The sequence below is a fragment of the Pseudomonas sp. dw_358 genome (assembly GCF_018449655.1).
In the GTDB taxonomy this organism is placed as follows: Bacteria; Pseudomonadota; Gammaproteobacteria; order Pseudomonadales; family Pseudomonadaceae; genus Aquipseudomonas.
The window spans coordinates 1-115343 of the sequence record NZ_JAAVUX010000002.1; the positions used below are offsets into that span (position 1 = coordinate 1).

The following is a 115343-nucleotide window of genomic DNA, read 5'->3' on the forward strand; positions in this document are numbered from 1 at the left end:
GCCAGATCAACTGCGGATCGCGGCTGAAGTCGCGGCGGCGCTGTTGCCCGATGAATAAGCCTCGGATCCCCCATGATCCCCATCACGGGCTGCGCGCGCGCCTACCGATGATTCACCCCCGAGGCGGTTTCGGGAACACCCCACGTGCCGTTTCATAAGCCTGCGCCACCCGCAACGCCAAGGCATCCTGAAAGCGCGGCGCGACGATCATCATTGCCACCGGCAAGCCGTCCGCCAGCCCTGCCGGAATCGACGTTGCCGGATGCCCGGTGAGGTCGAACGGCGCGGTGTTGGCCAGCATGTTCAGCGCTCCATGCACGTATTCCTCCACCGGCGCATCGGGCGCGGTGAGTTTGGTGGCCACGAACGGCATGGTCGGCATCACCAGCACATCGAAGTCCTTGAGCGCCGCATCATATTGGCGGGTCAGTTCGGGCACCAGCATGCGGGCCTTGGCGTAGTAGGCGCCGTGCAGGTTTTTCAGGCTGTAGTGACCGGTCAGCGCCACCGCGCGCACGCTGCTGGACAGCTGGTCGGCGTGCTCGCGGCGCTTGGCACCGTAGTAGCTCATGATGTCCGGGTCGTAGTAGCCCGCGACATTCATGCCGTAGCCGTTGCCCTGCAGCATCTGATACGCCGCACCGTCGGTGGCGATGACGTTCCACAGGTCCATGGCCACGCCGCGGTGCCAGGGTGCGCTGGCCTCGCCCACGGTGGCGCCCAGGGCTTCGAGTTGTGCGACCGCTGCCTTGACCAGCGCGTCCACCTGCGGCTCGGACATCCCGGGGATGGCAAAGCCCTCGCGCAGCACGCCGATGCGCAGGCCCGCCACGCCTTGGTCCAGCGTGGCCAGACAATCAACTGCCGGCGGGTTGTATTGGCGGGAATCGAGGCCGTCGGCCCCGGCGATCACGTCGAGCATGGTCGCCACGTCGCGCACGTTATTGGCCATAGGCCCGACGTGGTCGATGGTGCGTTCGATGGGAAAGGCCCCGGTGTAAGGGACCAGGCTGTAAGTCGGCTTGTGGCCGACGATACCGCTCCATGCCGAGGGCATGCGGATCGAGCCACCCTGGTCGCCGCCGATGGCCATGTCGACCTCCTCAAGGGCCACCAGCACCGCACTGCCGCTGGACGAACCGCCGGCGTTGCGGGTCAGGTCCCAGGGGTTTTTCACCGCGCCACTGGCAGCGGTAAAGCTCGCCCCGGAGAAACACAGGTCTTCACAGACCGACTTGCCGACCACGGTCGCCCCAGCGGCCAGCAGACGCTTGACCACCGTGGCGTCCTCGGAAGGGATGTAGCCATCCAGGGCCAGCGAGCCGTTGGCCATGGGCACCCCGGCCACCGAAACGTTGTCCTTGATGACCACGGTGCGCCCGGCTAGCGGGCCGGTGGCGGCCCCGGCAATGCGGGTCTTGACGTACCAGGCGCCGTGTTGGTTTTCGTTCGCCGTGGCCTTGCTGTATTCACGTTGGGGCGGTTGTTGCGCCACGCCTTCGGCGTAGAGACGGTCCACCGATTCGTAGCTGTTCAAGGTCTCGTCGGCGAGGTTGAGAAAGGCCTCCATCTGTTCGTCGGACAGGTGATAACCATGGTCTTGGGCGGCAATCAGAAAGTCGGCCTGGCTGGGACGTTTGATGCTCATGGGCTTCTCCAGATATCAATGAGGACCGCCCGCGCTCGGGCAGTCGTTGATGCGAGCCGGGGCTGGCTCGTTCCGGAGGACCTCGTTGTCCATGCCGGTCACCGTGCGGTGTTCCATACCTGCCGAATCAGGGCGTATGGCAAACGTCCGTACAGAAGAGGATCGCGCCTGCGGCGCCATGCTCAGGAACAGGCTTGCTGAAACAGTTCGTGGGCCTTGACCAGCGCCTCGGCAATCTTTTCCACCGGCTCGCGCTTGGCCATGGCCTGGTCGCGCAAAGCGTTATAGGCATCGGTCTCCGACAGGCCCTTGGTCTCGATCAGAATCATCTTGGCTTGCTGCACGGTGCGCATCACCGCCATGCGCCCCTCCAGGCGCTTCACATGTTTTTCCCGCTCCCGGGCCTTGCGCGCCTGGCTCAATGTCAGCGCCAGCGCCGCCAACAGGCCGAAGGACTTGACCGGCGAGGGGATCACCGAGCAGGCGTTAAGCTGCACCAGTGCCTCGACGATGATCGGGTTTTCGTAGGCGATCACCGGAATGATCGGCGGCGTGCTGACGTGCAGCAGCCACGGCGTGTTGGTGGACAGGCTTTCGGGCGAGACCGCCAGGACGATCACATCCACCTCGCTGACCAGCCGCTCCGGGACCGGCCACTGCACCTTCACCTGGCAACCGATGCGCTGCAATTGGGCGATCAGGTTGCGGCCGTCGTCATCATCGGGATGGATGACCAGCACGCTGATGTCGCGCAGATCCTTGATGCTGCCGGCGCTGTCACCGCGCAGGCGCTTTTTTGCAGCGCGCAAGGTCATGGGCGGCTCCCTGCCGGACTGGTCCAGTCGTTGAAGTTCGGCGCGATGGCGTAAGGGTCGGGTTTGAGGGCGCTCTGGCTTTCGTAGAGGATATCGAACTGGCCGTCGGCATTGGCCCGGCCGATGCGCGAAAACAGGTAGGTATGGTGGTTGTGGGCATCGATCTGCACCCGCCCCTGCGGCGCCTCGAATTGCAGACCGCCCATGGCATGGAGCACTGCTTCGACGTCGGTGCTGCCGGCCCGCAGGATGGCCTGAGCCAGCAGGTGCACCTGAAAATACGACGCTTCCCAGCAGCGATCGGTGACCTGATGCTGGCCGAACATGTCCCGGTACTGGGCGATGGTCTGATGGTTGAGGGGTGAATCCACCGACTGGAAATAGGTCGCGGCCGAAATATGCCCGGCGCCCAGGTGCACGCCCATCTGCTGAATGTCGGTCTCGCTGGTGGTGAGGCTGGCGATGGGCATCACCGCCGGATCGAAGCCCGCGTCGGCGTAGGCCTGATACAAGTGCGCCATGGTCTCGCCCACTACCGTGGAGAAAATGAACGAGGGTTTGAGCTCCCGAGCCTTGGCCATCAGCTTGGCAAAATCTTCGGGCCGGGCATTCTTCAGCGGCAGGTAATACTCGCCCAGCTTGGTGCCGCCGCGCTCGTACAGCAGGTCGCTCATCAGCCGGTTGGTTTCGTAGGGGTAGACGTACTCCGAACCGATCATCAGTACCCGGTTGCCGAAGTGGTCGAGCATGTAGCTGCCTAACGGCAAGGCATTGTGATTGGGGGTGGCACCGGTGTAGATGATGTTGGGGGAATATTCGAAGCCTTCGTAGTAGACCGGGTACATCAACAGGGCATCGTAGCGCTCGACCACCGGCAGCGCGGCCTTGCGTGTCGCCGAGGTGTAGCAGCCGAAGAAGAAGCGCAACTGCTCGTCGCGAATCAGCGACTCGATATGCAAGGCATACAGCGCCGGGGTCGAGTCGGGGTTGCGGGTGATCAATTCCAATGGCCGCCCCGCCACACCCCCGGCGGCGTTGATCTGCGCGATGGCGAACTGTGCGCCCCGTAGCGTCGAGCCCTCGGCCGCTGCCGTGACGCCGGTGTCGGAAAACAGACCGCCTATGCGAATCGCCTGGTCAACCATGCCTATCAACCTTGTTCAACGTGGGGTAAGACGCCCGCCCGAGGGCCAGCGTCTGCAAAACAATGCGAGGGTACAGGCCGATTGTGCCTGGGAGCTGGCGCGACAGCAGTGTCGGGACCAGTCGAGCGAGGGACCTTTCACACTTGCCGAGGGAGGGCGTGTGACAAGGGACCCTGCGAAGGGGTGTTGGTGTTATGGTATGCAGATAGTGGGCCAGCGCCCGGACCTTCGAGTATGGCCGCCGGCGGCCGTCGCGGTTATCGACGATGAGGCCCGCCAGCTCACATATTTGGTGCAGATCCAAACCCCACTGCGCCAAACCGGCGCAGGAAATTTTCCTCGCGCATATAGAAGCATTGCCCACCGCAAACACCCCCTCTCGCACTTGGCACCGCCCTTGCTAAGTCTCTCCTGACACTTCGCACCAGCTGTCTGCCCCGCGCCCCTTTGGCAAGCCGGGAGACACTTGGGGTACGACTGGATCGGACACAGCTGTCCCGCCAGATTCGGCACAAAAAGCCTGACCTCTTGATCGAGCATTCGATCGAGACGTCGGGCTTTTTTCATTTTGTAGGCTTTCAAACCCTGGAGCGACGAATGCACAACGATAAACGCCGTTTGATCAAACAGACCCTGTTGTTGGGGGCCTTCAGCCTGTTGCCGTTTGCCCTGACGAGCCAAGCCGCCGACACCGTCAAGGTGGGCATCATCCAGTCCCTCACCGGCACCATGGCCATGAGCGAAACCTCGGTGGTGGACGCGGAAAAACTCGCCATCGAGCAGATCAACGCCAGCGGCGGTGTGCTGGGCAAGACCATCGAACCCATCGTCGAAGACGGCGCCAGCGATTGGCCGACCTACGCCGAGAAAGCCCGCAAGCTGCTCGAAAGCGACCACGTTGCCGTGACCTTCGGCGCCTACACCTCGGCCTCGCGCAAGGCCGTGCTGCCGATCTTCGAGAAGGACAAGGGCCTGCTCTACTACCCGACCTTCTACGAAGGCCTGGAGAAGTCACCGAACATCATGTACGTCGGCGCCCTCGCCTCGCAGCAGACCATACCCGCAGTCAACTGGCTGATGGCCAACAAAGGCAAGAGCGTCTACCTGGTAGGCTCGGACTACATCTGGCCGCGCACCACCAACAAGCTGGCGCGCCTGGCCGTGAGCAAGGACGGCGGCTCCATCGTCGGCGAGGACTACGTGCCCCTGGGCGACATCGAGTTCTCCTCGGTGATCAACAAGATCAAGGCCGCCAAACCAGACATCGTGCTGTCGACCATCGTCGGCGGCTCCAACGTCGCCTTCTACAAACAGCTCAAGGCGGCGGGCATCGACAGCACTAACCAGACCCTGATGGGCCTGGCTGTCACCGAGGAGGAAGTGACCGGCATCGGCGCGGAAAACCTCACCGGCTTTCTCACCTGCATGAGCTACTTCCAAAGCCTGAAGAACCCGGTCAACGAGAAATTCGTCGCCGCCTTCAAGGCCCGCTACGGCGCCAACCGGGTGATCGGTGATCCGATGGCCAGCGCCTACACCGCCGTGTACCTGTGGAAGAAAGCTGTGGAGAAAGCCGGCAGCTTCGACGTCCCGGCCGTCATTGCCGCCTCGTCCGACATGACCCTGGACGCGCCTGAAGGCGAGATCCGCGTGCACAAGGACAACCATCACCTGTGGACCCGCGCGCGTATCGGCACCATCAACGCCCAGGGCCAGGTCGACGTGATCTACGAATCCGAGCCGATCGAGCCCAACCCGTTTCCGAAAATCTGATCAAGCCCGGTGGGGCGTCGCTGCGGTGACGCCCCTGCCCTTCCACCTGCTGCGACAGGTACGCTTTGATGACACTCGATATCTTGATCATGCAGGTCTTCAGCGGCTTCTCGCTGTTTTCCGTGCTGGTGCTGATGGCCCTCGGCCTGACCATTTCCTTCGGCCTGATGGGCGTCATCAACATGGCCCACGGCGAGTTGATGGCCATGGGTTCGTACATGACCTACGTCACCTCGCTGGTGTTCCGGCACTACTTCCCGGCGCACATGGGCTGGTATTTCATCGTCGGCATCGGCGCGGCCTTTGTGGTGACCTTTGCTTTCGGCTACTTGCTGGAACGCTGCTTCATCCGCTTCATGTACAAGCGCCCGCTGGACACCCTGCTCGCCACCTGGGGCCTGTCAATGGTCTTGCAGCAGGTGTTCCGCCAGCTGTTCGGTCCCAAGGAAGTCAGCGTGCCCACTGTGGAATGGCTGCAAGGCGCGTGGAAAATCAGCCAAGGCCTGGAATTGCCCCTCAACCGTATTTTCATCATCGGCCTGACCTTGGTGATCGCCGGCGCCGTGTTCCTGTTTCTGTACCGCAGCCGCTGGGGCCTGCGCATCCGCGCCGTGACCCAGAACCGCGCCATGGCCGGCGCCGCCGGAATCAACACCGCGCGGGTCGATGCGGTGACCTTCGCCCTGGGCTGCGGCCTGGCCGGTATTGCCGGCAGCTCGTTCACCATGCTCGCTTCCACCGGCCCGGTGAGCGGCCAGCAGTACCTGGTGGACACCTTCATCGTGGTGGTCTTCGGCGGTGTCGAGAGCCTGCTGGGCACCTTCCTCTCGGCCTTTGCCATTGGCCAGACACAAGTGTCCCTGGAGTACCTGACGACCGGGTCGATGGCCAAGGCCATCACCCTGCTGGTGGTCATCGTGTTGCTGTTTTTCCGCCCCAACGGGCTGTTCGCCGCGAAAGTGAGACGCTGACATGACCGATAAAACCCTCACCTCGTCGGGCCTGCCTGCCAGCGTGCGGCGCCAAGGCAGCTGGTTGGGCCTGATCGAACGTTACAGCCTGGCCTGGCTGGCGATTCTGCTGTTGGTGGTGCTGCCTCTGGCCCTGGGCGATTTTCGCCTGAGCCTGGCCGGCAAATACCTGAGCCTGGCGTTCTGCGCCGTGGGCATGGTGATGATCTGGGGCTACGGCGGGATCCTCAGCCTGGGCCAGGGGATCTTCTTCGGCCTCGGCAGCTACATGATGGCCATGTACCTCAAGCTCGACGCCACCGCCAGTGACGAAGCCGCCAGCGCCCTGGCCGCGCTGTACGGCTCGGCGCTGCCGGACTTCATGATCTGGAACAGCGTCGAGGCGCTGCCCTGGTGGTGGAAGCCGTTCCAGTCGCCGACCTTCACCGTCGCCGCCATCCTCATCATCCCGACCCTGCTGGCCTTCGTCCTCAGCTATGCCTACTTCAAGAAGCGAGTGGGCGGGGTGTACTTCTCGATCATCACCCTGGCGCTGGCGGCGATCATGTCGATCACCATCATCGGCCAGCAAGGCTACACCGGCGGCGTCAACGGCCTGACTGACTTCAAGAGTGTCTTTGGCCTGAGCCTGCAAGCGCCCCATGCCACGCAGATTCTGTACTTGATCACCACGCTCATGCTGCTGGCCTGTGTCGCGGTGTGCGGGCTGATCCTGCGCAGCCGCCTGGGCAAAGTGGTGGTGGCCATCCGTGACCGCGAGGACCGGGTGCGTTTCTCCGGCTACAACACTGCGCTGTTCAAGGCCTTCATCTTTGCCGTGGCGGCGCTGATCTCGGCGCTCGGCGGTGTCATGTTCACCTTGCAGGTGGGCCTGGCCTCGCCGTCGCTGGTGGGCATCATCCCGTCCACGGAAATCGTCATCTATGCAGCGCTGGGTGGGCGCCTGTCGCTGGTGGGGGCGGTGTACGGCACGCTGTTGATCGGCGTCGCCCGCACCTACCTGTCGGAAAACTTCGTCAACTTCTGGCAATACTTCATGGGCTTTCTGTTCATGGGCGTGGTGCTGTTTCTGCCCACCGGCATCGCCGGATTGCTGCAACGCCTGCGCCATCGGCAGGAGGAACAACAATGACCGCCATGCTCCTGAGTGTCGAAGACCTGACCGTGTCGTTCGACGGTTTCAAGGCGGTGGACAGTCTCAACTTCTATGTCGAGGAAAACCAGGTACACGTGGTCATCGGCCCCAACGGCGCCGGCAAGACGACCCTGCTCGACATGATCTGCGGCAAGACTCGCCCCAGTGCCGGCAGCATCCGCTTCAAGGATTTGCAGCTGGCCAACATGATCGAGTACCAGATCACCCGCGCCGGGGTGGGCCGCAAGTTCCAGAACCCGTCGGTGTACGAAGACCTGACCGTGCGCGAGAACCTCGACATTTCCTCCCCGGACAAACGCGGGATTCTCAACTGCCTGTTCGCCCGCCACGACAAGGCCTTGCAGGCGGAGATCGAACAGACCGCCGAGATGATCTTTCTCCACGACCAGTTGGGCCGCAAGGCCGGCCTGCTGTCCCACGGCCAGAAGCAGTGGCTGGAGATCGGCATGCTGCTGATGCAGCGCCCTGAACTGTTGCTGCTGGACGAGCCGGTGGCCGGCATGAGCGCCGGTGAGCGTGAGAAGACCGCCGGCCTGCTCAAGCGCATCAGCCAAGGCCGCGCGATGGTCATCATCGAGCACGACATGGAGTTCGTGAAATCGGTGGCCGACAAGGTCACCGTCCTGCACCAGGGCAAGACCCTGGCCTTCGGCTCGATGGATCAAGTGCAGAGCGATCCTCGCGTCATCGACGTCTACCTGGGGCACTGAGCATGCTGAGCGTCACGAATCTCAATGTGTATTACGGCGACAGCCACGTGCTGCGCAACCTCGACCTGGAACTGGCACCCGGTGAAACCCTGGCCATCATGGGCCGCAACGGCATGGGCAAGACCACCCTGCTCAAGAGCCTGGTGGGCATGCTGCCCGCCCGCAGCGGCAGCATCAAGCTGGGCGGCGAGGAGCTCAACGGGCGCAAGAGCTATGAGCGGGTCGCCGCCGGTGTGGGCTTCGTGCCCCAGGGGCGGATGATCTTTCCGTTCCTGAGCGTCGAGGAAAACATCCTCAGCGGCATGCAGGGTGCGCCGGTGGCACCGATCCCGGACTACATCTACGAATACTTTCCGGTGCTGTTCGAGATGCGCCGGCGAAAGGGCGGCAACCTGTCCGGGGGCCAGCAGCAACAGCTGGCCATCGCCCGCGCCCTGGTCAGCAACCCCAAGGTGCTGATCCTCGACGAGCCTACCGAAGGTATCCAGCCCTCCATCATCAAAGACATCGCCAAGGCGCTGAACCAGCTGAAGAAGGCCCGGGGCTTTTCGCTGATTGTCTCCGAACAGGTGTTGTCGTTCGCCATGGCGGTGGCCGACCGTTACCTGATCATCGAGAAAGGCGAGTTCGTCCACAGCGAACAACACGAAAGCGTCGACCGCGAACGCATCCTGAGCTATCTGACCATTTAGGGAGCCTGTCCATGTTGATACTCGACACCATTGTGGGCCAGGCCAGTGATCCGGCACTGGCCGAGCGCCTGCACGACCTGAGCCACGCCGGCCAGGTGGAAACCCTCAGTCTGTCGGCCAGCGATGTGCAGCGCCATCGCCTGCGCCTGGCCAGCGACCGTGGCACTGATTGCGCCATACGCCTGGAACGTCATCAGCAACTGCGCAACGGCTCGGTGCTGATGCTCGACGCCGGCCGCGCGATTGTCGTGCAGATGCAGGACCAGCAGTACCTGGCCCTCAAGCCCCGGGACGCGGCCGCTGCGCTGGAGCTGGGCTACTTTGCCGGCAACATGCACTGGGCGGTGCGCTTTGCCGCAGACCTGTTGCAGATACCGTTGAACGGTCCGGAAGACGACTACCTCGAGCGCCTGGCGCCAATGCTGGCCGATGGGCGGGTGACGCGGCCATGAATGACCTGGGCAGCAGCTTGCTGGCGTTACAGCAGGCGGACAGCTTCTTTCCTGGCGGTGGGGTGGCGTGGTCGTGGGGGTTGGAGACGTTGGTGACGGACGGGGGGGCAAGTCTTGAAACCGTATCGTCTGCATCGCGGGCAACCGCTACGGCGGCCGACCATGGGCGCGACCCGGTCTCGAAATCCAGCCGCCGTCCACGCCACCAAGACCGCAGCCATGCCGTCCAGGCCTTCGTCGAAGGCCAGCTGCGCTACCGCTGGGCCACCTTCGACCGCGTCTTCCTGCATGCCGCCTGGCACGCTGCCGATCACCTGCCGAGCCTGCTCGACCTCGATCAGCAGGTCGAAGCGCTGACCCTGGCCGAAGAACTGCGCCAAGGCTCACGCCGGGTCGGTCAATCCTTGCTCGGCGTGCACACCGCGCTTGGCACATCCGGCGCCGCCGCTTTCCAGCAACAGGTCAGTCAGGGCCACACCCCCGGCCACCTCCCCGTCATCCAAGGCATGCTTTGGCGAGCCTTGGGCCTGAGCGGTGAACACAGCCAGCTGGCCGCGGCCCATAGCCTGTGCACGGGGCTGGCCAGCGCCGCCGTGCGCCTCGGGGTCATGGGCCACATCGACGCCCAGCGCGTGCTCGCCCACATCCAGCCCATCCTCCTCGAACTGCTCGCCACCCCACCGGCCTCTCTCGACGACGCCAGCGGCTTCACGCCCCTGGCCGAAATCGCCGTGATGCGCCACGAAACCCAGGAACTGCGGCTGTTCGCCAACTAGGAGCCCTTTATGCTGCTGACCCCCACCGAGCTCGAACGGCTGACCCTCTACACCGCCGCCGAGCTGTCGCGCAAACGCCGGGCCAAAGGCCTGCGCCTGAACTTTCCCGAGGCCTGTGCCCTGATCGCCGACGAAATCCTCGAAGGCGCCAGGGAAGGCCGTGGCGTCGCCGAACTGATCGGTTTCGGCGCCACCTTGCTGAACACCGACGACGTCATGCCCGGCGTCGCCGACCTGCTGCCAGTGTTGCAGGTCGAAGGCACTTTTCCCGACGGCACCAAGCTGGTCACCGTGCACCAGCCGATCCGCCCCGGCAGCCTGCCGCTGGCGAACCTGCCCACGCCGGGTGAAATCATCTCGCCCAGCAGCGATATCCAGCTTAATCAAGGCCGTCCGACCGCCACCCTGCGTGCGGTCAACACCGGCGACCGGCCCGTGCAAATCGGCAGCCACTACCACTTTTTCGAGGTCAACAAGGCTTTGGACTTCCCTCGCGAGCAGGCCTTCGGCATGCACCTGGACATCCCCGCCGGCACCGCCGTGCGCTTCGAGCCCGGTGAGTTGCGCGAGGTACAACTGGTGCAGTTCGGTGGCAGCGGTGACATCCACGGCTTCAGCGGTTTGACCAATGGCAACCTGCACGACCCCGCCTGCAAGGCTTCGGCCCTGCAGCGCGCGCGCGCGCAACAGTTCAAGGGAGCTTGATCATGGCCATCATGACCCGCAAGGAATACGCCGCCATGTACGGCCCCACTACTGGTGACGCGGTACGCCTGGGCGACACCTCGCTGCTGGCCGAAGTCGAGTTCGACCATGCCGTACCCGGCGATGAATGCCTGCACGGCGGCGGCAAGACCCTGCGCGACGGCATGGGCCTGATGCCCGGCCACGACAGCGCCGACGGCGCCCTCGACATGCTGATCTGCAACGCGTTGATCATCGACCCGGTGATCGGCATCGTCAAAGGCGACATCGGCATCAAGGACGGCAAGATCGTCGCCATCGGCAAGGCCGGCAACCCCGAGGTCATGGACGGCGTGCACCCGCAATTGATCTGCGGCGTAGCCACCACGGTGCGCGACGCCGAGGGCTTGATCGTGACTCCCGGCGGCATCGACGTGCACGTGCACTTCGACTCCGCGCAGCTGTGCGATCACGCCTTGGCCGCCGGGCTGACCACCCTGATCGGCGGCTCGCTGGGGCCGATCACTGTGGGTATCGACTGCGGCGGTGAATGGAACGTCGGCAAGATGCTCCAGGCTGCGGAAGCCTGGCCGATCAACTTCGGCTTTCTCGGCCGGGGCAATTCCAGCAAGCCGGACTCGCTGCTGGGGCAACTGCGCGGCGGCTGCCTGGGGCTGAAGATCCACGAAGATTGGGGCGCGATGCCCGCCGTGATCGACACCTGCCTGAAGGTAGCGGACGAATATGACTTCCAGGTCCAGCTGCACACCGACACCCTCAACGAGTCGGGCTTTCTGGAGGACACCCTGGCCGCCATCGGCGAGCGCACCATCCACATGTACCACACCGAGGGCGCCGGAGGCGGCCACGCCCCGGACATCATCAGCGTGGCCGGCAAGGCCAACTGCATCCCCTCCTCCACCAACCCGACCAACCCGTACACCGTGAACACCTTCGACGAACACCTGGACATGATCATGGTCTGTCACCATCTCAACCCGGACGTGCCGGAAGACGTGGCCTTCGCCGAGTCCCGGGTACGCCCGCAGACCATCGCCGCCGAGGACATCCTCCATGACACCGGGGCCATCTCGATTCTCGGCTCCGACAGCCAGGGGATGGGCCGGATCAACGAAGTGATCTGCCGCACCTGGCAGCTGGCCTCGAAAATGAAGGACCAGCGCGGCCGCCTTCCAGAGGAAAGCACCGCGCTGGGGGACAACGAACGGATCAAGCGCTACATCGCCAAGTACACCATCAACGCCGCCCGGGTGTTTGGCATCGACCGCTACATCGGCTCGCTGGAGCCCGGCAAGCTGGCCGACCTGGTGCTGTGGCGCCCGGCGTTCTTCGGGATCAAGCCGGAGCTGGTGGTCAAGGGTGGCTTCATCGTTCATGGGGTGATGGGCGATTCAGCCGCTTCTTTATATACCTGCGAGCCGCTGATGATGCGCCCGCAATGGGGCGCCTTCGGCGAAGCCAAGCAGGCACTGTCGGTGAACTTCGTCAATCGCCTGGCAGTGGAGGCCAATACCGGCGAGAAACTAGGCCTGAAGAAACAGCTGCTGCCCTGTGTCGGCACCCGCACCTTGCGCAAGTCCGACATGCTGCATAACGACGCCTGCCCGGACATTCGGGTCGACCCGCAAACCTTCGATGTGTATGCCGACGGCGAGCGTCTGACCTGCGAGCCGGTCAGCGAAGTACCGCTGGCGCAACGCTACATGCTGCGCTGACCTGTTCTGGAGAACATTGCCATGAGTACGCAACTCGCCCCCTTGCCTCACCCCGGTGCTGCCCGCGTCGGCATCGGCGGCCCCGTGGGATCGGGCAAGACCCGCCTGCTGGAGCAACTGATCCCGCGCTTCATCGCCCGCGGCACCGAGCTGGCCGTGATCACCAATGACCTGGCCACCCGCGAGGACGCCGAGCGGGTGCAGCGCAGCGGCCTGATCGACCCGCTGCGGGTCCGCGCGGTAGAAACCGGTGCTTGCCCCCATACGGCGATCCGCGAAGACCCGACCCTGAACCTGCAGATGGCCGATGAGCTGGAAGCTACCTATCCCCTTCTCGACCTGGTGCTGATCGAGTCGGGGGGTGACAACCTGGCCTCGACCTTTTCCCTGGACCTGGTGGATTACTGGATCTTCGTCATTGACGTGGCCGGCGGCGACGACATTCCGCGCAAACGCGGGCCGGGCGTGCTGAGCTGCGACCTGCTGGTGGTCAACAAGTATGACCTGGCGCCCTACGTAGGCGTGGACCTTGCGCGCATGCGCCGCGAGTCCGCCCAGGCGCGCAACGGTCGTCCGGTACTGTTCACCAATTGCGCCACGGGGGACGGCGTCGATGCGGTGGTAGACGCCATCAGCCGCGCCGTGCTGTTCGATCGTCCATGAACGCGCCGGTGACGCTGACCCATCCCGTTGCCGTACAGGCCCAAGTGCGCTTCGAGCGGGCACCTTCCGGGGCCAGCTACATCGCGCGTCAGCAGGTCGGCTACCCCTTTCACCTGGGGCGCACCTTGCAACTGCCCGACGACCCTCCCGGCATGGCGGCGGTGTATGTGCAATCCTGCTCCGGCGGCCTCTTTGCCGGCGAGGACGTGCACCTGCATGTGCAAGCCGGGCCTGACAGCCGCGTACATATCAGCACCGGCGCCGCCACCGTGGCCCACAGCATGTTGGAGGCTCCGGCCCGGCAAAGCGTGGAACTGCTGGCCGAACCCGGTGCGTGGCTGGAATACCTGCCCATGGCCACCATCCTCTTTCCCGACGCCCGCCTGCACAGCCAGGTCAACCTGACGTTGCATGATCAGGCACGGGTGATGCTGTGCGATGCCTTCTGCCTGCATGCGCCGCCCGGCCAAGGCGGGATGTTTGGCCGCTACCGCGCGGATCTGCTGGTGCGCGATCCGTCAGGCCGGTTACTCGCCGGGGATCGCCTGGCGCTGGAGGGAGGCGATCTGCGCCGGCGCTTGCCGGGGGTCAGCGGCGAGCTGGAAGCCTTGGCCACCTTCATGCTGGTGGGCCGCGGCCTGCCCATGGACACCCTCAAGCTGCGGCTGCGCAGCGCGCTGGCGGGGGTCGCGGACAGCTACATCGGGATCAGCGCGCTGCCCAATGATTGCGGGGTGTCGGTGCGGGTGATGAGCGCCGATACCGTGGCCTTGCGCCAGGCCCTGCACCTGGCCTGGGCCTGTTCACGGGGAGTGATGTTCGGGCTCGAGCCCAGGGTTCGGCGCAAGTGAGGGGCGAGAATACAGGCCTCTTGACGAGCCAGCTTGCTCGCGAAGGCCGTAACCTGTCATCACGCCCGGCTCAAGTACTCGCGCAATCGCGCCTGCAAATGCACAATCCCGTCCTTCAGCCCCAGAAACCCCTCGACCGTCATGACCTCCCAACGCTGGCCCTCGTCGCCAAAGACCACCTGATCAAAGGTCCCCGGCGCGACGGTCGCCACCAGAAACCAGGTGTCCAGCCCCCCGGCGCCCTGCCCCGGATACGCTTGACGCCAAACGATGCACTGAGGGTCCAGGCGGATGCCAAACTCCTCCCAGGTCTCGCGCAGTGCGCATTCTTCCGGGGTTTCACACCCTTCGCGGCCTCCGCCAGGCAGGTCCCAGCGCCCTGGCCACGGGATGGTCGGCTTGTCGTCTCGTAACAGGGTCAACAGATGTCCATCACAGAGGACGGCGATTTTCGCGCCAGAGAAGATCGGGTGCATGGGGGGCCTCGAAAAGCAGGGAGGCCATCGACCTTGCCACGCCGAACGCCCAAACGCAAAAAACCCCGCAAGCGGGGTTTTCATGCAACCACTGGCCTTCAGACGCGAACTTCCTGCGCTGCCGGGACAATGATGTGCGGGAACTGGCGTTGCTGCAGAACGATCTCCAGCGCGCGGCTGTGAGGGATCTCAACGTCGTCGAACGTCAGCACCTGGCCAGGTTCCACCGCGCGGCGCAGCACTGCGTTGTTGAGCATGCCGATGGGCACGTGATCCGGCTGACGCTCGATCAACACTGCCTCGCCACGGACCTGATAGCCACCGATGCCACGGGCAATGCGATCGCCGACCTTGAGCGCATGCTTGGCCAGTGCGGCCACGCCCAGGGTCGGGGTGGTGGAGTTGTTCAGCAATACGCCGCCGCCATTGATGACACGGCGCAGGGTCTTGCCGACTTCCAGCGAGCACAGGTGGAAGGGCCGCAACAGCGTGTAATAAGGGCCGGCACCCAATTTGAAGTACTCGATGGCGCGGGTCTGCTCTTCGTCGTGGCGACCGACCAGGAAAACGCCGCCCGCGGAATACCCTTTGGGCAGGATGTAGTCGACGATCGGGTGGCCGTGGTCGTCCGCGATCTTGCCCAGTTCGTTGCCGCTGGCCATCAAATCAGTGGAACCCAGACCTTCCAGCCCCTGACGGGTGATGGTCGCACCCAGGCCGTTGCCCACCAGCACCTGTTCGATCTGCACCTTGGTGCCATCGGTGAACGAGATGGTCTGGTCGACGCTGGTGCCTTGCTTCTCGGACCAATAGGCCATGTCCGCAGCATTGGGATTGTGATTCAGGTAGCCCTTCATGTTCCCGTACACCAACGGGGTGAAACCCATCATCTTGGCTTCTTCGTGCAGCGCTGCCAGCGAGCCCGGCTGATCGCCTTCGGCTTCGGTGATGAAACCCTTGCCGGCCAGGTAAGAACCGGTAGTGACCTGCAGTTCGGCATTGATCGTAATGACCTTCAAACCTGCGGCGAAGGCGCGTTCGATGACTTCAGTACCGTGGCAGACGTCGCCACTGCATTCGATGATCAGGTCGGCATGGTCGACCAGTTCATTCAGAGACTGGGTCAATACCGAACTGAGGGGGAAGTCGTGCAAGGTATCCAGCGGTCGACGGGTCAGGATGCGAGTGATTTGAATATCGTCGTAATGCTTGGCAATCATCCTGACGAGCGCCAACGAAATCATGCCGGTGCCACTAATGCCAACTCGGGTAATCGATGATCTGTGCATGATGAACCTTCAAACTTCAAAGTTGTGGGTGTGGGCGCTTGCGTGCCGAAGTGCCGGCCCTCTTTCCTTGCAGGGTATCGCGCAACAAGACATCTGCTTGAGTCCATACCCAGTGCCGCAGTGCTGCACAGATGGCCTCCTGGCGAGCATTGACGTGGGTCACAGGTGTACCAGTGTGACGCATTACCCGGTACTCAGGTGAACCGAACCGACGATAATGGCCATTTGCCAGACGAGCGGCGTGAACTCGCATCGGTCAATGGCTCTGACGAAAGGTTCGGGTTCAAGTTCAAAAATTTTTTTACAAAAAATTACAAAATGCTTTTTAACAAATACAACGTGTTATAGCGCGCGAAGCGGCAACACGTTCATTTGCGTCATTTCTTTGTCGCCAACATTTATGGCGGCCGCATGGATCAACTCCAACGGCGCGCTAAATACCGATTCGGTGGCCAGCGGGGTGGAGAGTTGCGCCTCAAGAATGACTTCGCGAGATGAATAACCGTCCACAAACACTACGGTGCGTTTGAAAGGCGTTGAATCGTTCATGGCGGGGGTGCCTCATTGGCTTGGCGGTAGAAATCAACAGAACTTCGACATCTTGTTATCACCACTGCGCCGCGACGGCAGCGATCAAGCAGCCACCCTCAGGGGTTCGCCCAGGGCGAAACAGGAAAACAAAACATCGAGTCAATCTATCGATGGTCGGCAGGAGATACCGATTGTCCATGGGGTGCGGCTGGAGAGCCCGCACACGAGGATAAAATTCCGTTCATCATCCATGGAGCAATTTAAGGGCGGATTCAGGACCGAAGTCAACACAGGGGGGCGGTCGAATGTCGGATTTTTTGACGTCATGCTGACAAAGCTTTCACTTATGATATGTAACTCATTGTTTTATATGAATTTGATTACGAAAAAATATTTTTGACATCCATCCGAATGTATTTATCGGCCGCACCTTCCGCTCCCGCGGTGGTCAAGTCCGTTTGTCGGGCTTCATTTGCCGCCCTTTGGGCAAGGCGCCACTATGCGTCGAGTTTCAACGCGCCCACTGGATTTCGCACCCTTTGGCGCATGGGCTGGCCGCGGCAACCCGCCCCCGAAATACGCTTCGCCGTCAGACAAAAGCTCAGGGAAAGATCAATGAAAAGATTCGTCGTGCTCGACAGTTTTCGTGGCCTGTGTGCCCTGTCGGTGGTGTTGTTTCATACCTATGTCGTGCAAAGTATCGCGGAACTCGAGTTCTTTAAAAACTCGTTCCTGATGGTCGAATTCTTTTTTATCTTGAGTGGGTTTGTCCTCTTCCATACTTACCGTCAGCGCTTGAACAATACCGTGCAATACAAAGATTTCTTTATCAGCCGCACGGCGCGTATTTTCCCCTTGCACCTGTTCATGCTCGTGGTTTTCCTGATCTTGGAAGGGGGGCGCAAGCTGGCAGAGCTCAAAGGCTTCAGCTTCAACGAGCCGGCCTTCAGTGGCCCAACGGCTTCGCAGGAACTCCTGCCCAACGCCCTGCTGTTGCAGTCCTGGCTGAACACCACGATCACCGGCTCTTTTAATTACCCGTCGTGGAGCATCAGCATCGAGTATTACCTGTACCTGGTATTTGGTTTGATGGCGGTTCTGGCCAGGGGCAATAAAGTCAAAGTGTTTGCCGTGGTGTCGCTGGTGTCATTCATTACCCTGTGGCATGGCGAGAGTCTGTTCAAAACCGAAATCTTCCGCGGCGCATCGTGTTTCTTTGCCGGGGCGGTGCTGTATGTTGTCTACGACAAGATCAAAGACAGTGAGCTGCGGGCCCTTGACTTCAACCTGCTGGAGATTGCCCTGGTGCTGGGGGCGTACCGGCTGCTGGTGTCCTCGGTTGACCACAAGGGCATCTATGCCAGCGTGTTGTTCTGTGTCTTGATTCTGGCGTTCTCATTCGAACGAGGGGTTATTTCCCGGTTTTTGCAGCATCGGGTATTCATCGCGTTGGGGACGTTGTCGTTTTCTATTTACATGACGCATGCGGCGGTACTTTTTGTGTTCAAGAGCGCTGTGATTGTCCTGTCCAAGCTGCTGCACACCGACCTGACAGAAACGCTGCAGGGGCATGACATGCCGAACATGATGAAGTACATCTCGACTCACAGTGTCTGGCTGGACAACGGCGTGGTGCTGTTGCAGATGGCGGTGGTGCTGGGGGTTTCGGTAGTGACCTACAAGTATGTGGAGCTCAAGGGTATGCAGTGGGGCAAGCGCTTGACCCGGCGCAAGGACACGCCGTCGAACTCGATGCCGGGGGCGGTGCTTTAGGCCGTCGGTCTTGATCCCGGACCGGTGACGAACAGAATCTCACGGAGGGCCGAACCACGTCGCCAACATGCTCATCGCCGCGAAGACATTTGGCCGATGACCGATCTTTTCAGCCACCCCTTCAGCCTCACCGGTCATCTGGATGAGGGTGCGTAGACCGAAGGCATTCAGGTAAATACCGTAGGTTTCAATGGAGTGCGACTGGATCAGAGCCAGCGCGCCCGCGCACAGTGGCGTCGCGCTTGAGGTACCTGAATAGTCACGAGAATAATTGCGATCCGTTCCCGGCGTTCGCTGCAGCGAACCATAGCCGGTAGTCACGACGCTCGAGTCACCCCACGAATTGATCCATGAAGTTGGATGGTTGTAGTTGGAAGAACCATGCTTTCGGCCACTCCGATGAGAACAGGAGCCGATCAATATCCCGCCGCTGTCGCCAAACTGATTCATGTGGCCGGCCTCGACGCTCAGATCAAGGCCGCCGTTCGCCGCCGCCATGATCACCACCACGCCCTGCTGGGTCAGCGCGTGAATTTGATCCCACCATCCCCGGCTGTCGATGGCAGGCAGACGTGAACCACCCGACGTAAATTGAATATCCAGACTCACGATATCGCCCGGCATCGCATCTCGGAGGATCAGGGGCAGGTCGCCGGTGTCGTAGAAATAGAAATCGCAGCCGTGGGCGATCCCCATGACCCCCACGCTATTGTTGCCCGCCACAATGCACCCCGCCGACGCCGTGCCGTGGTTGCAATCCTCGGTTTCGGCTCGGCTATGCACCACGGTCATGTTTTCTTTCAAGTCCTCATGGTTGCGGTACACGCCGAAATCAAGGTGGCGGACCGTTGCCGCATTGCCCACCTCGCCCGATACCCAGGCGGCAGTTACATTCATCCCCTTGGTCGTGTTGTCGCTGGGCCATAAATAGGTTTGCAGCGGCCAAAAAATGGGCGTCGTTGCATCCAAGGACTGTTTTTCGACCGCAGGCGCCTGGAAACCCGGCTCAAGTGCCGGCAGCTCAGGTGCCGGCAACCCGGTGGTATCCGGCATCACACAGCAATAAACCACCTCGTCAAGGCGTTCCAACTCGGTTGCAATGTTGACCATCTCATCGAATGTGCAGTGAGGGTCAATACGGTAAGTGGCCGCCAGCAGGTCGCCCAACAGTGGGTTGCTCACAATCCTGGTCACAACGGCCTGGTCTGTCACGCGGTGAAATAACGGCAGCCGAGTCGTGCCGCCTGCCATCAATCGTCCCAGGCCATGTTCCGTGTGAAATTTGATCTGCAAGTAATATTCAGTGACACCGTCGTAGCGCCTTGAAACGCCCTGGACCACTTGGGTGGTGGCCGCCGCTGGCGCATCCGGCAGCAGGGGGAAATAACGTGCCTGTATCTCACGGGACTCCAAGGCCGTGGTCTGACCGTCGCGGGCAGTCAAGCGGGCCACCGCGCGATAACACCCTTCCCTGCGGCCCTTGAAGACCGCCGCTGCCCCGCTGGCAGAGGCCACTTCCCGAGTGTCTTGATACAGTGTGACATGGCACGCTTGCCCCGCCGGCGCCCCCACCACCTTCACATACACATGACCGTCAAAGTTGACACTTCGATAGACATACACTTTCGCTTCTTTCATGGGCACCTCCTACGGATCGGGCATCGATTGAACTCATCAATCGGCGGCTGCCAGAATCGTAGTCGACGAAGTCACCCTCATCGCGCGGGACGTCTGAATGATATTTACCAACTTTCAACCTTTGACAGCGCCTGTTCCAGGCCTTGAAAGTCGCCTTGGAGCGACCCCATCATTGACCCTTGCCAGGCATTGATCAAAAGCCGGACGGCGTCCGGCCTCCCGCAGCGTTGCTTTACACCGGCACATCATCCTGCGCCACTGTCGTCTTTGCCGGCACGACCGAACTGCTCGCCCGCTCCGTCGCATGGACCGCCGGCACCGCATCAAAACTCGCCGCGTCAGCCATCCGCCACATCCGCAGATAAAACTCGCTGGTCGAACTGCCATCCAGCAACTCCCCCGGCTTCAAAAACGTATGCACTTGGGAAAACAATCGAATCTCGCTGGTGGTCACGCGCCGCACCAAGTGCCGCGCCTCCAGTTCCGAAGGATGATGCAACCCGGCTGCTGCCAGCATTTCCGCCAACGCCACCAGGGTGTTGCGATGAAAGTGATAAACCCGCTCGGCCTTGTCATGCACCACCAGCGCTCGCTGACGCAGAGGGTCCTGGGTGGCTACGCCCGTTGGGCACTTGTTGGTGTGACAGCTTTGCGACTGCACACAGCCAATGGCAAACATGAAGCCCCGCGCGGCGTTCACCCAATCGGCGCCCAGCGCCAACACACAGGCAATGTCGAACGCACTGGTGATCTTGCCACTGGCGCCCAGGCGGATCTGCTCACGCAGGCCCAGGCCGACCAGTGTGTTATGCACCAGCAACAGGCCTTCGCGCATGGGCATGCCAATGTTATCGGTGAACTCACGGGGCGCAGCGCCCGTGCCGCCTTCCTTGCCGTCCACCACGATGAAGTCCGGCAGGATGCCGGTGGCCAGCATCGCCCGGCCGATGCTCATGAACTCCCAAGGGTGACCGATGCACAGCTTGAAGCCCACCGGCTTGCCGCCGGATAACTGACGCAGGCGCTGGACGAAATCCAGCAGCTCAAGCGGTGTGGAAAACTCGCTGTGGCGCGCCGGCGACACGCAGTCCTCGCCCATGCCCACGCCCCGGGTGGCGGCGATTTCCTCGGTGACCTTGTGCTTGGGCAGGATCCCGCCATGGCCCGGCTTGGCGCCCTGGCTGAGCTTGATTTCGACCATGCGCACCTGGTCGGAGCGGGCCTGCTCGCGAAAGCGCTCCGGGTCGAAGCGCCCGTCGCTGGTACGACAGCCGAAGTAGCCACTGCCGATCTCCCAGATCAGGTCGCCGCCTTTTTCCCGGTGATACGGGCTGATGCTGCCCTCGCCGGTGTCATGGGCGAAATTGCCCATCTTCGCCCCTTGGTTCAGGGCGCGGATCGCGTTGGCGCTCAGGGCGCCGAAGCTCATGGCGGAGATGTTGAACACCGACGCCGAATACGGCAGGGTGCACTGCGGCCCGCCGACGCTGACGCGAAAGCCCACGGGGTCGGGGGTGGCCACCGGCAGCATGGAATGGCCGATGAACTCGAAGCCCGGTTTGTACACATCGGCCAGGGTACCAAAGGCCTTTTCCGCACTTTCGTTCTTGGATCGGGCATACACCAGCGAGCGCTGAGCGCGGGAAAATGGCAGGCGCTCATCGTCGCCTTCCAGCAGGTACTGACGGATTTCCGGGCGGATGAATTCGATGAGAAAACGGGCATGCCCCATGATCGGGTAGTTGCGGGTGATCGAGTGATGCACCTGATTCAAGTCGTACAGGCCGACGATGCACAGCGCAGCGGTGACCAGAAACAGCGGCAAGGCCCACTCGGTGTGGACCAGAAAGAACAACGAGACAAAACAACTCACGGCACAGACAAACAGTACGGCATAACGGCTGATAAGCGAGGGCTTCATTGTTGTACCTCTGCGTTGACCTTGGCGGGGTTGGAATAGTGCTCCTGTTTTCTGACAACCATTGTTAAATTTTCAAGGGCCCGGGCCATAGTGGTTATCGTCGAAAAGCATAGCCGAGCCCAGCCCGGCCATGCTCGAAGGGGGGGCGTCTCTTTATTATTGTTCGGGGCGAAAACGACTGAAGCCCGCCCGAGGGCTTCCCAGGGGAAGGCTCGAGCAGGCGGCTCAGCAACAGCAGTGGACTCAGACCTCCAGCGCCCTCGCCCGCTCAAGCCGGCCCTCTTCGCCGGGCAGCGCGGCAGGCTGCAGCACAAAGTCAAAATTGATGGTCGCGTAGCGGCCGTCCGGGCCCTCAGTGAAATGAATCGGCGCAATCAGCTCATCGCGGGTCGCGTAGGCAAAATCGTCGTGCAGGTATTCATCGCCCTCGAGGTTGATCTGCGTGGTCAGGTGCCGATGGCCAGGTGCCGAGATGAAGAAGTGGATGTGCGCCGGACGTTGGCCGTGGCGGCCGAGCTGATCGAGCAAGGCCTGGGTCGGACCGTCCGGCGGGCAGCCGTAGCCCGAGGGCACGATGCTCTGGATGCGATAACGGCCCTCGGCGTCCGTCTGAATGCGCCGGCGCAGGTTGAACGCCGACTGGGACGGATCGAAGTACGAGTAGGTGCCACCGGTGTTGGCGTGCCACACATCGACCATGGCATTGGCCACCGGCTCGCCCTCGGTATCGCGCACCTGGCCGCGCATGTACAGCAGGGTGCCGGGGTCCTGGCCGTCATCGAGCCGCGCTTCGTGCTGGCACACCGGCGCCCCGGCCACGTACAGCGGGCCTTCGATGGTACGCGGGGTGCCGGGGGCGTGGCCGGCAGCTTTGTCTTCGGCGTCCATCAGCAGGTCGAGGTAGTGTTCCAGCCCCAGGCCGGCCACCAGCAATCCGGCCTCCTGGCGGCTGCCCAGCTCGTTGAGGTAGTTGACGGCTTTCCAGAACTCTTCCGGGGTCACCTCAAGGTCTTCGATGATCTTGATGGCGTCTGTCAGCACCCGGTGCACGACATTTTTCATGCGCGCGCTGCCCTTGGGCTGGTCAAAACCGGCGGCACCTTCAAAGAATTTCTGGATGTCGGCGGTCTGGGAAATACGAATGGTCATGGTGTCGTCCTCATCATTGTTCTTGTAGACAGCTTATGGACAGCGGCAGGGCTCAGCGGTCGTCGGCGTGGATCGACGAGGGGTGCCGACACATCGGCGTCACTTCGATCTCCATGTAGGGGTACAGCGGCAGCTGCATCAGAGTGTCGTGCAGCGCCTGGTTATCGGCCACGTCGAAGACGCTGACATTGGCGTAGAGCCCGGCCAGCCGCCAGAGATGGCGCCAGGTGCCTACCTGTTGCAGGCGCTGAGCCAATTCCTTCTCGTCGGCCTTCAGTTTGTTGGCCTGCTCGGCCGGCATGTCGGGGGGCAGCTTGACCGTCATGTGCACGTGAAAAAGCATGGTGGGGATTTCCTTTTTGGTCTTCTTCGTTCAGCGGCGGGCAAAGCGCGCCAGACGCTCGGGGTCCAGCTCCAGCCCCAGGCCCGGGGCCTTGGGAATCATCAGCTGGAAGTCGCGGTACACCGGTGGCTCGACCAGGATGTCTTCGGTCAGCAACAGCGGGCCGAACAGCTCGGTGTGCCATTCCAGCTTGTCCAGCGTGGCGAAGGCATGGGCCGAGGCCAGGGTGCCGATGCTGCCTTCGAGCATGGTCCCGCCGTAGAGGCCGATACCGGCAGCCTGGGCGATGGCCGCCGTGCGCAGGACCGCCAGCGGGCCACCGGTCTTGGCAATTTTCAAGGCAAAGATCGACGCGGCCGCCATTTGCGCCAAAGCGAAACTGCTCTGCACCGACTCGATCGCTTCATCGGCCATCAGCGGGATCGGACTGTGGGCACTCAGGCGCGCCATGCCGGCCCGGTCGAAACGCGACAGGGGCTGCTCCACCAACTCGACACCGACATCGGCCAGGCGCCGGCAGGCATTGATCGCCACCGCCTCGCTCCAAGCCTGGTTGATGTCGACCCGCACGCTGGCACGGTCGCCCAGGGCGCGTTTGATCGCGGCCACGTGAGCAATATCAACCGAGGGTTCGCGGCTGCCGATCTTCAGCTTGAAGTGGCGGTGGCGGCGCAGGTCGAGCATGCGCTCCGCTTCTTCGATGTCCTTGGCGGTATCGCCGCTGGCCAGGGTCCAGGCCACTTCGATGCCGTCCCGCACCCGCCCGCCCAACACCTCGGCCACTGGCAGCCCGAGGCGTTTGCCCTGGGCATCCAGCAGCGCGGTTTCCACGGCACTGCGGGCGAAGGTGTTGTCGCGGATGGCGCGGTCGACCCGCTGCATGGCGGCGTTGACGTTACTGGCGTCCTGGCCGATCAACAGCGGCGCGAACCATTTGTCGAGGTTGACCTTGATGCTTTCCGGGCTTTCCCCGGCATAGGCCAGGCCGCCGATGGTGGTGGCCTCGCCAACACCGACGATGCCGTCGCTGCAGCGGATGCGCAGGATCACCAAGGTCTGGCCCCGCAGGGTGTGCATGGCCAGCTTGTGGGGGCGGATGGTAGGCAGATCGACGATCTGGGTATCGAAATGTTCGATGGTGGCCGTCATGGGCTTGTCCGTCTATTGGTTTGTGCTTGAGTCCAGATTGACCCCGGGGTGGGCGCCAGTCCAATATTGATTGGGTCTGGCTTGATACCTGTGAGGTATCGTGGAGGGTTTGTGGAGCTTCGCCATTTACGTTATTTCAGGGTGCTGGCCCAGACCCTGAACTTTACCCGCGCCGCCGAACAGCTGAACATCGCCCAGCCGCCCCTGAGCCGGCAGATCCAACAGTTGGAGGAGGAGCTCGGTGTCGCCTTGCTGGAACGCACCCGGCCCTTGCGCCTGACCGAGGCGGGGCGTTTCTTCCACGAACACTCCAGCCAGCTGTTGGCGCAACTGGGACGCGTCTGCGAAGACACGCGCCGTGTCGCTGCCGGCAGCAAGCGCTGGCTGGGCATCGGCTTCGCTCCCTCGACCCTGTACGGTGCGCTGCCGGACCTGATCCGCAGCCTGCGCAGCCTGGGCGATGTCGAACTGGGCCTGTCCGAGCTGATCACCCTGCAGCAGATCGAAGCCCTGAAAAGCGGGCGCATCGACATCGGCTTCGGCCGCCTGCTGTTCGACGATACGGCCATCATCCAGAAAGTCCTGCGCGAAGACCCGCTGGTGGCCGCCCTGCCCACCGGCCACCCCCTGTTGGCCGCCCCCGCCACACTCCAGCAACTGGCCGCCGAGCCCTTTGTTCTCTACCCCGGCAGCCCGCGCCCGAGCTACGCCGACCATGTGCTGGGGGTGTTCGCCAAGGTCGGCCTGAATATCCAGGTGGTGCAGACCGTCAACGAATTGCAGACGGCCATCGGCCTGGTGGCGGCAGGCATCGGCATCACCCTGGTACCGGCCTCGGTGCAGCGGCTGCATCGTGATGACATCGGCTATACGCCTTTGCTGGACAGCAGCGCGACGTCGCCGATCGTGGTGAGTTATCGGGCGGGGGATGGGTCGCCGGCGTTGATGCAGTGTTTGCGGTTGTTGGGGATGGGGTAAGTTTTGGCTATCATCCGCCCCCTCCCCCTTGAGGAACACCACGATGGCAGACGTAAAAACCGGCAAAAACCTGAAAAAAGACCCGGAAAGCGAAGGCTGGGTGCTGGGCTGGGGTGTGCTCCAGGACAGCCCCTGGCTGTTGGTCGGTGTTTACGCCACGGCAGCCGAGGCGGCGGCCGAGGCGAAGAAGCACGGCAACGGGTTTCGGGTGCTGGAAGGGTCGTATGAGCTGGGGACGCAGAATTTTATTTTCTTTGGGGAGTGACGCTTCTTTCGGTTCCCGGTCGTGGCTGTCACCGGCCGCCTGTGCGTGCGGTGGCAGCCAAAACCTACCCCCCACCCCCCGGCAAATTCACCACCTCGAAAATCGCCCCCTCCACGCCCAGCACCTCCCCCGTATCCGAATAGATTCCCACCCCCTTCTCCCACACATCCTTGAGCCCGCCATCAGCGCAACAGATGCGGTACCACAGTTCATAGGGCTGGCGCCGGGCCAGGGCGTATTGCACCTCGCGCCAGACGTAGTCGGCGTCGGCCGGGTGGATCAGATGGGCATAAGTGAAGTCATGGCTGTCCGTCAAGCGTTCGGCCGGGTGGCCGGTCAGGGCCAGGCAGCCGGCGCTGACGAACTCCATGGTCCAGTCGCGGTTATTGCGGCCGCGATAGATCAGCCCGGGCATGCTGTGCAGCAGGCTGAGGGCGCTGCGCTGGCTGGCCTGCAGGGCAATTTCCCGGCGCTTGTGGGCACTTGCGTCCTGGGCGGACAGATAGAAGCCTGCCTCGCCGCGCGCCAGGCTGACGTCCAGCCAGCGCAGGCCACCTTCCGGGTGGACGAAGCGCAGGCGCTGATTAAAGGACAGGTCCTCGCGCGCACGCACTTCCTGCAAGGCCCGCTGCCACAAAGAGCGGTCTTCCTGATGCACCCATTCGGCCAGGCTGCACTGCTCGCAGGTCTGCCCCATCATCCGCACCCAGGCACGGTTGGCCTGGCGTACCCAGCCGTCATCGTCCAGCTGCACCAGCGCCACCGGCCAGGCGTCGGCGCCTTCGACGGAGGCCATCAATGACGCCGCTCGGGGTGTTGGGAAGCGGCACGATGCACCCAGGCCGCCAATTCCAGGCGCGAGCGCAGGTGGAGTTTTTGCAGCAGGTTCTTCACATAGATTTTTACCGTGCCGTCGCTGATGCCCAGCTCGCGGCCGATCTGTTTGTTGCTCATGCCGGCGGCGATCAGTGCCAAGGTCTGGCTTTCGCGATCGGTGAGGCCGGTGTCTTCCAGGGACACCTGCGGCGCGCCCTGTTCGGCCAGCAGCGAGACCAGGCTGTCGTCCAACACAATGGCGCCCTTGCTGCAGTTGCGCATGTAGCAGAGCAGCGCGTCCGGCTCGGTTTCTTTGAGCACGTAGCCGCTGGCACCCAGGCGCAGGGCGCTGAGCAGTTCACTGCGGTCCATGGACGCGGTGAGCACTACCACCTGGCAGCCGAGCTGCAACTGGCGCAATTCGTCCAGCACCTGCAAGCCGCTCAGGCCGGGCATGTGCAGGTCGAGCAAGACCAGTTCCGGCGCCAGGCTCACGGCCAGTTCGATGCCTTCGCGGCCGCTGGCGGCCTGGCCGATGACGTCGAAGTCGTCGCTGGCGGAAAACAGCTGCGCCAGGCCTTTGCGAAACAGCGGATGGTCATCGATCAGCAATAAGGTGGTGCTGCTCATCCTGTTGGCTCCGTGAGGGGTCTGCGTGAGGCTCGGCATGGGCGGCGGCCAGGCTCAAGTGCACCCGAGCGCCATGGGGTTCGACACTGTCCAGGGTCAAGCGCGCGCCGATGCTGGAGGCGCGTTCGCGAATGATCGCCAGGCCGTAGTGGTTGTCTTCCACCGAGGCCGGACCCAGGCCGATGCCGTCGTCCTGAACCGTGACCGAGACACTGCCGTCGCGGCCCTGGCGCAATTCAATGCGCACATGCCGGGCGTGGGAGTGGCGGACGACATTGGCCAGGGCTTCGCGGATGATCTGCAAAATCTGCAATTCGGTTTCCGGGTTCAGGGCGTCGTCGGCCAGGCGGTTGTCCAGCTCGAAGACGATGATGCAGCGTCGGGAAAACTCCGCCACCGAGTCGGCCAGCGCCTGGCGCAGCGAGCGTCCGTCCATGGTCAGGCGGGCGCTGGTGATCAGCTCGCGGACCTGGCGCTGCAATTGGCCAAGGGCAGCACGCAGTTCGCCGAGCATGGCCGTGGCCTGGGCCGGTTCGTTGAGGCGGCCTTGCAACAGGCTGGCCTGGAACGAAAGATAACCCAGCTGTTGCGCCACCGAATCGTGCAGCTCCCGGGCCAGGGCGCCGTGCTGAAACGTCGCCTGCTTGCGCTGCTGGCTGCGCTTGTGACGCAGCACCTGGGCCGCCACATCGACCCCGCGAGCGCTGTCTTCCAGCAGACGGACCAGGCCGCGCCCGGCCGCTCGGGGGGTGTCGAGCAGCAACGCAGCAGTGGCTTCGGTGCCATCCCCCAGGCGACAGACGCGCCGATGCTGCCCCCGCTCGCGGCAACCCATACACACCCGCGAAGCCCCTTCGCGCAGGGCACACTGACGCACGCCGTCACAACGCTGGACCATGGCCCGCCGCGCCGGGCCAACGTCTTCACCAGCCAGTTGCAGGCCCAACTGGCAGCCTGGGTTGGCCTGTTCGAAGGCATCGAGAAAGCGCGACAACCCGTCATCGGCATGCAACACCTCCAGCGGCAATGCGGCCAGCATCAGGCGCAGGCCATCCGCCGGTGCCGCCCGGGTCGTTCGCCAGCGCTGCCACCAGGGTTGGATGCCCGTGGGTGCGTTCAGATCCATCCGCCGAATTTCCTTTTTCAATTGCGCTAAAGCCGAGCAACTTCCATGCCTCGGCAGCGGAAAAACGGCCGCCTACCCCCAAGGAGATACCTCCTTTAACGGATTGAGCACCCATTCCTTTTGGGAAAGTATCTTCCCCACCAGGAAACAGCCTGACCGAGGAAGCCATGACCCCATTGCCGGCCATCAACCCCACCAGCGTGCCCATTTACTCGTCTCCCCGCCTGCGCACCGGTGCGGTGCACCACATCGTCGTCACGCAAGCTGCTGAAGCACCCGCCGCCTTTCTGGAGCAATTGCACGAGCCAGTCCTGCTCAGCGCTCTGGACGGCGTGGTCGACGATCGCTTGCGGGCACAGCTGGGGCAGGCGCGGGTCGGCACGCATCTGTACCTGATGGGCGATGAGGCCTTCATCTGGCACCTTCATGGCCTGGCCACAGCGGCGGGGCTGGCGGCTGACGAGATTGCTCTGGTGGTACCCGATGCCGGCGAGCGCCGGGTGTACTGCGTGCACTGCGCCCAGACTCAGCGTTGCGGCCCGGCAGCCCGGGTGACCTGCCAGCACTGCGATGTAGTACTGGGGGTGCGTGAGCATTTTTCCCGGCGCCAGGGCGCCTACATCGGCGTCTGCGACAACCCCGATCAGCCCTATGGGAGCACAGCCTCGTGAGCGCTACCTTGCACGTGAAGGTGAGCGCCGCGCGGATGCTGACCCCATTGATCCGCGAATTGACCCTGAGCCCCGCCGCCGGGCCATTACCCGCTTGGTCGGCCGGCAGCCACATCCAGCTGCACTTGCCCCTGGCCAAGCGCACCGCGCGCAACGCCTACTCCCTGACCGGCAACCCTGGCGAGCGCAGCCATTACCGCATCGCCGTGCGCCTGGACGAGGCCTCCCGGGGCGGCTCGCGGCACCTGCACCAGCAACTGCAAGTGGGTGACCGCCTGACCATCAGCCCACCTGCCAACCTGTTCGCCCTGCACGCCCCGGCACGCCACCACCTGCTGATCGCCGGCGGCATCGGCATCACCCCGTTCATGGCCCATATTGCCGCCCTTGAACAGCGTGGCGCCTCCTTCGACCTGCATTACGCCTATCGCGGTGGTCTCAGCGATGCCTACCTGAGCGACCTGAGCAGCCGCCTGGGCCCTCACCTGCACCGCTACGACGCCCGACGGGGCCAGCGCCTGAATCTGGCGGCGGTCTTGAGCCAGCAACCCTTGGGCAGCCACGTCTACACCTGCGGACCACAGGCCCTGCTGGACGGCGTGCGCGAACAGGCCCGCGCCTGTGGCTGGCCGGATTCACGGGTGCACCGAGAAGCCTTCAGCGCCGCCGCACCGGGCCAGCCCTTTCGCCTGCAACTGGCCCGCAGCGGCCAGACCCTTGAAGTGGCCGGCGAGCAAAGCCTCCTCGAAGCCCTCGAAGCCGCCGGCCTGGACGTGCCCAACTTATGCCGCGGCGGCGTCTGCGGGCAGTGCGTGACCCGCCACCTGGGCGGCGTCATCGAGCACCGCGACCACTTTCTTGCCCCCCCCGAACAACTCGAATTCCTCATGCCCTGCGTCTCCCGCGGTTGCGGCCAGACCCTGGTGCTGGACCTCTAAGGAGCTGCTGCATGACCGTCCAATTCAACGCCGCGCAACGCTATCACCAGACCTTCAGTTTCCGTAACAGCCCCACGGCCATCGCCCGCTTTCCTTTCCCGTTCACCGAAGACAGCTACCTGTATTCGGTGAACATCGAGCCGGCCCGCAGCGAACTGCCGGGTTCCATCTACGAGCACTGGTTCGACATTGACGAGCACTACCCTTCGGAAATGGCCGAGCGGGCGCGAGTGCTGGAACGCGACCCGCAACGCTGCCTGGTGATGCCGCACATGGAAGAAGCGGCATGGGATGCCTTGCAGATGCTGATGGAACACCTGGCCGCCGACTACCCCCAGTGGTTCAGCCTGGCCTGTGAAGGCGACCGTTGGCACTGGCACAACAAAGCCCTGGGCATCGAGCAGCGCTTTACCTTCGGCGACGCCGACAGCCTGCCCTGCCCGCCGCTGGAGTACATCGGCCGGCAGGTGCAGGGCGACTTCGCACTGCTCGATCAACGGGACAATGACCTGTACATGGACGCCGGCCTGGTCACCTGCCCGGCGGACTGGTCCCTGGCCTTCGACGCTGGCATGAGCTTCAAGCAGTGGCACGCCCCGGTGCCCATGGCCCACCAGATGGGGGTGTTCGACCGAGCCCTGAAGTACCTGCTCAACGTCCAGGTGGATCAGCCCGTGCGGCGCCTGAACTGGACCCTGACCATCAACCCGCGACTGGATTCATCCCCCGAGACCTACCACGAATGGGGCGCCGATCGCGGCACGGTCACCGCTGAAAACGCCGGGCGCCTGGTGCACCTGCGGGTGGAGTTGCAGCACATGTCTCGCCTGCCTCGCAGCCACGCGATGATGTTCAGCATCCGCACCTACCTGATCAGCCTCGACGAACTGGTCACCCACCCCGGCTGGGGCCGGCGCCTGCACCGGGTGCTGCGCGACCTGCCCGACGCCATCGCCGACTACAAGGGCATGACCCGTTATCGCCAGGCGATGCTGCAGTGGCTGAGCCACTACGACGTTTAGAACCGAGCTTGCTCGGGAAGCCGGCACCGCGGTGAACCTCACACGACGTGATGGCTTGTTCCCGAGCAAGCTCGGTCCTGCAGCGCACATTTTCTACTCAGCAAAAGGACTCTGAAATGTCTCGATCATGGCGGATCTCCGCCCTCGCCGAACGCCACCGCGCCCTTGGCTCGGAGCTTGAAGACTGGAACGGCATGGGCACAGCGTGGACCTACAACACCCCCCTGGCCGACCACCACGAAGCCATTCGCACCCGCGCCGGGCTGATGGACGTGTCGGGCCTGAAGAAAGTCCACTACGTCGGCCCCCATGCCGAAAGCCTGCTGCAATGGGCCACCAGCCGCGACATCGGCAAACTCTATCCGGGCAAATCGGTGTACGCGACGATGCTCGACGAGGACGGCAAGTTCGTCGATGACTGCATCGTCTACCGCACCGGCCCCAACGCTTTCATGGTAGTGCACGGCGCCGGCAGCGGCCACGAGAGGCTGGTGCGCTCGGCCCAGGGCCGCCAGGTCGCCGTACTGTTCGACGACGACTTGCACGACCTGTCGCTGCAAGGGCCGCTGGCGGTGGATTTTCTCGCCGAGCACGTACCGGGCATTCGCCAACTGGCCTACTTCCACCATATTCAGACCCAACTCTTCGGGCGTCCGGTGATGATTTCCCGCACCGGCTACACCGGCGAGCGCGGCTACGAAATCTTCTGCAAGGCCGCCGATGCGCCCTTCATCTGGGAGCGGATTCTGGAACAGGGCGCGAGCATGGGCATCATTCCCTGCGCCTTCACCGCCCTGGACTGGCTGCGGGTGGAGAGCGCGCTGATGTTCTTCCCCTACGACAACTCGCAGATGTACCCCTTCGCCGACCAGAAGGCCGGCGACACCCTTTGGGAACTGGGCCTGGACTTCACCGTGTCCCCCGACAAGCGCGACTTTTGCGGTGCCGACGAGCACTACCGGCTGTGCGGTCAGGAGCGTTTCAAGATCGCCGGTATCCTCCTCGACGGCGAGCGCGCGGCAGATGCCGGCGACACCCTATGGGCCGACGGGCGTCAGGTCGGCACCGTCACCTGCGCCATGTATTCGCGCCTGAGCAAGCGGTCGATGGCGCTGGCGCGGGTGCAACCCGACTTTGCCGTACCCGGCAGTGCACTGCACGTGCGCGGCAGCCTGGAAACCAGCGCCGTCAGCCACACCCTGCCCTTCGACGACCCACAAAAAACCAAACGCACGGCCAAGGGCTGAGGACTGATCGATGCAAACCCCCACCGCCCACTTTGTGCTCAAGATCAACTGCCCCGCCACCTCCGGCATCGTCGCCGCAGTCAGCACCTGGCTGGCCAGCCAGGCCTGCTACATCAGTGAACTGTCGCAATTCGACGATGAACACACCGGGCAGTTCTTCATGCGTACGGTATTTCGCTTCAATCAACGCGTGGAAGGCGACATCGACGCCCTGCGCCAGGGCCTGACCGACCTGGCCGGCGACTTCCAGATGAAGTGGGAGTTGTTCAGCTCGGCCCAGCCCACCCGCGTGCTGCTCATGGTGAGCAAGTTCGACCACTGCCTGGCCGACTTGCTGTACCGCCACCGCAAGGGTGAAATGGACATGCAGATCACCGCCGTGGTCTCCAACCACCTGGACCTGCGGCCGATGGCCGAGCGCGAAGGCATCCGCTTCATCTACCTGCCGGTGAACAGCGCCAACAAGGCCGAACAGGAAGCGCAGCTGCTGCAGATCGTCGAGGAGACCGCCACCGATCTGGTGGTACTCGCCCGTTACATGCAGATCCTCTCCGACAATCTGTGCCGTCAGCTGTCGGGCCGGGCGATCAACATCCACCACTCGTTCCTCCCCGGCTTCAAAGGCGCCAAGCCCTATCACCAGGCCTATGAGCGCGGCGTCAAGCTGATCGGCGCCACGGCCCACTACGTCACCAGCGACCTGGACGAAGGCCCGATCATCGAGCAGGAGATCCAGCGGGTCGACCACACCTACCTGCCAGAGGCGTTGGTGGCCATCGGGCGCGACACCGAGACCGTGGCGCTCTCCAAGGCACTCAAGTACCACCTGGAACACCGCGTGTTCATCAACCACGACAAGACCGTGGTCTTTCCCTGAACCCCTGAATCCCAGCTCGACAGCGAGGCAAGACATGACTTCGACCACCGCGCCCCTGCGCGTCGCCATCATCGGCGCCGGCCCCTGCGGCCTGGCCCAACTGCGCGCCTTCCAGTCGGCCCGTGACCAGGGCGCCGAGATCCCCGAACTGGTCTGCTACGAAAAACAGCAAGACTGGGGCGGCCTGTGGAATTACACCTGGCGCACCGGTCTGGACGAAAACGGCGAACCGGTGCACGGCAGTATGTACCGCTACCTGTGGTCCAACGGCCCAAAGGAATGCCTGGAGTTCGCCGACTACACCTTCGAAGAGCACTTCGGCCGGGCCATCGGCTCCTACCCGCCTCGGGAAGTGCTCTGGGACTACATCAAGGGCCGCGTGGAGAAGGCCGGTGTGCGCGATTACATCCGCTTCAGCCACGTGGTGCGCCAGGTCAGTTTCGACGTCGCTACCCAGCAGTTCACCGTCACCGTGCACGACCACAACAGCGATTGCCTGAGCTCGGAACAGTTCGACTACGTGATCACCGCCTCCGGGCATTTCTCCACCCCCAAGCTGCCCTACTTCGAGGGTTTCGAGCGCTTCGGGGGGCGCATCCTACACGCCCACGACTTTCGCGACGCGCTGGAATTCAAGGGCAAGGACCTGCTCATCGTCGGCAGCAGCTACTCGGCCGAAGACATCGGTTCGCAGTGCTACAAGTACGGCGCGCGCAGCATCACCAGCTGCTATCGCACCGCGCCCATGGGTTATGCCTGGCCGGCCAACTGGGAAGAAAAACCGCTGCTCGAACGCCTGGACGGCAACCGCGCCACCTTCATCGACGGCAGCCACAAGCACATCGACGCGATCATCCTGTGCACCGGCTACAAGCATCACTTCCCGTTCCTGCCGGATGAGCTGTGCCTCAAGACCGACAACCGCCTGTGGCCGATGAACCTCTATCGCGGCATCTTCTGGGAGCCCAACCCGCGGCTGATCTACCTCGGCATGCAGGACCAGTGGTACTCCTTCAACATGTTCGACGCCCAGGCCTGGTATGCCCGGGACGTGATCCTGGGGCGCATCGCCCTGCCCGATCAGGCCGTACGCACCTCCGACAGCCAGCAGTGGCACGAGCGCGAACAGCAACTGGACACTGCCCAGCAGATGTTCGAATACCAGGGCGCCTATATCCAGCAATTGGTGGACGCCACCGACTACCCCAGCTTCGACATCCCGGCGGTCAACGACACCTTCCTGCACTGGAAGCACGACAAGGCCCAGAACATCATGGGCTACCGCGACAAATCCTATCGTTCGCTGATGACCGGCACCCAATCCCCGCCTCACCACACGCCGTGGCTAGAGGCGCTGGACGACTCCATGGCGGCGTACCTTGCCCAGCCGGCTGCCGCCATCAAGTCGGTGGGCTGAGGCGATGAACGCACCCATCGTCTCGCGCCCACGGGAACCGGGTCTGTTTGCTCGCCAGCCCGGCCTGGAACGCTACCGCGTGGCCGGCGGCGGCCTGACCCTGGTGGAGCTGGCCCCCGGCGATACCTTGCAAGTGATCGATGTCGAAGGGCTGCAAACCTGCGAACTGCTGGTCATGGACCGTCGGGGACGCAGCGCGCTGGCTCAATGGGCACTGGCGGCAGCGACGCCCGGGCCGTTCATCGCTGAACGCCTGGCCGACGGCAGCACCCACAGCGTGCGCCTGTGTCATGCCCTGCAACGACGCGGCGTGCCGCCTGCCGACCTGCCCGGTGCTATCACCCTCTGGGACAGCGACGCACCGGCCGGCCATGAGCGGCGCTTCATCGCCAGTGACCATTTGCTGGTGATGGTGGCCGCCCCCGGCCGACGCGGTGCAGTGGATCAGCAGCAACGGGCCAGCGAATTGCAGCTGCGGGTCGAACGGGCCGAACCAGGCGCGCTGTGGCTGCCTGCCTTGCCCGAGCCGCTGGGCGAGATGATCGACGAATTTACGATCAAAGCCGGCAGCGCGCGCAGCTACGGTGTCGCCAAGGGCCAGCACATTCAAATCCTCGACGTCGCCGGGCGCCAGTGCTCGGACATGGTTGCCCTGGACCGTCGCGCCCTGGATCGGGGCTTGGAACTGGACCTGGACCAGACCGTGACCCGCACCCTGAACGGCAACGCCTACCCGGCGCCGGGTCTGTTTTCGCGTTTCTACGACCGGCAGATGCAGCCGATGCTGGAAGTGTTGCAGGACACGGTCGGGCGCCACGATGCCTTCGCCCTGGCCTGCGCCGCGCGCTATTACGAAAGCCAGGGGTACTTCGGGCACGACAACTGCAGCGACAACCTCAGCGCCGCGTTGCAGCCCTATGGTGTCGCGGCCCGGGCCGGCTGGCCGGCGATCAATTTCTTCTACAACACCCGCATCGATGCCCACCAGCAACTGACCCTCGACGAACCCTGGTCGCGGCCCGGCGACTACGTGCTGCTGCGGGCCATGACCGAACTGGTGTGTGCCAGCTCGTCCTGCCCCGATGACATCGACCCGGCCAATGGCTGGAACCCCACCGACATCCACGTTCGCGTGTACAGCGACCAGGAGCGCTTTTCCATCGCCATGGCCCACCGACCGACCGCCGACGCCGAACCGACCCTGACCCGCCAATCGGGTTTCCACTCACGTACCGCCGTCCTCACCCGCCACTTCATCGACTACCGCAACTGGTGGCTGCCCCAGTGCTACGACGGCTTCGGCGCCATTGATGAGTACTACGGCTGCCGCGAGCGCGTGGCGGTCATGGACCTCAGCGCCCTGCGCAAATTCGAGATCCTCGGACCCGACGCCGAAGCCCTGTTGCAGTACTGCCTGCCCCGCGACGTGCACAGGTTGGCGGTAGGCCAGGTGGTGTACTCGGCGATGTGCCACCCCCACGGCGGCATGCTCGACGACGGCACCCTGCTGCGCCTGGGCGCCGACAACTTCCGCTGGATCGGCGGCGATGACTACGCCGGTGTGTGGCTGCGTGAACAGGCGCAGGCACTGGGCATGAAGGTCTGGATCAAGAGCGCCAGCGAAGCCATCCACAACCTCTCGGTGCAAGGCCCGCGCAGCCGCGAACTGCTGCGCCAGATGGTCTGGACCCCGGGCACCCAGCCGGCGCTGGATGACCTGGGCTGGTTCCGCTTTCTGGTGGGCCGGCTGGACGGCCACGACGGCGTGCCCTTGATGGTCTCGCGCACCGGCTACACCGGCGAGCTGGGCTATGAAGTCTGGTGCGCGCCGGAACATGCCGAGCAGGTCTGGGACCGCATCTGGGGGTTGGGCCAACCCTTGGGCATCGTGCCATTGGGCCTGGAAGCCCTCGACCTGCTGCGCATCGAAGCCGGGCTGATCTTTGCCGGCTACGAGTTCAGCGACCAGACCGACCCGTTCGAGGCGGGCATCGGCTTCAGCGTGCCGCTCAAAAGCAAGAATGACGATTTCATCGGCCGCGACGCCCTGCTGCGCCGCAGTGCCCACCCGGTCCACACGCTGGTGGGCCTGGTGCTGGAGGGCAACGAAGGCGCGCACCACGGCGACCCGGTCTACGCCGGCCGCGCGCAAGTGGGCGTGGTCACCAGCGCCTGCCGCTCGCCGCTGCTGGGCCGCTGCATCGCCCTGTGCCGGGTGGATGTGGCCTGCAGCGAAATGGGCACGCGCTTGCAAGTGGGCAAGGTCGACGGCCTGCAAAAGCGTATCGATGCCGAGGTGACTGCGCCGATTTTCTACGACCCCGGTAAAAGTCGGGTGCGTGGCTGAAGGATTTTTTTTGCTGACTGCCCTTACCCCTTTGACTCATTACAGGACCACGACCATGGAAGCGACAACGTTCACAGACGTTCCGCAGGCTGACACGTCAGTCGGCAGCCTGCACCGCAAGATCGATTGGCGAGGGGCTTTCTGGGTGGCCAGCGGCGTGCCGGCGCTGGTGCTGTTTTCCATTGGTGCGATTGCCGCCACCGTGGGCAAGCCGGCGTGGATCGTGTGGATCGTGTCGATTCTGTTCGGCTTCATCCAGGCCTTTACCTATGCCGAAATCGCCGGGCTGTTCCCGCACAAATCTGGCGGCGCCTCGGTGTACGGCGCGGTGGCCTGGGTGCGCTACAGCAAACTGATCGCGCCGGTCTCGGTGTGGTGCAACTGGCTGGCCTGGTCGCCGGTGCTGTCCATCGGCTCGGGGCTGGCGGCGGGCTACATCCTCTCGGCGCTGTTCGCCCCCGATGCCTTGATCAATACCTGGCAGTTGACCCTGGTCAACCTGGACTGGATCAAGGGCGGCTTGTCCCTGCGCATCAACGCCACCTTCGTAATCGGTGCCTTGATCCTGTTGGGGGTGTTCGCCGTACAACACGGTGGCATCCTGCGTTCGGCGCGGCTGACCCTGGTGCTGGGGGTGACCTCGCTGATCCCACTGCTGCTGGTGGGCATCGTGCCGCTGGTGACCGGCGACACCGCCCACGCCAACTTCCTGCCGCTGGCGCCGCTGGCCCATGACGCGGCGGGCCAGGTCATCGACGGGCCGTGGGACATTTCCGGCTGGTCGTTGATGGCCGGCGGGCTGTTCATGGCAGCATGGTCCACCTACGGTTTTGAAACAGCGGTGTGCTACACCCGCGAGTTCAAGGACCCCAAACGTGACACCTTCAAGGCCATCTTCTATGCCGGCCTGCTGTGCATTCTGGTGTTCACCCTGGTACCGCTGGCGTTTCAAGGCAATCTGGGCCTGGGCCAACTGGTGACCCCGGCGGTGCTCGATGCCAAAGGTGCGATCATCACGCCGGCGGTGTACAGCGGCCTGCTGTCGCCGGATATCTACAGCGGCATGGGCGTCGGCCAGGCCATGGCGGCCAGCATCGGCGGCGGCAAGGTGGTGGCCAACATCGTGCTGATCATGCTGGTGCTGGCCACCTTGCTGGCGATCATGACCTCGATGTCCGGCTCCTCGCGCACCCTGTATCAAGCCTCGGTGGACGGCTGGCTGCCCAAGTACCTGGGCCGCACCAACGAACACGGTGCACCCACCACGGCGATGTGGACCGACCTCACCTTCAACCTGCTGTTGCTGCTGATGTCCGACTACGTGTTCGTGCTGGCGGCGTCCAACGTCAGCTACATCATCTTCAACTTCCTCAACCTCAACGCCGGCTGGATTCACCGCCTGGACCGCCCGCAATGGACCCGCCCCTACAAGGCGCCCACGGTGCTGCTGGCATTGGGCGCGGTGCTGAGCTTCGTCAACCTGGCCTGCATGGGCCTGGGCGCAGACATCTGGGGGGCCGGCACGCTGCTGACCGGGGTGGTGCTGGCGCTGCTGATCGTGCCGGTGTTCCTGTATCGGCACTATGTGCAGGACAAGGGCGTGTTTCCCAAGGCCATGCTCGATGATATGCATCGGGTGGCAGAGGATTCGGTGAAACGGGCCGGGGTGCTGCCCTACGTGACGCTGGTGGCGGGGGTGCTGGTGGTCTGGTTTTGTCACCATTGGGTGGCTTGACCTCAGGATGACCGGCAAGACAGTGGCGCTATAACGGCAAACTTTCGCGCCGTAATTCATCGATCAACAACCGCGCCGGGGCGGTCAGCCCGACCCCGCGCCTGACCACCGCGCTGTAGGGCTCGGACCTGGCGCGCAAATCCAGCGCCAACCGACTCAGCAAGCCGTGGGCGAGGGCATAGCGGGCCACTTCGGCCGGCATCAGCGCCACCAGTTGGCGGTCCTGCTCCAGCAACATCAAGGTGGTGAAGGTCGACGAGGTTTCGATGGGGTAGCGCGGGAACTCCAGCCCCGCTTCGCGAAATTCCCGTTCCAGGGTCAGGCGCATTGGCATGTTGGTAGGGTAAACGACCCAGGAATACCCCCCCAGGTCTGCCAGACTCAAGCCACTCGCCGCCGCCATTGGGTGCTGTGGGTGGGCCATCACCAATAACCCTTCATGGTGCAGGCTCAGGCAGTCGTAATCATCCGGGCGCTGGCTGACGCTGCTGCGACAGATGGCCAGGTCCAGCCGGCCTTGATCCACCAGCGGCAGCAAGCGCGCGCTGGTGTCCTCGATGATCTCCACCGACAGCTGCGGCTGGATCTCGCGCAAACGCCCCAACGCCCTTAACAGCAGCGGCACGCCGCCCATGATGGTGCCGATGGACAGGCGCCCGCCTTCGCCCTGGAGGATGCCGAGCATTTCCTCGCGCAGGTGCGAGAGGTCGGTCTGGATCAGCCGCGCATAGCGAATCACGCAGCGCCCCAGATCATTGGGCAGCAGCCCCTTGTGGGTACGCTCGAAGAGGGTCACGCCCAGGGTCGATTCGATCTCGTTGAGCGCCTTGGTCGCCCCAGGCTGGGAAATCGACACGTACTCGGCGGCCTTGTGCAATGAGCCGTGTTCGTCCAGGGCGATCAACAACCGCAACTGGCGCAAGCGCAAACGGGAAGACAGAGTAGCGAGCGATGGGATCATGGGGGATGACTAAAAGTTATCACGCAATCAGAAGCTCTCATTAGGCAGCCATGCGCGTGGTTCGTAAAGTGGCACCCATCTAAAAACAACCATAAAAGGGCCCTGCCATGCGCTTGATCCAGTTTGAAACCACCACCGGCGCCCGCCATGTCGGCGTGATCGAGGGTGCCAGCGTGCAGGTCGTGCGTGACACCCGGAGCACTCGGGAGCTGGCATTGGCCGCCCTGCGCGCCGGCCGTGGCCTGGTGGACGAAGTCCTGGCCCGCGGCACCGATAACGGCCCGGACTACCGCACGCTGTTGGAAGCCGGCCATGTACTCCCCCCGCTCGACCATCAAGACCCGGCTCATTGCCTGGTCAGCGGCACCGGCCTGACCCACCTGGGCAGCGCCTCGACCCGGGACAAGATGCACCAACAGAAAGCCCACGACGACACCGCCCTGACCGACACCGCGCGCATGTTCCAGTGGGGCATCGAAGGCGGCAAGCCGGCTGCCGGTCAGGTCGGTGCCCAGCCCGAATGGTTCTACAAGGGCGACGGCGGCATCGTCGTGCGCCCCGGCGCCGCGTTTCAGGTGCCCGATTTTGCCGAAGACGCAGGCGAAGAACCGGAACTGGCCGGCCTCTACGTGATCGACGACCACGGCGCGCCCTGCCGCATCGGCTTTGCCTTGGGCAACGAGTTCTCCGACCACATCATGGAGCGGCGCAGCTACCTGTATCTGGCCCATTCCAAGTTGCGCGCCTGCTCGTTCGGCCCGGAACTGCGAGTGGGCGAACTGCCGGCCGACCTCAATGGCGTCAGCCGCATTCGCCGGGGCAACGAAGTGCTGTGGGAAAAGGCCTTCGCCTCCGGTGAAGACAACATGTGCCACAGCCTCGCCAACCTCGAATACCACCACTTCAAGTACGCCCAGTTCCTGCGCCCCGGCGATGTGCATGTGCACTTCTTCGGCACGGCGACGCTGTCGTTTGCCGACGGCATCAAGGCGCAAGCCGGGGACCGTTTCGAGATCAGCCTGGCCGAGTTCGGCGAACCGCTGGTCAATGGCATCGAAGTGCAGGCCCCGCCCGTGGCCATTGGCGGCGTCAAGACGCTGTAGCGTTCCATGCGCGCGGGGCCTGGATTCAGACCCCCGCCCACCGTGATGCCATAACAAACATAATAACGAGACCGTCATGAAAACATCCCAAGCAGAGTTGCTGCACGCATCGAGCGTGCCCGTGGCCGGCGCCGTGCGCGCCACCCAGGTACGCTGGCGTATCTTCCTGATCCTGTTGCTGTTGGCAGCCATCAACTACATCGACCGTGCGTCGCTGTCGGTGGCCATGCCGCTGATCTCCGCCGAGTTCCAGATGACCCCGGCGCTGGAAGGCTTGATGCTCAGCGCGTTCTTCTGGTCCTACGCGTTGATGCAGATCCCTGCCGGGCTGTTGCTGGACCGCTTCAACGCTCGGGGTATCGTCGGCGTCGCGACCATCGGCTGGGGTGCGTTTCAGGCCCTTGGCGCCATTGCCACCGGCTGGACCGGGTTGCTGATCACCCGCATCGGCCTGGGCGTGGCCGAATCGCCCATCATGCCGTCGGGCGCCAAGCTCAATGGCAACTGGCTGACCGCCAACGAACGCGGGCGTGGCGCCACACTGGTGGACGGCGGCGCGCCGCTGGGTACCGCACTGGGGGCGATCATCACCACCGCGCTGATTGCCACCTTTGGCTCCTGGCGCCTGGCCTTCGTCATCGCCGGGGTCGGCACCATGGTGGTCGGCGCCTGGGCCTGGTGGTACATCCGCAACCAGCCGGCCGATCACCCCGGGGTGAATCAGGCCGAACTGGACCACATCAAGGCCGGCAACGTCATCGCCAAGGCCGCCAACGGCCCGAAATCGAAGATGCGCGACCTGGTCCGCAGCCGCTCGGTGCTGGCCATGTTCGCCGGCTACGCCTGCTACAACGCGGTGTTCTACGGCTTGATGACCTGGATGCCGAGCTACCTGCACCAGGCCCACGGTTTTGACCTCAAGAGCATGGGCGGCGCCACCTTTCTGATTTTCATGTGCGGTTTTATCGGCGAAATCATCGGCGGCGCCCTCGCTGACAAATGGAAAGCCGCGGGGGGCGCACCGAACAAGGTGATGCGCAGCATGTTCAGCGGCGCGGCCCTGATGGCCGCACTGTGCATCCTCGGCACCGCCTACGCGACCAACGCTACCTTGGTGGTGTGCCTGCTGTGCGTGGCGCTGTTTTTCATCCGCTGGTGCGGCATGTACTGGTGCCTGCCGGCGATTCTGGGTGGCAAGTCGCGCTCCGGCGTGCTGGGCGGCGCCATGAACTTCTGGGGCAACATGTCCGGCGTACTGGTGCCGATCCTCATCGGTCTGATCGTGCAGTACACGGGCTCGTACTTCCTTGCACTGATTTTCTTCGTCGCCATGGCGATCGGGCTGATGCTGTTTTCCGGCCTGATCGATTACCGCGAAACCGAGCAATAAGCTCGCGCCTCCTAAAAAGACAGGACGACCGTGATGGAACTGATCATGAAAACAGGCGCTGCCCAGAGCATCGCCGCCGCCGTGATTCGCCTCAACGTACTGGACGATGTGCTGATCGCTCGCCAGCCGCTGACCGAAGGCCTGGTCATCGAAGCCGAACGCCTCACCGTGTGCCAGCCGATTCCGGCCGGGCACAAGGTGGCCACCCGCGCCATCGCCCAGGGCGAGCCGTTGCGCCGATACGGGCAGATCATCGGCTTTGCCTCGCAGCCCATTGCGCCGGGCGAGCATGTGCACGTGCACAACGTCGAGATGGGTGACTTTTCCCGGGATTACGCCTTCGGCGTCGACGCCCGGGAATGGCCAAAGACCGAAGCCACCTTCCAGGGCATCGTGCGCGCCGATGGCCGCGTGGCCACGCGCAACTACATCGGCATTCTCACCTCGGTGAACTGCTCGGCCACGGTGGCCCGAGCGATTGCCGACTACTTTCGCCGGGACATTCACCCCGAAGCCCTCGCGCCCTATGCCAACGTCGACGGCGTGGTGGCCCTGACCCACGGGTTCGGCTGCGCGGTGGACCCGCGGGGCGAAGCCTTGGCCATGTTGCAGCGCACCCTGGGCGGCTACGCAATCCACCCCAACTTCCATGCGGTGCTGATGATCGGCCTGGGCTGCGAAACCAACCAGATCGACGACCTGCTCAAGGCGCAGAACCTGACGAAAAATGATCAGCTGCGGGCGTTCACCATCCAGGGCACCGGCGGCACCTCGAAAACCATCGCCAGTGGCATCGCCCAGGTCAAATCCCTGCTGGCCCAGGCCAACCAGGTGCAGCGCGAACCAGTCAGCGCCCGCCACCTGGTGGTTGGCCTGCAATGCGGCGGCTCGGACGGTTATTCCGGGATCACCGCCAACCCGGCGCTGGGCAACGCCGTGGACCGCGTGGTGGCGGCCGGCGGCACGGCGATCCTCTCGGAAACCCCGGAAATCTATGGCGCCGAACACCTGCTGACCCGCCGGGCGGTGAGCCAGGCGGTGGGCGAAAAACTCATCGCGCGTATCCACTGGTGGGAAGACTACTGCAAGCGCATGAACGCCGAACTCAACAACAACCCCTCGGCCGGCAACAAGGCCGGCGGCCTGACCACCATCCTGGAAAAATCCCTCGGCGCTGTGGCCAAGGCCGGCTCCACCAACCTGGTGGACGTCTACGAGTACGCCGAACACGTCAGCGCCCACGGCCTGGTGTTCATGGACACGCCCGGCTACGACCCGATCTCCGCCACCGGTCAGGTCGCCGGCGGCGCCAACCTGATCGCCTTCACCACCGGCCGCGGCTCAGCCTATGGGTGCGCGCCGTCACCGTCGATCAAGCTGGCGACCAACCAGCGGCTGTTCGAGCATCAGGAGGAGGACATGGACGTGAACTGCGGCGGGATTGCCGATGGGTCGACCACCATCGAGGAGCGCGGGGCTTATATTTTCGCGATGATGCTGCGGATTGCTTCGGGGGAACGGAGCAAGAGTGAACAGCACGGGTATGGGCAGAATGAGTTTGTGCCTTGGCAGATTGGCGCGATTACTTGAGAGGGGGGGGTGCTGAGGTGTTTGTCATGGCATCAGAGCCCTGTGCATGCGCCCCACGCCCCACCCCAGACACATCCCCCCACACACAACCCCCATAACCCCCTACAATGCCCTCACCTCCCCCAGGCAGTAGAGGACCGCGCTTTCATGGAATTATTCGCAGACAGGCCAGACGACGATGGCCTGCCCGGTGCCGAGCGGCGGCTGGCGATGATTGCGGTGATGACCGCAACGGCCATGTCGGTGCTCGACGGCACCATTATCAACGTTGCCCTTCCTTCCATTGCCCGCGCCCTGCACTCGCCCGCCGCCGCCACGATCTGGGTGGTCAACGGCTTCCTGCTGGCCGCCGCCATGACCCTGGTGGCGTTTGCCGCGCTGGCCTCGAGGGTGGGCTTTCGGGTGCAGTACACCGCCGGTCTGGCGGTGTTTACCTTGGCCTCGCTGGGCTGTGCGCTGTCTTCCTCGCTGGGGGTGCTGACCCTGATGCGGGCGTTGCAAGGCGTCGGCGCGGCGGCGATTCTGAGCATCGGCCCGGCGGTGTACCGGCTGGTCTTCCCCACGCGCCTGCTGGGGCGCATTCTCGGCCTCAACGCCTTGCTGGTGGCGCTGAGCACGGCGGTGGGGCCTACCGTAGGCGGTCTGTTGCTGACCGCCCTGAGCTGGGAATGGCTGTTTGCGATCAACGTGCCGCTGGGGCTGCTGTCACTGGTGCTGGCCTGGCGGGCGATTCCGCAGAAACCGGTGCGCACCGGCGAGCCCTTCGACATTCCCGGTGCCGTGCTGTCGGCCGTGGCCATGGGTGCCTTGATCCTGGCCACCGACGCCTGCGCCGACCTGAGCACCATCAGCGCACGGCTGAGTGCCGCCGGTTACGGCCTGCTGGCCCTGGCCGCCGCCGCCGCGTTCATCTGGCGCCAAGGGAACGCGCGCCAGCCACTGTTGCCGCTGGACCTGTTCGCGTCACGGCGTTTTTCCCTGGCGGCGCTGACCTCGCTGGCGTCCTTCGTCGGCCAGGGCATCGCCGTCATCTGCCTGCCGTTCCTGTTCCAGAACGCCTATGGCTACAGCGTGTTTGCCGCCGCCATGTTGTTTACCGCCTGGCCTATCGGCATCGTCCTCGCCGCGCCCCAGGCCGGCAAACTGGCCGACCGTTACCCGCCGGCGATGCTGTCCACGGCCGGACTGGTGCTGTTGACCCTGGGCCTGGCCGCGCTGGCACTGTTGCCCGCACAACCGCCGATGTGGGACATCGCCTGGCGCGAGCTGCTCTGCGGTGTCGGCTTCGGCCTGTTTCAGAGTCCGAACAACCGTGAACTGCTGGGCAACGTTTCCCGTGAACGCAGCGGTAACGCCTCCGGGGTATTGGCCGTGGTGCGCACCTTCGGTCAGTGCTTCGGCGCGGCCCTGGTGGGCATCATCCTGTCGTGGTTCGCCACGGGGGCGGCGACGTCGCTAACGGCGGCCCAGGATGCCCAGGCCATGCACCTGACGTTGTGGGTGGCAGCCTGTGCGACCCTGCTTGCCGTGGTCATGAGTGTCAACCGGATTCAGCGGGCGGCGGTGACCGCCTGACCGATCGGGTAAAAAACAGTAACAGTTTTGGTTGTAAACAAGAGTCATTTACATTAATTTCGCCGGTTTGCACCCTTTGTCGCCGGACGATCCGAAACTGCCATGGCCAAACCTGCCAAACCACCGCTGCCACTGGCTTACCGCCTGGGGGTGCTGTCGCGACTGCTGGCCGCTACCCTCGGCGGCTACGGCGTGACCACGCTGTGCGTCAGCGCCTTGGCCAGCGGGCTGGGGCTGGCCCGCGGCGAAGCGGTATTGGCGGCGACCTTGCCCGCTTTTGTAGGGCTCGCCTTGCTGGTGATCTGGGTGTTCGCCGCGCGCACGGCCTGGCTCGCCTGGCTGGGGGTGCTGATCCCGGCAGCCATCCTGCTGTTCGTGCGGCATGGAGCCGGCCTGTGAGAGAGGGCTTTGGGCAAAGCATGGCCTGGCTGCACACCTGGGCCGGGCTGGTGGTGAGCTGGCTGTTGCTGACGATTTTCATCAGCGGCACCGCCACCTACTACCGCAGCGAGATCACCACCTGGATGCACCCGGAAATCCGCGCCAGCGGCCCCGTCAGCGAGGTACAGGCAGTGGACGGTGCGCTGCGCTGGTTGCACGTCAACGCCCCGACCGCCGATGGCTGGCAGATCGATCTGCCCAGTGAACGGCTCCCTGTGACTCAGGTGGCGTGGCAAGGCGACGGGCGTTTCGACAGCGCCCTGCTGGACCCCGTCCAGGGTCAGGCCCTGAGCGCAAGGCCGACACAGGGCGGTGATTTTTTCTACGCCTTCCATTTCCAGCTCAACCTGCCGCCCCTCATCGGGCGCTGGATCGTCGGCGTGGCGGCGATGATCATGTTCATGGCGATCATCAGCGGAGTGATCATTCATCGTCGTATTTTCAAGGACTTCTTTACCCTGCGCCCGGGCAAGGGCCAGCGCTCCTGGCTGGACGCCCACAACAGCTTGAGCGTGCTGGCGTTGCCCTTTCACCTGCTGATCACCTACACCGGGCTGGTGACCTTGATGTTCCTCTACTTCCCGGCCGCCAGCGATGCGCTGTACCGCGATGACAGCGCAGCGCTCTATCGCGACACCCTCGACTATGTTGCGCCGCCACCGCGCAGCGGGGCGAGCGCGCCCATGGCCAGCGCTGCCATGCTGGTGGAACAGGCGCGCCAGCAATGGGGCAGCGGGCACCTGCAGCGCCTCGAACTGGCGTCGCCGGGCACCGCGAACGCACGCCTGCAACTGGTCCGCGACACCGACGATCAGCTGTCTTCACGCCCTCGGCGTCTGACGGTCGATGCCGCCGACGCGACGCTGATCGAAGAGGCCGCGCCTTCAGGCCCCGCGCGAAAGGTGTACAGCCTGCTGTACGGGTTGCACATGGCGCATTTCGCCGACCCGTTGCTGCGCGGGCTGCTGTTTTTCAGTGGCCTGGGGGGGTGTCTGATGATTGCCACCGGCATGCAGCTCTGGGTGATCAAACGTCGTACCGGCACTTGGGCCTGGCTGCATCGGCGCCTTGAAGGGCTCAATGCCGGGGTGATGCTGGGCCTGCCGCTGGCCATGGCCGGGTACTTCTGGGCCAACCGGCTGATTCCCGCCGATGCACCGGGACGCGACGGGCTGGAGGTCAACGCTTTCTTCGGCGTGTGGCTGGTGGCGGCACTGTACGGCCAGTGTCGAGCCATGGGGCAAATGTGGAAGGAGCTGACGGCGCTGTGTGCCCTCGGGTTCCTGGCGCTGCCGCTGCTGGACACCCTGACCCGGCCCGGTGTGTTCAGTGACCCCGCTGCGAGCCGGGCCCTGGCCAGTGGCTTCAACCTGACCATGGCGCTGCTCGGCGTCCTGTTTGCCAGCGGGCTCTGGCACTTGCGGCGGCGCCAATCGGCACCGCCCCGAGCGATCCGTAACAAGGCCCGAACGACGTGTTGATGACCTGGGCGGCGTTGCAATATACGGCCCTTGGCATGCTGTGCCTGTCCATGGACCGGCACCGCCGTCAGGTCTTTCCCGCCGGCTTGCGACTGGCCCCGGGACCGTTGCGTTGCGCAGGGCTGCTGGCACTCGCCGCCTCGCTGATCGGCTGTGTAAGCCAGGCCCCGACGGCCGTGGTCTGGGTGCAATGGTTTTGCCTGCTCGCCACGCTCGGCGCGGCGGTCAGTGTCACCTTGACCTACCGACCGCAGTGGCTGAAAGCAAGCATGGGAGTGGCCTTTGCCCTCGTGTTTCTGGGCCTTCCAAGCGGTATTTGAGCGCTGTCCGCAACACAGCTTTACCGGTTCAGCCACAATCCCTTAGCCCGCTAACGAGCTTGACGTAAACACGTCAAATCTTTAGTGGCGAGGTGATATGTCGCACCCCTAGACTCGCCCGCCAAGGACAGTCTTCGCCGTCGCGCCTCCCCCGCAAAACTAGATGTAGAGCGTAAGCAGGAGGCTGCCAGGCAGCCTGTCGAACCCACTTACCTCCATCTCACACGGGATCAATCATGCAGCGCAGAGATTTCCTTTCATCGGCGTTAGCGCTGGCAGCCGCCTCCACGTTACCCGCCGCCGCCGCGCGTGCGGACGTGGTCAGCGGTGGTCAGCCCTGGGAACCGGGCAAGGCCAACACCCCTGCCTTGGCCACGCCACGTCAAGGCGGCCTGGCGTTTTTCACCCAGGCCGAATTCGACGTCGCTGGCGCCATTGCCGACCGCCTGATTCCGGCGGACGACCTCAGCATCGGCGGCAAGGAAGCCGGTTGCGCCACCTTCGTCGACCGTCAGCTGGCCGGCGACTACGGCAAGGGCGCCACCCTGTACCGCCTGGGCCGCTTTGTCAAAGGCACCCCTGAGCAAGGCACTCAATCGCCCCTGACCCCGGCCACCCGCTGGCGCGGCGGCCTGGCAGCCCTCGATGCACACTGCCAGAAAGCCTTCTCCAAAGGGTTTGCCCAGCTGGACGGTACCCAGCAGGACAGCCTGCTGCGCAGCATGGAAAGCGGCGAACTGGCGCTGGGCGCAGACGTCGAGACCAAGGAACTGTTCGAACAGATCCTGGGCAACATCCGCGAAGGCTTCCTGGCCGACCCCATTTATGGCGGCAACAAGGGCATGGCCAGCTGGAAAATGATCGGCTTCCCCGGCGCGCGTTATGACTTCCGCGACCTGATCGGCAAGAAAGGCCAGAAGCTGCAGATCATTCCGACCAGCCTGGTGGATAACAGCCTCTGACGCTTCACCCCGCCCCTTTTTGATGAGAGCAGTGCGGCTTGCCGACACCTGCCATCACCCCGTGATTGACGAAGTATTATTGAGGTAATTGTTCATGGCGAATGTACGCCCCAAAGCTGACGCAGTGATCGTCGGCCTCGGATGGTGCGGTTCATTGATCGCAGAAGAGCTGACCCGTGCGGGGCTCAATGTGGTCGCAATCGAACGCGGCCCATGGGTCGAGACTTCCACCGACTTCCCGCCTTCGGTCGACACCGACGAACTGCGCTGGGACGCCCGCCGTGCCATGCTGTTGCCGCCGGCCATCGAAACCACCACGTTTCGCAATAACCGCACCCAGACAGCGCTGCCAACCCGCGACTGGAGCCTGAACGAGCTGGGCAACAATGTCGGCGGTTCGGGTACGCACTGGGCCGGCATGGCCTGGCGTTTCCTGCCGTTCGACTTCGAACCCTACAGCTACACCGTCAAGCGCTACGGCAAGCAGCAACTGGTCGACGGCCTGATCGTGCAGGACTGGGGCGTGAGCTACGACGACCTTGAACCGCACTACGAGCGGTTTGAAAAAATAGCCGGCGTATCGGGCAAGGCCGGCGTGCTCAACGGCAAGAAAATCGAAGGCGGCAACATCTTCGAAGGCAGCCGCAAGAGCGAGTTCCCGCTGCCACCGCTGGCCACCACGCGCCTGACCGACCTGTTCACCGAAGGCAGCAACAAGCTGGGCCTGCACCCGTTCATGGTGCCCGCCGGGCAGGCCTCCCAGGCTTACACCAACCCGCTGGGCGTGCGCATGGGCCCTTGCACCTACTGCGGTTACTGCCTGTACTACGGCTGCGGCAACTTCTCCAAGTCCAGCCCCAACGCCTGTGTCGTACCGGCGCTGATGCAGCGCAGCAACTTCACCGTGCTCACCGAGTCGGCCGTATTGCGCGCCAACCTGGCCGAAGACGGCAAGACCGCCACCGGCGTGACCTACCTGGACCGCAACCAGAAAGAATGGGAACAGCCGGCTGACATCGTCATCTTCTCGGCCTTCCAGATGCAGAACGTGCGTCTGTTGCTGCTCTCCAAGATCGGCAAGCCGTACAACCCGGAAACTCGCGAAGGCGTGGTCGGCCGTGCTTACTGCTTCCAGACCGTGTCGGGCGCCAACCTGTTCTTCAAGGACGAGCAACTGAACCAGTACATTGGTGCCGGTGCGCTCTCCGTGCAGGTGGACGACTACAACGGCGACAACTTCGACCATACCGGCAAAGGCTTCATTGGCGGCGCCGGCATCCTCGTGGTGGCCCGTGGTGCACGTCCGATCGGCAACGCCGACACCTTGCCGCCCGGCACTCCGCGCTGGGGCAGCGACTGGAAGAAGGCTTACACCCACGCCTTCCAGAACGGCACCTTCATCTTCAACCAGGGCACCAGCTACTCCTGCGACGAGAGCTATCTGGACCTGGACCCAGAGTACAAGGACGCCCACGGCGACCCATTGATCCGCGTCACGTTCGACTACAACGAGAACGACCGGCGCATGGCCAAGTTCACCGAAGACCGTGCCGTGGAAATCGGCAAGGCCATGGGCGCGGAAATCGTCAATGGCTTCGACTCGGCGGCGATCAAGTACGGCCCGTACCTGCCGGCGTCTGACCACACCATCGGTGGCGCGGTCATGGGCACCGACCCGAAGACCAGCGTACTCAACCGTTACCAGCAGAGCTGGGACGTGCACAACGTCTTCGTCCTCGGCGCTTCGTCGTTCCCCAACAACGGCGGCTACAACCCGACGTCGACGATTGGCGCATTGAGCCTGTGGACGGCCAAGGCCATCCTCGAAACCTACCTGAGCAAACGTGGCCCGCTGGTGGAGATCCCCGCATGATCAGCCGTAAAACCTTTGCTCATACCGTCCTCGGCAGCGCCATGGCGGCACTGCTGCTGACCGCTGGCAGCACCTGGGCGGCCAACGCGGTCGCCCCGGGCGGCCAGGCCACCGGCAGCAGCACCGGCGTGACGGCGCAACCGGGCGCACAACCGGAAGACCCGGCCGTGGCTCGCGGCCGCTACATCGCCATCGCTGGCGACTGTGCGGCGTGCCACACCGACCCGCATCAAGGCAAGCCATTCGCCGGTGGCTACGCCCTGCAGACGCCGTTCGGCAAGCTGCTGGCGAGCAACATCACCTCGGACAAGACCACCGGAATCGGTGCCTGGACCGAGGCCGAGTTCACCCGCGCCGTGCGTCAAGGCAAGGGCCGCGAAGGTGAAAACCTGTACCCGGCGATGCCGTACAACGACTACGTGAAAGTCAGCGACGCCGACATGCACGACCTCTGGACGTACATGCAGACCGTGCCGGCAGTGGACAACAAGGTCGACTCCAACCAGCTGCCCTTCCCCTTCAACATCCGTCTGATGATGATGGGCTGGAACCTGCTGTTCTTTGACAAGACCCCGTTCGTGCCGGTGGCCAGCGCCACTGCCCAGATCAACCGGGGTGCCTATCTGGTGCAAGGCCTCGGCCACTGCGCCGCGTGCCACACGCCGAAGAACTTCCTGGGTGGCGACAAGGGCGGTGCGTTCTTGCAAGGCGGCGACCTGGCCGGCTGGCATGCGCCGGAAATCACTAACAACCGCTATGTGGGTGTGGGTGGCTGGACCCCTGAGCAGATCGTTCAGTACCTGAAGACCGGCAGCAACGACATTGCCGTGGCGTCCGGGCCGATGGCTGAAGCGGTGACCAACTCGACGCAGCACATGACCGACGAGGACCTTCAGGCCATCGCCGCGTACCTGCAAAGCGTACCGGGTTCCAGCGCGACCAAGCCGCAACCGCTGACCGCCACCGAGCAGACCATGAAGCAAGGGGCCAACGTGTATTCGGCCAACTGCTCGGCCTGCCACAACAGTGACGGCAAGGGCATCAACCAACTGGCCGCGGGCCTGGGCAACAACCCGGCCGTGCAAGCGGTCAACGCCCAGAGCCTGATGACCACCGTGCTCAACGGCGGCCGCGGCGCGGTCACCCACGACAACCCCACCAGTGGCGCCATGCCGAGCTTTGCCTGGAAGTTGTCGGACCAGCAGGTGGCGTCGGTGCTGACCTACATCCGCAACAGCTGGGGCAACGCCGCCCCCGCCGTGAAGGTGGAAGACGTGGCCAAGACCCGCAAGGATCTGAGCCTGCCAGCCCAATTGGGCTCGGCCAGCGCTTCGAACTGATCTGCAGGTGTTGAATGAAAAGCCCGGCCAGTGATGGCCGGGCTTTTTTTATTCCCGGCAGCCGGGCGGGGCCCGCACAGCCTCACCTGAACCGACTCGGCGGCCGCTGCAAGCCCAGGGTCTCGCGCAAGGTGGCCCCCGGGTACTCGCGCCGAAACACCCCCGCGTCCTGCAACCTGGGCACCACCTGGCTCAGGAACAGGTCTTCATCCTCCTCCAGATACGGCGGCAGAATCACGAAACCGTCGCAAGCCTCGGCCCGGTACCATTCCAGCAACTGCTCGGCCACCTGCTCAGGCGAGCCCACTGGCGAGAAGAACGACAGGCTTTCGGCGTACCACTTGCCCACCTCGCCCACCGTCATGCCCCGCTCCACCGCTTGCTTGATCACGTATTGAAAGCGCCCCTTGCTGCCGGTGATCTGCTCGCTGATGTCGGGTAACAAGGCATCTTGAGGGTACTGGGCGAGGTCAAAATTCATGCTCGCGGACATGAAGCTCAAACCGGCTTCGGGGCGGATCAAGGCCTTGAGCAGGGCATCTTTCTCCAGCGCATCACGCGCGTCCACGCCCACTACCGGGACTATTCCCGGCAGCACCTTGATCGAATCCGGGTCACGGCCGAAGGCCTGGGCCTTGGCCTTGATCAGGCGGTAGAAATCCCGCGCGCGCTCTAGATTGGCCTGAACGACGAAGACCACTTCGGCGTTCTGCGCCGCCAGGTCGATGAAGGCTTCGGAGACACCGGCCTGGATCAGCACCGGCTGACCTTGGGGCGGACGCGGAATGTTGATCGGGCCACGTACATCGAAGTGCTCGCCATGGTGATCCACGTAGTGGAACCGGCTGGGGTCGGCGTAGAGACCGTTTTCCACATCCTTGACCAGCGCATCGTCGCCCCAACTGTCCCAGAGCTTTTGCACCACGTCGATGAATTCTTCGGCGCGCTCGTAGCGTTCGCCATGGGCGAAGTGCTCGCTGCGGCCATGATTGCGCGCCTCGCCGTCGCTGACCGAAGTGACCACATTCCAGGCCGCACGCCCACCGCTGATATGGTCGATGTTGGCCAGCATGCGCGCCGCAGTGTAGGGCGCCGAATAAGACGAGGATACCGTGCCGCCGATGCCGATATGTTCGGTCACCGCCGCCAGGGCCGCCAGCAGGGTCAGCGGTTCGGGGCGGGCCACCGGGCGATATTTCACGGTGTGGGCGAAATGGCCGCCGTAGTTGTCATCGATGGACAGCTTGTCGGCGACGAAAAGCATGTCGAGGCAGGCGGCTTCGGCGCGCCGGGCGATCTTCTTGTATAGCCGCCAGTCGATACCGCCGCTGGCGGCCGAGTCCGGGTGACGCCAGCCGCCCTGATGGGTGCCGGCCTCGAGATAAAGGGCCAAATGCAATTGCTGTGTCATGGGTGGAGCACCGTCTGATGGGGTGCGCCTACCCTAGGGGGCAGCGTTATAATGAACAAATAGCATTAAGTCATAAGGTTATTATCAGTCTTATAGACCTTACCTACTGTCAGCGCTTGAGCAAGCGATGATCAAGAGAAAATACCTCGGGCGTGATCACGGCGGTCGCCGAATCAGGATGCATGGGATTGAACAGGTAGTTTTCAGTGTGCGGCATGATCGCGCTGGGCACTGGCAAGAGCAGCGCGGTGCCTGCCCTTAAAAAACCATCGCCAAGTCCCTTCGTTTCCTGAATATCAGACTGCCACCCAGCCTCGAGTGCGAGCGGTTCGGCGACAGACACCGAATCGGGCAGCGCGATCTTGAGCAGTTGAAGTGTGTCGGGCAGATCTTCCTGATCCACCTCCAGGTGCACCAGAATTTCGAGCATCGCCCCCGCAGGCGTACTGGCGAGGTAGACCACCGGTTTACCGGCTGTGTGCCAGCGCCCGCTCACCAGAAATCCGCCACGCCCGGTCAAATCAGCAAAAGCGCTGATCCGCCAAAAAATCAAAACGCGAACCCCTCTGCCAGTTGTAGCAGCATCTCTTCGACCTGGCGGGTGCCCTGAATAGTGGACAGCATGGCGACAGGCGTCTTGCCTTCGAATCGGTCCTTGGGTTTGCTCAGCCAGCGTCGGGCTTTCTCCTGATTGCCGAAGAGCACGTCGGCCATGGCCGAGATATGCGCCGAGCGGAACAGCCGATCGCTTTCATCCACGGTCAGGGCCTGCCCTCGTTCAATGCGCGACTTCAAGGTTTTCAAGGGAATGATCTGATCTCTCTCGAGTGGGCTCAACGTGCCTTGGTCGCAGAGCGCCTTGACTCGAATCGCGGGAAACCCTGCTTCGATGAAATCATGGACTTGCTGGTCGGAAGCGTTGGCCGGGATATCCAGCAGAGCCTGGAGTCGGACTCGATAGGCGTTATAGGCCGGTTCGCGGAGCACCTCTGCAAACATGATTCACCTCCCGTTCTAGCGGCGTTTGCCGGATAGTATCCGGCAAACGCCGCAAAAGATACAGCAGGTTTTGTCACACTGCACTCCGGGAGGACAGGGAGGGATTACAACACCGCGCGACGCAACGCCTGTTGCCATTGTGCGTACTGGTTGTCGAGTGCCGCGCCCGGTTCAAAGCGTTCCCGTGGCCGTTCCAGCCCGTGCAACACCTTCTCGTCAGCCCAGATACCCAGAGCCCTGCCGGCCAAATGCGCCGCTCCCAGCGCCGAGACTTCCGGCGACAAGCTGCGCACTACCGGGCGTTGCAGCAGGTCAGCGAGAAACTGCATCAGCCAACGGTTGCGCGTGGCGCCGCCGTCGACCCAGATTTCCTTGAGCGGCTGACCCGCGTCCTGCTCCATGGCCTGGAACACGTCGCGGATCTGGTAGCCGATGGATTCCAGCGACGCACGCAGGATATGGGCGCGGGAGCTGGCCTCGGTCAGGCCGCAGATCAGGCCTCGGGCCTCGGCTTGCCAATGGGGTGCGCCGAGTCCCGAAAGCGCCGGCACGAAGTACACGCCGCCGTTGTCCGGCAAGGTCGCCGCTTGATCGGCGAGCTCGTCCAGCGACTCGCCGGCCAACACCCCCGCTGCCCACTGCACCGCCGCGCCGGTATGGACAATGTTGCCCTCCAGGGCATAGGTCGGCGCCTGGCCGTCATGCCAGGCCAGGGTCGTCGACAGCCCGTGAGCCGAAGCGATGGCCGCCGGGGTCGGCGTCATCAACGAGGAGCCGGTGCCCAGCGTGGCCTTTACCAGGCCGGGGGCGAAACCGCCCTGTCCGTACAGCGCACCATGGGAATCACCGATCATCGACAGCACCGGTATACCCGCCGGCAATTGGCCGATGGCGATGGTTTCGGCAAAGAAACCGGCGCTGGGCTGGATCTTCGCCAGCGCCCGCCGTGGAATGCCGAACAGGTCCAGCAGCTCGGCATCCCAGTCGCCGGTGTGCAGGTTGTAGAGCTGGGTGCGGGCGGCGTTGGAATGGTCGGTAGCGAATACCTGGCCGCCGCTGAGTTTCCACAGCAGCCAGCTGTCCACCGTGCCCAGGCAGATTTCTCCGGCTTCGGCGCGGGCGTGGCCGTCCGGCAGGTGGTCCAGCAGCCAGCGCAGTTTGCCGGCAGAGAACATCGGGTCCAGGGTCAAACCGGTCTTGGCCAGCACCCGCGCTTCATGCCCCTGCTCATGCAGTAGCGCACACAACGGCTGCGAACGCCTGCACTGCCAACTGACCAGCGGCCCCAATGCCTCGCCCGTGGCGCGGCTCCAGGCCAGCACCGATTCGCGCTGATTGCTGATGGCCACGGCGTCGATGGGCTGAAGCACCTGGCTCAAGCATTCCTCGATGCTGGCCAGGGTGCCGGCCCAGATCTGCTCCGGGTCCTGCTCGGAAAAGCCCACTTGCGGATGGGTGACGCTCAACGCCCGAGAGGCCCGCGCGACCACTTGGCCGCGCTCGTTGACCAACACCGCCTTGGCGTTGCTGGTGCCTTCGTCGATGGCCAGGATCAAAGGGGTGGTGTAGCTCATGATCAGGTCCTCAACGCAGGCGCACAGCGGCGGCAGCGATGCCGGCCGCATCGATGCCGTGCAGTGCCCGGGTTTCCTCGCGCCCGCCCGCCGCCGCGTATTCGCCATCGGCAATGCCCAGGCGGATCAGGGCCATACCCAGTCCCGCTTCGGCCATGACCTCGGCCACCACGCTGCCGACGCCACCATTGATGTTGTGTTCTTCCACAGTCACTACCCCACCCTTGCCACTCAGGGCCTCCAACAAGGCTGCGCGGTTCAAGGGGCGTATGGACGAAAGATTCAGCACCTGAGCCTCGATGCCCTGCTCGGCCAGCAAATCTGCGGCTGCGACCGCTTCGTGCACCACCGAACCCAGCGCCACAATGCTCAGGTCCGCACCGCGACGCAAGACATCGACCTGGCCGGGCACGAATTGGTAGTCGTCGGCATGCAGCGCGGGCAACGGTTTGCCGTCGAGGCGGATGTACACCGGGCCGACATGGTGCAAGGCGTAATCGGCAATCTGCCGGCACTCCAGCGGGTCGGCCGGGGCAAAGATCTGCACGTTGCCAAAGCCGCGCATCACCGAGATGTCGTCGATGCTGTGATGGGTGCTGGCCAACGGGCCGTAGCTGGCGCCGGCGTTGAGGCCGAACATCTTGACGTTGGCCTGGTTGTAGCAGACGTCCACCTTGATCTGCTCGTTGGCCCGGGAAATCAGGAACGGCGCGGCATTGCAGGTGGCCGCCACCTTGCCACCCAGGGCCAGGCCTGCAGCAACACCCACCAGCGACTGCTCGGCAATGCCGACGTTGACCAGGCGCTCGGGGAAGCGTTTGACGAAGGGGCTGATCTTCGCGGTGGAAGTGGAGTCGCTGACCACGGGGACCAGATCGAGACCGCCGTCCACGGCAGCCATGAACGCCTCGACCATCACAGTGGCAAAATGCTCGGCATCAGACATGGCTCAGTTCCTCCAGCGCAGCAGTGACTTCGTCGCCCTTGGGCACCCGGTGGTGCCACTCGGGGCGTGCTTCTATAAAGGACACGCCCTTGCCTTTGATGGTATGGGCGATCAGCACCTGTGGCGCGCCGCTGCGGCCCTGCATGGCTTCCAGTTGCTCAATCAACTGCGCCGGGTCGTTGCCGTCGCATTCGCTGACGCCGAAGCCGAACGCGGCCCATTTCACGTCCAGCGGGTCCAGCGGCATGATCTCGGCGGTCAGGCCGGCCAGTTGCAGCTTGTTCTTGTCAACGATCACGAACAGGTTATCCAGCTTGTATTTCGCCGCACACATGGCCGCCTCCCAGTTGGAGCCCTCGGCCAGTTCACCGTCGCCGGTGAGCACATAGACCCGCCGCTGGCTACCGGACATCTTCGCCGCCAGGGCAATGCCCACGGCTACCGGCAGGCCATGGCCCAGGGCGCCGGTGTTGAGCTCGATGCCCGGGGTTTTCTGCCGCACCGGATGGCCCGGCAGGTGCGAGTTGAAATGCTGATAGGTGGGCAGCCACTCCAGCGGGATGTAGCCCGCCTCTGCCAAGGTGCAGTACAGGCCGCCCACACCATGGCCCTTGCTCTGTATGTAGATATCACGCTGCGGGTCCTGCATGCGCTCGGGCGCCACGTCGAGGATGCGGAAGTACAGGGTGGCGAGAATATCCGCTTCCGAGAGGTCGGCACCGGTGTGGCCGCCGGCCGGGGAGTTGGCGTTGAGGCTGATGATGTGCCGGCGAATCAGCCGGGCTTTCTCGCGGATCTGTGTCGCGTCGTACTGGAAAGCATTCATGGATTGTCCCTCGTGGGCTGCCTCGTGGGGGTGACAGCAGGATCGCTTTATTGGCTAAACCGTTTGAATATTTATTCACCACTGCAAATATATTTATATTTAGACGCCGTTTTTATCCAGCGGTCAATAGCCCCTTGGGGATATTAAATTGCTTGACAATGTGTCGAGACGAGCCGAACCTGAATTAAAAATCAGGTGCGCATATTTATTCAAGGCGCCTGAAGCACTGCACAGCGACGTACTCCAACAAAAACAAATCAGGAGAACACACAGTGGACGGCAACGTTTCGGCACCTCATTCCGGCGCCCAGCCCACCGACAGCAAAACCACCAGCCGTTCGCGCCTGGTCAAACTGCTTCCCAACAACATCGGCGGCCCGCTGATCGGTCTGGCCCTGCTGGTGCTGGTCTTTTCCTTCAGCTCCGAATATTTCTTCTCGGTCCGTAACGGCCTGAACATCCTCGACCAGGTCACCGTATTGGGCATCCTCGCCCTGGGCATGACGGCGGTGATCGTGATCGGCGGCATCGACCTCTCGGTCGGCTCGGTGCTGGCCTTCTCGATGATGATGCTCGGCTGGCTGTATCAGGACGTCGGCGTGCCGTTGGGCTTCGCCATTCCCCTGGCCATCGGCACCGGCATGCTGGCCGGGCTGGTGTCCGGGCTGCTGATCTCCTATGCCCGGCTGCCGGCGTTCATTGCCACCCTGACCATGATGTCGGTGGCCCGGGGCCTGGCCAATATCCTCACCGAGGGCCGGCAGATTGTCGGCTTTCCGGACTGGTTCACTTCTTTGGCCACGGTGCGGCACTTCGGATTTCTATCCGCCACCGTCGGCCTGTTTCTTCTGCTCGCCGCAGGCAGCTGGGTCTACCTGCGCTACCGGGCCGGCGGGCGCAACCTCTACGCCATTGGCGGCAGCGCCGAAGTGGCGCGGCTGTCGGGGATCAAGGTGCGCAAGATCACCCTCTGGGTCTATGCCCTGAGCGGCGCCCTGGCGGGTATCGCGGCGGTGACCCTGGCCGCACGACTGGACTCGTCCCAGCCCAGTGCCGGCCTGACCATGGAACTGGACGCCATCGCCGCCGTGGTGATCGGCGGCGCCAGCCTGAGCGGTGGCGTCGGCGGTGTCGGCGGGACCCTGGTGGGCGTGCTGATCATCGGCGTGCTGCGCAACGGCCTCAACCTGCTGGGGGTTTCGCCGTTCATTCAACAGGTGGTGATCGGGGTGGTGATCGCCCTGGCCGTGACCCTCGACACCCTGCGGCGCCGGAACGGCAGCCGCGGCTAATACCCTTCAACTGCAAGCCCTGCCGTAAAACCAAAATAATAATCAGGAGTCATTTGCCATGTTCAAGCCCCGCAAACTGTTGCTCGTCGCCGCCCTCGCTGCCGCGTCCCTCACCGCTGGCCAGGCCTTTGCCAAGGACCTGACCATCGGCCTGGCCGTGGCCAACCTGCAGGCTGACTTTTTCAACCAGATCAAGCAGTCGGTGGAAGCCGAGGGCAAGGCCAAGGGCGTGAAAATCATCACGGTGGACGCCCAAGGCAACTCTTCGACCCAGGTCAGCCAGATCGAAGACCTGATCACCCGCCAGATCGACGTGCTCATCTATATCCCGGCTGGCGCCACCGCCGCCGGGGTACCGGTCAAGGCTGCCAAGGCCGCCGGCATTCCGGTGATCGCAGTGGACCGCAACGCCCCCGACGCGCCGGGCGATACCTTTATTGCCAGCGACAGCGTGGCCGGCGCCAAGGCGCTGGCCGAATACGTCGGCAAGGTGACTCAGGGCAAGGGCCGCGTGGCGATCCTGCAAGGGCAGATCGGCACTACCCCGGAGAACGATCGCGCCAAGGGTTTCGACGAAGGCCTCAAAGCCTTCCCCGACCTGAAGGTGGTGGCTCAGCAACCGGCCGAATGGGCGCAGGACAAGGGCTTTGCCGTGGCCCAGGACATGCTCCAGCGTGACCCCAACATCACCGTGTTCTTCGGCCGTGCCGACGCCATGGCCCTGGGCGCCGCCCAGGCAGTCAAGGTCGGCAACCTCGACCATCCGGTGACCGTGGTCGGCTTCGACGGCGACGTCGCCGCCCTCAAGGCGGTGGCCAGTGACGTGCTGCAAGCCACCATGACCCAGCAGACCCAGGCCATGGGCCGCCTGGCGGTGGACTCGGCCATCGACTTCAAGGCCGGCAAGAGTGTGCCCAAGGAGCAACTGCTCCCGGCCGTGCTGACCACTAAAGACAACGTCGACCCCTTCATCAAACAGCACCCTTGAGCCGGACGGTGACGACCATGCACGCACTGACTGCTAATGCCCCCCTCCCGGACAGCCAGGAAGTCGCCCTGAGCCTGCGCAATATCGGCAAGAACTACGGCGGCGTCCAGGTGCTGGCGGGCATCAACGCCGACATCAAGGCCGGTGAAGTGCTGGCCCTGCTAGGGGAAAACGGCGCGGGCAAATCGACCCTGTCGTCGATCATTGCCGGCGTGGTGCCGCCGGACGCGGGCGGCAGCATGACCTGGTTGGGGCAGCCTTATGCCCCGGCCACGCCAGGTGCGGCACTGGACGCCGGGATCGGCCTGATCCACCAGGAGATCCGCCTGCTGCCGGAACTGTCCATCGCCGAAAACATGTTCGTCGGCCGCCTGCCCATGCGCAATGGTCGGGTCGACCGCGAGTACATCGAGGCCCAGGCCGACAAGCAGCTCAAGCGTCTGGGCCTCAATGTGCCCGCCTCGCGCAAGGTCGCGGGGTTGAGCGTGGCGGCTCAGCAACTGGTGGAAATCGCCAAGGCCCTGACCCTCAAGGCGCGGTTGTTGATTCTCGATGAACCGACGGCAGCCCTGGGCGGCGAAGAAACCGAACTGCTGTTCAAGCAGGTCGAACGCCTGAAGGCCGAAGGCGTGTCCTTTATTTACATCAGTCACCGCCTCGAAGAAATCGCCCGGGTCGCCGACCGGGTGTTGGTGCTGCGCGACGGCCGGCAGATCTCCGTGCACTCGACGGCGCAACTGCCGGTGCGCCAGCTGGTGGAGGAAATGGTCGGCCGCAGCCTGGAGCGGATCTTCCCCGCCTTGAGTGAACCGGCCAATCGCGTGGTGATGCGGGTCAAGGACCTGACCTGCCGCGAATTCGGCCTGCACGACATCGATTTCAGCGTGCGTGCCGGGGAAGTCTTCGGCATTGCCGGGGTGGTGGGTGCCGGGCGCACCGAGCTGGTCCGGGCCATTGCCGGGGCGGCGGAACACATCCAGGGCCACTTGCAGCTTGATGGCGTGGACCGCCATTTCAACAACCCCAACCAGGCGATCCAGGCCGGGGTGGTGCTGGTGCCCGAAGACCGCAAGCAACAGGGCGTGATCGTCAGCCACCGCATCGAAGACAACCTGGCCTACGGCAACACCGACCTGATCGACGCTCAGGGCTGGGTCATGCCCGCACGACTGCGCGAGTTCGCCCTCAAGGCGGTGTCGCGGCTGGGGGTCAAGGGCGCGCCTGAGCAGGCGGTGTCGAACTTGTCCGGCGGCAATCAGCAGAAAGTGATCATCGCCAAGTGGCTGGCGCGCAATCCCAAGGTGTTCATTCTCGACGAGCCGACGCGCGGCATCGACGTGGGCGCCCGCGCCGCTATCTACGAGGTCATTGCGGAACTGGCCGCCACCGGCATGGCCGTGATCGTGGTCAGTTCGGATCTGGATGAAGTGCTGGGCCTGTCTCATCGGGTGATGGTCATGAGCCGTGGCCGGCAGATGGGCATTCTGGAGCGCGGCGTGGCGACACCGGTGACGGTGATGGAATTGGCAACGGCGTAAAAACCTGACAACAACACTTTCGGGAAACCACCATGCAACTCTTTCGTCTCGATGGACAAACCGCATTCGTCACGGGTGCCGGCAGCGGCATCGGCCAGGCCATTGCCGTGGGCCTGGCACAGGCCGGTGCCCATGTAGCCTGTTTCGACCTGCCCGGCAGCGCCGGCATCGGTCAGACCGTGGAACGCATCCAGGCGCTGGGCAGGCGTGCCCTGGCCCTCAGCGGCACAGTCACCGACAAGGCCAGCCTGGACAGCGCCGTGGCCGCCTGTGAAAGCGAGCTCGGGCCGCTGACGGTGGCCGTCAACTGCGCCGGCATTGCCAACGCTCAGGCCGCTGAAGCGCTGGAGCTGCAACGCTGGCAGACCATGCTCGACATCAACCTGACCGGCATCTTCCTCAGTTGTCAGGCGCAAGCGGCGGTGATGCTGCCACGCGGCAAGGGCGCCATCGTCAACATCGCGTCCATGTCCGGCAGTATCGTCAACCGAGGCCTCTTGCAGGCTCACTACAACACCTCCAAGGCCGGGGTAATCCACCTGAGCAAGAGCCTGGCCATGGAGTGGGCCGACAAAGGCCTGCGGGTCAACTGCATCAGCCCTGGCTACACCGCCACCCCCATGAACACCCGGCCGGAAGTGGCCGACCAGGTGAAGATCTTCGAGCAAACCACGCCCATGGGGCGCATGGCGCAGGTGGAAGAAATCGTCGGCCCGGCGATCTTTCTCGCCAGCCAGGCGGCTTCGTTCTGTACCGGCGTGGACCTGATCGTCGACGGTGGTTTTGTCTGCTGGTAAGCCTTGTTTTTCTGGAGTGCGTGTCATGTCGCAAAGATTTACTGCAAAAACCGTAGTCATTACCGGCGCCTGCCGTGGCATCGGTGCCGGTATCGCCGAGCGCTTTGCCCGCGAAGGGGCCAATGTGGTGCTGGTTTCCAACGACCTGGAACGGGTCACCGCCACCGCTGCGCGAATTGCCCAGGCCCATGGCGCACCGACCCTGGCCCTGGCGGTGGATGTCACCGACGAAGCTCAGGTGGTAGAGATGTACAAGGCCGCGTTCGAGCGCTTCGGCCGTATCGACGTATCGGTGCAGAACGCCGGTATCATCACCATCGACCACTTCGACAGCATGCCCCGGGGCGACTTCGACAAGGTGCTGCAGGTCAACACCACGGCGGTATGGCTGTGCTGCCGGGAAGCGGCCAAGTACATGGTCAAGCAGGGCAGCGGCCGGCTGATCAACACATCCTCGGGCCAGGGCCGCCAGGGCTTTATCTACACACCTCACTACGCTGCCAGCAAGATGGGCGTGATCGGCATCACCCAAAGCCTGTCGCTGGAACTGGCGCGCCATGGCATCACGGTCAACGCCTTCTGCCCCGGCATCATCGAAAGCGAGATGTGGGACTACAACGACCGGGTCTGGGGGCAGATCCTCAGCACCCCGGAAAAAACCTATGGCAAGGGCGAGCTGATGGCCGAATGGGTCGGCAACATCCCCATGAAGCGCGCCGGCAAGCCCGAAGACGTCGCCGGGTTGGTGGCATTTCTGGCCAGCGACGATGCGGCGTACCTGACCGGTCAGGCGATCAATATCGATGGCGGATTGATCATGTCGTGACGCGGTCCAATACTCGGGTTTGTTATCATCGCCCGCGTCAACCGTCCCTGAGAGCGTTATGAGCCAGATTGAAGAACAGCGCCTGATCACCAAGATCGCCAGCCTCTACTACGAGGAAGGCTTGAAACAGTCGCAGATCTCGGCTCAGCTCGACCTCTCGCAATCCTTCATCAGCCGCGCCTTGCAGCGGGCCCTGCAGGACGGTGTGGTGAAGATCACGGTGATGCGCCCGCAAGGGCTGCACCTGGAGCTGGAGCGCGAACTGCAGCAAGGCTATGGCGTGCGACGGGTCATCGTGGTGGAAGCCACGGTGCCCGACGACGAGGAAAGCCTCAAGCAGGCCATCGGCTCGGCCGCCGCGCACTACCTGGAAACCACCCTCAACAGTGACGACAGCATCGGCATTTCCTCCTGGAGCTCGACCATCCGCGCCATGGTCGGCCACCTGCACACCCAGTCCGGGCGCCAGGCGGCGCGCGAAGTGGTGCAATTGCTGGGCGGCGTCGGCAACAAGGGCGCTTTCGAGGCCACCCTGCTGACTCAGCGCCTGGCCACCCTGCTCAACTGCCCGGCCTACCTGCTGCCGTCCCAGAGCATCGAGCAATCGGTGCAGAGCAAGGACCGCATCATGCAGATGGACGAGGTGCGCGAGGTGCTGGAACGTTTCGACAGCGTGACCCTGGCCATTGTCGGCATCGGCGAGCTGGAGCCGTCGCAGCTGCTGCGCAACAGCGGCAACTACTACACCGAGGAAATGCTCAAGGTGCTGGCAGAACGGGGCGCAGTGGGCGACATCTGCCTGCGTTACTTTGACCAGAACGGCCAGCCGGTGCTGGACGAGGATGAGGAATTCGTGGTTTCCATGGCCCTGCCCAAACTGCACGACGTGCAACGGGTGCTGGCATTGGCCGGTGGGCAACGCAAGGTGCAGGCCATTCGCGGGGCGTTGAAGGGTGGGTTTGTGGATGTGTTGATTACCGATCTGGTGGCGGCTGAGGGGTTGCGGGGGGCCTTGTAGCGCGAAATGAAGCATCGTTTGAACTTGCCCCCGGCCGCCGGCCGCTGCAAACTTCCCGCCTTTGCCCCCACGCCAAGGCCCGCCATGACCGTCGAAACCCCAGAAGCGCTCAAAGCCCGAAAAATGCTCCAGCTGGATGCCGTCCTCGAAGCCATGGCCACTGAAACCCGCGATGTGTCCAAAGCCTTCTTTCACGGCTGGGTATTGTCGGCCGCCATGGAACTCTGGGACCGCGGTGTCCTGACCCAGGAAGAGCGCCTGGCTGTTGAAACCCGTGCCACCACTATTGCCACTCCCGCGAACGCCGAATAACCCCGATCACTGTTGCACTGACGACACCGGACGGACAACAACTTCCCGGTTTCAACAGACAAACTTCCCGCTCACTCCCGGAAACCAGCGCGCTCCGGGACTGCGCTGTCTGGCACACTAAGTGCAACTTCTCTGACGTCGCCTGACTATGCCAATAGAGGGTCCCTTGTTTTGACCCACTGGACTGTCTGGAGCACTGATGAAGTCGCGCTTGCCACACCGTACAAGACCCCTTCCCATGGCGATCGCCATCGCCCCTACTTTTCAGCAAAAAGTGGAACGTGTTTTTCGATGGCAAGAACCTCACCGACAAGCATTACGTGACGGCCTCGAAGAACTCGCTGGACCTCAAAGGGCAGGATTCGGCCAACTTCTATGTGGGCGACGGGATCGGGTTTACCACGGGGGTTACCTACAACTTCTGATTGAGCCGGTGTCGGCAAACCTCGAGAGGCTCGGTCGACGAATCGTGGTGTTCGATGCCGCGCTGCGCAGCGTCTACGCAATGCTCGAGCCCCCGGTCGAGGCGGAAGGCTTCGTCAGGGTGCAGACCCTCGAATGACGGCAAAAAACCGCGAATGTGAAATGCAACTCACATCCGTATCACGAATTTTTCAACCTCCGCTGGATACTCTTGCCTGGCTTCTTCAAGTTACACAGCCCGCTCCCCCCCATCGCGGGCTTTTTTTTGCCTGAAATTCCTTGCCACTCGATGGAAAATGGCGAATGTGAAATGCAGATCACATCCGTATCACGAATTTTTCAAGCGCTGCTGGGTATTCTTCACTCGCTCCTTCAGTTTTACCGCCCGCTTTTCCCCATCGCGGGCTTTTTTTTGCCTGCGATTCCATCAACGCCCGACCTCTGGCACCCGGTCTTTGCCGCAGAGCCCCTCAATGAACGCTCCGGCCGTGATCGGCTTGCCAAACAGATACCCCTGCAGAAAATCCACTTCCCGCGCCACCAGGTAATCCCGCTGTTCGGCGGTCTCCACGCCTTCAGCGATGATCTGCAAGCCCAGCTTGCCCGACAGCTCGATAATGCTGTCCAGAATGTGCCCCGACGAGGCCGCGTCGCCGATGACGGTGACGAAGCTCTGGTCGATCTTGAGAATGTCCACCTTGAACGCCTGCAGATAACCCAGGCTGGAATGCCCCGTGCCGAAGTCATCGATGGCGATCAGCACGCCCAGGGCGCGCAGGTCGGCGAACAGCCGTTGCGTCTTGGGCACGGGCTGGATGAGTTCACGTTCGGTCAATTCCAGCACCAACTTCACGGCCCCTTGGGGAAAGGCGTCGAGGAAGGCTTGGCAATCCTCCACCAGCCCCGGCTCTTCGCAGTGTTTGACGGTGATGTTGAAGCCGATGTGCAGGGGCGCGTCAGGCCGGGCGGCCCCCGCCAGCTGGCGGGCGGCCTGGCGCATGATCAGGCGCGTCATGGGCACAATCAGGCCACTGCGCTCGGCGAGGGGGATGAACCGCTGAGGCGGCACCAGGCCGGCACGGGGGTGGCGCCAGCGCATCAGCACTTCGGCGCCGACCCAACGCAGGTGCGAGCCATTGACCACTGGCTGGAAGAACGCCTCGAATTCTTCGGCATCCAGGGCGCGCTGCAACTCCCGACGCGGTGCGTGCAGGCGGTCCAGGAACCAGGCGCAGACCAGGCCAGCCAGGCCGCCCAACACCACGAGCAGGCCGAGCAAATGCAGGTAGCTCGTCCGGGCCCGCGCCCCTATCGAGCCGCCGGCAAACCCCGCGTGCACCGCCAGCGGGTAATGGCCGGAGCGCACGGTGACGGCGGCTTCGGCGAAGTCGGGCGCGGGCGTGGAATAGATCTGACCTTGGGCGTCCAGCCAATGGCTGCCGACTTCCAGCACTTGGGCATGGTCAAAACCGGTCAGGCGCAGCGCCGCTTGCAGATGCTCGCCGTCCACGGCCGCCAGGGCGGTTCTGGGCCCGACGGCTTCGCGATAGACCAGCAGCGGGTGGTCTGGGGTGACCAGATTGCCCGGCATCAACCAGAGACGGCCGTCAGTGTAATCGTAATCGTTGACCGGCTCGCTGAAGCGGCCGAACAGCGAGCTGCAATAGAGCTTGCCATCATAGGCGAGGTTGACCGAGCGTACGAACGGGCCACGGGTTACCTCTTCGCGCAGCGGCAGTTGGGCCTCGGTGCAGGGCATGCCCGCCAGCAGCAGTACTTGCTGCGCGGCCCTCGCCACGCCGTCGAGCATCTGCTCGATCTGCATGACCGTTTCGGTAGCCGACAGCCGAGCCTGCGCATGCAGCGCTTCATTGGCCTGCCACTGCAGCACGGGCCAGGCCACCAGCAGTGGGACGGCAGCCACCAGCCAGGGCAGGCAGCGGCGCAGAAGGCGATTCGAACGAGCGGGATAGTCTAGGGGCATCAGGCTTCCAGGCCAGCGAATCACTTCAAAGCCCCATAGTGTAGATGGCGTCAGCGATGCTGCCGTTGCAGATGCTCTGTAAATTTCATGACAGAGGCGACCGGGGGCAGAGGCCCCAGGCTCCAGAGGTCAGCGCTCGGCCACCGTGCGCACTGCCTGTCGGACCGCGTCTCAGCGCCCTCGATAGATTTCTGCCCCGGCCTGAGGCCCCAGGCGCCGGAACAACAGGGCCGACAGCGCACTGATCAGGCCGAACAGGAGCATGACAGCGGCAATGTCCGGCTGATCGACATGGCTCTGGCCACGCCACTGCAGGATCACCCCCAGCAGCGCTGCCGCCGCCCCCACCGACACGCTGATGGTCAGCAGCACGCTCATGGACGACAGGCTGCTGGCCCGACTGGACAGCTCGGCGGGCACGTCGGCGTAGGTCAACGAGCCGAGGGTGCTGAACTGCAAGGAGTTGATCATGCCGCTGGCGAACAGCACCGGGACGATGATCCACAACGGCGTTGCCAGCGAGAATCCGGCGCAGGTCGCCAGCAGCACGCCGGACAATACTGAACTGGTCATCAGGCTGCGGCGAAAGCCGAAGTAGCGCACGATGCGCACCGCCAGCAGCTTCATCAGGCAGGCACCGACGCCGGTGGCGAAGGTCAACAGCCCGGCTTGCAGCGCGTTGAGCCCAAAGCACAGCTGGAACAGCAGCACCAGCAGAAAGGACTGGGCGCTGCTGCCGAAACGAAACAGGTTGCCGCCCCAGAAGGTCACGGCAAACGACGGAATGCGCAACAACGAAAAATCGATCAAGGGTTGCGGATGACGACGCGCGTGATGGCGGTAGATCAGCCCGCTGACCACCCCCACTGTCAGCAGAATCAGCACCCAGCGCCGCTCCAGCAAACCATGGCCCAAGGCTTCGAAACCGAACACCAGACTGCCCACCGCCAGCGCGCTGAGGATCACCCCCAGCCCGTCCAGCGGCTGACCGCGCTCGGCCGGGTAATCGGGAATATGGTGCAGGACCAGACGGATGCCCAGCACGCCGATGGGCACGTTGACCAGGAAGATCCAGTGCCAGGACAGCAAGGTCACCAGCAGCCCGCCCAACGGCGGTCCCAGCACCGAGCCCAGCAAACCGGCCACGGTCAGGAAGGACATGGCCCGCATCAGGTTTTCCTTGGCCACCCAGCGCAACAGGATCACCTGCCCTACCGGCACCATCAGCGCCCCGGACGCGCCCTGCACCACCCTCGCCAGCGACAGCTGGGCCAGGGAGCCGGCCGCGGCGCAGGCCACCGAGGACAGGGTGAACAGCGCAATGGCGCCGATGAACACCCGCCGCGGTCCGAAACGGTCCGCCACCCAGCCACTGACCGGCACGAACATCGCCACCGCCAGCAGGTACAGCGACACCACCAGGTTCATCCGCACGCCCGGCTCGGCAAAATCGCTGGCCATCTGCGGCAAGGCGGTCAGCACGGCGCTGCCATCGAGCAGCTCCATGAACAGTGCGCAGCCGATGATCATCGGCACGGTCTTGTTGAAAACGCCGGTGGCGGGTGGAACGATGCGGCTGGCTACATTCACGTCAGAACAGGCCCGAGGTCGGCGGTGGTGTCCCCTTCAGTTGCCAGGCGCCGACGGCAGCGGCTTTCCACTGCCGCGGGTTGTGGTTGGCCACTGTGCGGGCGTTGCGCCAATGGCGGTCGAGGTTGTGGCGGCGTCCCGTGGTGGAGGCACCGCCCACATCGAAGACCAGCTCGGCCGCCTTGAGTCCCGCCTGCGCCGCACTGTACTGGGCCTGGGCAACATCGATGGCAGCCTGATCGACCGAGGCCGGAGTCAGGTCTTGCGCCCAGGCACGGTCGATGGCCCGGGCAGCATGCAACACCACAGCCTCGGCGGTAAAGGCCCGCGCACTGATATCACCCACACTCAACTCGACATAGGGGTCGTCCACCGAGCGCTCGGCGCTGCTGTGCTTGATCGGCCGCGCGTGATCACGGGCGAAGACCACCGCATCGTTCAGGGCGTTGCGGGCGATACCGGCGATCACGGTGCCGAGAAACAGCTGCAGGAACGGGGTGACGATGCTGCGTTTGCCCTCCTCCACCGCGCGCACCCGAATCTCGTGGGCGAACACCTGCACGTTGTTCAGGTGGGTGGTGCCACTGGCGGTCAGGCGCTGGCCCATGGCGTCGAAATCGTCCAGCAGGACCAGGCCTTCGCGATCGCGGGGCAGGATGAACGACACCGGCTGGTCGTTCTCGTCCAGGGCGACCGCGCTGACCCAGTCGGCATACAGGGACCCGGTGCTGTAGTACTTGCTGCCATTGGCGCGGAAGTGCTTGCCGTCACGCACGATCCGCGCACTGACCGCACCGTTGGCCCCGCCGATTTCCCAGCCGGCATTGCCCAGCACTGCGCCTTGCAGATAGCGCTCGAACCAGCACTGACGATCCTCCTCGATGCCCTCGGCACGGGACGCCAACAGGCCTTCGACAAAACCCAGGCCGGGACGCAGGGCCTGGGCGACGTTGGAGTCCACAGAGGCAATGCGCAGCAAGAAGCCGATCACATCGCTGACGCTGCCGCCAGGGCCGCCATATTTGACCGGGATACGGGTGGTGTAGATCCCCGCCCTGGCCAGGCTGGCGATCGCCTCGTACGGCAGCTCGCGATTGCGCTCGCGCTCCGAGGCCCCGCTACCGATGTGGGGCAACAGTTCGTCGAGACGCGCCGACAGCTCGGAGATCGAGACGGCAGGTGGCAGCTTAACAACAGACAACGGGGTCATGAGCATTCCTTATAAAAAGCTAGATAGCGATTTTCCACAGGCGCGATTCGTCGTAGATGAGCACGGCGTATTCCGGCTCGATCGGCGGCACCACCAGGCTCACGCCCGAACCAGGCAGACGCGGCACCGCACCCAGCAGGCGGCGGGTGTATTCATGCTGGGGGTGGTCGAACAGGGTTTCCACCGGCGCGCGCTCCACCACTTGGCCGTGACGCATCACCAGTACCTCGTCGCTGACGTGGCGAATCACCCCCAGGTCGTGGGAGATGAACAGGTAAGCCAGGCCCAGCTCGGCCTGAAGGTCGGCCAGCAGGTCCAACACCTGGGCCTGCACCGACACATCCAGGGCCGAGACCGGCTCGTCGCAGACAATCACTCGCGGGTTGCTGGCAATGGCGCGAGCAATGGCGACGCGCTGGCGCTGGCCACCGGACAGCTGCAAGGGCCGCCGCGAAGCCAGTTCCGCCGGCAGGCGTACCTGATCCAACAGGCGCAAGACCCGCCGGGCTTGTTCGACGGGCGAGATGCCGGCCACGTCCAGCGCGTCGGCGAGGATCTGACCGACGCTCCAGCGCGGGTCGAAGGAGCTGAGCGGATCCTGGTAGATCACACTGATGTCGCGGCGCCGGGCGCGGCGATCCTTCTCGGCGACTGTGGCGGCACCGGTACCGGCCCAGGGTTGATCGAGGAAACTGACACTGCCACCGTCCGGGTCCAACAGGCCGAGGGCGATGCGCGCCACGGTGGTCTTGCCCGAACCGGACTCGCCGACGATGCCCAGGGTACGACCAGCCCTGAGCTCGAAACTGACGCCGTTGACCACCTGGCGGACCTGCTGGTCAGGGCCGACATAGCGCTTGATCACCTCCCGGGCCTGCAACAGCACTGGCGCCTCGCCCGTGGGTCGTGCCGCCCGGTCCGGCTCGTTGCCGGGTGACAGGCGAGTGCCACGGGCATGCTCGGCCGGCACCGCGTCCAGCAGCGAGCGGGTGTACGCGTGGCGCGGGTTGCGCAGCACCTGCTCCATGGGGCCCTGCTCCACCACCTCACCGTGGCGCAGCACCAGTACCTGATCGGCCAGCTGCGCGACCACGGCCAGATCGTGGCTGATGATCAGCAGCGAATCGCCTCGCGCCTTGATGGCCTGGAGCACGCCGAGGATCTGCGCCTGCACCGTGGCGTCCAGCGCCGTGGTCGGCTCGTCGGCGATCACCAGCCCCGGGTTCAGGGCCAGGGCACTGGCGATCAAGGCGCGCTGGCGCAGGCCGCCAGACAGTTGATCGGGGCGTTGCCGGGCACGCAGCGCAGGCTCCGGTACGCCGACGGTTTCCAGCAGTTCCAGCACCCGCGCCTGACGACTGTGCTTGTCGCCCCAGCGATGGGTTTGCAGCACTTCAAGGATCTCCTTGCCCACCGGGCGCAACGGGTCGAGGGACACCAGCGCGTCCTGCAGCACGAAGCCGATCTGCGCGCCACGCAGCTCGCGCCACTGGCGCTCCGAACGGCTGAGCAGATCCTGACCGCCGTAGCTCAAGGTCCGCGCGCTGATCCGCGCGCCGACTCCCGACAGGCCGATCAAGCTGCGGGCGGTGACACTCTTACCCGAGCCCGACTCCCCTACCAGTGCCAGGGTGGTGCCTGGTTCCACCGTGAATGACACGTTGTGCACCACCCGGCGCCCGGCGAAATCGATGTCGAGGCCTTCCACGACCAGACGTTTGTCACTCACAGGCGGCCCTCCAGGCGTTGTTGCATATAGCGGCCGGCGACGGTAGTCGACAGCGTGGTCAGAACGATGAACAGCCCGGGGAAGAACGTCAGCCACCAGGCGTTAGCGACAAAATCACGCCCCATGGACAGCATCGTCCCCCACTCCGGGGCAGGCGGTTTGGCGCCCAGACCCAGGAAGCTCAAGGCCGAAGCCCAGACGATGGCCTGGCCGACGCCCATGGTCAGGGTCACGATCAGCGGGCGCATGGCGTTAGGCAGCAGTTGCCGGCGAATGGTCCGCAGGGGCGGATGGCCGAGGGCGCGAGCGGCTTCGATGTAACCGGCGTTACGCACCGCGAGCACCTGGCCACGGACCATGCGCGCGTAGCCGGGCGAGCCGCCCAGACCGGTGGCGACGATCAACGGGCCGATGCCGCTGCCGAACACCGCAACAAACAGCAGCGCCAGCACCAGGCTGGGGAAGGCAAACAGCACTTCCACCAGCCAGCCGACGCTGCGGTCGATACGCGGCCCGCCGAGACCGGCCAGCAGGCCGAGGACGATGGCAATGCTCATGGCGATGGCGGTGGCCGATACGCCGATAAACAGTGACTGGCGACTGCCATAGATGATCCGCGTATAGATGTCACGGCCCGATTGGTCGGTACCGAACCAGTGCGTCCAGCCCGGCGGATGAAACGCGTCGTGAGGCATGATGCCCAAGGGATCGCTATGGGCGAAGAGTTGCGGGACGATGGCCGCCAGCACCACGAAAAACAGAAACACCAGCGCCAGCCAGGTGCCGATCCGCCGTGGCCGCGCCACACGCTGAACCCGCCGTTGCACCGTTGGCGCCTCAAGAACTCCTTCGCTCATGCTGCGTGCTCCTGACGAGGGTCGACCCACTGGTACAAGAGGTCCACAAGGATGTTGGCCAGCACATACACCGCCGCCACCACCAGGCTGATGCCGATGGTCAGGGGCAGATCCTGCACCTGCACCGCCTGGTACAACTGCCGGCCCAGGCCCTTGCGCGAGAAAATCACTTCGACCACCACTGCGCCACTGATGAGCGCGCCGATGGCCCAGCCCGACAGCGAGATGCCCGGCAGGATGGCGTGGCGCAACGCATGCTTGAAGCGCACCGCCACGTCACTCAGGCCACGGGTGCGGGCGGTCAGGACGAAGGGTTGGTCCAGGGTCAGTTCCAGGGACTCGCGGGTGACCTGGCCGATGAAGCCTGCCAGCGGTACGGCCAAGGCAATCGAGGGCAGTACCAAGGTGCGCCAGCCGTCACTGCCGGCCGGGGGGAACAGCCGCAGCCCAAAGGCGAAAACCGCCAACAGCAGCAAACCCAGCCAGAACTGTGGCAACGCCGCCGACAGGGTTTCCAGAAAGGAGCCGATACGACCCACTCCGTGCCCCCGTCCGGCGGTGAGCACCGTCAGGGCCAGCACCAGCAACCAGGCCAGAACCAGCGAGGTAAAAGTCAGCTGCAGGGTCGGCCAAGACTGCTCGGCGAGGATCTGCGTCACCGGCTGATGCTGTGAATAAGAAACCCCCAGGTCGCCGCGCATCAGGTGACTCAGGTACACCCCGTATTGAACCGCCAGCGGTTTGTCGAGGCCGTACTCCCGGGTGGCTTCGGCAACGGTCTCCGGGGTCGGGTTGCCGCTGGCGCCGCCGAGAATGGCCAGCACCGGGTCGCCGGGCATCAGGCGCAAGGCAAAAAAGGTCAGGGTCGCCACGGCCCACAGCACCAGCAGGCCGCCACCCAGACGCAACACGGCACGCCGGCCCAGGCGCCGCAGGCGCTCGCGACGGGGATTGGCGAATGAGGGGTTCACCACGGTCGTGCTCATTTGTTCACCCAGGCGTCATAGAGGTAGGTCACGGTCAGGGAAGGCTCCAGGCGCACGCCGTGCGTGGTCTTGTAGATGCCCAGCCGTGTGCTTTGCGGATAGGTGGTCAATTGCAGGTACTGCGACGACGCCGTGGCCTGGGCCCGGCGATACAAGGCGCGGCGCTGCTCCGGGTCTTGGGTGCTCAGGGCCTGTTGCAACAGATGGTCGAAGGCCGGGTCGCTGAAACCGGCGGCATTCTGGTGATAGCCGCCGGGGCCGGCCGGCTGGACGAAAGCGCTGCCGAAGATGATACGCAGCACGTCGGCCGTGTTGGTGTTCCAGTAGCCGACCCGGATGTCATAGTCCCAATCGGCCTGGCGCTGGGTGGCCTGGACCTGGCTCATCTGGTCCATCACCAGCTCGAAACCGACTTGGCGGGTGGTGGCTTGCACCTGCTCCCACAAGGTCAACTCCGAGGGCGGCGTGCCGGCGGTGATCAGCGCGTGCACCTGCAGGCGCTTGCCGTCCTTGGTGCGATAGCCATCGCTGTCGCGGGCGGTCCAGCCGGCCTCGTCCAGCAGTGTGTTGGCCCGCGCCGGGTCGTAGTCCTGAGCGTGTTCGAAATCCGGGCTGTAGAACGGGGTTGCGACGCTAAGAGGGCCGCCAGCCCGCGGAAACTCGCCGAAGTACACGCTTTTAAGGGCGCCGTCGACATCCGCACCGCGCACAAAGGCTTCGCGCACCCGCACATCGTTGAACGGCGCGCGGCGGATGTTGAAGGTGCCGTTGGTAGGGTTGCCCGGACGCTGGGCGACAATGAGCGACAGGTCCGGATTATGCCGTGCCGCTTCATGGGACTCGGGTGGCAAGGCCTCGATCACATCTACCTCTCCGGCCTGCAACGAGGCAAAGCGCACCGATGGCTCCTGGATGAACTTCCACAGAATCCGGTCGAGGTACGCCGGCCCCTGGTGCCTGGCCGTGGGCGGCGCCGAGTTGTAACCCGGGTTGCGCACCAGCTCCACCTGGTTCTGTCGATCCCAGCGCACCACCTTGAACGGACCGGAGCCCACCGGGCTCACGCAGTTGACGTCCCGCGAACGCGCCAGCGCAGCGGGCGACTCAATGCCGAGAAAACCCTGGGCAAGCACTTCAAGGAAGGCGGCATAAGGTGTCGACAGGTGCACCAGGGCAGTGTGCGCGTCCACCACGTCGGTGCCCACGTACTGGCGGATGTAGCCACCCGCCGTACTGGATTGAGTCTTGGGGTTGGCCATATGGTCAAGGTTGGCCTTGACCGCCGTGGCGTCGAAGGGTGTGCCGTCGGTGAAATGCACATCCTCGCGCAGGTGGAAGGTGTAGGTCAGGCCGTCGGGCGAGATCTCCCAGCTCTTCGCCAGCCAAGGCCCGATGTGGCCCTGGGCGTCCATGGACACCAGCGAGTCGAGAAACTGCTGAGCCACGAATACTTGCGGCATGTCGCCGCCAACGTGGGGGTCCAGGCAGGTGGGTTCACGGTCGGTGGCATAGATCAAGGTCCCGCCGCTGACCGGCGTGGTGCTGCGGGTAGCGGTCGATGCACCGTGGTCACAGGCCGCCAGCAGCAGGGTGCAGCCGGCAGCGCCGAAGGCACGATAAAGCCTTGAATGAAGAAAGGGTCCCATGGGTGTTGAATGCCTCGACGTCGATCGACAGATGCGGAGTCAAGGTCTTTGCATAAGCCGTGCCCGATTTTTTATTGTTTTAAATCAATAGCTTGTGAAATCAATAGAGTGGGTCACGCGACAGTCTGTGGATGTGCTGTTGGCCAGGCAACAGTCGCGGCCGCGCCGCATAAGCTTAGATGGAAACGGTTTTAAAGCGCTTGGCTGGGCTCGGTTAGTCTGGCCGTCTCGACCCGTTCAGGAGACCTCCCGGTGACCAAGCAGCTACACGTCAACTTGTTCGAAATGAATTGCGTCAGCCACATCGTCCACGGCCTCTGGGTGCACCCCGAAAACAACCGGCACCGTTTCAATGATCTGGATTACTGGACCGAGTTGGCCCAGTTGCTGGAATACGGCACCTTTGACGGCGTCTTTCTGGCGGACGTGATCGGCACCTACGACGTGTACCGGGACGGCCCGGAAACGGCGCTGCGCGAAGGTATGCAGATCCCCAGCAACGACCCGTTACTGGTGATCCCGGCCATGGCCGCGGTGACCCGTAACCTAGGCTTCGGCGCGACCTTTTCCACGACCTATGAGCCGCCGTTCGCCTTCGCCCGGCGCATGAGCACCCTGGATCACCTGACCAAGGGCCGGGTGGGCTGGAACATCGTCACGTCCTACCTGCCCAACGCCGCGCGCAACTTCGGCCACGACACCGAGGTGGTGCATGACCACCGTTACGAGATCGCCGATGAATACCTCGACGTGCTGTACAAACTGTGGGAAGGCTCCTGGGATGACGATGCGGTCATTCAGGACCGCGAGAACAGGGTCTACACCGACCCCGCCAAGGTGCGCTACATCGACCACGTCGGCGAACATTTCAAGGTGGCCGGGCCGCACCTCTGCCAGCCCTCGCGCCAGCGCACTCCGGTGCTGTTCCAGGCCACCGGCTCGGCGGCCGGCATCGAGTTCGCCGGGCGGCATGCCGAGGTGGTGTTCACCGGCGGCAACGACACCCAGAGCGTGCGCATCAACATCCAGGCCATGCGCCGCAAAGCCATCGAGCACGCGCGTGATCCGGCCGGGTTGAAGTTCATCGTCATGGCCGGGGTCATTGTCGGACGCACCGACGAAGAGGTCAGCCGCAAGCTCGACAGCTACCGCAAGCTGATGAGTGTCGAGGCGTCGCTTGCGCATATGCAGTCGGCGGTGAATCTGCCGGCCTACCCTCGGGACGAACTGATCAGCAGCCTGATCACTCGCCAGGTCAAAGGTTGGAAAAGCCTGCTGCGACACACGCCCGACGCCACCGTCGGGGACGTGCTGGCGCAGATGGAAAGTTTTAACACCGAGCGTTTCTTCGTCGCGGGCACGCCCACGGTGGTGGCCGACGAGATCGAAAAATGGCTGGACCATGACGGCATCGACGGCATCAACCTGCGCCAGTACCTGAGCTTTGAAACCGCGCGGGACTTCATCGAGCTGGTGATTCCGGAGTTGCGCCGGCGCGGGCGCTTTCGAGAGTCGTACAGGGAGGGCGAAACCTTGCGTGAACGCCTGTTCGGTGCGGGACGGGCGCGTTTGCCAACGGACCATTTCGGCGCCCGTTACCGCGATCCGGCCACGCTGCGCGCACCGGCGCAGCCGCTGCGTTTCTGAGTGGCAGGAGCCCGCGATGGGCTGACTCGGCGGATCGATGGGTCTTCATCGCGGGTTTCGCGCACGCCTGCGCCAAGGTATTACGCCAGGCCTACATACACGTTCTGCACATCATCGTGGCCGTCGATGGCATCCAGGAACGCTTCGACTTCGGCCAGCTCGGTGGCATCGGCAATGCTGACCGGGTTCTTGGCGATGTAGCCGATCTTCGCCGAATCAACGCTGAAGCCTTGCTCGGGCAGGGCCTTGCAGACGGCATCGACATCTGTGGTTTCAGTGATGAACAGAGTGGCGCCTTCTTCGGCCGCTTCGAAATCCTGAGCACCGGCTTCAATGGCCGCGAGTTCCGGATCGGCATCGGCCGAGGCCGGGGAGGCTTCAATCATGCCGACGTGGTTGAAGTCCCAGGACACCGAGCCCTCAGCGCCCAACTGGCCCTTGCGGAACAGCACGCGGATTTCGGCCACGGTGCGGTTGACGTTGTCGGTCAGGCACTCGACGATCAACGGCACGCGGTGCGGGGCAAAGCCTTCGTATTTGACCAGGGTGTACTGCACGGTTTCACCGGACAGCCCGGCGCCCTTGTTGATGGCGCGCTCCAGGGTCTCGCGAGGCATCGAGGCCTTCTTGGCCTGCTCGACCACCAGGCGCAGGCGCGGGTTCATGTCGATGTCCGCGCCGGCGCGGGCGGCGATCTGGATTTCCTTGGCCAGCTTGCCAAAGATCCGCCCTTTGGCGTTGGCTGCTGCTTCTCGGTGTTTGGCTTTCCACTGTGCGCCCATGGCAGACTCTCTTGTTCGCTAAGCTCGTGCACCGACAAAGGAAGGAGGGTCGGCGCGGTGCCGGCCAGTTTATACGGCCTGATGGGCGCAATCGACCAAAAAATCACCCGGCCAGCGGCCTGATGGTCACCGCTGGGCAAACCCTTCACCGATTCCGCGCGCAATCCTCCATACTGCGTGTTCGCATTGGCAGAACCCTGTCTGAGTTTTTTTACGCTTGCGCAAAACTCCTTGATAAAACAGAGGTCTACAGTGCGCAAATCAATACGCGCTTTCTCCAGAGGTTGTATCAAATGGCTGCAGTACTCGTCGGACAATTCCATGCAAGGGATGCCGCAGGCCGGGTCTATCCGGTTCACGAATTCCAGGAATCGACACTGGACGCCGATGGGGGCAGCCTTTCTGCGCCGATCACCACTTATCGCCTGGCAATCGGCGACCGCGTCAAACACATCGAGGGCGACCTGTTCGTGGTAGTCCAGAGCAATGTCGAAATCACCCGCGAACCCGAGCACGGTACTGCCCGGCCCGAATCGGCCGCGCCTGCCGGCGAATAAGCCGGCGACGAGAGTATCGACCGTCGGTCAGTTGAGTCAGGATGACGCTCGCCCTCCTCCCCGGGCACGGACTTGCGCCATGCGATTGCGTCATATCGAAGTGATTCAGGCAACCTTACAGACCGGCGCTCTGCCGACGGCGGCCGAACACCTGCAACTGACGGTGGATGCCGCCGAGCAGTTGCTGGGCGAGGTGGAGCGCGAGCTGGGTTTCCTGTTGTTCGCGCGGGTGCGCGGCAAGCTGCAAGCCACCCCGGAGGCCCGCGCGCTGCAGGGTGGCATCGAACAGATGTTCACCGACCTGGATCGCCTTCGCCAGCAGGCCAGTGCCCTGCGCCAGCATCAGGACCCACCGCTGCGGGTAGTCAGCACAGCGAGCCTGGCACAACAGCTGTTGCCACAAAGCATCGCCGCCCTGCGCCGACGTTTTCGCGAAACCCCGTGCCATCTTTCCAGCCAATCCACCGACGCCATTGTGCGCAGCCTGCTGCTGCACGAAAGCCAGGTCGGTCTGAGCCTGCACGCCCCTCAGCACCCCAGCCTGATCCAACACCCCCTGGCCCTGGGCAAGCTGCAACTGCTTGCGCCCCACGGTTGGTTGCAGCCGCGTCAGAAATACGTGGCCTTGCAGGAGATGGCCGGACAGGCCATGGTCGGATTGGACGGCGAAGACCCGCTGAGCACCACGCTCGATGCCCGGCTGGCGGCGCTGCGCCCGGCGCCGGTGGTGCAGACCCGCGTACAGACCTATCAAATGATGCGCAGCATGGTGGAGGCCGGAGAAGGCCTGGCAATTGTCGACCCTTTCACCGCACTGGGAGCCAAGGCCGCAGGGCTGGACGTCTGCCCGCTGGCGCCAGCGGTGCCAGTGACGCTTTACGCGCTGATGCTCAAGGAGCATGAGCCTTCTGCGGCCTTGCGCACCTTGCTGGAAATAGTCGCCGAGCAGGCCAACGCGATGCTCGGCAATCAGGCCTGAGGCAGCATCAGGTACCAGAACAGTGCCACTTCGCAGGTGTCCGGATCAATTCCGCGATAACGCAAGGCATCACTGCCGCCCAGGACGAAACCGCAGCTTTCATAGAGCCGACAGGCGCCCAGGTTGTTGTTCTGGGTTTCCAGCATGATGCCCGGCAGAAGCTGGCGCCGCGTCCAGAATTGCGCCACATCCAGCAAAGTGCGGGCCACGCCATGGCGACGGGCTTGCGCGGCCACGGCCAGTTCGTCGATATAGGCCAGGCCGTTCCAGTGGGTACTGATCGCCAGGTGACCCACCGCAGTGCCCTCGAACCAGGCCACGAAAATAGCGGCACGCGATGAGCCACGGTGATCGCGAAACTGCTCGGAGTCGATGCTATAGCACTTGCGGTAAGGCCGCACAGCGTCCAGCTTCCATTGCACCACCGGCTGGTCGGCCTGCGGCTGCGCGTAGGCCTCGACCATGAAACTGAAATCACTGGAAGCGACGTAGTGATCGAAACCGTCCTCCGCCAGACGCACCACCAACCCTGGCGCGGGCAAGGCCTTCATGCTTCCAGCAATTGGGTCCACAACGCCGGGGCGCCGGCGGACTTGGCCACGGCTTCAAGGCGCACGCCGTGTTCGGCCAGCTCGGCCTCGGTGGCATAGATGATCGGTGCGGGACGTCGGTCGGCGGGCAAGCGACGGATCTCGCTGCCGCGCCCGGCGGCACCGCCTTCGTTGGCACCATCGCTGGAATTGCCGGCCAGGGACAGACTGGTCTGGCCACCGGTCATTGCCAGGTAAACGTCGGCTAGAATCTCCGAGTCGAGCAGCGCGCCGTGCAGTTCGCGGTTGGTGTTGTCCACGCCATAGCGTTTGCACAGGGCGTCGAGGCTGTTGCGCTGGCCTGGGTGGCGCTCGCGAGCCATGACCAGCGAGTCGAGCACGCTACAGTGCTGTGTGATGTCGGCGCGGTGGGTCTGCCCGATCAGGGCGAACTCGTTGTTGAGGAAGCCCACGTCGAAAGGCGCGTTGTGGATGATCAACTGCGCGCCTTCAATGAACTCGAAGAACTCGTCGGCCACTTCGGCAAAGCGCGGCTTGTCAAGGAGGAATTCGTCGGTGATGCCGTGGACGCCGATCGCTCCCTCGTCACTGGAACGGTCCGGCTGCAGGTAGACGTGGAAGTTGCGGCCGGTCAGGCGCCGACCGATCAGCTCGACGCAGCCGATCTCGATGACCCGGTGGCCGTCAGTGACCGGCATACCTGTGGTTTCAGTATCGAGAACGACGAAGCGAGTGGCCATGAATGAATAATCTCGGCAATAAAGACAATGGGCGGCACTTTACCACAAGGCGCTATTGCGGGCTTTGACCCTGGGCGCGGCGCAGGGCCCGCACCTCGTCGACACCGCGATTGGCCAGGTCATCGGCGCGCTCGTTGCCGGGATGGCCGTTGTGGCCACGCACCCACTGCCACTTCACCTGGTGACGGTTGACCTGCTCATCGAGCTGTTGCCAAAGGTCGGCATTCTTCACCGGCTGTTTGGCGGCGGTCTTCCAGCCGCGCTTCTTCCAGTTCACCATCCACTCGTTGATGCCTTTCATCACATATTCGGAGTCGGTGACGAGCAGTACCTCGCAAGGCCGCTTGAGCTCCTCGAGGCCGCGAATGGCCGCCATCAGCTCCATGCGATTATTGGTGGTGACGGTCTCGCCGCCCCACAGTTCCTTTTCCACGCCCTTGCAGATCAGCAGGGCGCCCCAGCCGCCGGGGCCGGGGTTGCCCTTGCAGGCGCCGTCGGTGAAGATTTCAACGCTGTCGGTCATTTACCTGGATTCCGCAATTCTTGAAGCGCTCAGTCACTGGAGCGTCGATTGACCTTGGCCATGGGCAGGGGCAACAGTTTGCCCATGGGTTCGCGGCGCGCCTGGCGCAACGGACGCAAGCCCACCACCAGTTTGCGCGCCACCAGCACATAGAAGCCGCCGCCGGGGCCCTGCCACTGACCGGCCCGGTGTTCCCAGCCGGCCAGCCGCGCCTGCCAGGCGGGCTTGGCAACCGGCGGACGATAGCACCCGAAGCGCCGTTTCTCCAGCGCGAAGCCCAGCAGATTCAGCCAGTCGCCCACCCGCGAAGCCGGAAAGCAGCGGGCCTTGCGCAGGGTGTCGCGGGCAAAAAGATGGCGCACACCCCAGGCACTCCAGGGGTTGATGCCGACGATCAGCAGGTGACCACCGGGGCGCACGGCACTGGCCGCTTCACGCAACAGGCCGTGAGGCGACAGGCTGAAGTCCAGGCCGTGCTGCAACACCACCACGTCGGCGGCATGCTCGCTCAGTGGCCAGGCTTGCTCCTCGCAGACGATCTCGACCCCCGGCAAGGGCGCACCCAGACGCACATTGCGCTGCACCTGACGAGCGGTCGGCGGCGCATCGGCACCGGGGCCGTAATGCACCAGATAGCCACCGAAGAAGCGGCTCAGTTCTTCTTCCAGCAGTTGCTGTTCCTCTCCGAGCATGAGCTGCCCCAGCGGGCCGGAGAACCACTCCCGGGCCTGGCTGATGAGCTCCAGCCACTCGGGATCTGCCTGGGCAAACGCGATGTCGTTCATTGCCTTCTCCCGCGACGGGTTCTCGGCGAACCCTTCTACGCCTAAGATGCATCATTGTCTTCAGCTTGGCGAACCCGAACCATGATACAGATCGATGGCCTGCGTGCTTTCAACGATAACTACATCTGGTTGTTACAAGATACTGCAACCAAGCGCTGCGCGGTGGTGGATCCCGGCGACGCAGGGCCTGTAGAGGCCTGGTTGCAGGCTCATCCCGACTGGCGGCTCAGCGACATCCTGATCACCCACCACCACAACGACCATGTCGGCGGGGTTCTGGCGCTCAAGCACGCCACCGGCGCCAACGTCAGCGGGCCGGCCGGCGAGCACATTCCCGGTCGCGATCAGGCCCTGAACGGCGGCGACACCGTCGATGCCCTCGGCCTGTCCTTCAAGGTATTCACAGTGCCCGGGCACACCGCCGGGCACATTGCCTTCTACCTGGCCCAGGGCGCCCAGCCCTGGCTGTTTCCCGGTGACACCCTGTTTGCCGCCGGCTGTGGCCGTCTGTTCGAAGGCACCCCGGCGCAGATGCACCAATCCTTGCAGACTTTGGCGACACTGCCCGACAGCACTCAGGTGTACTGTGCCCACGAGTACACCCAGAGCAATCTGCGCTTTGCCCGCGCGGTGGAGCCCGACAACGCCGACATCGCCCAACGGGCGGACGAGGTCGCGGCGCTGCGGGCCGAGGATCGCTGCACCCTGCCCTCCACCCTGGCCCTGGAGCGCCTGACCAATCCCTTCCTGCGCGTGGACGAGGCCGCCGTGCGCCAGACCCTGCAGGCGCGTGACGGGCACAGCGAACGCACCAGCGTCGAGGCCTTTGCCGCCTTGCGCGCCTGGAAAGACGTCTTCTGATTCACAGGTTTAGTCGCAAAACGCGCTGAAAGGTTGACCGACGGGTGGCTGGTTCCTAGAATCCCCCGACATTTTCGCCCGGAACTCACTTCCAGCCAATGTCGTCACCTACAAGCAGTACCCCAAAAACCGACGCATTGACGCGGCTGGCCCAGGCAATCGCCCTGGGCCTTTCAGTGACGCTCGCCGGCTGCCAGAGTGCCGCAACCCACGGCCCGGACAGCAGCGATGCGCAGCAACCGAACTTCGACGTGCGGCTCAAGCAGAAGCCGATCTTCGTCATGCAGCAGAACCACAAGAGTGCGCCGCAGGATGTCTGGGAGCGCATGCGTCAGGGCTTCAAGCTGCAGGATGGCCTGGGGGTCAACCCGCGCATCGAGCAACAGCGACTGTGGTTTGTCAGCAATCCCTCGTTCCTGGAAAACGCCAGTGATCGCGGCAGCCTGTACATGCATTACATTGTCGAGCGCCTGGAAGAACGCGACATGCCTCTTGAGCTGGCCCTGCTGCCGGTGATTGAAAGCGCCTACAACCCGATGGCGTATTCGCGGAGCGATGCCTCGGGGCTGTGGCAGTTCGTCCCGGCCACCGGCAAGTATTTCAACCTGCGCCAGACTTCACTGTACGACGGACGCCGCGACGTCACGGCCTCGACCACGGCCGCGCTGGATTACCTGAGCCGCCTGCACGACATGTTCAACGGCGACTGGCTGTTGGCGCTGGCCGCCTACAACGCCGGTGAAGGCACCGTCAGCCGGGCGATCGAGCGCAACGAGAAGCTCGGCCTGCCCACCGACTACTGGAACCTGCCGCTGCCCCAGGAGACCCGCGACTACGTGCCCAAGCTGCTGGCCCTGTCCCAGCTGGTCATGGCACCGCAGGCCTACGGCATCAATCTGAGCCCCATCGAGAACAAGCCCTATTTCGAAGTGGTGGAAATCAATCAGCGCATGGACCTGTCGCGGGTTGCCGCGCTGGCCAACATCGACGAAGACGAGCTGTACCAGCTCAATCCGGCATTCAAGAAGCGCATGACCGTGGAAGGCACCCAGCACCTGCTGATCCCGACCGCCAAGGCGCAACTGCTGACCGCCAGCCTGTCGAAGATGAACTCCGAAGAGCTGCTGAGCCTGGCGCCAAGCCTGCCGATGACGGAAGAGGTGGCGGTGGCGCCCCTCAATCGTCCGCGCAGCTACCGGGTGCGCAAGGGCGACAATCTGGCCAGCATCGCGCGCGCCAACAAGGTCGACACCCATGACCTGCAACACTGGAACAAGCTGACCGGCAAGCACCTCAAGGTCGGCCAGGTGCTGGTGATGCAGGACAACACCCGCACGGGCAAGAAGACCGGCAAGCACACCCTGGTCGCGGCGGCGAACAAGCCCAAAGGCACCCAGTACAAGGTTCGCAAGGGTGATTCGCTGTACGTGGTGGCCCGTCGCTTCAATGTCGAGGTGGAGCACCTCAAGCGCTGGAACCCCCACAGCGCCCATGCCCTCAAGCCTGGCCAGACGCTGACGGTGTATGTGGATCGTTGAGATCCCGCCACCCCCTCCCCGGCCTTTTTCCATGTGTTACAAGCTGTTACTGTACCCGGCACATTCGTCACTGCCGCCGGGTCGGATTTGCGCCTTGAAACATGCCTCCCTGGAATGCCCTCACCCGCCCCTCGATGAAGCCCTCGCAAAAACGGGTATCACACCGGGTTCGCCTGGCGACGAGCGCCGACGTTCAACCTGCGCATCGCCGCCCTCGGAGAACTTGCCATGACCCCCATCCGTGCCCTGCTATCGCGCGCTGGCGGCTTGCTGTTGCTGAGTCTGGCGATCTGCCTAGAGACCGGCATGGCCCACGCAGCCGGTCAATACGCCGCGACGCTCTACGATGAGCCGCCCAAATACCCGGCGAACTTTCAGCACTTTGACTACGCCAACCCGGATGCGCCCAAGGGCGGGACCTTTCGCCAGGCCGGGTTCGGCAGCTTCGACAGCCTCAACCCCTTCATCAGCAAGGGCGTAGCCGGCGATGACATCGGCCTGATCTACGACACGCTGGCGGTGCAGAGTCAGGACGAGCCGCTGACTGCCTACGGTCTGGTCGCAGCCCGCATCGAAAAGGCCCCCGACAATGGCTGGGTGCGCTTTTACCTGCGCCCCGAGGCACGCTTCCATGACGGTCATCCGCTACGTGCTGAAGACGTGGTCTTCAGCTTTCAGACGCTGATGAAATACGGCTCGCCGATGTACCGCAACTACTACTCCGATGTCGACCAGGCCGTGGCAGAAGATCCGGAGACGGTGCTGTTCAAATTCAAGCGCAACGACAACCGCGAACTGCCGCTGATTCTCGGACAACTGCCGGTGCTGCCCAAGCATTACTGGGCCACCCGCGACTTCTCCAAGGCCAATCTGGAAATCCCGCTGGGCAGCGGCCCCTATCGTGTCGCTCAGGTCCAGGCTGGCCGTTCGCTACGCTATGAGCGGGTCAAGGATTACTGGGCCAAGGATTTGCCAGTCAATCGCGGGCAGTACAACTTCGATGTCATGACCGTGGATTACTACCGCGATAACACCGTGGCCCTCGAAGGCCTGAAAGCCGGCCAGTTCGACTACGGCCTGGAAATCAGCGCCAAGAACTGGGCCACGGCCTACGACACCCCGGCAGTCCGCGAAGGTCGGCTGCGCCGTGAGGAAATCCTCAACGGCAACCCAACAGGGATGCAGGGCTTCATTTTCAACCTGCGCCGCCCGCTGTTTCAGGACCCTCGGGTGCGCGAAGCCTTGAGCCTGCTGATGGACTTCGAGTGGACCAACAAGCAGCTGTTCAACGGCGCCTACACCCGCACCGACAGCTACTTCGAAAACTCCGACCTGGGCTCCACCGGGCTGCCGGGGCCTGGCGAGCTGAAACTGCTGGAGCCGTGGCGCGGCAAGATCCCCGATCAGGTGTTCACCGAACAATTCACCAACCCGGTCAGCGACGGCAGCGGCATGATCCGTGACCAGCAGCGTCGCGCTTACCAACTCTTGATCCAGGCCGGTTGGAAGATCAAGGACGACCACATGGTCGACACCCATGGCGAGCCCGTCTCCATCGAGTTTCTGTTGGCCCAGACTGCCTTCGAGCGCGTGCTGTTGCCCCTCAAGCGCAATTTCGCCGACCTCGGGATCGACCTGACCATCCGCCGAGTCGATGTCTCGCAATATGTAAACCGGGTCCGCTCGCGGGATTTCGACATGATCGTCAGCACGTTCCCGCAGTCCAGCTCGCCGGGCAACGAGCAGATCGACTACTGGACCTCGGGCGCCGCCGACAAGCCCGGCAGCGCCAATTCCATCGGCATCAAGGACCCTGCAGTGGACGCTCTGGTGGAGGGTCTGGTCAACGCCCACTCGCGTCAGGACCTGATCGACCATACTCGCGCGCTGGACCGTGTACTGCTGTGGGGCCACTACCTGATTCCCAACTGGCACATCAAGACCTGGCGCGTCGCCTACTGGGATCACATTGCCCATCCGTTGGTCACGCCCAAGTACGACATCGGTATCAACACTTGGTGGGTCAAGCCCGACGCGACACCGGCCCCATCCGTGACCAGTGCCACATCGGCCGCCAACAGCGGAGCGCATTGACATGCTGGCTTACATTGCTCGACGACTGCTGCTGATCATCCCCACGCTGTTCGGCATCCTGATCATCAACTTCGTCATCATCCAGGCCGCTCCCGGCGGACCGGTGGAACAGGCCATCGCCAAGCTCCAAGGGCTGGAGGGCGCCACCAGCCGCATCGCCGGCGGCAGCGCCGAGGTTTCGGCCGGCAAGTCCAGCTACCGGGGCGCCCAGGGCCTGGACCCGGCGCTGATCAAGGAAATCCAGCACCAGTACGGCTTTGACAAGTCGGCGCCGGAACGCCTCTGGATCATGATCAAGCACTATGCCCGGCTGGACTTCGGCAGCAGTTTCTTCCGCGACGCCAAAGTCATCGACCTGATCAAGGAAAAAATGCCCGTGTCCATCTCCCTCGGACTGTGGAGCACGCTGATCATGTACCTGGTGTCGATTCCATTGGGGATTGCCAAGGCCACCCGCCACGGCAGCCATTTCGACATCTGGACCAGTTCGGCGATCATCGTCGGCTATGCCATCCCGGCCTTCCTGTTCGCCATTCTGCTGATCGTGGTGTTTGCCGGCGGCAGCTACCTGGACTGGTTCCCCCTGCGCGGCCTGACTTCCAGCAACTTCGATCAGATGACCCTTGGCGGCAAGGTCCTGGATTACTTCTGGCATCTGGCGCTGCCGGTGACCGCGCTGGTGATCGGCAACTTCGCCACCATGACCCTGCTGACCAAGAACAGTTTTCTCGACGAGATCAGCAAACAGTACGTGACCACGGCCAAGGCCAAGGGCCTGAGCAACCGCGGCGTGCTGTACGGGCATGTGTTTCGCAATGCCATGTTGCTGGTGATTGCCGGTTTCCCTTCGGCCTTGATGGGAATTTTCTTCACCGGTTCCTTGCTGGTGGAAGTGATCTTTTCCCTCGACGGCCTGGGCTTGATGAGCTTTGAAGCGGCCATCAATCGCGATTATCCGGTGGTCTTCGGCACCTTGTTCATCTTCACCTTGCTGGGGCTGGTGGTGAAGCTGCTGGGCGACCTCACCTACAGCCTGGTCGACCCACGCATCGACTTCGACCGGCGGGAGCATTGAGATGAACCTGTCCCCCCTCAATCGCCGGCGCTTCATGCGGTTCAAGGCCAACAAGCGTGGCTGGTGGTCGTTGTGGATCTTTCTGGTGCTGTTCGGGCTGAGCCTGGGTGCCGAATTGATCGCCAACGACAAGCCGCTGGTGATCCACTACGACAACGCGTGGTACTTCCCGGCGGTCAAGCGCTACGCGGAAACCGAATTCGGCGGCGAGTTCCCGCTGGAGGCCAACTACAAGAGCCCGTATATCCGCAACCTGCTGGCCAAGAAGCACGCCTGGATCCTCTGGGCGCCGATTCCGTTCAGCTACCAGAGCATCAACTACGACCTCAAAGTGCCCGCCCCGGCGCCGCCCTCGGCAGAAAACTGGCTAGGCACCGATGATCAGGCCCGTGATGTGCTGGCCCGTGTCATCTATGGCTTTCGTATCTCGGTGCTGTTCGCCCTGACGCTGACGGTACTCAGTTCCATCATCGGCGTGATCGCCGGCGCCTTGCAGGGTTTTTATGGCGGCTGGGTGGACCTGGCCGGGCAGCGTTTTCTGGAAATCTGGTCAGGCTTGCCCGTACTGTACCTGCTGATCATTCTGGCCAGCTTCGTGCAACCCAACTTTTGGTGGCTGTTGGGCATCATGCTGATGTTTTCGTGGATGAGCCTGGTGGACGTGGTCCGCGCCGAGTTCCTGCGCGGGCGCAATCTGGAGTACGTGCGCGCCGCGCGGGCACTGGGGATGCAGGACGCCGCAATCATGTTCCGGCACATCCTGCCCAACGCCATGGTCTCGACCATGACCTTCCTGCCGTTCATCCTCACGGGCGCCATCGGGACCCTGACCGCGCTGGACTTCCTCGGCTTCGGCCTGCCCGCCGGTTCGCCGTCGCTGGGCGAGCTGGTGGCCCAGGGCAAAGCCAACCTGCAGGCGCCCTGGCTGGGTATCAGCGCCTTCGCCGTGCTGGCGATCCTGCTGAGCCTGCTGGTGTTCATCGGCGAATCCGCCCGTGACGCCTTTGACCCGAGGAAATGACATGAGCCAGGACAATCTGATCGAGGTCCGCGACCTGGCCGTGGAATTCGTCAACGGCGAGCAATGCGTACGCGCGGTCGAGGGCATCAACTTCGATATCCATCGTGGCGAGACGCTGGCCCTGGTCGGCGAAAGTGGCTCGGGCAAATCCGTCACCGCCCATTCCATCCTGCGCCTGCTGCCCTACCCCGTCGCCTGCCACCCCAGCGGCACGATCAAATATGCCGGACGCGACCTGCTGAGCCTCAGTGAAAAACAGTTGCGGCATATCCGCGGCAACCGTATCGCCATGATTTTCCAAGAGCCGATGACATCGCTCAATCCGTTGCACAACATCGGCAAGCAGATCAACGAGGTGTTGGCCCTGCATAAGGGCCTCACCGGCAAGGCAGCGACCACGCGCACCCTGGAGCTGCTGGAGATGGTCGGCATCCCTGAACCGCACAAGCGCCTCAAAGCGCTGCCCCACGAACTCTCGGGCGGCCAGCGGCAACGGGTGATGATTGCCATGGCGCTGGCTAACGAACCTGAATTGCTGATTGCCGACGAGCCGACCACAGCGCTGGACGTCACCGTGCAGTTGAAAATACTCGAACTGCTCAAGCAATTGCAGACGCGCCTGGGGATGGCCCTGCTGCTGATCAGCCATGACCTGAACCTGGTGAAAAGAATTGCCCACCGCGTATGTGTCATGCAGCGCGGTTGCATCGTCGAACAAGCAGATTGTGAGCAATTGTTTCGGGCGCCTCAGCATCCGTACACCCGAGTCTTGCTGGCGGCCGAGCCCGATGGCCAACCGGCCGACACGATGGCGGGCGCACCCATGCTGGAAGTCGAGGACCTGAAAGTATGGTTCCCGATCAAGAAAGGCTTTCTGGGCCGCACCGTCGACTACGTCAAGGCCGTCGACGGCATCGGCTTCGGCCTGGCCCAGGGCCAGACCTTGGGCATTGTCGGCGAGAGCGGTTCGGGCAAGTCGACCCTGGGCCTGGCGATCCTGCGGTTGATTGCCAGCCAGGGCACCATACGCTTGCAGGGAAAACCGCTAGACTGCCTGACGCGGCAAGAGATCCGCCCGTTGCGCCGGCAGATGCAAGTGGTGTTTCAGGACCCGTTCGGCAGCCTGAGCCCACGCATGAGCGTGAGCCAGATTGTCGGCGAAGGGTTGCGTATCCACGGAATGGGTACGCCTGAAGAGCAGGAGCAGGCTATTATCGCGGCCTTGCATGAGGTAGGCCTGGACCCGGAAACCCGGAACCGCTACCCCCATGAGTTTTCCGGCGGCCAGCGTCAGCGCATTGCAATTGCGCGGGCACTGGTCCTGAAACCGGCGCTGATCTTGCTGGACGAGCCCACTTCGGCCCTCGACCGCACCGTTCAGCGCCAAGTGGTGGAGCTGTTGCGTTCACTGCAAAGCAAGTACAACCTGACCTATCTGTTTATCAGCCATGATCTGGCGGTAGTCAAAGCATTGAGCCATCACCTCATGGTGATCAAACAGGGTCAGGTGGTGGAACAAGGTGTTGCAGCCGAGCTTTTCGCCGCGCCGCAACACCCCTATACACAGCAGCTGTTGGAAGCGGCCTTTCTGGCCCCCACAGCTGTCGATTAACCTGAAGAGGAACAACACATGGGTTTTCTCGCCGGTAAGCGCGTCCTGATCGTCGGTGTCGCCAGCAAACTGTCCATCGCATCCGGTATTGCTGCCGCCATGCACCGCGAGGGCGCTGAACTTGCCTTCACCTACCAGAATGACAAGCTCAAGGGCCGTGTCGAGGAATTCGCTGCCGGCTGGGGCTCCAACGCCGAGCTGTGCTTCCCTTGCGACGTGGCCAGTGATGAAGAAATTGCCAAGGTGTTCGTCGAACTGGGCAAGAAGTGGGATGGCCTGGACGTGATCGTGCATTCGGTCGGTTTTGCCCCGGGCGACCAGCTCGACGGCGACTTTACCGAGGCCACCACCCGTGAAGGCTTCCGCATTGCCCACGACATCAGCGCCTACAGCTTCGTCGCCTTGGCCAAGGCCGGTCGCGAAATGATGAAAGGCCGCAACGGCAGCCTGCTGACCCTGTCCTACCTGGGCGCCGAACGCACCATGCCCAACTACAACGTGATGGGCATGGCGAAGGCTTCGCTGGAAGCCGGCGTACGCTACCTGGCAGGCTCCCTGGGCCCGGAAGGCACGCGCGTCAACGCTGTTTCGGCAGGCCCTATCCGCACCCTGGCAGCCTCGGGCATCAAGAACTTCCGCAAGATGCTGGCGGCCAACGAAGCTCAGACCCCACTGCGTCGCAACGTCACCATTGACGAAGTTGGCAACGCGGGCGCCTTCCTGTGCTCGGACCTGGCGTCGGGCATCAGCGGTGAAATAATGTACGTGGACGGTGGCTTCAACACCACGGCCATGGGCAACATCGAAGAATAACGGCCTGGATGTGAGAAAGACGCTGCCCTTGGGGGTGGCGTTTTTTTTTGCGATCAACAAGCTCGGGCCTGCAGAGGATGTTTTCAGGCAGGCGCGCGCATAAAAAAACCGCCCACAAGGGGCGGCTCTTTTTCAGCTCAAGACCGTGATCAATACTTGTCGATCTTCGCCTTGGCTTCGAGCATCTTGCGGTAGGCCGCAAAGTCTTCCTGACCGGCACGGGAGGAGAGGGCCGCACGGTACTGGGCCTTCTCCTGATCCGAAGGCGCAGCGGCCTCGTTGACGCCGTTCAAGCGCAGTAACACAAAGCTGCCGTCGTTGAGCGTCACGCTGCTGTACTCCGGCTTGTCCTTGCCCTGGGGCTTGGGCATCCGGAACAGGGTCTGCAGCTCGAGCGGCTCGACGCCATCCTGATTACGCGTCACGGCTTCGACGGTTTTCCAGGTCTGGCCGTTCTGGCTGGCCGCCAAAGTCACCTTGCCGTTACGCAAACCGGCGATGAGTGCCTCACCTTGGGTCTTCACGGCTTCGCTGGCGTGCTGTTTGGCCAACTGAGCGCGGATGGCATCGGAAACCGCTGTCAGTGGCAACTGCTCAGGCATGTGATGCTCTTTGACACGCACCACCACGGTGGTGTCCGGATCAAGTTCGATGGCGGAACTGTTGGAGCCATCCTGCAACACTTCCTGACTAAACGCGGCCTTGATCACGGCAGGATTGGCGATGATGCCATCGTTGCCGCCCTGTTTGCCGAAGGCTGGCGAGGTCTGCACCTTCAGGCCCAGTTCCTGAGCCGGCTGGGCCAGGTCCGAGGCTTCATAGGCAGAATCTTCCAGTTTCTTGGCGGCATCGACGTAGCGCTGCTCGACCTGCTCGTCCTTGAGATCGTGGGTCAGCTTGTCCTTCAGGCTGGCGAAGCTCGGTGCCTGGGGGGTCTGAACGCCCAGCAACTTGATCAGGTGCCAGCCGAACTGGCTGCGAACCGGTGCGGAGACCTGATCCTTGTTCAATGCATAGAGCGTTTTCTCGAACGCAGGATCGTAGACACCCGGACCGGCGTAACCCAGGTCACCGCCGTTATTGGCGGAACCCGGGTCCTGGGAAACCTCTTTGGCAACCTTGGCGAAATCTTCGCCCTTGGCCAGGCGCTGCTGAATTTCTTCGATCTTCGCCTTGGCCTGCGCGTCGTTGGTCTTGGCGTTGACCTCGATCAGGATGTGCGCCGCACGGCGCTGCTCGACCAGGTTGGAGGTCTCTTTCTTGTAAGCCGCTTGCAGGTCGGCGTCACTGACCGTGACCTGATCGAAGAAAGAGGACTTCTTCAGCTCGACGTAGTCCAGCACCACTTGTTCGGGGCTCATGAACTCTTTGGCGTGCTGGTCGTACTGCGCCTTGATCTCGTCATCCGTGACCTTGACGCTGGCCGGGTCGGCCTTGAAGGTCAACGCTGCGAAATCACGAGTCTGCTTTTCCAGGCGAGCAAAGGCCAGCACTTCATCATCAGTGACGAAACTGCTGGCAGCCAGGCCGGCGCGCAACTGACCGATGAGCATTTCATCAGCCATCATCTGACGGAACTGCAAGCGGCCGTAGCCCAGCTGACGCAGGACCTGATCATAGCGCTCGGCGTTGAACTTGCCGTCCACCTGGAATTCAGGGGTCTGCAGCAGCAGCTGATCGATAGCGGCTTCGGAGAAAGCGAACTTGGAGTCACGGGCCCCTTGCAGGAGCAGCTTGCGATCGATCAGGCCTTTGAGGGCCGACTCACGCAGCATTTTTTCATCCAGCAATCCGGGATCGAAATCCTTGCCCAGCTGTTGCGCCAACTGGCGGCGCTGCATTTCTACGGCCTGGCCCAATTCGGTCTGAGTGACTTCGTCCCCGTTGACCTTGGCGGCGTCCTGGCTGTGGCTGGTCGCGCGGAAAATCGCGTCGAAACCAGTCAGTGCCATCAGCAGCACGATGATGCCGATGATGGTTTTGGCAATCCAGCCCTGTGAATTGTCCCTGATATTCTGAAGCATGCGTCCCCCGAAAACGGCCGAACTGATAAAGCGACCGCGGAGAGTGGGTGGAATCCGGATAGAAGAAAGGCGCATCCGGGGATGCGCCTTCTCGTAACTGGCGGAGCGGATGGGGCCTGGTCTCCAGGCCCCGGCACGAATCGATAGTGTAACCGACCGGACAACCGCTGCGCTGCCGATTCAGACAAGTCCGAACCGGATCGGCAAGGTGCGAACGAACCTAAGTGTCGAACGAACTTAGTTGACAGCTTCTTTCAGGGCTTTACCAGCTTTGAAACCAGGCTTCTTGGCAGCTGCGATTTCCAGCGTCTTGCCCGTCTGCGGGTTGCGGCCCGTGCGAGCAGGACGGTCGGTCACGGAGAAGGTGCCGAAGCCGACCAGAACCACGGAATCACCGCCTTTCAGAGCGCCAGTGACGGATTCGATCACGGCGTCCAGCGCGCGGCCAGCTACAGCTTTCGGGATATCAGCAGATGCGGCGATAGCATCGATCAGTTCCGACTTGTTCACTCTAAGTCCCCTTATCTCTATTGAGTTATTTCTAAGTATGTAATGCGTAATCTGCAACGAGCGCCGGGCGGCTGCGGACACTTAAAGTACCGCTTTATAACAAGGGCTTGAAAAAGCTGTCAAGAAAGCCCCCCGGCCAAATACGTGTCAATGCGTGCTGATTCTTTCCTTGGCATCAGAATCGCGCTTTTCGTCCTTGGCCACTATCTCCGGGGCCACATCCGGCAAGGGCTCCGGCGCGTATTGCAGCGCAATTTGCAGGACTTCGTCAATCCATTTAACGGGCTTGATCTGCAGGTCGGCCTTGATGTTATCCGGAATTTCCTTGAGGTCACGCACGTTCTCCTCAGGAATGATCACGGTCTTGATGCCACCGCGGTGTGCGGCGAGGAGTTTTTCCTTCAGGCCGCCGATCGCCAGCACTTGCCCACGCAAGGTGATTTCGCCCGTCATTGCCACATCGGCACGCACAGGAATCTGTGTCAGAGCCGACACCAGTGCCGTACACATGCCTACGCCTGCACTGGGGCCGTCTTTGGGCGTCGCCCCTTCCGGCATGTGGATGTGTGTGTCGCGCTTCTCGTGGAAGTCCACAGGAATGCCCAGGCTCGCCGCCCGGCTGCGCACCACGGTCAACGCCGCCGTGATCGACTCCACCATCACATCGCCCAGCGAACCGGTCTTGATCAACTGGCCCTTGCCCGGCACCACGGCCGCTTCGATGGTCAGCAACTCGCCGCCCACCTGAGTCCAGGCCAGGCCAGTCACCTGACCGATCTGATCCTGTTGTTCGGCCAGCCCGTAGCGGAACTTGCGCACGCCCAGGTAGTGCTCCAGCGACTCGGAGTCGACTTTGACGGCAAAGCTCTTCTCGCGGGAATGCTCCTTGACCACCTTGCGGCAGACCTTGGCGATCTGCCGTTCCAGGCCCCGTACACCCGCTTCGCGGGTGTAGAACCGGATAATGTCGCGAATGGCTTCGACGGCGATCTCGACTTCGCCTTTCTTCAGGCCATTGGCCTGGATCTGCTTGGGCGACAGGTATTTGGTGGCGATGTTGATCTTCTCGTCTTCGGTGTAACCGGGCAGACGAATGACTTCCATCCGATCCAGCAGGGCTGGGGGGATGTTCATCGAATTGGACGTGCAGAGGAACATCACGTCCGAGAGGTCGTAATCGACTTCCAGGTAGTGATCGTTGAAATTGTGGTTCTGTTCCGGGTCGAGCACCTCAAGCAGCGCCGATGCCGGATCACCGCGCATGTCGCTGCCCATCTTGTCGATCTCGTCCAGCAGGAACAGCGGGTTGCGCACCCCGACCTTGGTCATCTTCTGAATCAGACGACCCGGCATCGAACCTATGTAGGTGCGCCGGTGGCCCCGGATCTCGGCTTCGTCACGTACGCCACCCAGTGCCATGCGCACGAACTTGCGGTTGGTGGCATTGGCGATGGACTCGGCCAGGGAGGTCTTGCCTACACCGGGTGGACCGACCAGGCACAGGACCGGGCCACGGATCTTTTTCACACGTTTCTGCACGGCGAGGTATTCAAGGATGCGCTCCTTGACCTCTTCCAGACCGTAATGGTCGGCATCCAGGATGGCTTCGGCGCGAGCCAGGTCCAGACGAACCTTGCTCTGGGCCTTCCACGGTACCTGGACCAGCCAGTCGATGTAGGTGCGAACCACGGTGGCTTCCGCCGACATCGGCGACATTTGTTTGAGCTTGTTGAGCTCAGCCGTGGCCTTGGCCAAAGCATCCTTCGGCAGACCGGCGGCGTCGATGCGCTTCTTCAGCTCTTCGACTTCGTTATGACCTTCATCACTGTCACCCAGCTCTTTCTGAATGGCCTTCATCTGCTCATTCAGGTAGTACTCACGCTGGCTTCGCTCCATTTGCTTCTTGACCCGACCGCGTATGCGCTTCTCGACCTGCAGCAGGTCGATCTCGGCATCCAGCAGGGAGAGCACGTGCTCGACCCGGGCGGACAAGTCGATGATTTCAAGGATCTCCTGCTTCTGCTCGATCTTCAAGGCCATGTGCGCCGCCATGGTATCCACCAGGCGGCCAGGCTCGTCAATGCTGTTCAGCGAAGACAGGACTTCAGCCGGGACCTTCTTGCCCAGCTGGACATACTGTTCGAACTGCGCCAGCAAGCTACGCACGAACACTTCGGATTCACGGTTGGGCGCTTCGACTTCGTCGATCAGCGCGACTTCTGCACGCACGTGCCCGTCGACCTCGATGAAGCGCTCGACACTACCGCGCTGCTCGCCTTCGACCAGCACCTTGACGGTGCCGTCAGGGAGCTTGAGCAGTTGCAATACGGTCGCAATGGTGCCGACCCGATAGAGGCCATCTTCACCAGGGTCATCATCGGCGGGGTTCTTCTGGGCCAGCAAAAGGATTTGCTTCTCGCCCGTCATCGCGGCCTCGAGGGCTTCGATCGATTTTTCGCGCCCCACAAACAGCGGGATCACCATGTGCGGATAAACCACCACATCACGCAATGGCAGGAGAGGCAATTCGATGGTTGTCTTCATGATTTCGCCTCTACGACGGCTCTGGGCCGTGAACAGATGGAATGGAACCTGAATTCAATGTGGGGGCACATTGCAAAAAAAACAAGTACATAACCCACACTCGGCAACAACCAGAAACGCAAAAAGGGCCCTGAGGCCCTTTTTGAGAAACAAGCCGCCCTTGAAAGGCCAGCTTCTGTTACGCGTCCGGTGCAGCCTTGGCTGGCGGCTCGCTGTTTTCATAGATCAGCAGCGGCTTGGACGTTCCCTCGATGACACTTTCGTCGATGACCACTTTGCTGACGTCGGTCTGCGAAGGGATTTCGTACATGGTGTCGAGCAACACACCTTCGAGAATCGAGCGAAGACCACGAGCACCGGTCTTGCGCTCCAGAGCGCGGCGAGCCACGGACTTCAGCGCGTCGGCGCGGAATTCGAGGTCGACACCTTCCATCTCGAACAGTTTGGCGTACTGCTTGGTCAGAGCGTTTTTCGGCTCGGTCAGAATCTGCATCAATGCAGCTTCGTCCAGTTCGTCCAGCGTGGCCAATACGGGCAGACGGCCGACGAATTCCGGGATCAGACCGAACTTGACCAGATCGTCAGGCTCGACTTCACGCAGGGATTCCCCGACTTTCTTGCCTTCCTGCTTGCTGCGAACTTCGGCGTTGAAACCGATGCCGCCCTGGGTGGAACGGTTCTGGATGACTTTCTCAAGCCCCGAAAACGCACCCCCGCAGATGAACAGGATGTTGCGAGTGTCAACCTGCAGAAACTCTTGCTGCGGGTGCTTGCGACCGCCTTGGGGCGGAACGGAAGCCACGGTGCCTTCGATCAGTTTCAGCAGGGCCTGCTGCACACCCTCACCCGATACGTCACGGGTGATGGAAGGATTGTCCGACTTGCGCGAAATCTTGTCGATTTCGTCGATGTAGACAATGCCCATCTGGGCCTTCTCGACGTCGTAATCACACTTCTGCAACAGCTTTTGAATAATGTTCTCGACGTCTTCACCCACATAACCGGCTTCGGTCAATGTGGTCGCATCGGCGATGGTGAAAGGAACGTTGAGCAGACGCGCCAACGTTTCGGCGAGCAGGGTCTTGCCCGAGCCGGTAGGCCCGATGAGCAGGATGTTGCTTTTGCCCAGCTCCACATCGTCGTTTTTCTTGTCGCGCTGGTTCAGCCGTTTGTAGTGGTTGTACACCGCTACGGCAAGCACCTTCTTCGCCCGCTCCTGACCAATCACGTATTGGTCCAGGATGCCGCTGATTTCCTTGGGCGAAGGCAATTTATGGGCACTGCTCTCGGCCTGGGCTTCCTGCACCTCCTCACGGATGATGTCGTTGCACAGGTCGACGCATTCGTCGCAGATAAAGACCGAGGGGCCGGCAATCAATTTGCGTACTTCATGCTGGCTTTTGCCACAGAAGGAGCAATAGAGCAGTTTGCCGTTGTCCTCGCCGTTGCGGGTGTCAGTCATTCGATCGATCCAAATCCGATAGGCTTGAAACACAAGATGAAGGCTATTGCGGGCTTTTTCAAGTCCGCCGGCAACCAGATACTCTGGCTACCGACCTTATCTACCTGTTCAGGCTGGCATTTGCCGCTTGTCGAGTACCGAATCGACGAGGCCATATTCGGCAGCGCGAGCAGCACTCATGAAATTGTCACGGTTGGTGTCGCGCTCGATGGTCTCGAGATCCTGGCCGGTATGGTGGGCCAGCAGTTCGTTCAGGCGCGAACGAATCAGCAGGATTTCCTTGGCATGGATTTCGATGTCCGAAGCCTGCCCCTGGAAACCGCCCAGTGGCTGGTGGATCATCATGCGCGAGTTCGGCAGGCAGTAACGCTTGCCCTTGGCTCCCCCTGCAAGCAGGAAGGCGCCCATGCTGCAGGCCTGGCCGATGCAGATGGTCGAGACGTCCGGCTTGATGAACTGCATGGTGTCGTAGATCGACATCCCTGCGGTCACCGAACCGCCCGGCGAGTTGATGTAAAGATGGATGTCCTTGTCCGGATTTTCCGCTTCAAGGAACAGCAACTGCGCGGCGATCAGGTTGGCCATGTAGTCTTCAACGGGGCCGATCAGGAAAATGACGCGTTCCTTGAGCAGTCGCGAGTAGATGTCATAGGCGCGTTCGCCACGGGCCGATTGCTCGATAACCATCGGGACCAGGCCGCCTGCGGCCTGGATGTCAGAGCTCTGCTGAATATAAGAATTGCCGGACATGTCCTGCACTCACTCCCAAAAGTCATTTCTTGAATACACATAAGCCAGCGCGAAGGCTGGCTTATGGGTGTTTTCCAACGCTTAACGCTATTACTCGGCTGGTGCAGCTTCAGCCGGCTTTACCGCTTCTTCGTAGGAGACCGTCTTGTCGGTCACGCTCGCTTTCTGAAGAACAGTATCCACAACTTGTTCTTCCAGCACAACCGAGCGTACTTCGTTCAGCTGCTCGTCGTTCTTGTAGTACCACGAGACGACCTGCTCAGGCTCCTGGTAGGCCGAAGCCATTTCCTGGATCATGCTGCGAACACGGGCTTCGTCAGGCTTGATGTCGTGTTGTTTGACCACTTCGGCCACGATCAGACCCAGCAGCACACGGCGCTTGGCCTGCTCCGAGAACAGCTCGGCCGGCAGTTGGTCAGGCTTGATGTTGCCACCGAACTGCTGGACAGCCTGCACGCGCAGACGATCGACTTCGTTGTCCAGCAGCGCTTTTGGCACGTCCACCGGGTTGCTGGCGACCAGACCGTCCATGACCTGGTTCTTGACCTTGGTCTTGATGGCCTGACGCAGTTCGCGGTCCATGTTCTTGCGCACCTCGGTGCGGAAGCCTTCCAGACCGCTTTCCTTGATACCGAACTGAGTGAAGAACGCTTCGTTCAGCTCAGGCAGTACAGGGGCGGCAACGGCGGTCACGGTGACGGTGAACTCGGCGGCTTTCTTGGCCAGATCCAGGTTCTGATAGTCTTCCGGGAAGGTCAGTTGCAGTACACGCTCTTCACCGGCCTTGGCGCCGACCAGGCCGTCTTCGAAGCCAGGAATCATGCGGCCCGAACCCAGCACCAGCTGAGTACCGGTGGCAGAACCGCCGGCAAAGGTTTCGCCGTCGATCTTGCCGACGAAGTCGATGGTGACCTGATCTTCGTTTTGAGCGGCACGCTCGGCCGACTCGTAACGGACGTTCTGCTTGCGCAGGATGTCGAGCATGTTGTCCAGATCGCTGTCGGCCACTTCGGCGCTCAGGCGTTCTACCGAAATGGACTCGAAACCGGCCACTTCGAATTCAGGAAATACTTCGAACGTCGCGATGTATTCCAGGTCCTTGCCTTTCTCGACTACTTTAGGCTCGACGGCAGGTGCGCCGGCCGGGTTCAGCTTTTGCTCGACAACCGCTTCATAGAAGGATGCCTGGATGACGTTGCCCAGTGCTTCCTGACGCGCGTCGGCTTCGTAGCGCTGACGAATCACGCTCATTGGCACCTTGCCAGGACGGAAGCCCGGGATTTTCGCGTTACGGGCGGTCTGTTGCAGACGCTTGTTGACTTCGGCCTCAATGCGCTCGGCAGGCACGCCAATGGTCATGCGGCGCTCGAGAGCGGAAGTGTTTTCAACAGAAACTTGCATGGATTTTCCTCGTTGCACAGACGTTAGCCGGCCATTTCCGACCCCAGATCAAGGGCGAGCATTCTAGTGGGTCGAACACAAGAAGTCACCCTATGGAAAATAGTCGCGACAACGGCCCCTTTCAGGCACCTGAAACGGGCCGTCCGATGTAGCAGAATCGATAAACTTTTGAGCCTTGTTGCCAATCACTGGTAAGGTTAGGCCTGTAACGGGTGTCACAGACCGCCTGGGCCTCACGTGCATTCCTGGAGTTCCAGCACCCATGCCTTACCGACTCCAAGCCTCAGGACCACCATGGCGGTAACCTCCCCCCCGTTGATCTCGCCCACCGTCACCCTGGCCAATTGCGAAGATGAACGCATCCATCAGCCCGGCGGCATCCAGCCCCATGGCGCGCTGGTGGCCTTCGCCGGCGACGGGACGGTCCTCAGTCGCAGTGATAATTTCGTCGCGCACCTGGGGTTCGACGCCTTGCCGGGCCAACGCCTGGGCGTTGGCGAGCTGGACGATGGCGTCATGCAGATGCTGGCCGAAGGGCTCGCAGCCGACGATCAGTGGGTCGACAGCACCCAGATGCAGCGCGGCGATACTCTGTTCGACGTCATAGGGCACATTCATAAAGACGTGCTGTACCTGGAATTCGAACCTCGGGCGCTGGCCAGCACATCGTTCAGTCAGATGGCCCTGTATGCCCAGCGCATCATCAGCCAGATGCAGCGCCGCCATGACGTCGACAGCCTCCTGGCCCGGGTGACAGAAGAAATTCGTCATTTGACCGGTTACGACCGGGTGATGGCTTATCGCTTCCGCGCGGACCTTTCCGGCGAAGTCATCGCCGAAGCGCGACGCGCCGACCTGGTGAGCTATCTGGGCCAGCGCTATCCGGCCTCGGACATTCCGGCCCAGGCACGCCTTCTTTATATACTCAATCCGATCCGCCTGATCGCCGATGTGGCCTACCAGCCGTCGCGACTGGTACCTGCCTTGAACCCGAACGATCGGCAGCCGTTCGACCTCAGTTTCAGCACGTTGCGTAGCGTATCGCCTATCCACTGCGAATATTTGACCAACATGGGCGTGCAGGCCTCCATGAGCGTGTCCATCGTGGTCGAGGGCAAGCTCTGGGGGCTGTTTTCCTGTCACCACATGTCCCCCAAGACCATCGCCCACCCGCTGCGAACTTCGTTTCAAGTGATCTCTCAACTCTGCAGCGCGCTGGTCGAGCGACTGGAGCATAACCACACAACCCAAGTGCTGCTCAACGCCAGCCTGGCGCAACAAGCCATCAGCCACGCCGCCCGGGACAGCGAAGACCTGCTCGCCGCACTGACCACAGCCGGCTCGAATATCGCCACGCTGCTGCCCTGCGAAGGGGCTGCGGTGTGCTTGGCCGGGCGCGTGCAAAGTATCAACGGCGACTTCGATGACTTGGCCCGCAGCGTCATCGAACGCCTGTATGCCGATCCGGAACTCGAGATATTTCACACCGAAGAATGGGTGCACACCGACCTCGGATCGCCAGACACTCAATACTGCGGGGTATTGGCCATACGCTTTCACCGCCAGGAAAGCGGCTGGATACTGTGGTTCCGACGCGAAGAAGTCAGCCAGGTGCGCTGGGCCGGCAAGCCGGAAAAGATCCTCAAGGTTGGTCCTTCGGGTCCTCGCCTGACACCACGTGGCTCTTTCGAGGCCTGGGAAGAGATCGTCCGCGGCCGCTCGCCCGCCTGGAGCCGGACCGACTTGAGCATCGCCGAAAAACTGCGCACTGAACTGGTCGAAGTCAGCCTTACGCGCGCCGGCGAATTGGACGGCATGCGCCAGAGGCTGATCGCCATGCTCGGCCACGACCTGCGCAATCCACTGCAATCCATCTCGATGGCAGCACAGATGCTATCGTCCAGCGAGACCCGGGATACCGAGTTGCGTCGACGCATCAGCTATTCCAGCGGCCGTATGGAGCGACTGATCAGCCAGGTGCTGGAAATGAGCCGCCTGCAATCAGGCCTTGGAATCGCCGTGTGCAGGGTCGACACGGACCTGACCGCACTGGTGCAAAGCATTGTCGAAGAGACCACGATGGCCTTCCCCGGACTGACCATCGAAACCCGCATCGATGCCGACATCAACGCCCAGGTGGACCCGGACCGCTACGCCCAGGTGATCACCAACCTGCTGGGTAACGCATTGCACCACGGCACCCCCGGCAGCCCTGTACAACTGACACTGTCCGCGGCTCCCCAAGGCACCCGACTGGCAGTCACCAACCGCAGCGAAACGTTGCCCGCCGAACAACTGGCAACACTGTTCCAGCCTTTCAAACCCCACACCCAGAGCAACCCGCGCAATCGCGGCAGCCTCGGGATCGGGTTGTACATCTCGCAAGCCATCGCGGCGGCGCATGAGGGGCGGATCGAGGTGGTACAAGGGGATGGGGTGATCACGTTCAGTCTGATGGTACCGAGCCCATCAGCCCACCTCCAGCACCCACGCAGACGGTAGCAGAGTCTTGCGGGCCATGGCTGACCAGCCCAGCACCCGATGACCAGAAACAAAAAAGCCGCCCCTGAAGGACGGCTTTTTCAATACAGCTGGTGCGGACGGAGAGACTCGAACTCTCACACCTTGCGGCGCTGGAACCTAAATCCAGTGTGTCTACCAATTCCACCACATCCGCGTGAAGCTTTTAAAGCAAAGGCGCCGGATCGTTAAATCAGGCGCCTTTTCGGAATATGGGGTGGACGATGGGGATCGAACCCACGACAACAGGAGTCACAATCCTGTGCTCTACCAACTGAGCTACGCCCACCATATTGCGTTTTGTTGCACTACTTGCCAAGTTACTTGTCGTGCCAAAGCTGCCTTATGGCGCACCCGGCAGGACTCGAACCTGCGACCATCCGCTTAGAAGGCGGATGCTCTATCCAGCTGAGCTACGGGCGCTTATTTGCTTCATTCGCCTCGCGGCGCATGGAGAAACAGCTTCGGTCGATCATACTGAGCGAGTCAATTTTCAACCCTGCCCTGCTTGACCGTCCTAACCAGTGCTAGGCCCTGCCCGGCAAGTGCGACGAATCTTATAGACGAGCTCAAAGGTCGTCAACATCTTTTTGAAAAAAATTCATTTAATTAAAGGGGTTAGGGTAATTCCCGGACAAGGCGCCTTTGTTCGCGGGGCGGGGCGTGCGAGAATGCGCGTCCATTTTCATTCCCTTTCGATGGTTAATCACGCGTCATGACTGCACAACTTATCGACGGCAAGGCGATCGCCGCCAGCCTGCGCCAGCAGATCGCCCAACGCGTCGCCGAGCGTCGCCAGCAGGGCCTGCGCACGCCGGGCCTCGCGGTGATTCTGGTCGGCAGCGACCCCGCCTCCCAGGTCTACGTTTCGCACAAGCGCAAAGACTGCGAGGAAGTCGGCTTTCTGTCCCATGCCTATGACCTGTCGGCCAGCACCAGCCAGCAGGAGCTGACCGACCTGATCGACCGTCTGAACGACACCCCTGAAATCGATGGCATTCTGCTGCAACTGCCGCTGCCGGCGCACCTGGATGCTTCTTCGCTGCTGGAACGCATTCGCCCGGACAAGGATGTCGACGGCTTCCACCCTTATAACGTCGGTCGTCTGGCCCAACGCATCCCGCTGCTGCGCCCCTGCACGCCAAAAGGCATCATGACGCTGCTGGAAAGCACTGGGCAGGATCTGTATGGCATGAATGCCGTAGTCGTGGGCGCGTCCAACATCGTCGGCCGACCCATGGCCATGGAACTGCTGCTGGCCGGCTGCACGGTGACCGTCACCCACCGCTTCACCAAGGACCTGGCTGGCCATGTCGGTCGTGCCGATCTGGTGGTGGTGGCTGCTGGCAAGCCAGGGCTGGTGAAAGGCGAATGGGTGAAAGAGGGCGCGATCGTCATCGACGTCGGAATCAACCGCCAGGAAGACGGCAAGCTGGTGGGAGATGTGGTCTACGAGACGGCGTTGCCGCGAGCAGGCTGGATTACGCCGGTGCCAGGTGGGGTAGGCCCGATGACGCGGGCCTGCCTGTTGGAAAACACGCTGTATGCGGCAGAGACGCTGCACGCCTGATGAACGATCCTCTGCAGGACCGAGCCTGACTCGGGAACCGCACACCGCGTTCTATCAGCAAGACCGCGGGGGCATCTTCCCGAGCTGTGCTCGGTTCTGCAGGGAGGTCGGGTTTGGCCAGTCAGTCAGCCAGCCGCCAGGTGGTCCCGCCCTTGCTGTCCTCCAGCACCACACCCAACGCCGTGAGCTGATCACGAATACGATCCGACTCCGCCCAGTCCTTGTCGGTACGGGCTGCCAGGCGCGCGGCGATCAATGCTTCGACCTGAACCGCATCGACCTTGCCTTCAGCACCGGCGCGCAGGAAATCATCAGCCTCCAGTTGCAACACCCCCAGCAGGCCCGCCAGCTCGCGCAAGCGTGCCGCCAGGCCAGCCGCCGCGTGGACATCACTGTCGCGCAGACGGTTGATGTCACGCACCAGATCGAACAGCACGGCACAGGCTTCCGGCGTACCGAAGTCATCGTTCATCGCTGAAGCGAAACGCTCGACATAGGCTTCTCCCCCACTGGCTGCCACTTTCGGCAGCCCTTTGAGCGCATGGTAGAACCGCTCCAATGCGCTCTTCGATTCCTTGAGGCTGTCTTCGGAATAGTTGATCGCACTGCGATAATGGCTGGACACCAGCAGATATCGCACCACCTCCGGGTGATAGCTTTCCAGCACGTCGCGAATGGTGAAAAAGTTGTTCAAGGACTTCGACATCTTCTCGCCATTGATGCGGATCATGCCGCAATGCATCCAGGCATTGGCGTAGGTCTGGCCCGTGGCCGCCTCGCTCTGGGCGATCTCGTTCTCGTGGTGCGGGAACTCCAGGTCGCTACCGCCACCATGGATGTCGAAGGTGTCACCCAGGCAGCAGGTCGACATCACCGAGCACTCGATATGCCAACCCGGGCGCCCCGGCCCCCAAGGCGACTCCCAACTGGGCTCGCCCGGCTTGACGCCTTTCCACAGGACAAAGTCCAGCGGGTCATGCTTGGCTTCATCCACCTCGATACGGGCACCAATGCGCAGGTCTTCGATACGGTTGCGTGACAGTTTGCCGTAGCCGACGAACTTGCCGACCCGGTAATACACATCGCCGTTACCGGGCGCGTAGGCGTAATCCTTGTCGATCAGGGTCTGGATCATCGCGTGCATGCCGGCGATATGGTCGGTGGCACGGGGCTCCAGGTCGGGCTTGAGGATGTTCAGACGCGCCTCATCCTCATGCATGGCCGCAATCATGCGTTCGGTCAGCACGTCGAAGGCTTCGCCATTTTCCCGGGCGCGATTGATGATCTTGTCATCGATGTCGGTGATGTTGCGCACATAGGTCAGGTCATAGCCGCTATGGCGCAGCCAGCGCGTGGCCAGATCGAAAGCCACCATGCTGCGGCCGTGGCCAATGTGGCAGAAGTCGTACACGGTCATGCCGCAGACGTACATCCGCACTTTGTTGCCGTCCAGCGGCGTGAAGACTTCCTTGCTCTTGGTGAGGGTGTTGTAAATGTTCAGCACGATGAATCCTTAGCTCTGGCCCCACGAATCACGCAGGGTCACGGTACGGTTGAATACCGGATGACCGGGTTGCGAGTCTTTAAGGTCGGCGCAGAAGTAACCTTCGCGCTCGAACTGGAAGCGGTCTTCCGGCTGGGCATTGGCCAGCGATGGTTCCGCGCGACAACCGGTGAGCACTTGCAGGGATTCAGGGTTGATGTTGTCGAGGAAGGTGGCGCCCTCCTCGGTCTTTTCCGGATTGGCCGAACGGAACAGGCGATCGTACAGACGCACTTCGCACGCCACGCTGGCCTCGGCCGGGACCCAGTGGATCACGCCCTTGACCTTGCGGCCCTCGGGGTTCTTGCCCAGGGTATCCGGGTCGTAGGAGCAATGCAGTTCGACGATGTTCCCGTCGGCATCCTTGATGGCCTGGTCGGCGCGGATCACGTAGCTCCCGCGCAGACGGGCCTCGACGCCGGGCTCCAGGCGCTTGTAGCCCTTGGGCGCGACTTCGACGAAATCATCACGGTCGATGTAGATCTCGCGGGCGAACGGCAAGGCACGCACCCCCAGGTCTTCCTTGGGGTGACGCGGCAATTCGAGCGGCTCGACCTGGCCTTCCGGGTAGTTGGTGATGATCACCTTGAGCGGACGCAGCACGCACATGGCACGGGGTGCATTGTGGTCCAGGTCCTCGCGAATGCAGAACTCGAGCATGGACATGTCCACCACGCCGTCGGAGCGGTTGGTGCCGATCATTTCGCAGAAGTTGCGGATCGAGGCAGGGGTGTAGCCGCGACGACGGAAGCCCGACAGGGTCGACATCCGCGGGTCATCCCAACCACTGACGTGCTTCTCGTCCACCAGTTGCTTGAGCTTGCGCTTGCTGGTGATGGTGTAGTTGAGGTTCAGCCGGCTGAATTCGTACTGGCGCGGGTGCGCTGGCACCGACAGGTGGTCCAGGAACCAGTCATACAGAGGGCGATGGCCTTCGAATTCCAGGGTGCAGATAGAGTGCGTGATGCCCTCGATGGCGTCCGACTGACCGTGGGTGAAGTCGTAGTTCGGATAAATGCACCACGCGTCGCCGGTCTGGTGGTGATGGGCGTGGCGAATGCGATACAGAATCGGGTCGCGCAGGTTCATGTTCGGCGAAGCCATGTCGATCTTCGCCCGCAGCACGCGCTCGCCGTCCTTGAACTCGCCGGCCTTCATGCGGGCAAACAGGCCCAGGTTCTCCTCCACCGAACGCTCGCGAAACGGGCTGTTCTTGCCGGGCTCGGTCAGGTTGCCACGGTATTCACGGGCCTGCTCAGGGGTCAGGTCGTCGACGTAGGCGTCGCCCTTCTTGATCAGCTCCACCGCCCAGTCATGCAACTGGTCGAAATACTGCGAGGCGTAACGCACGTCGCCTGCCCAGTCGAACCCCAGCCACTTGATGTCGCTCTGGATGGCATCGATGTATTCCTGCTCTTCCTTGGCCGGGTTGGTGTCGTCGAAGCGCAGGTGGCAGGCGCCGCCGAATTCCTTGGCCAGGCCGAAGTTGACGCAGATCGACTTGGCGTGACCGATGTGCAGATAGCCGTTGGGCTCCGGCGGGAAGCGGGTGACGACGCTGCTGTGCTTGCCCGAATCCAGATCGGCCTGAAGGATCGGGCGCAGGAAGTTGGTCGGAACGACTGGGCCGTTGCCTTTGGCATTGGCGGCATTCGGAGCGGTATCGGCAGTGGGCTTGCTCATAGGATCCTTGGGCATACGGTTTTCGACCGGGGTAGGCCGACTAAATCAAAGCGCTTATCATAGCCCAAGCGGTCCAGCGGCTGACAGGCCAGGCTCCAGAAACTACCGGGGAAATCCTCGGGAGTGTGAAAAAAACCGCCGCAAAATGCGTATCACCCGCTGTAAACTGGCGGCGAGCCTTAAACGAATACTCAAGAAGAGCGATTTTCCTCATGTCCAAAGTCAAATTGACCACCAATCACGGTGCCATCGTCCTGCAACTGAACCAGGACAAAGCCCCTGAATCCGTGGCGAACTTCGTCCAGTACGTCAAGGAAGGCCATTACGACAACACCGTTTTCCACCGTGTGATCAGCAACTTCATGATCCAGGGCGGTGGCTTCGAGCCAGGCATGGCGCAGAAAAAGACCCGTGCCACCATCAAGAACGAAGCCAACAATGGCCTGAGCAACAAGAAATACACCGTGGCCATGGCCCGCACCATGGAGCCGCATTCGGCTTCCGCGCAGTTCTTCATCAATGTCGCCGACAACGATTTTCTCAACCACAGCGCACCGACCGTACAAGGCTGGGGCTATGCGGTATTCGGTGAAGTGGTCGAAGGCCTGGACATCGTCGACAAGATCAAAGGTGTCGCTACCACCTCCAAAAACGGCCACCAGGACGTTCCAGCCGAAGACGTGATCATCGAGAAAGCCGAGATCATTGAGTGATTCTGCTGATCTCCGATCTGCATCTGCAAGAAGAACGCCCGGACATCACCCAGGCGTTTCTTGATTTCCTCGCCGGGCGCGCGCGCTCGGCCGAGGCGCTGTATATCCTGGGGGACTTCTTCGAAGCCTGGATCGGCGACGATGCCATGACGCCCTATCAACTTTCGATCTGCGCGGCGCTGCGCGTGTTGAGCGACAGCGGCACGACGATCTTCCTGATGCACGGCAACCGCGACTTCCTGCTGGGCGACGCGTTCTGCAAGGCAGCCGGCGCGACCTTGCTGCCCGACCCCAGCGTGGTGCGGTTCAACGGCCAGCCGGTGCTGCTGATGCATGGCGACAGCCTGTGCACCCGCGACGAAGGCTACATGAAACTGCGCCGGATCCTGCGCAACCCCTTGACGCTGTTCGTGCTCAGGCACTTGCCGCTGAGCCTGCGCCACACGCTGGCGCGCAAGCTGCGCAGTGAAAGCCGCGCGCAGACGAAGATGAAAGCCAACGACATTGTCGATGTCACGCCGGAACAGGTTCCGCTGATCATGCAGGCCCATGGCGTGGAAACATTGATCCACGGCCACACCCACCGACCGGCCGTGCACCGCCTGCAGGTGGGTGAGCAGCCGGCGCGGCGGATTGTGCTGGGGGACTGGGACCGTGAAGGTTGGGCGTTGCAGGTCGATGAGCAAGGGTTTGGGTTGGCGCCATTTGCGTTTACCGCCTGACGATGCTCTTGCATGATGTCAGGGTATCAATGCCCTGACGCCTCCGGTCCTGCCTTGGCGGCAAACGGCGGTTTGGCGAAACAGATGATCACGATCAGCCCGGCAAACATCCATGCCAACAACACGAAGTAATCGATGGTCGACATCATGTAGGCCTGGCTGTTGACCGCCTGCTCCAACCTCGCGTACGTCTGCGGGTTGGCCCCGCCCATCTGCTCGATGGCTTGCCGGGTGGCCGGTTCGTAGACGTTGATATTCTCACTCATGTACGCATGATGGCCGATGGCCCGACGCTGCCAGATCCAGGTGGTCAGAGAAGCCGCAAAACTACCGCCCAGGGTCCGCAAAAAGGTTGCCAGCCCCGAACCGTCTGGAATCTGCTGCGGCGGCAGGCCGGACAGCAGGATGCTCAACGTCGGCATGAAGAACAATGCCACTCCGATCCCCATGAACAGTTGCACCAGGGCAATGTGCATGAAATCTACGTCGGTGGTGAAGCCGGCGCGCATGTAACAACTCGTGCCGATGGCCAAAAACGACAGCCCTGCCAGGATGCGCAGATCAAACTTGTTCGCGTATTTGCCCACGAACGGCGACATCAACACCGGCAGGACCCCCAGCGGCGCCGATGCCAGCCCCGCCCAGGTCGCGGTATAGCCCAACTGCGTCTGCAACCATTGCGGCAGGATCAGGTTGATGCCGAAAAACCCTGAATACCCCCCCACCAGCACGATGGTGCCGACCCGGAAATTGCGGTTGGCAAACAGCTTCAGGTTCACCACCGGGTGCGCATCGGTCAGCTCCCAGATGATGAACACCGCCAGGGCGATCGCCGATATGACCGTACCCATGATGATGAAGTTGGATTCGAACCAATCCAGGTCATTGCCCTTGTCGAGCACCACCTGCAAGGTCCCGACCCCAATGATCAACGAGATCAGGCCGACGTAGTCCATCGGCTGCCGGCTGGTCTGCACCGGCCGGTCCTTGAGCTGCTGGCGGACAATGAAGGCGGCAAAGATCCCGATCGGCACGTTGATGAAGAAAATCCACGGCCAGCTGTAACTGTCGGTAATCCAGCCACCCAGGATCGGTCCGGCAATCGGCGCGACCACCGTGACCATGGCCAGCAACGCCAACGCCATCCCTCGCTTGGCCGCCGGATAGACCGCCAGCATCAGGGTCTGACTCATGGGGTACAGGGGCCCGGCAACCATGCCTTGAATCACCCGAAAGCCGATCAATTCGGGCATCGAGGTCGAGGCGCCGCACATGAACGACGCCAGCACGAACAGCAGCGTCGCCCAGATGAACAGTTTCACTTCGCCAAAGCGTCGGCTCAGCCAGCCGGTCAAGGGCAAGGCGATAGCGTTGCTCACGGCAAACGAGGTGATCACCCAGGTGCCCTGATCGGAGCTGACCCCCATATTGCCGGAGATCGTCGGCAAGGCGACGTTGGCAATGGTGGTGTCGAGCACCTGCATGAAGGTCGCCAACGACAGACCGATGGTGGCCATCAACAGGCTGGGCGGCGTGAACGAAGCTTGGGAGCTCATCGCATGTTCCTGCAGATAAAGAGGTGCAAATGCTCATGCCCGCGCCGGGCGCGAGCATGAGGGACGGGCGTATCAGCGCTGAGCAGTCTTGACCGCCGCCGCGCTGTTTTCATGGATCAGCCGAGCGATGATTTCATCGGCTTCGCCCATCTGCTTGTCGTAGACATTGGTGGAATACGAGGCTTGCTGGGGCGGCTTCTGCGCCAGTACCGGCCCGCTCTGGTCATGCAGGTCGACATCGACCACGGTGGACAGGCCGATGCGCAGCGGGTGTTGCTCCAGGTCCTGGGCGTTGATGTGGATACGCACCGGCACCCGCTGGACGATCTTGATCCAGTTGCCCGTGGCGTTCTGCGCCGGCAGCAGGGCGAACGCGCTGCCGGTACCGGCACCGATACTGTCCACGGTGCCGCTGTATTTCACGTCGCTTCCGTACTGATCCGCCTCGATGTCCACGGCCTGACCGATGCGCATGTGACCCAGCTGGGTTTCCTTGAAGTTGGCATCGATCCACAACTGGTTCAGCGGGATCACGGCCATGGTCGCGGTACCGGGCTGGATGCGCTGACCCAATTGCACGGTACGCTTGGCCACGTAGCCGGTGACCGGCGCAATCAGCGTGCTGCGGGCATTGGCCAGGTAGGCCTGACGCAATTGCGCTGCCGCCGCCATCACGTCGGGATGGTTGGAGACTTGCGTGTCATCCACCAAGGCCCGGGAACTGGTCAGTTGCTGGTCGGCGTTGCTTACTGCGCTTTGTGCGGACACCAGATCATCATGGGCATGGGACAACTCTTCCTGAGAGATCGCGCCACCGGCGGCCAGGTTGCGCCGACGGTTGTAGTTGTCCTGAGCCTTTTTCAGGTCGGACTGGCGCGAGGCCATCTGTGCACGCATGGCATCGACGTTGGCGAACAGACCACGCACCTGACGCACGGTCTTGGCCAGGTTGGCCTCGGCGCTCTGCAGGGCAATGCGATTGTCGCTGGGATCGAAGGTCAGGAGCACCTGGCCTTCATGGACCAGGTCGCCGTCATCGGCGCCGATGCTGGTGACCGTACCGGTCACCAATGGCGTGATTTCCACCACGTTGCCATTGACGTAAGCATCATCGGTGCTTTCGTTATAACGCCCGTAAAGGTCGTACCACAGCCACACGCCGACGCCACCGAGAATGACCACAATGAGCACACCGATCAGCCACAGCTTGCGCTTGCGACCGTCGTGCTTGGGCGCGGTGGCCGAGTCCTGCGGCTTGTTGCCGTTCTGGTTATGGTTGCCGTTCTGGTTGTTGTTGTCGTTCTGACCGGCTGGACCGGCATTGGGCGAATCTTGAGTCGTGGAGGCAGTAGCCATGACAAATACCTTGGTCTGTTTCAGTCGGTGGTGCGGGCAGAGGTGACTGCGGGCGCGGCGGCCAGAGCGGCATCCTGGTAGCCGCCACCCAGGGCTTGCATCAGTTTGATCGAAAGGTCGATCTGCTCGGCATTGAGGCTGGCCAGTTGGCGCTGAGCCTGCAGCAGTTGCTGCTCGATGGTCAGCACATCCAGATAGTTGCCGACCCCCGAACCGTAGCGCCGAGTTCCGGTGTCATAGGATTGCTGGGACACCTGGGTCGCGCGTTGCTGAGCCGTTATCTGCCGCGCGATGGCCTGCAACTGGGTGACGGTGTCGCTGACGTCGCCTAACGCCTGAATGAGACTTTTGTTGTACTGGGCCACGGCCAGTTCATAGTCGGCATCCCGGGCATCAAGGTCGGCACGCAGGCGTCCGCCATCGAAGATCGGCAGCGATACGGTGGGCCCGACATTGAAAAACTTGCTTGGCGTGCCGAACAGCGCATCACCGAGAATCGACTGGGTACCGGCCGCCGCGCTCAGGTTGAGGTTGGGGTAGAAGCGCGTCTTGCTGGCGTCGATGCCTTTACGGGCGGCTTCCACTCGCCAGCGCGCGGCCACCAGATCGGGGCGGCGCCCCAACAACTCTGCCGGCAGCACACTGGGCAGCGCAACGACACTGGGTTGCAACACGTTGGGCCTGGCGATGGTATTGGCCCGGTCCGGCCCTTTGCCCAGCAATACGGCCAGCGCAATACGGGCGCTTTCCACCCGCTTGCGCGCATCGACGGCCTCTTCCTGGGAAGTGGCAGCGAGACTTTCGGTCTGCTGGTACTGATAGTCGCTGTCGATGCCAGAGTCCAGGCGGCGCTTGCCCAGGGTTAACATCTGCGAGGTGCGCTTGAGGTCATCCTGAGCCAGGTCGTCGACGATGTAGGCCTGGCCCAGATCGCTGTAGGCCCGCGCAACATCGGCCGCCAGAGTCAGTGCAGCGGCCTGGCGATCGACTTCCGACGCCTTGGCCTGCCCCAGGGCTGCTTCCCAGTTGGCCCGCTGCCCGCCCCACAAGTCGAAGTTGTAGTTGAACGACAGGTCCATCGTCCGCTCGGTGGCCAGCAGGTCACCCTGACCGGTGGGGTCTTGCTCGCGGGAAATCCGCGCGCGGGTGATACCGGCTTCGGCGTTGACGGTCGGCATGCGATCGGCGTCGGCGGCGTAGGCCTGGGCACGCGCCTGGTGGGCACGCGCCTGAGCAATCTGCAGGTCAGGGCTGTCGCGCAAGGCTTCGCGAATCAAGCCATCGAGCTGGGGGTCGCCGAGGCTGGTCCACCAGTCACTCTTCGGCCAGGCAGCCGGCGACAGGGTAATGCCGTTCAGTGATTGCCCGGCTTGCAGCGTTTTCGCATCCAGGCCTTTACTGCCGGGGGTCAGACCATGGAAATTGGCGCAACTGGCCAGGCTGACAGCCAGACTGAGCACTGAAAGACGCCGAACAGCCAGGCGCGAGGTTGTAGGGCTCATTTATCACCTATCCGCATGATGGTCACGCTGTCGCCTGCCGCCAGCAGTATTTTCTTGAGGATTTGTTCGAGGCTGGTCAGTTCGGCAGGTTCCAGAACACCCACCAGTTCGTTCATGGCCTCGGCACCAATCTGTGGCAGGCGGCCCGCCAGGCGGCCGCCTTCGGCGGTCAGCACCAGGCGCAACTGCCGCCGATCACCTTCGCTGCGCTCGCGCACGATCAGGCCTTTCTGCTCGAGGCGATCGAGCATGCGCGTCATGGCGCCGCTGTCCAGGGCCAGATAGCGGCACAGCTCGGCGGGGCTGTCGACGGTGGTGAGTTGCAGGATGATCAGCACTTTGAACTGTGCGGCGGTGACGTCTTCGTCGATCAGGTGCTTGTCGAGGATCCGATCCTTGAGCGCATGGGTGCGCCCGATCAGCAAACCGAGGTTGCTGTCGGGGAAATTATCGCAAGTGAAGTGTTTCATGAAGGCAGAAGCCTGCTTAGGCAGTTAACTGCCTGCAATATTACTGCCTAGGCAGTATCTGTCAACAGATTCGTCAGCCCGCTTAATGCTCTAGGCGGGCACACCACTGTGAAAGCGGAATTCCACATCCGGGCTTTCGATCAATTCGGCCTCGGCCACCCGCACCCGCTCGATGACCTTATCGATGTCCGCCGCGTCGCCATATTGATACGCAAGCTTCAGATAACCTTGAAAATGCCGGGCTTCGCTCTGCAGCAAGCCGAAATAAAACTTGCCGAGCTCTTCATCCAGGTGCGGAACCAGCGCCTCGAACCGTTCGCAGCTGCGAGCCTCGATGAACGCTCCGACCACCAGTGTGTCCACCAGTTTCACCGGTTCATGGCTTCGCACCTGCTTGCGCAGCGCCGAGGCGTAGCGCCCGGCCGACAAGGGCTGCAGGGCCACCTTGCGCTTTTTCATCAAGCGCATCACTTGTTCATGGTGGACCAGTTCTTCCCGGGCCAGACGCGACATCATATTGATCAGGTCGACATGCGTGCAATATTTGGCGATCAGGCTCAGCGCCGTGGAAGCGGCCTTGAATTCGCAGTTCTTGTGGTCGATCAGCATAGTCGGCTGATCGGCGAGCGCCGCCTCGACCCAGGCCGCCGGCGTGCGACAGCCAAGAAACGCGTGAATTTCAGGCAACATGGGCCATACCCCGGAGCAAAAGCGGCGGATTATACGCAAGCCCGCGACCCCTTGGTAAGCGGCCCGGCGCCAGCGGTCTATAGTCAACCGATGATCAGCGTCCGGAGGGCGAACTATGCAAGGCATCCGCAGCATCCTGGTGGTTCTGGAGTCCGCCGAACAACATGACCTGGCCCTGGCCCGTGGCCGTCTCATCGCTGGTGTGACCCAGGCTCATCTGCACCTGCTGATGTGTGACCGCAGCCAGGATCACTCCACGCTGCTCACCGAACTCAAGCTGCACCTGCTCGATCAGGGCTACAGCACTTCGGCCGAGCAGGCCTGGGCGGGCAGCCTGCATGAGACCATTATTGGTGTGCAGCAGGCCGAAGGCTGCGATCTGGTAATCAAGCGTCATCGCGCCGAACAGTCGCTGAAAAAAGCACTGCTGACGCCTGTGGACTGGAAGTTGCTGCGCGAATGCCCCAGCGCCGTGCTGATGGTCAAGACCGAACGCCCCTGGCAAGGTGCCAACATCCTCGCCGCCGTGGACGTCGGCAACCCCGACGACGAGCATCAACATTTGCACAATGGCATCATCGACCATGGCTATGGCCTCGCACAGCTGGCCAAGGGCGCACTGCATGTCATCAGCGCCCATCCGTCACCGATGCTGTCGGCCCCCGACCCGCTGGCGCCACGCGCCGATAGCGTCGAAGCACGCTATCGGCAGGCCTGCCAGGCGTTTCAGGCGCAATTCGACATTGATGATCAGCACCTGCATATCGCCGAGGGACCGGCCGATGAACTGATTCCTTATATGGCGCACAAGCTGGAAGCGGCGATCACAGTGATCGGTACGGTGGCACGCAGCGGATTGTCCGGGGCGTTGATCGGCAATACGGCCGAGGCAGTGCTGGATTCGCTGGAGAGTGATGTGCTGGTGCTGAAAAATCAGGAAATCATCCATCACCTGGTGGCACTGGCGCAGCGGTAGCAAGGGAATACCTTCAGCCCAGGCCATCCTGCAGAAACCCGGGCGCGATGTAGCGCTCGTAATGGGCTTCGGAGAGGAGGAAGAATTCCCGATCGATGGCATCGCGCAGCTCGGGTAGTTCCCAGTCGCGAAATTCGGGGAGCAGGACAATGCCGTAGGCATCCAGTTGGTTGATCACCCGGGCACCCCGTGCCAGCAGCTGATAGGCCCAGCAGTACTCGGACTGATGGGCGACGAAACGGATCTTGCGCTGCTCCAGTTGCTCGCGCAGGCGCTGGGGGTCGAAGACCTCGATCTTGGCTTCCATCACCTGCACCAGCAAGTATTCGAGGCGCATCCACACCGCGCGCTTCTGCGCTTCGTCGTAGCCGTTCCAGTGGATCACTTCGTGGTGAAAGCGCTTGCACCCGCGGCACACGAGGTCCCCGTAAACGGTGGAGCAAAGGCCCACGCAGGGGGTCTTGATGGATTGATTGGACATGGCGCAAAGCAGGGCCCGGCGGCGAATCGAGACCCATGTTAGCCCTTTGTCCAGGCACTTACACCCCAGAAGGTGTGGGGCCTAACTTACCTTTATCGAGAAATTGCCGTAGAATCACTCGGCCTTATTTAGGCAACAATGTCCGTTGGAAGCTGTTTTCAAAGCGTCACGAGCACAGTCAATCCAGTAGAAGGGTGTTGGCGGCGGGTTCTTCAGGGAATTCCGTCACCGGCCCTCATCAAGCTCCGCCCTTCTACAGGCGTAAAACTTTGAAAACAGCTTCTGCAAGGGATATCTGTCACCCTGGCTGGACGGCTCAAAAAGCCGCCGGATGCGCAGGCGTGTCGGAGTTCTCTGGATGAGCGTCCCGGACCGGGACCACTGATGAGGGTAATAACTGTGCTTGAAGCCTACCGCAAACACATTGAAGAGCGTGCCGCCCAGGGTATCGTGCCCCAGCCGCTTAACGCCGAACAAACCGCAGGCCTGGTCGAGCTGCTGAAAAATCCCCCTGCCGGCGAAGAAGCGTTTCTCGTTGACCTGATCACCAACCGCGTTCCGCCAGGCGTCGACGAAGCCGCCTACGTGAAGGCCGGTTTCCTGTCCGCACTGGCCAAGGGTGAAGCCACCTCCCCGCTGCTGGACAAGAAGCGTGCGGTCGAGCTGCTGGGCACCATGCAGGGCGGCTACAACATCGCGACCCTGGTCGAGCTGCTGGACTCTGCGGAGTTGGCCCCGGTAGCCGCCGAGCAGCTCAAGCACACCCTGCTGATGTTCGACGCCTTCCATGACGTGGCCGAGAAAGCCAAGAACGGCAACGCTCTGGCCCAGGCCGTCCTGCAATCCTGGGCCGACGGTGAATGGTTCAAGAAGCGCCCGACCCTGGCCGACAAG

104 protein-coding genes and 3 tRNA genes (1 of these 107 running past the window's edge) are annotated in these 115343 nt (G+C 62.9%); 57 read left to right on the forward strand and 50 right to left on the reverse strand.

Annotated features, from left to right (window positions below; all coding sequences use genetic code 11):
- Nucleotides 1–112: 112 nt before the first annotated feature.
- From HB675_RS03485 to HB675_RS03495, 3 genes are all read right to left on the reverse strand, one after another.
- The gene (locus HB675_RS03485; RefSeq protein WP_213875716.1) at nucleotides 113–1648 is read right to left on the reverse strand and encodes an amidase; all 1536 of its coding nucleotides are present in this window, start codon (nucleotides 1646–1648) and stop codon (nucleotides 113–115) included.
- Between the two features lie 182 nt (nucleotides 1649–1830).
- Nucleotides 1831–2463 carry an ANTAR domain-containing protein gene (locus HB675_RS03490; RefSeq protein WP_213875717.1) on the reverse strand — a complete coding sequence of 211 codons (633 nt, stop codon included), beginning with the start codon at nucleotides 2461–2463 and terminating at the stop codon, nucleotides 1831–1833.
- Nucleotides 2460–3608, reverse strand: a complete 1149-nt coding sequence (locus HB675_RS03495) for a transporter substrate-binding domain-containing protein (protein WP_213875719.1) — start codon at nucleotides 3606–3608, stop codon at nucleotides 2460–2462. The genes HB675_RS03490 and HB675_RS03495 overlap by 4 nt, the downstream gene beginning before the upstream one ends.
- 597 nt (nucleotides 3609–4205) lie before the next feature.
- Between HB675_RS03495 and urtA the strand changes: the two genes are divergently transcribed.
- From urtA to HB675_RS03550, 11 genes are all read left to right on the forward strand, one after another.
- Nucleotides 4206–5381, forward strand: a complete 1176-nt coding sequence (urtA, locus tag HB675_RS03500) for an urea ABC transporter substrate-binding protein (protein ID WP_213875721.1) — start codon at nucleotides 4206–4208, stop codon at nucleotides 5379–5381.
- Nucleotides 5382–5449: 68 nt separating this feature from the next.
- Complete coding sequence (urtB, locus tag HB675_RS03505) at nucleotides 5450–6352, forward strand: urea ABC transporter permease subunit UrtB (protein WP_213875723.1); 903 nt, start codon at nucleotides 5450–5452, stop codon at nucleotides 6350–6352.
- 1 nt (nucleotide 6353) lies between these two features.
- Nucleotides 6354–7484 (forward strand): urea ABC transporter permease subunit UrtC, encoded by a 1131-nt coding sequence (gene urtC / locus HB675_RS03510; protein WP_213875725.1) that lies wholly within the window; start codon nucleotides 6354–6356, stop codon nucleotides 7482–7484.
- Nucleotides 7481–8218, forward strand: a complete 738-nt coding sequence (urtD, locus tag HB675_RS03515; RefSeq protein ID WP_213875727.1) for an urea ABC transporter ATP-binding protein UrtD — start codon at nucleotides 7481–7483, stop codon at nucleotides 8216–8218. The genes urtC and urtD overlap by 4 nt, the downstream gene beginning before the upstream one ends.
- Nucleotides 8219–8220: 2 nt before the next feature.
- Nucleotides 8221–8910, forward strand: coding sequence for an urea ABC transporter ATP-binding subunit UrtE (urtE, locus tag HB675_RS03520; protein WP_213875729.1), 690 nt, complete (start codon nucleotides 8221–8223; stop codon nucleotides 8908–8910).
- Nucleotides 8911–8921: 11 nt separating this feature from the next.
- Nucleotides 8922–9362 (forward strand): urease accessory protein UreE, encoded by a 441-nt coding sequence (gene ureE / locus HB675_RS03525; RefSeq protein WP_213875731.1) that lies wholly within the window; start codon nucleotides 8922–8924, stop codon nucleotides 9360–9362.
- On the forward strand, nucleotides 9359–10138 hold the full coding sequence (locus HB675_RS03530; protein ID WP_213875733.1) for an urease accessory UreF family protein: 780 nt from the start codon (nucleotides 9359–9361) through the stop codon (nucleotides 10136–10138). The genes ureE and HB675_RS03530 overlap by 4 nt, the downstream gene beginning before the upstream one ends.
- Nucleotides 10139–10147: 9 nt before the next feature.
- Complete coding sequence (locus HB675_RS03535) at nucleotides 10148–10843, forward strand: urease subunit beta (protein WP_213875735.1); 696 nt, start codon at nucleotides 10148–10150, stop codon at nucleotides 10841–10843.
- A 2-nt stretch (nucleotides 10844–10845) separates the two neighbouring features.
- Nucleotides 10846–12558: an urease subunit alpha gene (gene ureC, locus HB675_RS03540; protein ID WP_213875737.1), complete on the forward strand. Its 1713-nt coding sequence runs from the start codon at nucleotides 10846–10848 to the stop codon at nucleotides 12556–12558.
- A 21-nt stretch (nucleotides 12559–12579) separates the two neighbouring features.
- The gene (ureG, locus tag HB675_RS03545; RefSeq protein WP_213875739.1) at nucleotides 12580–13221 is read left to right on the forward strand and encodes an urease accessory protein UreG; all 642 of its coding nucleotides are present in this window, start codon (nucleotides 12580–12582) and stop codon (nucleotides 13219–13221) included.
- Nucleotides 13218–14072, forward strand: a complete 855-nt coding sequence (locus HB675_RS03550) for an urease accessory protein UreD (RefSeq protein WP_213875740.1) — start codon at nucleotides 13218–13220, stop codon at nucleotides 14070–14072. The genes ureG and HB675_RS03550 overlap by 4 nt, the downstream gene beginning before the upstream one ends.
- A gap of 59 nt (nucleotides 14073–14131) precedes the next feature.
- Here HB675_RS03550 and HB675_RS03555 read toward each other — a convergent pair whose 3' ends face one another.
- The 3 genes from HB675_RS03555 to HB675_RS03565 all read right to left on the reverse strand — a co-directional run bounded on the left by HB675_RS03555 (nucleotide 14132) and on the right by HB675_RS03565 (nucleotide 16386).
- Complete coding sequence (locus HB675_RS03555) at nucleotides 14132–14548, reverse strand: NUDIX hydrolase (RefSeq protein WP_213875742.1); 417 nt, start codon at nucleotides 14546–14548, stop codon at nucleotides 14132–14134.
- Nucleotides 14549–14646: 98 nt separating this feature from the next.
- Nucleotides 14647–15792 (reverse strand): NAD(P)-dependent oxidoreductase, encoded by a 1146-nt coding sequence (locus tag HB675_RS03560; protein ID WP_213875744.1) that lies wholly within the window; start codon nucleotides 15790–15792, stop codon nucleotides 14647–14649.
- A 387-nt stretch (nucleotides 15793–16179) separates the two neighbouring features.
- Nucleotides 16180–16386: a hypothetical protein gene (locus tag HB675_RS03565; RefSeq protein WP_213875746.1), complete on the reverse strand. Its 207-nt coding sequence runs from the start codon at nucleotides 16384–16386 to the stop codon at nucleotides 16180–16182.
- On the opposite strand from HB675_RS03565, the gene HB675_RS03570 reads away from it, so the two are divergent.
- Both HB675_RS03570 and HB675_RS03575 read left to right on the forward strand, forming a co-directional pair.
- Complete coding sequence (locus HB675_RS03570) at nucleotides 16385–16768, forward strand: hypothetical protein (RefSeq protein WP_213875748.1); 384 nt, start codon at nucleotides 16385–16387, stop codon at nucleotides 16766–16768. The genes HB675_RS03565 and HB675_RS03570 overlap by 2 nt on opposite strands.
- Nucleotides 16769–16779: 11 nt before the next feature.
- Complete coding sequence (locus HB675_RS03575) at nucleotides 16780–18141, forward strand: acyltransferase (RefSeq protein ID WP_256737461.1); 1362 nt, start codon at nucleotides 16780–16782, stop codon at nucleotides 18139–18141.
- A 39-nt stretch (nucleotides 18142–18180) separates the two neighbouring features.
- Here HB675_RS03575 and HB675_RS03580 read toward each other — a convergent pair whose 3' ends face one another.
- The 5 genes from HB675_RS03580 to HB675_RS03600 form a co-directional block, all read right to left on the reverse strand.
- Nucleotides 18181–19779 carry a S8 family serine peptidase gene (locus tag HB675_RS03580; RefSeq protein ID WP_213875750.1) on the reverse strand — a complete coding sequence of 533 codons (1599 nt, stop codon included), beginning with the start codon at nucleotides 19777–19779 and terminating at the stop codon, nucleotides 18181–18183.
- A gap of 232 nt (nucleotides 19780–20011) precedes the next feature.
- Nucleotides 20012–21700, reverse strand: a complete 1689-nt coding sequence (locus tag HB675_RS03585) for an FMN-binding glutamate synthase family protein (protein ID WP_213875752.1) — start codon at nucleotides 21698–21700, stop codon at nucleotides 20012–20014.
- A gap of 243 nt (nucleotides 21701–21943) precedes the next feature.
- The gene (gene catA, locus HB675_RS03590) at nucleotides 21944–22849 is read right to left on the reverse strand and encodes a catechol 1,2-dioxygenase (RefSeq protein WP_213875753.1); all 906 of its coding nucleotides are present in this window, start codon (nucleotides 22847–22849) and stop codon (nucleotides 21944–21946) included.
- Nucleotides 22850–22901: 52 nt separating this feature from the next.
- On the reverse strand, nucleotides 22902–23192 hold the full coding sequence (gene catC, locus HB675_RS03595; protein WP_213875755.1) for a muconolactone Delta-isomerase: 291 nt from the start codon (nucleotides 23190–23192) through the stop codon (nucleotides 22902–22904).
- A gap of 30 nt (nucleotides 23193–23222) precedes the next feature.
- Nucleotides 23223–24341, reverse strand: coding sequence for a muconate/chloromuconate family cycloisomerase (locus HB675_RS03600; RefSeq protein WP_213875756.1), 1119 nt, complete (start codon nucleotides 24339–24341; stop codon nucleotides 23223–23225).
- Nucleotides 24342–24452: 111 nt separating this feature from the next.
- Between HB675_RS03600 and HB675_RS03605 the strand changes: the two genes are divergently transcribed.
- Both HB675_RS03605 and HB675_RS03610 read left to right on the forward strand, forming a co-directional pair.
- Nucleotides 24453–25319 carry a LysR substrate-binding domain-containing protein gene (locus tag HB675_RS03605; protein ID WP_213875758.1) on the forward strand — a complete coding sequence of 289 codons (867 nt, stop codon included), beginning with the start codon at nucleotides 24453–24455 and terminating at the stop codon, nucleotides 25317–25319.
- A gap of 43 nt (nucleotides 25320–25362) precedes the next feature.
- Nucleotides 25363–25584: a hypothetical protein gene (locus tag HB675_RS03610; RefSeq protein ID WP_213875760.1), complete on the forward strand. Its 222-nt coding sequence runs from the start codon at nucleotides 25363–25365 to the stop codon at nucleotides 25582–25584.
- A 64-nt stretch (nucleotides 25585–25648) separates the two neighbouring features.
- On the opposite strand, the gene HB675_RS03615 is transcribed toward HB675_RS03610, so the two are convergent.
- From HB675_RS03615 to HB675_RS03625, 3 genes are read right to left on the reverse strand one after another with little or no spacing between them, the layout of a single operon-like run.
- Nucleotides 25649–26380: a PAS domain-containing protein gene (locus HB675_RS03615; protein WP_213875762.1), complete on the reverse strand. Its 732-nt coding sequence runs from the start codon at nucleotides 26378–26380 to the stop codon at nucleotides 25649–25651.
- Nucleotides 26380–27030, reverse strand: a complete 651-nt coding sequence (locus HB675_RS03620) for a response regulator (RefSeq protein ID WP_213875764.1) — start codon at nucleotides 27028–27030, stop codon at nucleotides 26380–26382. Before HB675_RS03620 ends, HB675_RS03615 begins: the two co-directional genes overlap by 1 nt.
- Complete coding sequence (locus HB675_RS03625; RefSeq protein WP_256737470.1) at nucleotides 26999–28069, reverse strand: ATP-binding protein; 1071 nt, start codon at nucleotides 28067–28069, stop codon at nucleotides 26999–27001. The genes HB675_RS03620 and HB675_RS03625 overlap by 32 nt, the downstream gene beginning before the upstream one ends.
- A 254-nt stretch (nucleotides 28070–28323) precedes the next feature.
- Between HB675_RS03625 and HB675_RS03630 the strand changes: the two genes are divergently transcribed.
- The 8 genes from HB675_RS03630 (at nucleotide 28324) to HB675_RS03665 (ending at nucleotide 38410) form a co-directional block, all read left to right on the forward strand.
- Nucleotides 28324–28827 carry a dimethylamine monooxygenase subunit DmmA family protein gene (locus HB675_RS03630; protein ID WP_213875768.1) on the forward strand — a complete coding sequence of 168 codons (504 nt, stop codon included), beginning with the start codon at nucleotides 28324–28326 and terminating at the stop codon, nucleotides 28825–28827.
- Nucleotides 28824–29765, forward strand: a complete 942-nt coding sequence (locus tag HB675_RS03635; RefSeq protein WP_213875770.1) for a 2Fe-2S iron-sulfur cluster-binding protein — start codon at nucleotides 28824–28826, stop codon at nucleotides 29763–29765. Before HB675_RS03630 ends, HB675_RS03635 begins: the two co-directional genes overlap by 4 nt.
- Nucleotides 29766–29776: 11 nt before the next feature.
- Entirely contained in the window at nucleotides 29777–30787 is a 1011-nt protein-coding gene (locus HB675_RS03640) for a DUF3445 domain-containing protein (protein ID WP_213875772.1), read from the forward strand.
- 116 nt (nucleotides 30788–30903) lie between these two features.
- Complete coding sequence (locus HB675_RS03645) at nucleotides 30904–32034, forward strand: aminomethyltransferase family protein (protein WP_213875774.1); 1131 nt, start codon at nucleotides 30904–30906, stop codon at nucleotides 32032–32034.
- 10 nt (nucleotides 32035–32044) lie between these two features.
- A complete protein-coding gene (gene purU / locus HB675_RS03650) occupies nucleotides 32045–32911 on the forward strand; it encodes a formyltetrahydrofolate deformylase (protein WP_213875776.1) in 867 nt (288 codons plus the stop codon).
- Nucleotides 32912–32945: 34 nt separating this feature from the next.
- Entirely contained in the window at nucleotides 32946–34328 is a 1383-nt protein-coding gene (locus HB675_RS03655) for an NAD(P)/FAD-dependent oxidoreductase (RefSeq protein ID WP_213875777.1), read from the forward strand.
- Nucleotides 34329–34332: 4 nt separating this feature from the next.
- Nucleotides 34333–36675 carry an aminomethyltransferase family protein gene (locus tag HB675_RS03660; RefSeq protein ID WP_213875779.1) on the forward strand — a complete coding sequence of 781 codons (2343 nt, stop codon included), beginning with the start codon at nucleotides 34333–34335 and terminating at the stop codon, nucleotides 36673–36675.
- 55 nt (nucleotides 36676–36730) lie between these two features.
- Complete coding sequence (locus HB675_RS03665) at nucleotides 36731–38410, forward strand: APC family permease (protein ID WP_213875781.1); 1680 nt, start codon at nucleotides 36731–36733, stop codon at nucleotides 38408–38410.
- A 28-nt stretch (nucleotides 38411–38438) separates the two neighbouring features.
- On the opposite strand, the gene HB675_RS03670 is transcribed toward HB675_RS03665, so the two are convergent.
- Nucleotides 38439–39371, reverse strand: a complete 933-nt coding sequence (locus HB675_RS03670; protein ID WP_213875783.1) for a LysR family transcriptional regulator — start codon at nucleotides 39369–39371, stop codon at nucleotides 38439–38441.
- 107 nt (nucleotides 39372–39478) lie between these two features.
- Between HB675_RS03670 and araD1 the strand changes: the two genes are divergently transcribed.
- The 10 genes from araD1 to HB675_RS03720 all read left to right on the forward strand — a co-directional run bounded on the left by araD1 (nucleotide 39479) and on the right by HB675_RS03720 (nucleotide 51446).
- Nucleotides 39479–40474 (forward strand): AraD1 family protein, encoded by a 996-nt coding sequence (gene araD1, locus HB675_RS03675; RefSeq protein WP_213875785.1) that lies wholly within the window; start codon nucleotides 39479–39481, stop codon nucleotides 40472–40474.
- 76 nt (nucleotides 40475–40550) lie between these two features.
- Nucleotides 40551–41864 carry an MFS transporter gene (locus HB675_RS03680; protein ID WP_213875787.1) on the forward strand — a complete coding sequence of 438 codons (1314 nt, stop codon included), beginning with the start codon at nucleotides 40551–40553 and terminating at the stop codon, nucleotides 41862–41864.
- Between the two features lie 33 nt (nucleotides 41865–41897).
- Entirely contained in the window at nucleotides 41898–43454 is a 1557-nt protein-coding gene (locus tag HB675_RS03685) for an altronate dehydratase family protein (protein WP_213875790.1), read from the forward strand.
- Between the two features lie 147 nt (nucleotides 43455–43601).
- Nucleotides 43602–45029, forward strand: a complete 1428-nt coding sequence (locus HB675_RS03690) for an MFS transporter (protein ID WP_213875792.1) — start codon at nucleotides 43602–43604, stop codon at nucleotides 45027–45029.
- A 102-nt stretch (nucleotides 45030–45131) separates the two neighbouring features.
- On the forward strand, nucleotides 45132–45428 hold the full coding sequence (locus tag HB675_RS03695) for a DUF3649 domain-containing protein (protein ID WP_213875794.1): 297 nt from the start codon (nucleotides 45132–45134) through the stop codon (nucleotides 45426–45428).
- A complete protein-coding gene (locus HB675_RS03700) occupies nucleotides 45425–46951 on the forward strand; it encodes a PepSY-associated TM helix domain-containing protein (RefSeq protein WP_213875796.1) in 1527 nt (508 codons plus the stop codon). The genes HB675_RS03695 and HB675_RS03700 overlap by 4 nt, the downstream gene beginning before the upstream one ends.
- On the forward strand, nucleotides 46951–47271 hold the full coding sequence (locus tag HB675_RS03705; protein ID WP_256737472.1) for a DUF3325 domain-containing protein: 321 nt from the start codon (nucleotides 46951–46953) through the stop codon (nucleotides 47269–47271). The genes HB675_RS03700 and HB675_RS03705 overlap by 1 nt, the downstream gene beginning before the upstream one ends.
- A 236-nt stretch (nucleotides 47272–47507) precedes the next feature.
- A complete protein-coding gene (locus HB675_RS03710) occupies nucleotides 47508–48233 on the forward strand; it encodes a gluconate 2-dehydrogenase subunit 3 family protein (RefSeq protein ID WP_213875800.1) in 726 nt (241 codons plus the stop codon).
- Between the two features lie 94 nt (nucleotides 48234–48327).
- Nucleotides 48328–50106, forward strand: a complete 1779-nt coding sequence (locus HB675_RS03715) for a GMC family oxidoreductase (RefSeq protein ID WP_213875802.1) — start codon at nucleotides 48328–48330, stop codon at nucleotides 50104–50106.
- Nucleotides 50103–51446 (forward strand): c-type cytochrome, encoded by a 1344-nt coding sequence (locus HB675_RS03720; RefSeq protein WP_256737462.1) that lies wholly within the window; start codon nucleotides 50103–50105, stop codon nucleotides 51444–51446. Before HB675_RS03715 ends, HB675_RS03720 begins: the two co-directional genes overlap by 4 nt.
- 82 nt (nucleotides 51447–51528) lie before the next feature.
- Here the strand turns inward: HB675_RS03720 and HB675_RS03725 are convergent, their stop codons facing one another.
- From HB675_RS03725 to HB675_RS03750, 6 genes are all read right to left on the reverse strand, one after another.
- Entirely contained in the window at nucleotides 51529–52857 is a 1329-nt protein-coding gene (locus tag HB675_RS03725; protein WP_213875804.1) for an LLM class flavin-dependent oxidoreductase, read from the reverse strand.
- Nucleotides 52858–52966: 109 nt separating this feature from the next.
- Nucleotides 52967–53410, reverse strand: coding sequence for an RES family NAD+ phosphorylase (locus HB675_RS03730; protein WP_213875806.1), 444 nt, complete (start codon nucleotides 53408–53410; stop codon nucleotides 52967–52969).
- Nucleotides 53407–53856: an antitoxin Xre/MbcA/ParS toxin-binding domain-containing protein gene (locus HB675_RS03735; RefSeq protein ID WP_213875807.1), complete on the reverse strand. Its 450-nt coding sequence runs from the start codon at nucleotides 53854–53856 to the stop codon at nucleotides 53407–53409. The genes HB675_RS03730 and HB675_RS03735 overlap by 4 nt, the downstream gene beginning before the upstream one ends.
- Nucleotides 53857–53960: 104 nt before the next feature.
- Nucleotides 53961–55430, reverse strand: a complete 1470-nt coding sequence (locus tag HB675_RS03740; protein WP_213875809.1) for an FGGY-family carbohydrate kinase — start codon at nucleotides 55428–55430, stop codon at nucleotides 53961–53963.
- A 10-nt stretch (nucleotides 55431–55440) separates the two neighbouring features.
- Entirely contained in the window at nucleotides 55441–56376 is a 936-nt protein-coding gene (locus tag HB675_RS03745; protein WP_213875811.1) for a transketolase C-terminal domain-containing protein, read from the reverse strand.
- Nucleotides 56369–57202 carry a transketolase gene (locus tag HB675_RS03750; protein WP_213875813.1) on the reverse strand — a complete coding sequence of 278 codons (834 nt, stop codon included), beginning with the start codon at nucleotides 57200–57202 and terminating at the stop codon, nucleotides 56369–56371. The genes HB675_RS03745 and HB675_RS03750 overlap by 8 nt, the downstream gene beginning before the upstream one ends.
- Nucleotides 57203–57546: 344 nt before the next feature.
- Between HB675_RS03750 and HB675_RS03755 the strand changes: the two genes are divergently transcribed.
- The 8 genes from HB675_RS03755 (at nucleotide 57547) to HB675_RS03790 (ending at nucleotide 64398) form a co-directional block, all read left to right on the forward strand.
- A complete protein-coding gene (locus HB675_RS03755) occupies nucleotides 57547–58494 on the forward strand; it encodes an ABC transporter permease (RefSeq protein WP_218626428.1) in 948 nt (315 codons plus the stop codon).
- A 58-nt stretch (nucleotides 58495–58552) separates the two neighbouring features.
- Nucleotides 58553–59482 (forward strand): sugar ABC transporter substrate-binding protein, encoded by a 930-nt coding sequence (locus HB675_RS03760; protein ID WP_213875817.1) that lies wholly within the window; start codon nucleotides 58553–58555, stop codon nucleotides 59480–59482.
- Between the two features lie 17 nt (nucleotides 59483–59499).
- Entirely contained in the window at nucleotides 59500–61020 is a 1521-nt protein-coding gene (locus HB675_RS03765) for a sugar ABC transporter ATP-binding protein (protein ID WP_213875819.1), read from the forward strand.
- 32 nt (nucleotides 61021–61052) lie between these two features.
- A complete protein-coding gene (locus HB675_RS03770; protein ID WP_213875821.1) occupies nucleotides 61053–61817 on the forward strand; it encodes an SDR family oxidoreductase in 765 nt (254 codons plus the stop codon).
- A 25-nt stretch (nucleotides 61818–61842) separates the two neighbouring features.
- Nucleotides 61843–62643, forward strand: coding sequence for an SDR family oxidoreductase (locus HB675_RS03775; RefSeq protein WP_213875823.1), 801 nt, complete (start codon nucleotides 61843–61845; stop codon nucleotides 62641–62643).
- Nucleotides 62644–62701: 58 nt separating this feature from the next.
- Nucleotides 62702–63661 (forward strand): sugar-binding transcriptional regulator, encoded by a 960-nt coding sequence (locus HB675_RS03780; protein ID WP_213875825.1) that lies wholly within the window; start codon nucleotides 62702–62704, stop codon nucleotides 63659–63661.
- A gap of 84 nt (nucleotides 63662–63745) precedes the next feature.
- On the forward strand, nucleotides 63746–63973 hold the full coding sequence (locus tag HB675_RS03785; protein ID WP_213875827.1) for a hypothetical protein: 228 nt from the start codon (nucleotides 63746–63748) through the stop codon (nucleotides 63971–63973).
- A gap of 281 nt (nucleotides 63974–64254) precedes the next feature.
- Entirely contained in the window at nucleotides 64255–64398 is a 144-nt protein-coding gene (locus HB675_RS03790) for a hypothetical protein (protein ID WP_213875829.1), read from the forward strand.
- Nucleotides 64399–64823: 425 nt separating this feature from the next.
- Here HB675_RS03790 and HB675_RS03795 read toward each other — a convergent pair whose 3' ends face one another.
- The 7 genes from HB675_RS03795 to HB675_RS03825 form a co-directional block, all read right to left on the reverse strand.
- Nucleotides 64824–66380 (reverse strand): EAL domain-containing protein, encoded by a 1557-nt coding sequence (locus HB675_RS03795; protein ID WP_213875831.1) that lies wholly within the window; start codon nucleotides 66378–66380, stop codon nucleotides 64824–64826.
- A 171-nt stretch (nucleotides 66381–66551) separates the two neighbouring features.
- Nucleotides 66552–67970: an MFS transporter gene (locus tag HB675_RS03800; RefSeq protein WP_345945745.1), complete on the reverse strand. Its 1419-nt coding sequence runs from the start codon at nucleotides 67968–67970 to the stop codon at nucleotides 66552–66554.
- A 1-nt stretch (nucleotide 67971) separates the two neighbouring features.
- Nucleotides 67972–69180 (reverse strand): acyl-CoA dehydrogenase family protein, encoded by a 1209-nt coding sequence (locus HB675_RS03805; protein ID WP_213875833.1) that lies wholly within the window; start codon nucleotides 69178–69180, stop codon nucleotides 67972–67974.
- A gap of 19 nt (nucleotides 69181–69199) precedes the next feature.
- Nucleotides 69200–70909, reverse strand: coding sequence for a dipeptide ABC transporter ATP-binding protein (locus HB675_RS03810; protein ID WP_213875835.1), 1710 nt, complete (start codon nucleotides 70907–70909; stop codon nucleotides 69200–69202).
- Nucleotides 70906–71766, reverse strand: a complete 861-nt coding sequence (locus HB675_RS03815; RefSeq protein WP_213875837.1) for an ABC transporter permease — start codon at nucleotides 71764–71766, stop codon at nucleotides 70906–70908. The genes HB675_RS03810 and HB675_RS03815 overlap by 4 nt, the downstream gene beginning before the upstream one ends.
- On the reverse strand, nucleotides 71763–72752 hold the full coding sequence (locus HB675_RS03820; protein WP_213875839.1) for an ABC transporter permease: 990 nt from the start codon (nucleotides 72750–72752) through the stop codon (nucleotides 71763–71765). Before HB675_RS03820 ends, HB675_RS03815 begins: the two co-directional genes overlap by 4 nt.
- The gene (locus tag HB675_RS03825) at nucleotides 72749–74398 is read right to left on the reverse strand and encodes an ABC transporter substrate-binding protein (RefSeq protein WP_213875841.1); all 1650 of its coding nucleotides are present in this window, start codon (nucleotides 74396–74398) and stop codon (nucleotides 72749–72751) included. Before HB675_RS03825 ends, HB675_RS03820 begins: the two co-directional genes overlap by 4 nt.
- 252 nt (nucleotides 74399–74650) lie before the next feature.
- Here HB675_RS03825 and HB675_RS03830 point away from each other — a divergent pair, with 252 nt between their 5' ends.
- Entirely contained in the window at nucleotides 74651–76045 is a 1395-nt protein-coding gene (locus HB675_RS03830) for an NtaA/DmoA family FMN-dependent monooxygenase (protein WP_213875843.1), read from the forward strand.
- Nucleotides 76046–76125: 80 nt separating this feature from the next.
- Here the strand turns inward: HB675_RS03830 and HB675_RS03835 are convergent, their stop codons facing one another.
- Nucleotides 76126–76827, reverse strand: a complete 702-nt coding sequence (locus tag HB675_RS03835; protein WP_213875845.1) for a YebC/PmpR family DNA-binding transcriptional regulator — start codon at nucleotides 76825–76827, stop codon at nucleotides 76126–76128.
- Nucleotides 76828–77120: 293 nt separating this feature from the next.
- Between HB675_RS03835 and HB675_RS03840 the strand changes: the two genes are divergently transcribed.
- Nucleotides 77121–77384, forward strand: coding sequence for a hypothetical protein (locus HB675_RS03840; protein WP_213875847.1), 264 nt, complete (start codon nucleotides 77121–77123; stop codon nucleotides 77382–77384).
- A gap of 79 nt (nucleotides 77385–77463) precedes the next feature.
- Entirely contained in the window at nucleotides 77464–78363 is a 900-nt protein-coding gene (locus HB675_RS03845) for a LysR substrate-binding domain-containing protein (RefSeq protein ID WP_213875849.1), read from the forward strand.
- On the opposite strand, the gene HB675_RS03850 is transcribed toward HB675_RS03845, so the two are convergent.
- From HB675_RS03850 to HB675_RS03865, 4 genes are read right to left on the reverse strand one after another with little or no spacing between them, the layout of a single operon-like run.
- A complete protein-coding gene (locus HB675_RS03850) occupies nucleotides 78354–78914 on the reverse strand; it encodes a GNAT family N-acetyltransferase (protein WP_213875850.1) in 561 nt (186 codons plus the stop codon). The genes HB675_RS03845 and HB675_RS03850 overlap by 10 nt on opposite strands.
- A complete protein-coding gene (gene dnaQ / locus HB675_RS03855) occupies nucleotides 78911–79654 on the reverse strand; it encodes a DNA polymerase III subunit epsilon (RefSeq protein ID WP_213875852.1) in 744 nt (247 codons plus the stop codon). The genes HB675_RS03850 and dnaQ overlap by 4 nt, the downstream gene beginning before the upstream one ends.
- Before the next feature lie 52 nt (nucleotides 79655–79706).
- Nucleotides 79707–80177: a ribonuclease HI gene (gene rnhA, locus HB675_RS03860; RefSeq protein ID WP_213875854.1), complete on the reverse strand. Its 471-nt coding sequence runs from the start codon at nucleotides 80175–80177 to the stop codon at nucleotides 79707–79709.
- A gap of 29 nt (nucleotides 80178–80206) precedes the next feature.
- Complete coding sequence (locus tag HB675_RS03865) at nucleotides 80207–80962, reverse strand: methyltransferase domain-containing protein (RefSeq protein WP_213875856.1); 756 nt, start codon at nucleotides 80960–80962, stop codon at nucleotides 80207–80209.
- Nucleotides 80963–81043: 81 nt separating this feature from the next.
- Here HB675_RS03865 and gloB point away from each other — a divergent pair, with 81 nt between their 5' ends.
- From gloB to fabI, 7 genes are all read left to right on the forward strand, one after another.
- Nucleotides 81044–81823, forward strand: a complete 780-nt coding sequence (gene gloB, locus HB675_RS03870; RefSeq protein WP_213875858.1) for a hydroxyacylglutathione hydrolase — start codon at nucleotides 81044–81046, stop codon at nucleotides 81821–81823.
- Between the two features lie 98 nt (nucleotides 81824–81921).
- Nucleotides 81922–83361 carry a transglycosylase SLT domain-containing protein gene (locus HB675_RS03875; protein ID WP_213875860.1) on the forward strand — a complete coding sequence of 480 codons (1440 nt, stop codon included), beginning with the start codon at nucleotides 81922–81924 and terminating at the stop codon, nucleotides 83359–83361.
- A 228-nt stretch (nucleotides 83362–83589) separates the two neighbouring features.
- A complete protein-coding gene (locus HB675_RS03880; RefSeq protein WP_213875862.1) occupies nucleotides 83590–85455 on the forward strand; it encodes an extracellular solute-binding protein in 1866 nt (621 codons plus the stop codon).
- Between the two features lies 1 nt (nucleotide 85456).
- Nucleotides 85457–86530: a microcin C ABC transporter permease YejB gene (locus tag HB675_RS03885; RefSeq protein WP_213875864.1), complete on the forward strand. Its 1074-nt coding sequence runs from the start codon at nucleotides 85457–85459 to the stop codon at nucleotides 86528–86530.
- 1 nt (nucleotide 86531) lies between these two features.
- Nucleotides 86532–87551 (forward strand): ABC transporter permease, encoded by a 1020-nt coding sequence (locus tag HB675_RS03890; RefSeq protein ID WP_213875866.1) that lies wholly within the window; start codon nucleotides 86532–86534, stop codon nucleotides 87549–87551.
- A 1-nt stretch (nucleotide 87552) separates the two neighbouring features.
- A complete protein-coding gene (locus HB675_RS03895; RefSeq protein ID WP_213875868.1) occupies nucleotides 87553–89163 on the forward strand; it encodes an ABC transporter ATP-binding protein in 1611 nt (536 codons plus the stop codon).
- Nucleotides 89164–89181: 18 nt separating this feature from the next.
- A complete protein-coding gene (fabI, locus tag HB675_RS03900) occupies nucleotides 89182–89976 on the forward strand; it encodes an enoyl-ACP reductase FabI (protein WP_213875870.1) in 795 nt (264 codons plus the stop codon).
- 149 nt (nucleotides 89977–90125) lie between these two features.
- Here fabI and HB675_RS03905 read toward each other — a convergent pair whose 3' ends face one another.
- The 6 genes from HB675_RS03905 to tig form a co-directional block, all read right to left on the reverse strand.
- Complete coding sequence (locus HB675_RS03905) at nucleotides 90126–92000, reverse strand: SurA N-terminal domain-containing protein (RefSeq protein ID WP_213875871.1); 1875 nt, start codon at nucleotides 91998–92000, stop codon at nucleotides 90126–90128.
- A gap of 237 nt (nucleotides 92001–92237) precedes the next feature.
- Entirely contained in the window at nucleotides 92238–92510 is a 273-nt protein-coding gene (locus tag HB675_RS03910) for an HU family DNA-binding protein (protein ID WP_213875873.1), read from the reverse strand.
- A gap of 147 nt (nucleotides 92511–92657) precedes the next feature.
- Nucleotides 92658–95054, reverse strand: coding sequence for an endopeptidase La (gene lon, locus HB675_RS03915; RefSeq protein ID WP_213875875.1), 2397 nt, complete (start codon nucleotides 95052–95054; stop codon nucleotides 92658–92660).
- A gap of 178 nt (nucleotides 95055–95232) precedes the next feature.
- A complete protein-coding gene (gene clpX / locus HB675_RS03920) occupies nucleotides 95233–96516 on the reverse strand; it encodes an ATP-dependent Clp protease ATP-binding subunit ClpX (protein WP_213875877.1) in 1284 nt (427 codons plus the stop codon).
- 108 nt (nucleotides 96517–96624) lie between these two features.
- A complete protein-coding gene (gene clpP / locus HB675_RS03925) occupies nucleotides 96625–97266 on the reverse strand; it encodes an ATP-dependent Clp endopeptidase proteolytic subunit ClpP (RefSeq protein ID WP_213875879.1) in 642 nt (213 codons plus the stop codon).
- 90 nt (nucleotides 97267–97356) lie between these two features.
- Nucleotides 97357–98667 carry a trigger factor gene (gene tig / locus HB675_RS03930; RefSeq protein ID WP_213875881.1) on the reverse strand — a complete coding sequence of 437 codons (1311 nt, stop codon included), beginning with the start codon at nucleotides 98665–98667 and terminating at the stop codon, nucleotides 97357–97359.
- Nucleotides 98668–98961: 294 nt separating this feature from the next.
- Here tig and HB675_RS03935 point away from each other — a divergent pair, with 294 nt between their 5' ends.
- Complete coding sequence (locus HB675_RS03935) at nucleotides 98962–101169, forward strand: ATP-binding protein (protein ID WP_213875883.1); 2208 nt, start codon at nucleotides 98962–98964, stop codon at nucleotides 101167–101169.
- Nucleotides 101170–101259: 90 nt separating this feature from the next.
- On the opposite strand, the gene HB675_RS03940 is transcribed toward HB675_RS03935, so the two are convergent.
- The 3 genes from HB675_RS03940 to HB675_RS03950 all read right to left on the reverse strand — a co-directional run bounded on the left by HB675_RS03940 (nucleotide 101260) and on the right by HB675_RS03950 (nucleotide 101610).
- Nucleotides 101260–101344, reverse strand: a tRNA-Leu gene (locus tag HB675_RS03940).
- A gap of 56 nt (nucleotides 101345–101400) precedes the next feature.
- A tRNA-His gene (locus HB675_RS03945) sits at nucleotides 101401–101476 on the reverse strand.
- 57 nt (nucleotides 101477–101533) lie between these two features.
- Nucleotides 101534–101610, reverse strand: a tRNA-Arg gene (locus tag HB675_RS03950).
- 292 nt (nucleotides 101611–101902) lie between these two features.
- Between HB675_RS03950 and folD the strand changes: the two genes are divergently transcribed.
- Entirely contained in the window at nucleotides 101903–102757 is an 855-nt protein-coding gene (gene folD, locus HB675_RS03955) for a bifunctional methylenetetrahydrofolate dehydrogenase/methenyltetrahydrofolate cyclohydrolase FolD (protein ID WP_213875885.1), read from the forward strand.
- Between the two features lie 121 nt (nucleotides 102758–102878).
- On the opposite strand, the gene cysS is transcribed toward folD, so the two are convergent.
- On the reverse strand, nucleotides 102879–104261 hold the full coding sequence (gene cysS / locus HB675_RS03960; protein WP_213875887.1) for a cysteine--tRNA ligase: 1383 nt from the start codon (nucleotides 104259–104261) through the stop codon (nucleotides 102879–102881).
- Nucleotides 104262–104270: 9 nt separating this feature from the next.
- Nucleotides 104271–105983 (reverse strand): glutamine--tRNA ligase/YqeY domain fusion protein, encoded by a 1713-nt coding sequence (locus HB675_RS03965; RefSeq protein WP_213876558.1) that lies wholly within the window; start codon nucleotides 105981–105983, stop codon nucleotides 104271–104273.
- A gap of 212 nt (nucleotides 105984–106195) precedes the next feature.
- Between HB675_RS03965 and HB675_RS03970 the strand changes: the two genes are divergently transcribed.
- Both HB675_RS03970 and lpxH read left to right on the forward strand, forming a co-directional pair.
- Nucleotides 106196–106696 (forward strand): peptidylprolyl isomerase, encoded by a 501-nt coding sequence (locus HB675_RS03970; RefSeq protein ID WP_213875889.1) that lies wholly within the window; start codon nucleotides 106196–106198, stop codon nucleotides 106694–106696.
- A complete protein-coding gene (lpxH, locus tag HB675_RS03975) occupies nucleotides 106693–107418 on the forward strand; it encodes a UDP-2,3-diacylglucosamine diphosphatase (RefSeq protein ID WP_213875891.1) in 726 nt (241 codons plus the stop codon). Before HB675_RS03970 ends, lpxH begins: the two co-directional genes overlap by 4 nt.
- A gap of 26 nt (nucleotides 107419–107444) precedes the next feature.
- On the opposite strand, the gene HB675_RS03980 is transcribed toward lpxH, so the two are convergent.
- From HB675_RS03980 to miaE, 5 genes are all read right to left on the reverse strand, one after another.
- Nucleotides 107445–108974, reverse strand: a complete 1530-nt coding sequence (locus HB675_RS03980) for a DHA2 family efflux MFS transporter permease subunit (protein WP_213875893.1) — start codon at nucleotides 108972–108974, stop codon at nucleotides 107445–107447.
- A 72-nt stretch (nucleotides 108975–109046) separates the two neighbouring features.
- Nucleotides 109047–110330, reverse strand: a complete 1284-nt coding sequence (locus tag HB675_RS03985) for an HlyD family efflux transporter periplasmic adaptor subunit (RefSeq protein ID WP_213875895.1) — start codon at nucleotides 110328–110330, stop codon at nucleotides 109047–109049.
- A 20-nt stretch (nucleotides 110331–110350) separates the two neighbouring features.
- Nucleotides 110351–111832: an efflux transporter outer membrane subunit gene (locus HB675_RS03990; protein WP_213875897.1), complete on the reverse strand. Its 1482-nt coding sequence runs from the start codon at nucleotides 111830–111832 to the stop codon at nucleotides 110351–110353.
- The gene (locus tag HB675_RS03995; protein ID WP_213875899.1) at nucleotides 111829–112302 is read right to left on the reverse strand and encodes a MarR family transcriptional regulator; all 474 of its coding nucleotides are present in this window, start codon (nucleotides 112300–112302) and stop codon (nucleotides 111829–111831) included. Before HB675_RS03995 ends, HB675_RS03990 begins: the two co-directional genes overlap by 4 nt.
- Nucleotides 112303–112392: 90 nt before the next feature.
- A complete protein-coding gene (gene miaE, locus HB675_RS04000; protein WP_213875901.1) occupies nucleotides 112393–112992 on the reverse strand; it encodes a tRNA isopentenyl-2-thiomethyl-A-37 hydroxylase MiaE in 600 nt (199 codons plus the stop codon).
- A gap of 115 nt (nucleotides 112993–113107) precedes the next feature.
- Between miaE and HB675_RS04005 the strand changes: the two genes are divergently transcribed.
- Nucleotides 113108–113968 (forward strand): universal stress protein, encoded by an 861-nt coding sequence (locus HB675_RS04005; protein WP_213875902.1) that lies wholly within the window; start codon nucleotides 113108–113110, stop codon nucleotides 113966–113968.
- Between the two features lie 13 nt (nucleotides 113969–113981).
- Here the strand turns inward: HB675_RS04005 and HB675_RS04010 are convergent, their stop codons facing one another.
- Nucleotides 113982–114449, reverse strand: a complete 468-nt coding sequence (locus HB675_RS04010) for a DUF1289 domain-containing protein (RefSeq protein ID WP_213875905.1) — start codon at nucleotides 114447–114449, stop codon at nucleotides 113982–113984.
- 399 nt (nucleotides 114450–114848) lie between these two features.
- Here HB675_RS04010 and acnB point away from each other — a divergent pair, with 399 nt between their 5' ends.
- Nucleotides 114849–115343, forward strand: the beginning of a protein-coding gene (acnB, locus tag HB675_RS04015) for a bifunctional aconitate hydratase 2/2-methylisocitrate dehydratase (RefSeq protein ID WP_213876560.1). Its footprint extends 2115 nt past the window's final position; the window shows 495 of its 2610 coding nt (coding positions 1–495); its start codon is at nucleotides 114849–114851; the stop codon falls past the right edge of the window.

Bases quoted from the DNA above. Each gene is read 5' to 3' on its own strand.
- HB675_RS03485 (WP_213875716.1), bottom strand. From the start codon at position 1,648: ATGAGCATCAAACGTCCCAGCCAGGCCGACTTTCTGATTGCCGCCCAA.
- HB675_RS03490 (WP_213875717.1), bottom strand. From the start codon at position 2,463: ATGACCTTGCGCGCTGCAAAAAAGCGCCTGCGCGGTGACAGCGCCGGC.
- HB675_RS03495 (WP_213875719.1), bottom strand. From the start codon at position 3,608: ATGGTTGACCAGGCGATTCGCATAGGCGGTCTGTTTTCCGACACCGGC.
- urtA (WP_213875721.1), top strand. From the start codon at position 4,206: ATGCACAACGATAAACGCCGTTTGATCAAACAGACCCTGTTGTTGGGG.
- urtB (WP_213875723.1), top strand. From the start codon at position 5,450: ATGACACTCGATATCTTGATCATGCAGGTCTTCAGCGGCTTCTCGCTG.
- urtC (WP_213875725.1), top strand. From the start codon at position 6,354: ATGACCGATAAAACCCTCACCTCGTCGGGCCTGCCTGCCAGCGTGCGG.
- urtD (WP_213875727.1), top strand. From the start codon at position 7,481: ATGACCGCCATGCTCCTGAGTGTCGAAGACCTGACCGTGTCGTTCGAC.
- urtE (WP_213875729.1), top strand. From the start codon at position 8,221: ATGCTGAGCGTCACGAATCTCAATGTGTATTACGGCGACAGCCACGTG.
- ureE (WP_213875731.1), top strand. From the start codon at position 8,922: ATGTTGATACTCGACACCATTGTGGGCCAGGCCAGTGATCCGGCACTG.
- HB675_RS03530 (WP_213875733.1), top strand. From the start codon at position 9,359: ATGAATGACCTGGGCAGCAGCTTGCTGGCGTTACAGCAGGCGGACAGC.
- HB675_RS03535 (WP_213875735.1), top strand. From the start codon at position 10,148: ATGCTGCTGACCCCCACCGAGCTCGAACGGCTGACCCTCTACACCGCC.
- ureC (WP_213875737.1), top strand. From the start codon at position 10,846: ATGGCCATCATGACCCGCAAGGAATACGCCGCCATGTACGGCCCCACT.
- ureG (WP_213875739.1), top strand. From the start codon at position 12,580: ATGAGTACGCAACTCGCCCCCTTGCCTCACCCCGGTGCTGCCCGCGTC.
- HB675_RS03550 (WP_213875740.1), top strand. From the start codon at position 13,218: ATGAACGCGCCGGTGACGCTGACCCATCCCGTTGCCGTACAGGCCCAA.
- HB675_RS03555 (WP_213875742.1), bottom strand. From the start codon at position 14,548: ATGCACCCGATCTTCTCTGGCGCGAAAATCGCCGTCCTCTGTGATGGA.
- HB675_RS03560 (WP_213875744.1), bottom strand. From the start codon at position 15,792: ATGATTTCGTTGGCGCTCGTCAGGATGATTGCCAAGCATTACGACGAT.
- HB675_RS03570 (WP_213875748.1), top strand. From the start codon at position 16,385: ATGGCGGGGGTGCCTCATTGGCTTGGCGGTAGAAATCAACAGAACTTC.
- HB675_RS03565 (WP_213875746.1), bottom strand. From the start codon at position 16,386: ATGAACGATTCAACGCCTTTCAAACGCACCGTAGTGTTTGTGGACGGT.
- HB675_RS03575 (WP_256737461.1), top strand. From the start codon at position 16,780: ATGTATTTATCGGCCGCACCTTCCGCTCCCGCGGTGGTCAAGTCCGTT.
- HB675_RS03580 (WP_213875750.1), bottom strand. From the start codon at position 19,779: ATGAAAGAAGCGAAAGTGTATGTCTATCGAAGTGTCAACTTTGACGGT.
- HB675_RS03585 (WP_213875752.1), bottom strand. From the start codon at position 21,700: ATGAAGCCCTCGCTTATCAGCCGTTATGCCGTACTGTTTGTCTGTGCC.
- catA (WP_213875753.1), bottom strand. From the start codon at position 22,849: ATGACCATTCGTATTTCCCAGACCGCCGACATCCAGAAATTCTTTGAA.
- catC (WP_213875755.1), bottom strand. From the start codon at position 23,192: ATGCTTTTTCACGTGCACATGACGGTCAAGCTGCCCCCCGACATGCCG.
- HB675_RS03600 (WP_213875756.1), bottom strand. From the start codon at position 24,341: ATGACGGCCACCATCGAACATTTCGATACCCAGATCGTCGATCTGCCT.
- HB675_RS03610 (WP_213875760.1), top strand. From the start codon at position 25,363: ATGGCAGACGTAAAAACCGGCAAAAACCTGAAAAAAGACCCGGAAAGC.
- HB675_RS03615 (WP_213875762.1), bottom strand. From the start codon at position 26,380: ATGGCCTCCGTCGAAGGCGCCGACGCCTGGCCGGTGGCGCTGGTGCAG.
- HB675_RS03620 (WP_213875764.1), bottom strand. From the start codon at position 27,030: ATGAGCAGCACCACCTTATTGCTGATCGATGACCATCCGCTGTTTCGC.
- HB675_RS03625 (WP_256737470.1), bottom strand. From the start codon at position 28,069: ATGCTGGCCGCATTGCCGCTGGAGGTGTTGCATGCCGATGACGGGTTG.
- HB675_RS03630 (WP_213875768.1), top strand. From the start codon at position 28,324: ATGACCCCATTGCCGGCCATCAACCCCACCAGCGTGCCCATTTACTCG.
- HB675_RS03640 (WP_213875772.1), top strand. From the start codon at position 29,777: ATGACCGTCCAATTCAACGCCGCGCAACGCTATCACCAGACCTTCAGT.
- HB675_RS03645 (WP_213875774.1), top strand. From the start codon at position 30,904: ATGTCTCGATCATGGCGGATCTCCGCCCTCGCCGAACGCCACCGCGCC.
- purU (WP_213875776.1), top strand. From the start codon at position 32,045: ATGCAAACCCCCACCGCCCACTTTGTGCTCAAGATCAACTGCCCCGCC.
- HB675_RS03655 (WP_213875777.1), top strand. From the start codon at position 32,946: ATGACTTCGACCACCGCGCCCCTGCGCGTCGCCATCATCGGCGCCGGC.
- HB675_RS03660 (WP_213875779.1), top strand. From the start codon at position 34,333: ATGAACGCACCCATCGTCTCGCGCCCACGGGAACCGGGTCTGTTTGCT.
- HB675_RS03665 (WP_213875781.1), top strand. From the start codon at position 36,731: ATGGAAGCGACAACGTTCACAGACGTTCCGCAGGCTGACACGTCAGTC.
- HB675_RS03670 (WP_213875783.1), bottom strand. From the start codon at position 39,371: ATGATCCCATCGCTCGCTACTCTGTCTTCCCGTTTGCGCTTGCGCCAG.
- araD1 (WP_213875785.1), top strand. From the start codon at position 39,479: ATGCGCTTGATCCAGTTTGAAACCACCACCGGCGCCCGCCATGTCGGC.
- HB675_RS03680 (WP_213875787.1), top strand. From the start codon at position 40,551: ATGAAAACATCCCAAGCAGAGTTGCTGCACGCATCGAGCGTGCCCGTG.
- HB675_RS03685 (WP_213875790.1), top strand. From the start codon at position 41,898: ATGGAACTGATCATGAAAACAGGCGCTGCCCAGAGCATCGCCGCCGCC.
- HB675_RS03690 (WP_213875792.1), top strand. From the start codon at position 43,602: ATGGAATTATTCGCAGACAGGCCAGACGACGATGGCCTGCCCGGTGCC.
- HB675_RS03695 (WP_213875794.1), top strand. From the start codon at position 45,132: ATGGCCAAACCTGCCAAACCACCGCTGCCACTGGCTTACCGCCTGGGG.
- HB675_RS03705 (WP_256737472.1), top strand. From the start codon at position 46,951: ATGACCTGGGCGGCGTTGCAATATACGGCCCTTGGCATGCTGTGCCTG.
- HB675_RS03710 (WP_213875800.1), top strand. From the start codon at position 47,508: ATGCAGCGCAGAGATTTCCTTTCATCGGCGTTAGCGCTGGCAGCCGCC.
- HB675_RS03715 (WP_213875802.1), top strand. From the start codon at position 48,328: ATGGCGAATGTACGCCCCAAAGCTGACGCAGTGATCGTCGGCCTCGGA.
- HB675_RS03720 (WP_256737462.1), top strand. From the start codon at position 50,103: ATGATCAGCCGTAAAACCTTTGCTCATACCGTCCTCGGCAGCGCCATG.
- HB675_RS03725 (WP_213875804.1), bottom strand. From the start codon at position 52,857: ATGACACAGCAATTGCATTTGGCCCTTTATCTCGAGGCCGGCACCCAT.
- HB675_RS03735 (WP_213875807.1), bottom strand. From the start codon at position 53,856: ATGTTTGCAGAGGTGCTCCGCGAACCGGCCTATAACGCCTATCGAGTC.
- HB675_RS03740 (WP_213875809.1), bottom strand. From the start codon at position 55,430: ATGAGCTACACCACCCCTTTGATCCTGGCCATCGACGAAGGCACCAGC.
- HB675_RS03745 (WP_213875811.1), bottom strand. From the start codon at position 56,376: ATGTCTGATGCCGAGCATTTTGCCACTGTGATGGTCGAGGCGTTCATG.
- HB675_RS03750 (WP_213875813.1), bottom strand. From the start codon at position 57,202: ATGAATGCTTTCCAGTACGACGCGACACAGATCCGCGAGAAAGCCCGG.
- HB675_RS03760 (WP_213875817.1), top strand. From the start codon at position 58,553: ATGTTCAAGCCCCGCAAACTGTTGCTCGTCGCCGCCCTCGCTGCCGCG.
- HB675_RS03765 (WP_213875819.1), top strand. From the start codon at position 59,500: ATGCACGCACTGACTGCTAATGCCCCCCTCCCGGACAGCCAGGAAGTC.
- HB675_RS03770 (WP_213875821.1), top strand. From the start codon at position 61,053: ATGCAACTCTTTCGTCTCGATGGACAAACCGCATTCGTCACGGGTGCC.
- HB675_RS03775 (WP_213875823.1), top strand. From the start codon at position 61,843: ATGTCGCAAAGATTTACTGCAAAAACCGTAGTCATTACCGGCGCCTGC.
- HB675_RS03780 (WP_213875825.1), top strand. From the start codon at position 62,702: ATGAGCCAGATTGAAGAACAGCGCCTGATCACCAAGATCGCCAGCCTC.
- HB675_RS03785 (WP_213875827.1), top strand. From the start codon at position 63,746: ATGACCGTCGAAACCCCAGAAGCGCTCAAAGCCCGAAAAATGCTCCAG.
- HB675_RS03795 (WP_213875831.1), bottom strand. From the start codon at position 66,380: ATGCCCCTAGACTATCCCGCTCGTTCGAATCGCCTTCTGCGCCGCTGC.
- HB675_RS03805 (WP_213875833.1), bottom strand. From the start codon at position 69,180: ATGACCCCGTTGTCTGTTGTTAAGCTGCCACCTGCCGTCTCGATCTCC.
- HB675_RS03815 (WP_213875837.1), bottom strand. From the start codon at position 71,766: ATGAGCGAAGGAGTTCTTGAGGCGCCAACGGTGCAACGGCGGGTTCAG.
- HB675_RS03820 (WP_213875839.1), bottom strand. From the start codon at position 72,752: ATGAGCACGACCGTGGTGAACCCCTCATTCGCCAATCCCCGTCGCGAG.
- HB675_RS03825 (WP_213875841.1), bottom strand. From the start codon at position 74,398: ATGGGACCCTTTCTTCATTCAAGGCTTTATCGTGCCTTCGGCGCTGCC.
- HB675_RS03835 (WP_213875845.1), bottom strand. From the start codon at position 76,827: ATGGGCGCACAGTGGAAAGCCAAACACCGAGAAGCAGCAGCCAACGCC.
- HB675_RS03840 (WP_213875847.1), top strand. From the start codon at position 77,121: ATGGCTGCAGTACTCGTCGGACAATTCCATGCAAGGGATGCCGCAGGC.
- HB675_RS03845 (WP_213875849.1), top strand. From the start codon at position 77,464: ATGCGATTGCGTCATATCGAAGTGATTCAGGCAACCTTACAGACCGGC.
- HB675_RS03850 (WP_213875850.1), bottom strand. From the start codon at position 78,914: ATGAAGGCCTTGCCCGCGCCAGGGTTGGTGGTGCGTCTGGCGGAGGAC.
- dnaQ (WP_213875852.1), bottom strand. From the start codon at position 79,654: ATGGCCACTCGCTTCGTCGTTCTCGATACTGAAACCACAGGTATGCCG.
- rnhA (WP_213875854.1), bottom strand. From the start codon at position 80,177: ATGACCGACAGCGTTGAAATCTTCACCGACGGCGCCTGCAAGGGCAAC.
- HB675_RS03865 (WP_213875856.1), bottom strand. From the start codon at position 80,962: ATGAACGACATCGCGTTTGCCCAGGCAGATCCCGAGTGGCTGGAGCTC.
- gloB (WP_213875858.1), top strand. From the start codon at position 81,044: ATGATACAGATCGATGGCCTGCGTGCTTTCAACGATAACTACATCTGG.
- HB675_RS03875 (WP_213875860.1), top strand. From the start codon at position 81,922: ATGTCGTCACCTACAAGCAGTACCCCAAAAACCGACGCATTGACGCGG.
- HB675_RS03880 (WP_213875862.1), top strand. From the start codon at position 83,590: ATGACCCCCATCCGTGCCCTGCTATCGCGCGCTGGCGGCTTGCTGTTG.
- HB675_RS03885 (WP_213875864.1), top strand. From the start codon at position 85,457: ATGCTGGCTTACATTGCTCGACGACTGCTGCTGATCATCCCCACGCTG.
- HB675_RS03890 (WP_213875866.1), top strand. From the start codon at position 86,532: ATGAACCTGTCCCCCCTCAATCGCCGGCGCTTCATGCGGTTCAAGGCC.
- HB675_RS03895 (WP_213875868.1), top strand. From the start codon at position 87,553: ATGAGCCAGGACAATCTGATCGAGGTCCGCGACCTGGCCGTGGAATTC.
- fabI (WP_213875870.1), top strand. From the start codon at position 89,182: ATGGGTTTTCTCGCCGGTAAGCGCGTCCTGATCGTCGGTGTCGCCAGC.
- HB675_RS03905 (WP_213875871.1), bottom strand. From the start codon at position 92,000: ATGCTTCAGAATATCAGGGACAATTCACAGGGCTGGATTGCCAAAACC.
- lon (WP_213875875.1), bottom strand. From the start codon at position 95,054: ATGAAGACAACCATCGAATTGCCTCTCCTGCCATTGCGTGATGTGGTG.
- clpX (WP_213875877.1), bottom strand. From the start codon at position 96,516: ATGACTGACACCCGCAACGGCGAGGACAACGGCAAACTGCTCTATTGC.
- clpP (WP_213875879.1), bottom strand. From the start codon at position 97,266: ATGTCCGGCAATTCTTATATTCAGCAGAGCTCTGACATCCAGGCCGCA.
- tig (WP_213875881.1), bottom strand. From the start codon at position 98,667: ATGCAAGTTTCTGTTGAAAACACTTCCGCTCTCGAGCGCCGCATGACC.
- HB675_RS03935 (WP_213875883.1), top strand. From the start codon at position 98,962: ATGGCGGTAACCTCCCCCCCGTTGATCTCGCCCACCGTCACCCTGGCC.
- folD (WP_213875885.1), top strand. From the start codon at position 101,903: ATGACTGCACAACTTATCGACGGCAAGGCGATCGCCGCCAGCCTGCGC.
- HB675_RS03965 (WP_213876558.1), bottom strand. From the start codon at position 105,983: ATGAGCAAGCCCACTGCCGATACCGCTCCGAATGCCGCCAATGCCAAA.
- HB675_RS03970 (WP_213875889.1), top strand. From the start codon at position 106,196: ATGTCCAAAGTCAAATTGACCACCAATCACGGTGCCATCGTCCTGCAA.
- HB675_RS03980 (WP_213875893.1), bottom strand. From the start codon at position 108,974: ATGAGCTCCCAAGCTTCGTTCACGCCGCCCAGCCTGTTGATGGCCACC.
- HB675_RS03985 (WP_213875895.1), bottom strand. From the start codon at position 110,330: ATGGCTACTGCCTCCACGACTCAAGATTCGCCCAATGCCGGTCCAGCC.
- HB675_RS03990 (WP_213875897.1), bottom strand. From the start codon at position 111,832: ATGAGCCCTACAACCTCGCGCCTGGCTGTTCGGCGTCTTTCAGTGCTC.
- HB675_RS03995 (WP_213875899.1), bottom strand. From the start codon at position 112,302: ATGAAACACTTCACTTGCGATAATTTCCCCGACAGCAACCTCGGTTTG.
- miaE (WP_213875901.1), bottom strand. From the start codon at position 112,992: ATGTTGCCTGAAATTCACGCGTTTCTTGGCTGTCGCACGCCGGCGGCC.
- HB675_RS04005 (WP_213875902.1), top strand. From the start codon at position 113,108: ATGCAAGGCATCCGCAGCATCCTGGTGGTTCTGGAGTCCGCCGAACAA.
- HB675_RS04010 (WP_213875905.1), bottom strand. From the start codon at position 114,449: ATGTCCAATCAATCCATCAAGACCCCCTGCGTGGGCCTTTGCTCCACC.